Source organism: Streptodolium elevatio (assembly GCF_053592165.1).
Genome location: NZ_JBSFVE010000002.1, coordinates 49323 through 164665 on the forward strand (window position 1 = coordinate 49323; position 115343 = coordinate 164665).

General features: G+C 71.7%; 82 protein-coding genes and 1 pseudogene. 42 read left to right on the top strand and 41 right to left on the bottom strand.

All coding sequences use genetic code 11. From position 1 onward, the window contains the following. From ACWD12_RS04310 to ACWD12_RS04320, 3 genes are all read left to right on the top strand, one after another. Positions 1-3559, top strand: a 3559-nt coding sequence (locus ACWD12_RS04310) for a HAMP domain-containing protein (RefSeq protein WP_450098253.1), incomplete at its 5' end; no start/stop codon positions are given. A 102-nt stretch (positions 3560-3661) separates the two neighbouring features. Continuing rightward, complete coding sequence (locus ACWD12_RS04315) at positions 3662-6106, top strand: SpoIIE family protein phosphatase (RefSeq protein ID WP_450098254.1); 2445 nt, start codon at positions 3662-3664, stop codon at positions 6104-6106. A gap of 312 nt (positions 6107-6418) precedes the next feature. After that, on the top strand, positions 6419-6868 hold the full coding sequence (locus tag ACWD12_RS04320) for an STAS domain-containing protein (RefSeq protein WP_450098255.1): 450 nt from the start codon (positions 6419-6421) through the stop codon (positions 6866-6868). Between the two features lie 236 nt (positions 6869-7104). Here ACWD12_RS04320 and ACWD12_RS04325 read toward each other — a convergent pair whose 3' ends face one another. The 3 genes from ACWD12_RS04325 to ACWD12_RS04335 form a co-directional block, all read right to left on the bottom strand. After that, positions 7105-7539, bottom strand: coding sequence for a TetR family transcriptional regulator (locus ACWD12_RS04325; protein WP_450098256.1), 435 nt, complete (start codon positions 7537-7539; stop codon positions 7105-7107). Positions 7540-7610: 71 nt separating this feature from the next. Further along, on the bottom strand, positions 7611-8780 hold the full coding sequence (locus ACWD12_RS04330) for a hypothetical protein (protein ID WP_450098257.1): 1170 nt from the start codon (positions 8778-8780) through the stop codon (positions 7611-7613). Between the two features lie 196 nt (positions 8781-8976). Beyond that, positions 8977-10341: a hypothetical protein gene (locus ACWD12_RS04335; RefSeq protein ID WP_450098258.1), complete on the bottom strand. Its 1365-nt coding sequence runs from the start codon at positions 10339-10341 to the stop codon at positions 8977-8979. A 162-nt stretch (positions 10342-10503) separates the two neighbouring features. Between ACWD12_RS04335 and ACWD12_RS04340 the strand changes: the two genes are divergently transcribed. Further along, positions 10504-10746 (top strand): hypothetical protein, encoded by a 243-nt coding sequence (locus ACWD12_RS04340; RefSeq protein ID WP_450098259.1) that lies wholly within the window; start codon positions 10504-10506, stop codon positions 10744-10746. A gap of 9 nt (positions 10747-10755) precedes the next feature. Here the strand turns inward: ACWD12_RS04340 and ACWD12_RS04345 are convergent, their stop codons facing one another. Then, positions 10756-11199 (bottom strand): hypothetical protein, encoded by a 444-nt coding sequence (locus ACWD12_RS04345; protein ID WP_450098260.1) that lies wholly within the window; start codon positions 11197-11199, stop codon positions 10756-10758. 265 nt (positions 11200-11464) lie between these two features. Between ACWD12_RS04345 and ACWD12_RS04350 the strand changes: the two genes are divergently transcribed. Next, the gene (locus tag ACWD12_RS04350; protein ID WP_450098261.1) at positions 11465-12097 is read left to right on the top strand and encodes a hypothetical protein; all 633 of its coding nucleotides are present in this window, start codon (positions 11465-11467) and stop codon (positions 12095-12097) included. A gap of 66 nt (positions 12098-12163) precedes the next feature. On the opposite strand, the gene ACWD12_RS04355 is transcribed toward ACWD12_RS04350, so the two are convergent. Continuing rightward, positions 12164-12457: an STAS domain-containing protein gene (locus ACWD12_RS04355; protein ID WP_358364276.1), complete on the bottom strand. Its 294-nt coding sequence runs from the start codon at positions 12455-12457 to the stop codon at positions 12164-12166. Then, entirely contained in the window at positions 12454-16455 is a 4002-nt protein-coding gene (locus tag ACWD12_RS04360; protein ID WP_450098740.1) for a SpoIIE family protein phosphatase, read from the bottom strand. Before ACWD12_RS04360 ends, ACWD12_RS04355 begins: the two co-directional genes overlap by 4 nt. 639 nt (positions 16456-17094) lie before the next feature. Between ACWD12_RS04360 and ACWD12_RS04365 the strand changes: the two genes are divergently transcribed. The 5 genes from ACWD12_RS04365 (at position 17095) to ACWD12_RS04385 (ending at position 22511) form a co-directional block, all read left to right on the top strand. Continuing rightward, entirely contained in the window at positions 17095-17610 is a 516-nt protein-coding gene (locus tag ACWD12_RS04365; RefSeq protein ID WP_450098262.1) for an STAS domain-containing protein, read from the top strand. Positions 17611-17827: 217 nt separating this feature from the next. Continuing rightward, complete coding sequence (locus ACWD12_RS04370) at positions 17828-20035, top strand: SpoIIE family protein phosphatase (protein WP_450098263.1); 2208 nt, start codon at positions 17828-17830, stop codon at positions 20033-20035. A gap of 505 nt (positions 20036-20540) precedes the next feature. Beyond that, positions 20541-21464, top strand: coding sequence for a SigB/SigF/SigG family RNA polymerase sigma factor (locus ACWD12_RS04375; RefSeq protein ID WP_450098264.1), 924 nt, complete (start codon positions 20541-20543; stop codon positions 21462-21464). 373 nt (positions 21465-21837) lie between these two features. Continuing rightward, positions 21838-22191: an STAS domain-containing protein gene (locus ACWD12_RS04380; protein WP_358365312.1), complete on the top strand. Its 354-nt coding sequence runs from the start codon at positions 21838-21840 to the stop codon at positions 22189-22191. A 149-nt stretch (positions 22192-22340) separates the two neighbouring features. Then, entirely contained in the window at positions 22341-22511 is a 171-nt protein-coding gene (locus ACWD12_RS04385) for a hydrophobic protein (RefSeq protein WP_450098265.1), read from the top strand. Between the two features lie 171 nt (positions 22512-22682). On the opposite strand, the gene ACWD12_RS04390 is transcribed toward ACWD12_RS04385, so the two are convergent. Next, the gene (locus tag ACWD12_RS04390) at positions 22683-23072 is read right to left on the bottom strand and encodes a hypothetical protein (RefSeq protein ID WP_450098266.1); all 390 of its coding nucleotides are present in this window, start codon (positions 23070-23072) and stop codon (positions 22683-22685) included. A gap of 588 nt (positions 23073-23660) precedes the next feature. On the opposite strand from ACWD12_RS04390, the gene ACWD12_RS04395 reads away from it, so the two are divergent. Next, positions 23661-24965 carry a glycosyl hydrolase family 28-related protein gene (locus ACWD12_RS04395; RefSeq protein WP_450098267.1) on the top strand — a complete coding sequence of 435 codons (1305 nt, stop codon included), beginning with the start codon at positions 23661-23663 and terminating at the stop codon, positions 24963-24965. 93 nt (positions 24966-25058) lie between these two features. Here ACWD12_RS04395 and ACWD12_RS04400 read toward each other — a convergent pair whose 3' ends face one another. From ACWD12_RS04400 to ACWD12_RS04420, 5 genes are read right to left on the bottom strand one after another with little or no spacing between them, the layout of a single operon-like run. After that, positions 25059-26858: a hypothetical protein gene (locus tag ACWD12_RS04400; RefSeq protein WP_450098268.1), complete on the bottom strand. Its 1800-nt coding sequence runs from the start codon at positions 26856-26858 to the stop codon at positions 25059-25061. Position 26859: 1 nt separating this feature from the next. Continuing rightward, positions 26860-28803, bottom strand: coding sequence for a hypothetical protein (locus ACWD12_RS04405; RefSeq protein WP_450098269.1), 1944 nt, complete (start codon positions 28801-28803; stop codon positions 26860-26862). Beyond that, on the bottom strand, positions 28800-33251 hold the full coding sequence (locus ACWD12_RS04410; RefSeq protein ID WP_450098270.1) for a hypothetical protein: 4452 nt from the start codon (positions 33249-33251) through the stop codon (positions 28800-28802). Before ACWD12_RS04410 ends, ACWD12_RS04405 begins: the two co-directional genes overlap by 4 nt. Then, positions 33248-38494: a hypothetical protein gene (locus ACWD12_RS04415; protein WP_450098271.1), complete on the bottom strand. Its 5247-nt coding sequence runs from the start codon at positions 38492-38494 to the stop codon at positions 33248-33250. Before ACWD12_RS04415 ends, ACWD12_RS04410 begins: the two co-directional genes overlap by 4 nt. 1 nt (position 38495) lies before the next feature. Further along, the gene (locus ACWD12_RS04420) at positions 38496-41843 is read right to left on the bottom strand and encodes a DUF6603 domain-containing protein (RefSeq protein WP_450098272.1); all 3348 of its coding nucleotides are present in this window, start codon (positions 41841-41843) and stop codon (positions 38496-38498) included. A gap of 598 nt (positions 41844-42441) precedes the next feature. Between ACWD12_RS04420 and ACWD12_RS04425 the strand changes: the two genes are divergently transcribed. Then, positions 42442-44187: a phospholipase D-like domain-containing protein gene (locus ACWD12_RS04425; protein ID WP_450098273.1), complete on the top strand. Its 1746-nt coding sequence runs from the start codon at positions 42442-42444 to the stop codon at positions 44185-44187. 146 nt (positions 44188-44333) lie between these two features. Here the strand turns inward: ACWD12_RS04425 and ACWD12_RS04430 are convergent, their stop codons facing one another. From ACWD12_RS04430 to ACWD12_RS04440, 3 genes are all read right to left on the bottom strand, one after another. Then, complete coding sequence (locus ACWD12_RS04430; RefSeq protein ID WP_450098274.1) at positions 44334-49145, bottom strand: DNA-binding protein; 4812 nt, start codon at positions 49143-49145, stop codon at positions 44334-44336. A 188-nt stretch (positions 49146-49333) separates the two neighbouring features. Next, positions 49334-50092 (bottom strand): histidine phosphatase family protein, encoded by a 759-nt coding sequence (locus ACWD12_RS04435; protein WP_450098275.1) that lies wholly within the window; start codon positions 50090-50092, stop codon positions 49334-49336. After that, entirely contained in the window at positions 50089-51594 is a 1506-nt protein-coding gene (locus ACWD12_RS04440) for an FGGY-family carbohydrate kinase (protein WP_450098741.1), read from the bottom strand. The genes ACWD12_RS04435 and ACWD12_RS04440 overlap by 4 nt, the downstream gene beginning before the upstream one ends. 420 nt (positions 51595-52014) lie before the next feature. On the opposite strand from ACWD12_RS04440, the gene ACWD12_RS04445 reads away from it, so the two are divergent. From ACWD12_RS04445 to ACWD12_RS04455, 3 genes are all read left to right on the top strand, one after another. Beyond that, positions 52015-52800, top strand: a complete 786-nt coding sequence (locus ACWD12_RS04445) for a DeoR/GlpR family DNA-binding transcription regulator (RefSeq protein WP_358352605.1) — start codon at positions 52015-52017, stop codon at positions 52798-52800. A 90-nt stretch (positions 52801-52890) separates the two neighbouring features. Then, positions 52891-53907 carry a 2-hydroxyacid dehydrogenase gene (locus tag ACWD12_RS04450; RefSeq protein WP_450098276.1) on the top strand — a complete coding sequence of 339 codons (1017 nt, stop codon included), beginning with the start codon at positions 52891-52893 and terminating at the stop codon, positions 53905-53907. A 39-nt stretch (positions 53908-53946) separates the two neighbouring features. Further along, positions 53947-55404: an FGGY family carbohydrate kinase gene (locus ACWD12_RS04455; protein ID WP_450098277.1), complete on the top strand. Its 1458-nt coding sequence runs from the start codon at positions 53947-53949 to the stop codon at positions 55402-55404. Between the two features lie 27 nt (positions 55405-55431). Here the strand turns inward: ACWD12_RS04455 and ACWD12_RS04460 are convergent, their stop codons facing one another. The 6 genes from ACWD12_RS04460 to ACWD12_RS04485 all read right to left on the bottom strand — a co-directional run bounded on the left by ACWD12_RS04460 (position 55432) and on the right by ACWD12_RS04485 (position 67250). Beyond that, positions 55432-59508 carry a glycosyl hydrolase gene (locus tag ACWD12_RS04460; protein WP_450098278.1) on the bottom strand — a complete coding sequence of 1359 codons (4077 nt, stop codon included), beginning with the start codon at positions 59506-59508 and terminating at the stop codon, positions 55432-55434. A 28-nt stretch (positions 59509-59536) separates the two neighbouring features. After that, entirely contained in the window at positions 59537-60421 is an 885-nt protein-coding gene (locus ACWD12_RS04465; protein WP_358352613.1) for a carbohydrate ABC transporter permease, read from the bottom strand. Next, positions 60418-61419, bottom strand: a complete 1002-nt coding sequence (locus ACWD12_RS04470) for a carbohydrate ABC transporter permease (RefSeq protein WP_450098279.1) — start codon at positions 61417-61419, stop codon at positions 60418-60420. The genes ACWD12_RS04465 and ACWD12_RS04470 overlap by 4 nt, the downstream gene beginning before the upstream one ends. After that, a complete protein-coding gene (locus ACWD12_RS04475; protein WP_450098280.1) occupies positions 61416-62720 on the bottom strand; it encodes an extracellular solute-binding protein in 1305 nt (434 codons plus the stop codon). Before ACWD12_RS04475 ends, ACWD12_RS04470 begins: the two co-directional genes overlap by 4 nt. Further along, positions 62717-65620, bottom strand: coding sequence for a family 78 glycoside hydrolase catalytic domain (locus tag ACWD12_RS04480; RefSeq protein WP_450098281.1), 2904 nt, complete (start codon positions 65618-65620; stop codon positions 62717-62719). The genes ACWD12_RS04475 and ACWD12_RS04480 overlap by 4 nt, the downstream gene beginning before the upstream one ends. Before the next feature lie 613 nt (positions 65621-66233). Beyond that, entirely contained in the window at positions 66234-67250 is a 1017-nt protein-coding gene (locus tag ACWD12_RS04485) for a LacI family DNA-binding transcriptional regulator (protein WP_450098282.1), read from the bottom strand. 228 nt (positions 67251-67478) lie between these two features. On the opposite strand from ACWD12_RS04485, the gene ACWD12_RS04490 reads away from it, so the two are divergent. The 9 genes from ACWD12_RS04490 to ACWD12_RS04530 all read left to right on the top strand — a co-directional run bounded on the left by ACWD12_RS04490 (position 67479) and on the right by ACWD12_RS04530 (position 79269). Continuing rightward, entirely contained in the window at positions 67479-69041 is a 1563-nt protein-coding gene (locus ACWD12_RS04490; RefSeq protein WP_450098283.1) for a sugar ABC transporter ATP-binding protein, read from the top strand. Further along, on the top strand, positions 69038-70084 hold the full coding sequence (locus ACWD12_RS04495) for an ABC transporter permease (RefSeq protein ID WP_450098284.1): 1047 nt from the start codon (positions 69038-69040) through the stop codon (positions 70082-70084). The genes ACWD12_RS04490 and ACWD12_RS04495 overlap by 4 nt, the downstream gene beginning before the upstream one ends. Continuing rightward, positions 70077-71138, top strand: a complete 1062-nt coding sequence (locus ACWD12_RS04500; protein ID WP_450098285.1) for an ABC transporter permease — start codon at positions 70077-70079, stop codon at positions 71136-71138. The genes ACWD12_RS04495 and ACWD12_RS04500 overlap by 8 nt, the downstream gene beginning before the upstream one ends. Before the next feature lie 63 nt (positions 71139-71201). After that, positions 71202-72302, top strand: a complete 1101-nt coding sequence (gene rhaS, locus ACWD12_RS04505) for a rhamnose ABC transporter substrate-binding protein (RefSeq protein ID WP_450098286.1) — start codon at positions 71202-71204, stop codon at positions 72300-72302. Positions 72303-72312: 10 nt separating this feature from the next. Next, entirely contained in the window at positions 72313-72639 is a 327-nt protein-coding gene (locus tag ACWD12_RS04510) for an L-rhamnose mutarotase (protein WP_358352628.1), read from the top strand. A gap of 86 nt (positions 72640-72725) precedes the next feature. Beyond that, positions 72726-73889 carry an L-rhamnose isomerase gene (gene rhaI / locus ACWD12_RS04515; RefSeq protein WP_450098287.1) on the top strand — a complete coding sequence of 388 codons (1164 nt, stop codon included), beginning with the start codon at positions 72726-72728 and terminating at the stop codon, positions 73887-73889. A 199-nt stretch (positions 73890-74088) separates the two neighbouring features. Beyond that, entirely contained in the window at positions 74089-76140 is a 2052-nt protein-coding gene (locus ACWD12_RS04520) for a bifunctional aldolase/short-chain dehydrogenase (protein WP_450098288.1), read from the top strand. 130 nt (positions 76141-76270) lie between these two features. After that, positions 76271-77719 (top strand): arabinose isomerase, encoded by a 1449-nt coding sequence (locus tag ACWD12_RS04525; RefSeq protein WP_450098289.1) that lies wholly within the window; start codon positions 76271-76273, stop codon positions 77717-77719. A 47-nt stretch (positions 77720-77766) separates the two neighbouring features. After that, positions 77767-79269 carry a rhamnulokinase gene (locus ACWD12_RS04530; protein WP_450098290.1) on the top strand — a complete coding sequence of 501 codons (1503 nt, stop codon included), beginning with the start codon at positions 77767-77769 and terminating at the stop codon, positions 79267-79269. A 127-nt stretch (positions 79270-79396) separates the two neighbouring features. Here ACWD12_RS04530 and ACWD12_RS04535 read toward each other — a convergent pair whose 3' ends face one another. Genes ACWD12_RS04535 through ACWD12_RS04545 form a run of 3 tightly spaced genes read right to left on the bottom strand, consistent with a single transcriptional unit; the run spans position 79397 to position 82268 of the window. Then, a complete protein-coding gene (locus ACWD12_RS04535; protein WP_450098291.1) occupies positions 79397-80086 on the bottom strand; it encodes a LutC/YkgG family protein in 690 nt (229 codons plus the stop codon). After that, positions 80083-81531 (bottom strand): LutB/LldF family L-lactate oxidation iron-sulfur protein, encoded by a 1449-nt coding sequence (locus tag ACWD12_RS04540; protein WP_450098292.1) that lies wholly within the window; start codon positions 81529-81531, stop codon positions 80083-80085. Before ACWD12_RS04540 ends, ACWD12_RS04535 begins: the two co-directional genes overlap by 4 nt. Next, the gene (locus tag ACWD12_RS04545; protein WP_450098293.1) at positions 81528-82268 is read right to left on the bottom strand and encodes a (Fe-S)-binding protein; all 741 of its coding nucleotides are present in this window, start codon (positions 82266-82268) and stop codon (positions 81528-81530) included. The genes ACWD12_RS04540 and ACWD12_RS04545 overlap by 4 nt, the downstream gene beginning before the upstream one ends. A 152-nt stretch (positions 82269-82420) precedes the next feature. Here ACWD12_RS04545 and ACWD12_RS04550 point away from each other — a divergent pair, with 152 nt between their 5' ends. Beyond that, entirely contained in the window at positions 82421-83146 is a 726-nt protein-coding gene (locus ACWD12_RS04550) for a FadR/GntR family transcriptional regulator (protein ID WP_450098294.1), read from the top strand. Positions 83147-83515: 369 nt separating this feature from the next. Further along, positions 83516-85118, top strand: a pseudogene (locus ACWD12_RS04555) (alkaline phosphatase D family protein). A 66-nt stretch (positions 85119-85184) separates the two neighbouring features. On the opposite strand, the gene ACWD12_RS04560 reads toward ACWD12_RS04555, so the two are convergent. Next, entirely contained in the window at positions 85185-86867 is a 1683-nt protein-coding gene (locus ACWD12_RS04560; RefSeq protein ID WP_450098295.1) for a hypothetical protein, read from the bottom strand. Between the two features lie 404 nt (positions 86868-87271). Here ACWD12_RS04560 and ACWD12_RS04565 point away from each other — a divergent pair, with 404 nt between their 5' ends. The 4 genes from ACWD12_RS04565 to ACWD12_RS04580 all read left to right on the top strand — a co-directional run bounded on the left by ACWD12_RS04565 (position 87272) and on the right by ACWD12_RS04580 (position 89645). Continuing rightward, positions 87272-87847 (top strand): LOG family protein, encoded by a 576-nt coding sequence (locus ACWD12_RS04565; RefSeq protein ID WP_450098296.1) that lies wholly within the window; start codon positions 87272-87274, stop codon positions 87845-87847. A 143-nt stretch (positions 87848-87990) separates the two neighbouring features. Then, a complete protein-coding gene (locus ACWD12_RS04570; protein WP_450098297.1) occupies positions 87991-88836 on the top strand; it encodes a TIGR03619 family F420-dependent LLM class oxidoreductase in 846 nt (281 codons plus the stop codon). Further along, entirely contained in the window at positions 88833-88958 is a 126-nt protein-coding gene (locus tag ACWD12_RS04575; RefSeq protein WP_450098298.1) for a hypothetical protein, read from the top strand. Before ACWD12_RS04570 ends, ACWD12_RS04575 begins: the two co-directional genes overlap by 4 nt. A gap of 276 nt (positions 88959-89234) precedes the next feature. Next, a complete protein-coding gene (locus ACWD12_RS04580) occupies positions 89235-89645 on the top strand; it encodes a hypothetical protein (RefSeq protein WP_358352652.1) in 411 nt (136 codons plus the stop codon). 132 nt (positions 89646-89777) lie between these two features. Here the strand turns inward: ACWD12_RS04580 and ACWD12_RS04585 are convergent, their stop codons facing one another. Next, positions 89778-90986, bottom strand: coding sequence for an MFS transporter (locus ACWD12_RS04585; protein ID WP_450098299.1), 1209 nt, complete (start codon positions 90984-90986; stop codon positions 89778-89780). Between the two features lie 88 nt (positions 90987-91074). Beyond that, positions 91075-91668: a TetR/AcrR family transcriptional regulator gene (locus ACWD12_RS04590; RefSeq protein ID WP_450098300.1), complete on the bottom strand. Its 594-nt coding sequence runs from the start codon at positions 91666-91668 to the stop codon at positions 91075-91077. A 122-nt stretch (positions 91669-91790) separates the two neighbouring features. Between ACWD12_RS04590 and ACWD12_RS04595 the strand changes: the two genes are divergently transcribed. After that, positions 91791-94736, top strand: a complete 2946-nt coding sequence (locus ACWD12_RS04595) for a SpoIIE family protein phosphatase (protein ID WP_450098301.1) — start codon at positions 91791-91793, stop codon at positions 94734-94736. 91 nt (positions 94737-94827) lie between these two features. Here the strand turns inward: ACWD12_RS04595 and ACWD12_RS04600 are convergent, their stop codons facing one another. Next, positions 94828-95751, bottom strand: a complete 924-nt coding sequence (locus ACWD12_RS04600) for a S1 family peptidase (RefSeq protein ID WP_450098302.1) — start codon at positions 95749-95751, stop codon at positions 94828-94830. A 512-nt stretch (positions 95752-96263) separates the two neighbouring features. Between ACWD12_RS04600 and ACWD12_RS04605 the strand changes: the two genes are divergently transcribed. Continuing rightward, on the top strand, positions 96264-96806 hold the full coding sequence (locus tag ACWD12_RS04605; RefSeq protein ID WP_358352661.1) for a DUF1707 SHOCT-like domain-containing protein: 543 nt from the start codon (positions 96264-96266) through the stop codon (positions 96804-96806). Between the two features lie 156 nt (positions 96807-96962). On the opposite strand, the gene ACWD12_RS04610 is transcribed toward ACWD12_RS04605, so the two are convergent. From ACWD12_RS04610 to ACWD12_RS04650, 9 genes are all read right to left on the bottom strand, one after another. Continuing rightward, positions 96963-97238 carry a GlsB/YeaQ/YmgE family stress response membrane protein gene (locus ACWD12_RS04610; protein ID WP_358352663.1) on the bottom strand — a complete coding sequence of 92 codons (276 nt, stop codon included), beginning with the start codon at positions 97236-97238 and terminating at the stop codon, positions 96963-96965. Positions 97239-97500: 262 nt separating this feature from the next. Then, the gene (locus ACWD12_RS04615; RefSeq protein WP_358352665.1) at positions 97501-98076 is read right to left on the bottom strand and encodes a TerD family protein; all 576 of its coding nucleotides are present in this window, start codon (positions 98074-98076) and stop codon (positions 97501-97503) included. A 182-nt stretch (positions 98077-98258) separates the two neighbouring features. Further along, entirely contained in the window at positions 98259-99281 is a 1023-nt protein-coding gene (locus tag ACWD12_RS04620) for a hemolysin family protein (RefSeq protein ID WP_450098303.1), read from the bottom strand. Further along, a complete protein-coding gene (locus ACWD12_RS04625; RefSeq protein ID WP_450098304.1) occupies positions 99281-100663 on the bottom strand; it encodes a hemolysin family protein in 1383 nt (460 codons plus the stop codon). Before ACWD12_RS04625 ends, ACWD12_RS04620 begins: the two co-directional genes overlap by 1 nt. An 858-nt stretch (positions 100664-101521) precedes the next feature. Continuing rightward, a complete protein-coding gene (locus ACWD12_RS04630; RefSeq protein ID WP_450098305.1) occupies positions 101522-102031 on the bottom strand; it encodes an N-acetyltransferase family protein in 510 nt (169 codons plus the stop codon). Next, a complete protein-coding gene (locus tag ACWD12_RS04635; RefSeq protein ID WP_450098306.1) occupies positions 102028-102780 on the bottom strand; it encodes a methyltransferase domain-containing protein in 753 nt (250 codons plus the stop codon). The genes ACWD12_RS04630 and ACWD12_RS04635 overlap by 4 nt, the downstream gene beginning before the upstream one ends. After that, positions 102777-103127, bottom strand: a complete 351-nt coding sequence (locus ACWD12_RS04640) for an ArsR/SmtB family transcription factor (protein ID WP_450098307.1) — start codon at positions 103125-103127, stop codon at positions 102777-102779. The genes ACWD12_RS04635 and ACWD12_RS04640 overlap by 4 nt, the downstream gene beginning before the upstream one ends. Positions 103128-103600: 473 nt before the next feature. Further along, the gene (locus tag ACWD12_RS04645) at positions 103601-104011 is read right to left on the bottom strand and encodes an arsenate reductase ArsC (RefSeq protein ID WP_450098308.1); all 411 of its coding nucleotides are present in this window, start codon (positions 104009-104011) and stop codon (positions 103601-103603) included. A gap of 47 nt (positions 104012-104058) precedes the next feature. Continuing rightward, positions 104059-104316, bottom strand: a complete 258-nt coding sequence (locus ACWD12_RS04650; RefSeq protein ID WP_450098309.1) for a hypothetical protein — start codon at positions 104314-104316, stop codon at positions 104059-104061. A 223-nt stretch (positions 104317-104539) separates the two neighbouring features. Here ACWD12_RS04650 and ACWD12_RS04655 point away from each other — a divergent pair, with 223 nt between their 5' ends. After that, positions 104540-104854, top strand: coding sequence for an ArsR/SmtB family transcription factor (locus tag ACWD12_RS04655; RefSeq protein ID WP_450098310.1), 315 nt, complete (start codon positions 104540-104542; stop codon positions 104852-104854). After that, a complete protein-coding gene (gene arsB / locus ACWD12_RS04660; RefSeq protein WP_450098742.1) occupies positions 104845-105966 on the top strand; it encodes an ACR3 family arsenite efflux transporter in 1122 nt (373 codons plus the stop codon). Before ACWD12_RS04655 ends, arsB begins: the two co-directional genes overlap by 10 nt. Positions 105967-106082: 116 nt before the next feature. Here the strand turns inward: arsB and ACWD12_RS04665 are convergent, their stop codons facing one another. Further along, positions 106083-106478, bottom strand: coding sequence for an ArsR/SmtB family transcription factor (locus tag ACWD12_RS04665; RefSeq protein ID WP_450098311.1), 396 nt, complete (start codon positions 106476-106478; stop codon positions 106083-106085). Between the two features lie 55 nt (positions 106479-106533). Continuing rightward, positions 106534-106710 (bottom strand): hypothetical protein, encoded by a 177-nt coding sequence (locus tag ACWD12_RS04670; RefSeq protein ID WP_450098312.1) that lies wholly within the window; start codon positions 106708-106710, stop codon positions 106534-106536. A gap of 113 nt (positions 106711-106823) precedes the next feature. Here ACWD12_RS04670 and ACWD12_RS04675 point away from each other — a divergent pair, with 113 nt between their 5' ends. The 7 genes from ACWD12_RS04675 to ACWD12_RS04705 all read left to right on the top strand — a co-directional run bounded on the left by ACWD12_RS04675 (position 106824) and on the right by ACWD12_RS04705 (position 112684). Continuing rightward, positions 106824-107318, top strand: coding sequence for an ArsI/CadI family heavy metal resistance metalloenzyme (locus ACWD12_RS04675; RefSeq protein WP_450098313.1), 495 nt, complete (start codon positions 106824-106826; stop codon positions 107316-107318). Between the two features lie 614 nt (positions 107319-107932). After that, positions 107933-108298, top strand: coding sequence for a low affinity iron permease family protein (locus ACWD12_RS04680; protein WP_450098314.1), 366 nt, complete (start codon positions 107933-107935; stop codon positions 108296-108298). Between the two features lie 350 nt (positions 108299-108648). Beyond that, positions 108649-109455, top strand: coding sequence for a hypothetical protein (locus ACWD12_RS04685; RefSeq protein ID WP_450098315.1), 807 nt, complete (start codon positions 108649-108651; stop codon positions 109453-109455). Between the two features lie 307 nt (positions 109456-109762). After that, the gene (locus tag ACWD12_RS04690; RefSeq protein ID WP_450098316.1) at positions 109763-110587 is read left to right on the top strand and encodes a hypothetical protein; all 825 of its coding nucleotides are present in this window, start codon (positions 109763-109765) and stop codon (positions 110585-110587) included. Between the two features lie 139 nt (positions 110588-110726). Beyond that, positions 110727-111293, top strand: a complete 567-nt coding sequence (locus ACWD12_RS04695) for a GNAT family N-acetyltransferase (RefSeq protein ID WP_450098317.1) — start codon at positions 110727-110729, stop codon at positions 111291-111293. A gap of 104 nt (positions 111294-111397) precedes the next feature. Further along, positions 111398-112369 carry a polyphosphate kinase 2 gene (ppk2, locus tag ACWD12_RS04700; RefSeq protein WP_450098318.1) on the top strand — a complete coding sequence of 324 codons (972 nt, stop codon included), beginning with the start codon at positions 111398-111400 and terminating at the stop codon, positions 112367-112369. A gap of 42 nt (positions 112370-112411) precedes the next feature. Further along, positions 112412-112684, top strand: coding sequence for a hypothetical protein (locus ACWD12_RS04705; protein ID WP_450098319.1), 273 nt, complete (start codon positions 112412-112414; stop codon positions 112682-112684). 363 nt (positions 112685-113047) lie between these two features. Here ACWD12_RS04705 and ACWD12_RS04710 read toward each other — a convergent pair whose 3' ends face one another. Next, positions 113048-113530 (bottom strand): Asp23/Gls24 family envelope stress response protein, encoded by a 483-nt coding sequence (locus ACWD12_RS04710; protein ID WP_450098320.1) that lies wholly within the window; start codon positions 113528-113530, stop codon positions 113048-113050. 418 nt (positions 113531-113948) lie between these two features. Between ACWD12_RS04710 and ACWD12_RS04715 the strand changes: the two genes are divergently transcribed. Then, on the top strand, positions 113949-114347 hold the full coding sequence (locus ACWD12_RS04715) for an ATP-binding protein (protein WP_450098321.1): 399 nt from the start codon (positions 113949-113951) through the stop codon (positions 114345-114347). A gap of 262 nt (positions 114348-114609) precedes the next feature. Here ACWD12_RS04715 and ACWD12_RS04720 read toward each other — a convergent pair whose 3' ends face one another. Beyond that, positions 114610-115215 (bottom strand): dihydrofolate reductase family protein, encoded by a 606-nt coding sequence (locus ACWD12_RS04720; protein WP_450098322.1) that lies wholly within the window; start codon positions 115213-115215, stop codon positions 114610-114612. Between the last annotated feature and the right edge of the window lie 128 nt (positions 115216-115343).

Sequence of the window (115343 nt, forward strand, 5' to 3'; positions counted from 1 at the left end):
CGAGATCCTGGAGCTGAAGAGCACCGTCAACACCATGGTCGACCAGCTCTCCGCGTTCGCCGACGAGGTCACCCGCGTCGCCCGCGAGGTCGGCACGGACGGGCGGCTCGGCGGACAGGCCGACGTCAAGGGCGTCTCGGGCACCTGGCGCGACCTGACCGACTCGGTGAACTTCATGGCCGGGAACCTCACCGACCAGGTCCGCAACATCGCCCAGGTGGCCACGGCGGTCGCCAAGGGCGACCTGTCGCAGAAGATCACCGTCGACGCCCGCGGCGAGATCCTGGAGCTGAAGAGCACCGTCAACACCATGGTCGACCAGCTCTCCGCGTTCGCCGACGAGGTCACCCGCGTCGCCCGCGAGGTCGGCACCGAAGGCAACCTCGGCGGCCAGGCGACCGTTCGCGGCGTCTCGGGGACCTGGAAGGACCTGACCGACAACGTCAACGTCATGGCCTTCAACCTGACCGGACAGGTCAGGTCCATCGCGCAGGTGGCCACCGCGGTCGCGAAAGGCGACCTCTCGCAGAAGATCACCGTCGAGGCCAAGGGCGAGGTCGCTGCTCTCGCGGGCGTCATCAACACCATGGTCGACACGTTGTCGGCGTTCGCCGACGAGGTCACCCGCGTCGCCCGCGAGGTCGGCACCGAAGGCATGCTCGGCGGCCAGGCCCGGGTGCCGAACGTCGCCGGGACCTGGAAGGACCTGACCGACAACGTCAACTCGATGGCGAACAACCTCACCGGCCAGGTCCGCAACATCGCCCTGGTGACCACCGCGGTCGCCAACGGCGACCTGTCGAAGAAGATCGACGTGGACGCCCGCGGCGAGATCCTGGAACTCAAGACCACCATCAACACGATGGTCGACCAGCTCTCCTCCTTCGCCGCCGAGGTCACCCGGGTCGCGCGGGAGGTCGGGAGCGAGGGCCGGCTCGGCGGCCAGGCCGAGGTCGAGGGCGTCTCGGGCACCTGGAAGCGCCTGACCGAGAACGTCAACGAACTCGCCGGCAACCTGACCCGCCAGGTCCGGGCCATCGCCGAGGTCGCCAGCGCCGTCGCCGAGGGCGACCTGACCCGGTCCATCACCGTCGACGCCTCGGGCGAGGTCGCCGAGCTCAAGGACAACATCAACTCCATGGTCGGCTCGCTGCGGGAGACCACGCGGGCCAACCAGGAGCAGGACTGGCTCAAGTCCAACCTGGCCCGGGTCTCCGGGCTCATGCAGGGCCACCGCGACCTCGCCATGGTGGCCGAACTGGTCATGGACGAACTGATCCCGCTGGTCGACGCCCAGTACGGCGCGTTCTACCTGGCCGAGGAGGACCCGCGCGGCACGGCGCTGACGCTGATCGGCTCGTACGGCCTGCCGGCCCACGAACCGCCCCGCCGCGTCCCGCCCGGCCGCACCCTGGCCGGCCAGGCCGCCCGGAGCCGCCGGGCCATCGCCGTCGACAACGTCCCGCCCGGGTACGTCGTCTCCTCCGGCCTCGGCCAGGCGACGCCCGTGGCCCTGCTGGTCCTGCCCATCGTGGTCGAGGAGCAGGTCCTCGGCGTCATCGAACTCGCGTCCGTCAGCCCGTTCACGCCCGTCCACCGCGACTTCCTCGGCCAGTTGATGGAGACCATCGGCGTCAACGTCAACACCATCGTCGCCAACGCCCGCACCGACGAACTCCTGGGCGAGTCGCAGCGCCTGGCCGGCGAACTCCAGGCCCGCTCCGAAGAGTTGCAGAACCAGCAGGAGGAACTGCAGCGCTCCAACGCCGAACTCGGGGACAAGGCGGCGCTGCTGGCCGCGCAGAACCGCGACATCGAGGCGAAGAACCTCCAGATCGAGCAGGCCCGCCAGGAACTGGAGGACCGCGCCAGGCAGTTGACCCTCGCCTCGAAGTACAAGTCCGAGTTCCTGGCCAACATGAGCCACGAACTGCGCACCCCGCTCAACAGCCTGCTCATCCTCGCCCAGCTGCTGGCCCAGAACCCGACCCGCAACCTCAGCCCCAAGCAGGTGGAGTACGCCGGGATCATCCACTCCGCCGGGTCGGACCTGCTCCAGCTCATCAACGACATCCTCGACCTGTCCAAGGTCGAGGCCGGCAAGATGGACGTCAACCCCGAACAGGTGCCGCTGCGCCGCCTCCTGGACTACGTCGAGGCCACCTTCCGGCCGATGACCACGCAGAAGAACCTGACGTTCGCCATCAGCACCGCGCCGGGGCTGCCTAACGACCTGCTGACCGACGACTCCAGGCTCCGCCAGGTGCTGCGGAACCTGCTTTCCAACGCCGTCAAGTTCACCGAGCGCGGCGGCATCGAGCTGCGTATCGAGCCGGCGTCCCCGGCCGAACTCCCCGACGGGGTGCACGGGGGCGGGCAGGTCGTCGCCTTCCACGTCAAGGACACCGGAATCGGCATCTCCCCGCAGCAACTGGAGACCATCTTCGGGGCGTTCCAGCAGGCCGACGGCACCACCAGCCGCAAGTACGGTGGCACCGGGCTGGGCCTGTCGATCAGCCGCGAGATCGCGTACCTGCTCGGCGGCGCCGTCACCGCACGGAGCACGCCCGCGGTGGGCAGCACGTTCACCTTCTACCTGCCGGTCGCACGGGCGGACTTCGCCGTCGCCGCACCCGAACCGGCCGCCGCCGCGGGGCCCAAGGAGCCCTCCACCACCGTCGACGAGGCGTCCGCGCCGCAGCAGCGACGGCTGCTGGTGATAGAGGAGCGGGTCCCCGGACTGCTGTCGCTCGTGGCCCAGAACGCCGTCGCGGACCTCGGCACGGGCCACGGCCTGGGCCAGCCCCGCGGAGACACGAGGATCGTCACCTCCGTCGACGCGCGGGCCGCCGCCGAGGCACTCGCCACGACGCCGTGCCACTGCATCGTCCTCGCCCTGGAGATGCCGGGCGGCGAAGCCGTGCGGCTCCTCGACGCGTTGGACGGCGACCCCGCACTGGCCGCGGTCCCCGTGCTGGCCCACGTCAACCGCCGCCTGTCCGCCGAGCAGGAACGGGACCTCCAGGCCCGCGCCGCCCGGCGCCCCCTGGAACTGCTCTCCAGCCTCGACGAGTTGCGCGAACGCATCGCCCTGCACCTGACCGCCGACCAGCCCGGCGACGTCCTGCCGCTGGTCCGCGGCGAGGAACGGGCCCCCGCCGACCCGGATCCCGCGGACGACCGGCTCGCCGGCCGCACCGTCCTGGTCGTCGACGACGACGCCCGGAACCTCTACGCGCTCAGCGGCATCCTCGAACTGCACGGCCTGCGGGTCCTGCACGCCGAGAACGGCCGCAAGGGCATCGAGGTCCTGAACGAGAACCCCACGATCGACCTGGTCCTGATGGACGTGATGATGCCCGAAATGGACGGCTACGCGGCGACCGCGGAGATCCGGCGCATGCCCGCCTTCGCGGGGCTGCCCGTCATCGCGGTGACCGCCAAGGCGATGCCCGGCGACCGCGAGAAGAGCCTGTCGTCCGGTGCGAGCGCCTATGTCACCAAACCGGTGGACGCCGACGACCTGATCGCGTGCGTCCGGCACTGGTTGGGTACGTAGCACCGGCGAACGCGACCTCGAAGACCTTGTTCCGCACCGACGTCCCCGGACCCACCGCCGCGGAGGCGGCAGCCGTACCGGCGCCAAAGAGTAGGCGACACCATGACCGACCGTGAAAGGCGACCGCGCGACCACGACACCGCCGCGGACAGCGCGGAACCCTCCTCGCCCGGACGCCTGGCGGCCACCGTCGCCCGGCTCGGCGACGAGGTCCGGGCCGCGCACGCCGCCGCCGAGGGACGCGCGCTCATCGAGATGGCCAAGGGCATCCTCATCGAACGGCTCAAGTGCGGGCCGCGCGACGCCGCCCGGCAGCTGTCCGAACTCGCCGGCCGCACGGACGTGTCCCCGCTCGAACTCGCCGCCGACATCGTCAACCAGGCGGCACGGGACCGACTCAGCGCCGTGGCAAGCGAGTTCGTCCGGCGTACCAAGGTCGACGCGGAGGCCGGCGGTGAAGGCGGCCGAAGCGGCGGCGGAAGCCGAGCGGGAGACGCCGCGCGAGGCGGGGCCGGCGACCCGGACCTCAGCCGCCTCGCGGTACGCCTGCGCACCGCCGAGAGCGGCATCCTGGCCGCCGACGACACCCAGTCGGTCGCCCAGTCGCTGCTGGAGCACGCTCTCGCGCCACTGGGCGCCACCGCCGTCGCGGTGTGGGCCGCGGCATCCGACGGCTCCCTCACCCTCAGAGGCCACGCCGGGTTCTCGGCCGACGAGGCGCGCCGGTGGCGGTACGTTCCGCCCGGTCTGACCACACTCGCCCGCTCCGCACTCACCGGCCGCGCCGGCGTCTGGACCCGGTCGGCGGCCGAATCCGGGACGCCGTCGATCGGCCTGCGCGAACACCCGGGCTCACGCGCCGCCTTCCCGGCCGGCACCGGCGGCCGCATCCGCGGCGTCCTGGAGATCTGCTGGCCGCACCCGATCCCGCCGCAGCCGAGCATCATCCACAAGCAACTCGACGCACTGGCCGAACTGAGCGCGCACACCTTCGAGGACACCTTCGCCGTACGGGACGCCGCCGACGGAGCCGACACCCCCATCCTGGCCGAGCTCGTCCAGTTCGCCGACGGGCTCCGCGACCCGGCCCTCGTCCTGGTCCCCCACCTGGATCCCGGCGGCGCCCTGGTCGACTTCCGCATCGAGCACGTCAACCGGTCCTTCGTCGATCCGGCCGGACGCAGTCCTCGTACGGTGCAGGGCGCGCTCCTGCTGGAGGCCTACCCGCTCGCCGCCGCCGGCTCGCTCTTCGGCCACATCGAACGCGTGCACGCCACCGGCGAGCAGTTCCACGGCGACGGGATCGCGCTCACGACCCTGGTCGACGAAGTACCGCTCACCGCCCTCGCCGACATCAGCCTCAGCCGGCTGGGCCCCGCCGTGCTGTTCGTCTGGCGCCAGCTGGACGAGACCGCCCGGCTCGCCGGCCTCCTCCAGCACGCCCAGCGCCTCGGGAGGCTCGGTGGTTTCGAGGAGCGGCTCGACACCGGCGAGATCATCTGGAACACCGAGATGTTCCACCTGCACGGCCTCCCGCCCACCGCTTCCCCACCGCGGCTGGAGGAACTCGCGGGACGCGCGCACCCCGACGACGCCGCGGCCATCCGGCGCTTCCTGCGCACGGTGATGCACCACCGCCGGCCGGCCACGGTCGCGTTCCGCCTGCAACGCCCGGACGGCGTCACCCGGCACATCCGCGCCGCCGCCGAACCGGTGCTCGACGTCGACGGCCGGCTCCAGGGCGTACGCGGCGCGCACCAGGACATCTCCGCCCAGCACTGGACCGAGGTGGCCCTGGCCGCCACCCGCGACCAACTCGCCCACACCGAGCAGCAGGCGGTCCTGCGCAATCGGCTCACGCTGCAACTCCAGCACGCCATCATGCCGCCGGAGACGGCACCGGTGGACGTCCCGGCGCTCGAAGTCGCGGTCCGCTACCGGCCCGCCGAGTCGGAGGCCACCGTCGGCGGCGACTGGTACGACGCCGTGCTTCTGCCCACCAAGCAGGTCCTGGTCAGCGTCGGCGACGTCGCCGGGCACGGCATGGGGGCCGCCACCAGCATGGTGGTCCTGCGCAACGCCCTGCGCGGCCTCGCCGTCACCGGCGCGGGCCCCGCACAAATGCTGTCGTGGCTCAACATGGTGACGCACAGCCTCACCGGCCATGTCACCGCGACGGTCGTGTGCGGCCTGTACGACCCGCAGCGGCACGTGCTGCGCTGGGCGCGCGCCGGGCACCTGCCGCCGGTCCTCATCCGCGACGACAGCGCCGAGTCCCTGCCGTTCATCGGCGGGATCCTGCTCGGCGCCGTCGCCGACGCGACGTACGACGAGGAGGAGGTGCAACTGCAGCCTTCCGACACCGTGCTGATGTACACCGACGGCCTCATCGAACGCCGCGACCGCAACGTACGCGACTCCATCGCACAACTCCTCGTGCACGCCGAGGCCCCCGCCGACTCCCTCGACCTGCTGGACCGGCTGCTGACGCACAGCGCGGCCGACACGGACGACGACACGTGCATCGTCGGCTTCCGGATCACCTGACGCCGACGTCGCCCGCGCGACGCGCGCCAGGCGCTCGACGAGCGCCGCTTGGGGACGGGTGAGCGCGTACGTCCTGGAGCAGGCGGGGGTGTGCGCTGTGCGGGGGGTGGGTGGACACAGTGCGCGGGTGGGCCCTGCGGGCGGCGGGCGGGCGCGCCCGGAAGAGCAGCCGTCGACGGACCGGACAACCATGGCCTGCGTGGTGATCGTTGCCGTACGGCAACGTATTCTGTTCACCTCGTGCCATGCGGCCCGGACCGTGTCCCCCTATGTCGGTCCGACGCCTGACGCACACCCGAACAAGAGGAACCGATGCCGCGACGACCACGCCCCACCGCCCCCAAGTCCCCACGGGACAAACGCTCTTCCCCCGGCGTTCCGGGCACGTCGCGCGCCAGGCCGACGCCTCTGCACACGGCCACCACCGGCGACACCACCCGCACGGTGGTCCAGGTCGCCGGCGAGGTCGACCACGAGACCTCGCTCCAGGTCCACGGCGCGCTCGAAGCGGCCCTGGACGCCGCTCTCACGGGCGATGCCCGCGTACCCTGGCTGCACCTGGACCTCGCCCAGGTCACCTTCTGCGACAGCGCCGGACTGAACGTCTTCCTCATGGCCCGGCGCCGCGCGCTGGAGAACGACATGAGGTTCACGCTCGACCCGAGCACCCGCGTCAGCCAGCTCCTGAACCTGACCGGCACCACGGCCCTGTTCGACACCTACACCGACCCCCGCACCGACCCCCCGCCGACCGCAACCTGACCCGACGTTGTGCGCGCGGCAGGCGCGGGTCGGGGGTACGTCAGCCCCGGCCCACGCCTTCTGCGGGTCGCTGGTGGTGTTCACGCCGCGCAGTCCCATGCCGTGCGTACGCTCGACCTCGCGTACCGAGGCGTCGATGTCCCACCACGGCAGCAGCCCCATCGGGAACAGCCGGTCCCCGGACTGCTCCTGCATCTCGGCCATCGCGTCGTTGTAGAGGGTCGCGCACAGCAGCTTCAGCTGCGGGTCCGCCACCTCGGCGAAGCGCTGCCCGCCGAACCCGGCGGTGTTCGGGTAGACAATCTGCGCCCACACCCCCAGCGCGTCCCGAGCGCGGTCAGCGGGGCGACGACGACCTGCGCGACGGCGGACACGTCGTCGACGGTCGCGCCGCGCAGCAGTTCGCGGCGGTGCGCGACCAGCGGCGGCAGCACGTCCTGGACCAGGGCCTGGACGAGGCCTTCCTTCGTGCCGAAGTGGTACTGCGTCGCGGCCGCCGTGCGCTGCCCGGCCGCGAGGCGAATTTCCCGCAGGCTGACCGCCTCGATCCCGTCCCGCGCGAACGGCAGCAGCGCCGCGTCCAGCAGTTGCGGCGCGCGGGTTCCGGGGCACGGGGCATGATCACACGCTAGCGCCTCCCCCGGCGCCGACGTCCGGACTTCCCGAACCACCGGCGCACCGCACCCCGGGGTTGTAGATTCAGCGACTCACTACCGGGCAGGTCGTCGTCCTGGCCCTTGTTTCAGCTCAGGCGCTCCTGGGATTCCGTGGCTGCGCTCCGCACGGCCTCGATGAACTCCCGGGCGAGGAGGTCGTCGTCGGCGTCGGCATCCTGGCCTTCGTCCGTTTCGACGTCCGAGGCCAGGTCCGCCCAGTCGGCGTCGTCGTCGAATTCGGCGTGTTCGGAGTAGACGAGCCAGCAGGCGCGGATGCCCTCGAGGAGGTCTTCGAGGAGGTCCGGGGCCGGCCGGGAGGGGTCGAGCGGGGTCAGGCGCAGTTCGTTCCGAAGGGCAGCGGCGATGACGGGGTCGTCGGCCCCGTGCTCGGCAATGAGCTGCTCGGTGTGCGCGATCTGCGCGATCAGGCCCTGGTAGTCCGGGACTTGGCCGTCCGAGAGGCGAAGTGCGCCGCGGACGAGGCCGCAGACGGCTTGACGGGGGCGGACGCCGGCGTGGACAAGCTCGAGAAGCTGGGTGGGGGTCTCGTGCGGAAGCGATTCCACGTCGCTTGCGGTGACGACGATGCTGACGGGCGCGATGCCGCTGGCTTCCGACGCGACGTCCGCGGCCGCCACGAGCCAGTGTGCGGCGGCCACCGCGGCCGCGGTGGGTTCCAGGTCGGTGAACAGCCCGTGCGCGCCGAGGGGGTTCTCGTGCAAGAGGCGGTCGGCGGCGGCGACCTGCGGCGGTGAGGCGTCCTCGCGGCTGAGGACGACGGCCTGGCGGGCGCGGCCTTGGAGTTCGCCGAGTTCGGCGTGTTCGACGGCCTGGAGTTCGGCGGAGACTTCGGTCACCACCGCGTCCGTCAGCGTTTGGTCGTTGATGCGGTGGAGGATGCGGCCGACGCGGTGGGCGTACTCACCGAGGGGGCTGTACAGGACGTCGAGCCCGCCGGCCTCGTCCGGCAGGTTCGGTTCCGTGACGGCCTTGGCGACGTCGGCGAACTGCCGGCGTTCCTCGTCGCGTCGCCGGCCTTCGCTGTTCGCGTCGTGGTCGTCGGCTGCGCTGGAAGGGTGCGTGTACGTACGCCACGCAGCCTCGGCCAGACGCGTGAGTTCGCGGGCGAGAGCCAGGGCCGTGGCGGCGTCGACCGTGCCGGGGAGAGCGGCGACGGGCCCGCTCGTGTCCCCGGATCCGGTGGCGTACGCGATCTGCAGTTCGTGACGAGCGGGGTCGAAGGCGTAGCGCGACATGGAACTTCCCTGGTGCTCGTGGGTCACCGCCATGGACCGGCTTCGGGCATGACCGTTGTTCGGTCATTATCGCGAGCGCTCCCGGAAGCGGTCGTGGCCGGTGACTTCGTCCGTTTCGAGAAACTCCACGCTGCGGGGTGCCCCGTCCCCCGCGCCGCGCCAGGTGGCGGTGGAGTTCCTTGGGAGGACGCCGGCGTTAGTTTGTGGGACGTCTGCGGAGTCCGTAGTACGCGGTGGCGCCGATCAGAGTGACGGCGAGGGTGATGCCGACGGGCAACGCCAGTTGTTCGAGGGTTGACTCCCCGCCTTGGGGCGAGGCTGTGTCGGATGCGCCGTCCGGCGCGGTGGGGGCGGGCAGGCGTGGTTGCTGTGTGCCGCCGGCGGGGGCGCCTGGGGTGGTCGGGGTGCCGGGGTCGGCGTCCGGGGGCGTGCTCGTGGCGGGGCCGGGCGGGGCTGTGGGCGGGACCACGGGGCCGAAGACGAAGACGGGGTCGTCGCCGGGTAGCGGGGTGCCGGATATGCCGACTGTGAGGTCGATCGGCACGGCGATGCCCTTCATGGCGTCGTTCGGCTCGGCGATGTCGAGTTGCACGTAGTAGGTCCCAGGTGTGGTGTAGCCGTCGGTGTCGACCGGATCGGCCGAGTCCTGGGGTCTGGTGACGGTCCACGGCCCGCACATCCGCTCGAAGCGGCCCGTGCGGTTGGCGAGGAGGAGCGTCACGGTGGGATCGTCCTCGTCGCAGGCGGCTTCGGTGCGGGTGGCGTTGTAGATGTGCACCGTCCAGCCGGTTTCGGTGTTCTGGGGGAACCCGACCGGGATCTCCACGCCGGCCGTGACGGTGAGCTGCTGACCCGCTTTCAGGTCCACTCGCCAGAACGGCGATTCGCCGACCACGAGCGACTGGCGGTACGTCCCGGCCCCGATCGGGGTCGCGTCGTCGAACGAGAGTCCGCCTTGGACGGCGGTGCCGGTGACGGGCGCGGGGACCTGTTCGCCGTTGTGCCGCGTCGTCTCGTCGGCGATGCCGATCCGCAGTTCGACCGGCACCGGGTCTTCCCAGGGCTCGTTCACCCGGTTGTCGACCATGACGCAGCCCACGTCGTCCGGCAGCCGCAGGCCGGCCCCCGCGCCGGGTGCGGAGCGCGCCCCGCCGGTGATCACCGTCGACCACCCCACCGAGTGCCCGGACGCGCGCAGCCACCCGAGCGGCTCCCCACTGCCCGGATCGCCCGCCAGCACGGTGAAGTTGGCGTTGCGGGTGTACTCGCGTCCGGCGATCGCCGTGACGCTCACCTGGAGCTGCTGGTCGGCGCGTTTGCGCACCTTGTAGAAGAGGTCGCGGTCGCCGACGAGGCTGTCCACGTACCGCCCGGGCTCCACCAACGGCGCGTCGGCGCAGCCGTTGACGGAGCCTTTCACCGGCGTTCCGGTCGTGTGGTACGGCCGGACCTCGGCGGGAGCCGCCCGCGCGGATGTGCCCGCGAACGGCAGCGCCGCCAGTGCCAAGGCGGTGGCGACGGCGCACGCGGTGTCTCGCCGCTGACGTGGTCCGGCTGTCATCGTCGGCTCCTGATCGGGTCCTGGTCGGGTCCGGTGTCTTGATCGAACCCTTGACAGGCTGGAGCACTAACGCCCGTAACGCCAGGGCACGCGGCGCGCGCCGCCGATGACGAGGGGTGGGCGACGCGTCAGGTGGACGTCCGAGGGGCGGACGCACAACCGGTGAAGGCTGCGTCCCTGGATGAGGTTCCGCGGCTGCGTGACCACGCCAACCTGGCGACGATGGGCCGCTATGAGCGGCAGTCTGGCGTGCTCTCCGAAGGCAACCTGGACGGCTGGCAGGACCAGCCCCGGGCCGCCGGAATCCGGGCCGAGGCGTTCGAGCGTTTGTGTGGCCGGAGCCCGGCAGGCCCTGGGCGGGTCAGCCTGACCCAGCAGGCCGAGGGGACAGTCACCCGAACGTGATGTGGGCGGTCAGGATGACGAAGACCTCTGCATAGCGGATCCATGCATCACGCGGTTCAGTACTTCCTGTACTTCGCGATGACCGGCTTCGTCGCAGGACCAGAGAAGGGTGTGGCGGCCCGGGTTCTCGCGGTCCCCATTGTCGAAGTCCTTGACCGCGACGGTCTCGGACAGCCGCCAACGCGAGGACCGCCAGGAGACATCCGGCACTTCGAGGAGGTCGTCAGGCAGTTCGGCGACTGCCGAGGCGACATGAGTGTCGTTGGACCACGGCTGCCATGGCGCGATGGCGTCGGCGACGGCGTGGGATTCGATCAGGTGGGGGATCGAGGGAGCGGCCCTCCCCCTCTGCTCTCCTCCCAACCCATTCGGGTGACAAGTGACCGCGTGATACCCATCGACGGGCGGGCCGAGCAGTTTGGGCATCACCTTGGTCCGAAACGCCTTGTCCACGAGGGCGTCCCGGCTCCGGTCTCCAGTCACCGCCGTACGGCCTTGACCGGCCGGGCGGACTTCGGAGCCCGGCACCGGTGCCCGGTAAGAGATTCGCGTGGTTGTCTCCGTGCTCTGCGACACTCGGGCTGTGGGGGATCCGTCGCGATTGCGGCAGATGGTGAAAACTGCCGCGTGGTCGTTGGCCGTGTACTCGCACCGCGAGAGTCAGGTCAGGATGAGACAACCGGACGAAGCATGCGGCTACCTGGAGGGCGACCGACCGATGACTCACACCCCTGGATCCGCTGGCGCCGCCGAAGACGGCGACAAGGCGGTGATCGACGCGTTCGCACGCGCGAACATCGTCGCGTTCGCGGCCGAACTCGCGGAGCGCGGCTGCCCGGCTGAGGGACTGATCGATCCGGACGCGGCGGAGGAGGACGACGAGGAACGTGCCGAGTACCGGTTGTTCGCGGTTCACCCGCACCCGGATCTGGAGCGGTGGATCGCCATGCCCGGTGTCGAGCTCGCCGTCGTCCGCGCCGCCGGACCGGACGACCCCTGGGCCGTGGAATGCGACACGGACCGCTACGCCTGGCCCGATCTGATCGCCGAGTTGACCGACCAGGCCCTCGGACCGATCGCGTTCGGACGCAATCTCGCGCTCGTCAGGGACGAACTCGCCCGCCGCGGACTCGTGTTCCGCGACGAGGACGTGAGCACGGACGTGGACGCGTGCGGCGGAGGCTATGAGGCATTCACTTTGCGCACATCGAACTCGGCGGTGATCCGTCTCGGCGTCCCCAACCGCGAATCAGGTCCGGGTTCGCGGATCGAGATGTTCGTGAACGGCCACGGGTACGTCTTCGAGCGAGCGATCGAATCGATCCTGCAGGCGGCGGCACCGGTTCCATAACCCAACGCCCCGAGCTCGCTCGACTTTGCCATGCTCGGTCTCGAAACCGAGCCCCCCGCCGTCGTGTCACAGCTCCATGCGGTGGATCGTCGTGAGGTCGGCCAGGCCTGAAATGGTCAGGACGGGCTGGAGGAGGGCTGTGGCGATGATCTCGATGCGTTCGGCGTGCGGGAAGATCACGCTGAGGCCGGCGCTGTCGAGGTAGTCGATGCCGGTCAGGTCGAGTACGAGCGGTCCGGGTGTCTCGTCGAGCGCGGCGGCCAGGGCGTCGGTGTTGCTCATGTCGATCTCGCCGACCGCGGTGAGCAGCGCGGTACCGTCGGGGCGCCGCCCGGGGGTGAGGGTCAGGGGAGTCATCAGGCGATCCTCGTGTGCATGTCGACGGTGGTTCCGGCCGGGCCGGGAGTGACGGTGACCTGCTGCATCATGGCGCGCATCAGGCGCATGCCTCGCCCGCGGTGCGCGTTGCGCTCGGGCTGGGGCATCTTCCAGCGGCCGGAGTCGGCAACGGTCAGCTGCATCTTGTCGACGAATGCCTCTGCCCGCAGGTGGATCGTCTCGCCGGGTGCGTCGCGGTGACCGTGCTCGATCGCGTTGGCGCACGCCTCGCCGGCGGCGACCAGGATGCCCTGCATCGTGTGCGGCGGCAGGTCGCACTGGGCCAGCCAGCCGCGCAAGGCCTCGCGTACGGGGGCCAGTTGGGACGACTCGGCGGGGAACGACACCTCGAGCGGCGCCGGGTGGCGGTAGAGCAGCAGGGCCACGTCGTCGTCGTAGCCGTCGGTCGGGGCCAGCCGCGCCATGACGGCCGAGGCGAGATCGTCGACGGACACGTCCCGGCCGTCTTGGAGGGCTCGGCCCGCCTGGGCGATGCCCGCGCTCAGCGGATGCCTGCGTCGTTCGACCAGGCCGTCGGTGTACAGCAGGAGGGTCGCACGCGCCGGGATGACGCAGCTGCTCTCCGGGCGCTGCCGACCCGGACGTACCGCGAGCGGCAGCGAACGCCCCTCCTCCAAAAGGCGGGTGGTGCCGTCGGGATGGACGAGGATCCCGGGCGGGTGCCCCGCGCTGGAGTAAGTGAGCTTCCCGCTCTCAGCGTTGAGCACGGCGCAGAAGACGGTGGTGCAGGCCGCGCCGGGAACCCCCGCGGCGAACCGGTCCAGTGCCATCAGGGTCTGTGCGGGGCTTGCGTCCTGGAGGAGCAACGCCCGGCAGGCGCTGCGCAGTTGACCCATGACGCTGGCGGCCTTCAGACCGCGTCCGACGCAGTCGCCGACGACGATGCCGATGCCCCCGTCGGGCAGTGTGACGGTGTCGTACCAGTCACCGCCGACCTCCAGCGGCTGTGTGGCGGGCTCGTAGCGCACCGCGAAGCCGTCGGGCAGGTGTGACGGGCCCAGGATCGCGCGTTGCAGGGCGAGCGCGGTCTCGCGCTGCTGGTCGATCTGATGGGCGCGGCCGAGGCCTTGGGCGAGGTGGCCGGCCAGCAGGGAGAGCAGCAGTTCGTCCTCGCTGGTGAACGGCCGCTGTTCGCCGAGGTCTATCCACAGTGCGAGCGGTCCTTGGGGGTGCTCCAGCAGGATTCCGGCACCGTTGCCGACGGCGATCGGGGTCAGCAGCGGTTGTCCGCGCAGTTCGGAGAGCATCTTGCGGCGGTCGTCCGTGAGTTGCCGCCAGGACGACGTACCGTCGGTGGCCGTCACGGCAGCCGCTTCGTCGCCGTGCGCGAAAACGGCCGTCAGGACGCTTCGCGCGTTCCACAGTTGCCGCAGTTGTACGAGCGCGCCGGTGAGCGCGTCCGCGAGGTTGCCGGCCTGGGCCAGGCTGGTGGACAGGGCCGCTCGGGCGGTCTCGCGCTGGATGGCGTAGTGCTCGGCGGTGACGTCGCGGAACGTGCCGACGATCGCGCTGCCGCCGGTGACAGGGTCGTCGACGTGGTTGAACGTGGCGCCGACCCAGATGCGGTAGCCGTCGCGGTGTACGACCGGGATGGTGTAGCTGCCCCGCGCATGGCCCAGCAGCTGGGCGAACGCGGCGGAGACGTCCCGGTGCGCGTCGGGGTCGGTGTCGGCGTTCGGCCACCACGGGTGCACCGGCTGGTACGGCAGCCCCTCCGGCCCGAAGCCGAGGATGTCGGTGAACGCCGCGTTGATCTCGACGACCGCGCCGTGCTCGTCGCAGACGAAGAAGGCTTCCTGGAGGGAGTCGACCAGCGCGGTGCGCCACCGCGCGTGGTGGTTCCGCAGCCGGGCCAGTTCGATGTTCGCCCGTACGCGGGCCAGGAGTTCGGCGGCCACGAACGGCTTGACGAGGTAGTCGTCCGCGCCCGCTTCGAGGCCTTCGATGGAGGCCTCCTGGCCGGCGCGCGCCGACAGCAGCAGCACCGGGACCGAGGTGGTGCGCCGGTCGGCGCGCAGTGCGCCGACCAGGGCCAGGCCGTCCAGACCTGGCATCATGACGTCGCTGATCACCAGGTCGGGGGCCTGGGCACGGACGGCTTCGAGGGCCTGTTTCCCGTCGACGACCGTGTCGACCCGGTAGCCGGCGCCGCGCAGGAGTCGGGCGAGGTAGTCGCGCATGTCGGCGTTGTCGTCGGCGATCAGCACGTGCGCGGGGACCGCCGACGCGGAGGCCGCCGGCCGGGTCACGGGCCCGTCCCCCGGATCATCCCTCATGCCGGTGGGCGCGGCGGCGGCTTGCGCGGCGGGCAACCAGCGCAGCGCCTCTTGTACGTAGGGCGCGGCCGTACCCGGGTCCGCCGCCGTGCCCGCGGTGGTCCCCGCCTCGGGCCGCAGCGCGTCGGTCGGCAGGTGCGCGAAGCCGAAGGGCAGGCGGATGGTGAACCGCGTCCCTTCGCCGGGCGCGGACGCGGCGGTGATGGTGCCGCCGTGCAGCCCGACGAGCTCCTTCACCAGCGCCAGACCGATGCCGCTGCCCTCGTTGGACCGCGAGCGGGCGTTCTCGATGCGGTGGAAGCGCTCGAACAGCCTGGGCATCTCGTCGGCCGGGACGCCGACCCCGGTGTCGGCGACGGTCACGACCGCCATGCCGTCCTCGGCGTGCACGGATATCCCGATGGAACCCTCGAACGTGAACTTCAGCGCGTTGCCGAGCAGGTTCAGGACCACCTTCTCCCACATGCCCCGGTCGATGTACACGGGCTCGGCCAGCGGCGGGCAGTCGACCGCGAACGCGAGGCCGGCCTTGTCGACGGCCGAGCGGAAGACGCTGGCCAGTTCCCGGGTCACCGCGGCGAGGTCGGCTGCCTCGAAGCGCGCCTGCATCCGCCCCGCCTCGATGCGGGAGAAGTCGAGCAGGGTGTTGACCAGCTTGCCGAGCCGCAGCCCGTTGCGGTGCACGGCCTCCAGTTCCTCGCCGATGCGCGGGTCCGCACCGGCGAGCTGGGACCGCAGCTCCTCGACCGGCCCCATGATCAGCGTCAGCGGGGTGCGGAATTCGTGGCTGATGTTGGAGAAGAACGCCGTCTTCGCCCGGTCCAGTTCGGCGAGTTCCTCCGCCCGCCGCTGCTGGGCCTGGTAACTGCGGGCGCTCGCGATCCCGGTGGCGACGTGTCCGGCGACCAGTTCCACGAAACCGCGGTAGTCCTCGTCCAGCGGGCGGTAGCGGTTCAGGCCCGCGACCATGAACCCGTACGGCGTCCCGCCGTGCTGCAGCAGCGGCGCCACCAAGGCTTCGAGCGGCGGCTCCGCCCACTCGCCGGTGGGCAGGCCCGCGAAGAGCGGGCCGTCCAGCGCGGTCACGACGGGCCGGCCGCTCACCGGGGCGGCGGTGGGCCAGATGGTCTCCGAGCCCGGCGGGAGGACGTCCGCCGCGGCAGGGTGGCGGGCGTCGATGCCGGTGGCCGCGGCGAGCCGGGCGCTGCCGTCTTCGTCGAGGAGGTACGTCAGCGTGAACGGCAGGTCGGACCGGTTGCGGTCCAGCTGCCGGCTCGTGAAGTCGAGCATCTCCTGCTCGGTGCGCACCACGCTGGGGTCGGAGCCCAGGTCGCGCAGCGTGGCCATGCGCCGCTCGCCGACGACGCGCTCGGTGTCCTCGCTGACCACGCACAGCATGCCGACGACCTGACCGGCGTCGTCGCGCAGCGGGCTGTAGGAGAACGTGTGGTAGGTCTCCTCGGAGTAGCCGGAGCGCTCCAGGAACAGCAGGAGGCCCTGGTCCCACGTGGCCTGCGCGGTGGTGAGCACGGAGTCGATGCGCGGGCCGATGTCGTCCCAGATCTCGGCCCACACCTCGCGGGCGGGACGGCCGAGGGCCCACGGGTATTTGCGGCCCAGGGTGTCGCGGCGGTACGCGTCGTTGCAGAAGAACGTCAGGTCCGGGCCCCACGCCATCCACATGGAGAAGCGGGACGACAGCAGGATGCTCACAGCGGTCTGGAGGCTCTGCGGCCAGCGCGCCGGCACACCGAGCGGAGTCGCGGACCAGTCCACCAGGGCGAGGTCCCGGCCGACCCGCTCATCGGCGGCGAACACGTCCGGCCGGGCGGACACAGGTGCCGGCACGGGGGACGGCGGCTCGTCGGCCGCGCGCCCACCGGTCACCGGGACAGGCGCGGGCACAGGCTGGTCGGCCCCTGACACGGCCGGTTCGGACATGTCGGGCTCGGCATCGTCGGAACGCGTCACTGGCCAGTCATCCCGTCCACGTCATCCTTCCGCGAACCGCGCTTTCCCGGGGCAAGTCGGGAACGTGCCGTAGATTGCCCGCACAAGGGCACCGTAAAGCTCCCTTCGGGCCGCTGCGGGAACTTCGTCGAAGTGACCCCTCGAAGTGATCCGTAGGATAGGACAGCGATTCTGGGGCGACAGTTTGGGGACGGGACTCCGCCGCAAGGCCACCTCATCCGGGACCACCGGTACGAGGTGCGGACCTGTGCGTCGTCCCGTCGCCGGGGGTCGTGCCCGGAATCGTCCGCCGGGGGCCGGACCACGTTGCTTGCCGCGCCGCAATACGGGCAGCCTGCTCACTCAGGAGGCATGTCCGCTCGGGACGGCCCGAGCGCGGCGGCCGGAGGAGCGGCGTCCGGACCAGGCGCCGCACCACGCCACACCGCCCGGCGGCGTGTCACCGCCAGGCCGCGTCTCACCGCACAGGAGATCCAGGTGACCGACCGCATCCTCACCGCCAGTCGACACGTCCACGCCACCGGCACCACCGTGCTGACGTTGACGGGTGACCTCGACTACCACACCGCACCGCAGTTGGGCCGCGCCGTCGAGGAGACGCCGCTGGGTCCCGACAACAACGTGGTCATCGACCTCACGGACCTCGCGTACTGCGACTCGACGGGGCTCACCGCCCTCATCACCGCCTACAAGCAGGCCACCGGAGCCGGTGCGCGGCTGGTCCTCGCGGCCCCCAGCGCGGAACTCCTGCGCGTCTTCGCGATCGTCGGCCTCGACCAGTTGTTCACCTACCAGCCCACGGCCGACGACGCCGTGAAGGCCCTCGGTCCGCACGACGCGTTGTCGCAGGGCCCGCTCACGACGTGAGGCCCCGACCAGCACGGCGGGCGCACGCCCGGCCCGAGCACACCCGACCCGCGCACCCTCGCCCCGCGCACACCGTGGTCCCGAGCGTGCCCGGCGGCCGGGCGCGCGACCGTCGGCGAGGACGCGCGCGCCCGAACGGCGGTGTCCGTCGCGTCGGGCTATCCGTGCATGGCAGGGTTACCCAGGAGTCGGCAACAAATCGAGAGGGGCGGGGGCGATGGCGGAGGCTTCGTACTGGTCCGACCCTGTGCTCTCGGTGAGCCCGGTCGGCGTCGAGGAGGACCTGCGGGCGCTGTTCGGCCAGTCGACGACCCTGTTCGCCTCCACCGCCGGGCCGGCGCACGTGCTCACGGCGGCGAACGCCGCCTTCTTCTCCGCGATCGGCGGCGAGGAACGCGCCCGCACCGGGGAACCGATCGGCGTCCTGATGCCGGAGCTGGCCGAGCAGGGGTTCATCGCGCTCCTGGACCGCGTGTACCGCACCGGCCGGCCCTACACGGGCCGGGACGCGCGCGTCCTGCTGGGCACCGGGAAGGAGACCCGCGAGGCGTTCTTCGACTTCACGTACGAACCCCGTCGCGACGAGGCCGGCAACACTGTCGGCGTCCGCATGATCGGAACCGAGGTCACCCAGGTCAAGCACGCCCAGCGGCTGGCCGCCGAGCACCGGGCGCTGCTGGAGCAGATCGCCCGCCAGGCCCCGCTGGACGACGTCCTGGAGGGCATGGCGAAGGCCATCGAGGACCTCTCCCCCGGTGTCCTGGTCTCGGTCCTGCTCGCCGACGCGGACGGCCGGACCCTGCGTCACGGCACCGGGCCCAGCCTGCCGGACTTCTACAACCGGGCCATCGACGGCATCACCACCGGCGACGGCGTCGGCTCCTGCGGTACGGCCGCCCACCGCCGCGAACCGGTCGTGGTCGCGGACATCGCGCACCACCCGTACTGGGACGACTTCCGGGCCTTGGCCGCGCAGGCCGGACTCGCCGCGTGCTGGTCCACGCCAATACTGGCCCGCAGCGGAGCGCTGCTGGGCACCTTCGCGATGTACCACCGCACCCCCCGAACACCGCAGGACGCGGACCTCGCGCTGGCGAAGCTGTTCGCCAGCACCGCGGCGCTGGCCATCGAACGCCACCACGCCGAGCAGGCCCGCCTCCACGCCGAGGCGCGCGAGCGGGCCGCGCGCGACGACCTCGCGTTCCTGCTGGAGGCGAGCACGGCGCTGGGCGCCGACCTGGACTACGTGCACACGCTGCGACGCCTGGCGGACCTGTGCGTCCCGACCCTCGCGCCGCTCAGCGCCGTCGACATCGTCGAGGCGGGGCGGATACGGCGGGTCGCCACCGCGGCGTCCAGCGAGGACGAGAAGCGCCTGCTGCGGGGGCATTCGCCGGGCCACGACGCGGCCGACGAGGCGGTGGCGCGCGTACTCGCCTCCGGCGTGACCGAGGTCGCCCGCCGCCCCGCCGAACCGGACACCGGCGACGGCCTGCACACGACCGGCTATGTCTGCACGCCGCTGCTGGACCGGGGACGGCCCTTCGGCGTCCTGACCCTCCTCGGCACCGGCGACCACGTCTTCGACGGACACACGGTGGCACTCACCGAGGAACTGGCCCGGCGGGCGGCGTCGGCCGCCCTCAACGCGCGCCAGTTCACCCAGCGGGTGGCTCTCGCGCGCGACCTGCAGGCCGGGCTGCTGCTGACCGATCTGCCCGCCGTCCCCGGTGCCGACCTCGCCGCGCACTACCACCCCGCGGGCGAGGGGCTGGAGATCGGCGGCGACTTCTACGACGTCTTCCCGCTGGACGACGGTACGTGGGCCGTCATGCTCGGCGACGTCTGCGGCCGCGGCGCCCTCGCCGCCACCACCACCGCGCTGGTACGCCACACCGCACGGGCTGCGGCACCCCTGCTGTCCGACCCCGGCGACGTCGTACGCGCCGTCAACCGCGCGCTCCTCAACCGCCACGCGAGCCTCGACACCGGCTTCGTCACCCTCGTCTACGGCCATCTCACGCCGACCGACGACGGGCTGACGATCGACCTGGTACGCGCCGGCCACCCCCTCCCCCTCCACCTCGACCGGCACGGGCACGCCCATCCCGTGGACGCCCCCGGCACCCTGCTGGGCATCGGCGACGACCCCCGCGTGTCCACCCGCCGGCTCCACCTGCACCCCGGCGAGAGCCTGGTGCTGTACACCGACGGCATCACCGAGGCCCGCGACGCGGACGGCAGCCTGTTCGGCGAGAGCCGTCTGGCCGGCCTCCTTGCCGAGCAGCCGCCGGGTCTCGCGGCCGCCGCGCTGCTGGACGCCGTCACCGAGACCGTGCACGCCTTCGCCGGACACCGCGACATGGACGACGATCAGGCGGCCATCGTCCTGACCGCCGCCACCGCCACCGCGGCCGGCCCCTGACACCTGCCACGAGCCGAGGCGGGTTCGCCGTGCCGGAGCAGGGCGGCAACCGCACCGACGACGAGACCGCCATGCCGTCACCGGCGCACGGCGCCGCCCGAAACGCCTCCAGCGGGGGTGGCCGAGGGCAGCGTTCTCGAACGATCGCTGCCCGCTGCGGCGGTTGCTCCTTGCCACGGCCATCGGTCTGATCCCGCGGACGGGCCTCGTGCTGCCGTTCGTGCTCGCGTGGTGACCCTGCGGCGGCATGCGTTTGGGCGACTTGTCCGGTGGTACTTCCTTCTATCGAGGACGGTTCCGTCAAGGGCCCTCTCCTGGGCGGCGCGTAGCCGCCTGTCTGCGGCACAGAACCTGTGCCCGGGCGCGCGTGGTGCCTGAAGCCAGCGGGCGGCGCGGCCCACGCCCGGTGCCCGCGCGCACGGCCCCAACCCTGGCCGGCGGAGGGATCCCCGCTCCACGGCACCGAGGCTTCCGCGACGACGAACGCGAAGGAGCCCGATCACCGATGCCAACCACCACCGCCCCCGCCCTGCCCGCGACGGAACTCGTCGACGACGCGAACCTCCCCGACGCCACCGACGAACACGCCCCGCTCGCGCGGGAGGAGATGCGGAGCCTCGGCCGGGACGGTCTGCGCGCGCACACCGACCGGCTGCTGCGCCGGCTGGCCCGCCTTGAGCCGGGCACCGAGACCTTCGGCCGGACCCGCGCCGAGGTCATCGAGCTGAACACCGGCCTGGTCAAGCACCTGGTTCGCCGCTTCGTCCGCTCCGGCGAGGACTTCGACGACGTCTACCAGACCGGACTGGTGGGCCTGGTGAAGGCGGTCGACCGGTACGACGTCGAGCGCGGCACCGGGTTCATCTCGTTCGCCCAGCCGACCATCACCGGCGAGATCAAGCGGCACTTCCGCGACACCTCCTGGGCCGTCCACGTCCCCCGCGGGCACCAGGAACTCTTCCTCGTCGTCGTCAAGACCGCCGACCAGCTCCAGACCGAGCTGGGGCGCGACGCCACCGACGAGGAGATCGCCGACCGGCTCGGCACCACCGCGGACGAGGTCCGCGCGGGCCGTGCCGCCGCCGACGCGCACCGGGTCGGCTCTCTCGACGCCCCCATGTCCGCCTCCTCAGGGCGCGGTGACCGCCCGCTGCCGTTGCAGGACACCCTCGGCGCCGAGGACCCGGGCATCGAACTCGCCGAGTTCCGGGCCTCCGTCGCCCCGTTGATCGCCGAACTTCCGGAGCGCGACCAGAAGATCCTGCGCTGGCGGTTCTGGGACGACCTGACCCAACGCCAGATCGGCGAACGCCTCGGCCTGTCCCAGATGCACATCTCCCGCCTTCTCACCTCCGTCCTCTCCCGGCTGCGGGCCCATCTGGAGGCCGACGGCGTTGCAGCGAACACCGCGTTGCCCGCCGCGGCCTAGAGACACGCGGGGCGCGTACGGGAGTTCGCGCCGAGGCGCCCCCGCCCACGACGGCACCTCGCGGCGGGACTGAGCCGGCGGATTGCGCATCACCGGGGCGTCGCCGGGCCGGCGCACGCGTGCGGACCTCGCCGACGGCCTCGCGCTCCTCTTGGCGCGCACCGGCTTCGGAACCCCGCTCACCGCCCACCCGCCGTCGAGGACACTGCCACCGGGAACACCCCGCGTCCTCGCCACGGCGTCGTAACCGCCTGCCCGGCGACCGTCGCTGTGCCAGGTTCGACGCCACGTCTCGCCCACGTCGACACGCCGCCCCATGCGTACGGTTGGGATGGTGCGCGATCCGGGCTGCCGTCCGGAATACCGTGATGCCATGGACCCCGACGATGCCACGCTGATCATCACCGCCCGAACCGATGCCGGAACCACTGTCGTCGCGGTCGTCGGCGAACTCGACCTGCTCAGCGCCGACCAGCTCCGCGCCGCCGTCGCCGACGCCCTCGCCGGGCGTCCCACCCCCACCTCTGTGGTCCTGGACATGACCGAGGTCGGATTCTGCGACTCCACCGGCATCTCCGTCCTGGTCGCCGCCCGCAACCAGGCCGCCGAACTCGGCGCAACCTTCCACGTCAACGCATCCGACCCCGTCGCCCGCATCCTCGACATCGTCGGCCTGACCAGCCTGTTCCAAACCCCCGACGGGGACGAACCGCACCAGGCCGGCTGACTCCCACCGGGGTCCGCCGGCTGCCGCGGACCCCGGTGTACGCCCGCCAAGTCGCGCCTGGCCACCCCCCGCCTTCGGTGACCCGGCGGCACAGGACAACCGCTGTCCGGAGTTGGAGTGAAGGGGGGCGCTCCGGGCAGCGTGAGGTCATGATTCCGTTGATCGTGGTTCTGTTGCTGGCACTGGTGCTCTTCGGAGCGGGGTTCGCCCTCAAGGCGCTGTGGTGGATCGCTGTAATCGTCCTGGCTATATGGCTGCTGGGGTTCCTCTTCCGCAGCACCGGGGCAAGCGGCAGCCGCGGACGCTGGTACCGCTGGTGAACCCAGGCGTGGTCCCCGCCGGGCGCCGACCGATGACGTGGTCGAGTACGCCAGGCGGCCCGCCGCGGCCGCCTGGAGTGCCAGGTGGCCGGTGGGACCGCTGACGACACCGGGCGTGCCCGCGGTGTCCTCGTCATCGATCAGCCGGTGCTGAACGGCCGCCCGGGCCGTTCAGCACCGGCTGTCGGGGTCGGACGCGAACTCGGTGACTTTCCAATGCCCTTCGACCAGGGCCAGTCGTGCGGTAGCGACGTGTCGCCACTCCCGATTCTGCTGAACCAGGTTCCCGCCGGCGTCCGTCGTTCGCAGTGCGGAGACGTCCTGGCAGTCCTCAACCGCGGCGGTTTCAGGTTCGCCCGTCGGCACCAGTGCCGTGACACGGGGCGAGTGCCGGATCTCGCCGGTGACGGTGAGTCCCTTGCGCCGCTGCTCCTGGGTGTCGGCGACCAGAGCTGCGCGCGCATCGCCGGCGCTCACCGCGGCGATGGCCGCGAGGTCGACCTGGCCCGTCCGCCGGAGTTGCGCCTGAACCTGACGCATCTCCAGGTACGCCGCGACCACCTGGGCGCGCTGTTGCTCCTCTGCCGTGGACGGTGACCGCGACGCCGTCTGTCCGGACACTTCATGCGGGTCGGAACTGTCCGAACACCCGGCAAGGGCCGCGGCAAGGGCCGCACACACAAGAACTGTTGGTGCGCGCATACGTCTCCCCGATCGACGTGGTCGCCGTCTGCCACAACAAAGCTGCCCAGTCCGACACCGCGTGATGCCTATTGGATGCGCCGCCCAGCCCCCGAAGGCCGACGAGCAGAAGAACGACGACCTGTAGAGACGCCCCCGCCCGGTCGTTCGCAGGTACGTTGCGCACCTTGCAAACCCTTTGCCAGCCAGGGCGTTGGACGCTTCAGGGCGAAGCGTGACCCGCAGCCTGCCGCAACGCGCGCCCAGTGCGACTGTTTTGGGCTGGGACGGCGGCCGCGGTATCCAATGCGCGCGGATTGACGGTGTGCTGCTTGTCGCTGTGACACCTCGAATCTAACTTGAGCGCCTTCCAGCGCCGGGAACCAACTCCCGCGCCACCGAGGAAGGTTGCACACCATGTCCGGTGAACACGCGCTGCCCTGCAGAAGAAGCTTCGGACGCCGGGCGGTGTCCTTGGGCGCCGCGGCCGGAGTCGGCGCGGTGGCGGTTGCGGCCACGCAGTGGTCGGCCGACGCGGACGCCGCCGGGTCCACCTACACCGTCAATGTGCGTGACCACGGCGCGAAAGGCGATGGCAAGACCGACGATTCGGACGCCATTCGTGCCGCCGTCACGGCGGCGATCGCCGGGCGCGTCGGCGGGGCGGCGCAGAAGGACGTCTACTTCCCGCCGGGGAACTACAAGGTCACCAAGAAGGACACCCTGATGTGGTCGCCGACCGGCGGCATCGCGGACCAGATCTTCGGGCTCCGGTTCCGCGGTGCGGGACCGCGTGTGACGAACATCGACTTCGCCACGGACTTCGCCGCGAACCCGGACCCGCGCCAGAACAACCTCATCACCGCTGCTGTGCGCCTGCGGTACACCTACTTCCTGGACATGAGCTTCCGGTCGACGAACGCGAACAACCGCTTCGCGTACTACTGGTCGCGGGACGGCGACGACCAGGCGCTGCAATACCCCGAGTACGGTGTCGGCCAGAACCAGTACTTCGTGTACCAGAACGTCGAATGGCGCGGCGTGTGGGACCGGGTCATCGGTATCGACGGTGACAAGCAGGCCAACAACAACAGCGAGCACCACTTCCTGATGTGCTCGACCGATACGCAGTCGCGCTACACGGACGCCTTCCTGCACTGCGGCATCACCACGCCGAGCGTCAACTCGCAGCAGAACCAGTTCCTCAACTACTTCATGATGGCGTGCAACTTCGCGCTGGCCGGCGGCGACTTCTTCCGCTTCGACCGGGGCGGCTCGATCAACGTCCTCGGCGGCTCGTGGTCGATGGTCGGTACCGACGCCGCGCGCTACTTCTACATGCCGCTCGGCAACGGAGAGATCACCGCCACCCGTCTCAACGTGAACGGCGTTCGCTTCGAGCCCAAGATGAGCCCCGACCAGAAGATCATCGACTGCGGCTGGGGCAACGGCAACGTCACCTTCACCTCGTGCTCCGACATGGCCGCCGTCCAGGTGCCCGGCGCGGCCAACCACAACTACCACCGCTACACCGGCTCCCAGAACCGGATTCCGATCGTCCGCTACCAGGACTGCATCCTGGCGGGATACCACCTGGTCGACAATCCGGGCGCGGCGCTCGCCAAGGGCAAGATGATCTACGAGGGCTGCCGCTTCTATCACACCAGCCAGGCGCTCAGTGCCGCGTCGGGCGCCGCCTTCCTCCGTTACACCGGTCCGACCGGCCGGTACGCCTTCCGCGACTCGTGGGACACCGCGGACCTGAGCGGCTGACCCGATCCCCGCTGTCGGCCACGAGTACCGGCAACGCCGCATGGTCTGCCCGGACGGCATTTCGGCAGGCGCTCCGACCGGTCGGAGGCCGCTCTACCGGCGTTGCGCGGTGTTGAAGAGCACGTCTCTGTCGATGTCCGGTGCCAGGGGCTCGACGTCGGCCCGGACGGCCTTGACCTCCCAGTAGAAGCCGTGGGAGGCGTCCGGGCCGGAGAGGGCTCGGACGGTGAATCTGCCGTCCTCGACCGCCGAGGCGGCCAGCGGGAAGACCTCCTCGTCGTCGACGAACTTCGGGGTGAGTTGCACCGTTCTCCCCCTGCGTTGGACCAGGGCCTCGAAGTAGCGCGGTAGTTCGACCACCGCGCGGCCCTTCGCGAGGGTGGCTTCGCCTCGGTAGAAGACGGCGTTCTCCGGGCCTTCGAGGGCCGAGTGCACGAGGGTTCGTTTGGCGTCGAGCGGGTGATCGATGGCGAAGTGCTTCGTGCGGGCGTAGAAGGCGCCGTTGCCGTACATCTGGATCGGCCAGACGTTGGCGTCGGCGTTGCCGACGTAGAGGCCGCCGCCGGCGAAGACGTCGTGGGAGATGATCCCGCCGCCGCTCCACCCCGGGATCTGGCCCGCCTCGCGCTGCACCCCGAGGTTGCGGTGGACGTACAGCGTCCCGGCGTTGGGGTCGTTCGGGTGCCACGAGGACTCGACCCGGACGCCGCCCCGGTTCATCAGGTACAGCCGTTCGGGGCCGTCCACGTGGAGTCGCCCGCGGCCGGCCAGGATGTCGCCGAGCACGATGTTGCGGTCGACGTTCAGGCTGCCGGCTTCCGGGTCGGCCGCGTGCGGTCCCGTCGAGACGTACACCCCCTTGCGGTTCATCAGGTAGAGCCGGTCCGGGCCGTCCACGTGCAGCAGGCCCTGGCCGCGAACGGCCTTGCCCGGGCCGACCGTCACGTCTTCGGCCGCGTTCAGGGTGCGCAGCGACAGGTCGGCGTACGCCTGGCTGCCGCGCCCGTAGTCCAGGTTCGGGAAGTTTCCGCTGCGGTCCACCAGTTCGAAGCCGCGTCCGGCCCGGAAGCTGAGCTGGCCGTGCTGGACGCCCCAGCCGAGGAAGCCGAGGCCGGCCACGACCTGGTCGCGCTGGTACTGCGTGCCGCTGATGCCGCCCAGCAGGAGCATGCCGTCGGCGATGCGCAGACGTTCGGCTCCGCCCTGCTGGAAGTCGATGGTGTCGTCCGCGTCGTTGGCGGTGCCGATGAGCAGTGTGGTGCCCTCGCCGCCGTGCACGTAGTAGCGGATGAACGCCTCGTCGAAGGCGCCGCCGCCGGGATCGCGGGGGAACTGGATGCCGGCGGTCCCGCTCTTGCCCACCGTCGGGGTGATCGGCCCGGCCTGGACGCGGATGCCGGAGAGTTGGCGGGTGGACAGGTCGACCTGGACCACTCCCCCTTGGCGCTTCACGGTGCCGAGGACGACGTAACGCGGGTCGGAGGGCGGGGTGGCCAGCAGCTCCAGCCGTGCTTCCTCGACGATCCTGGTCTCGCCCTGCACCCCTCCCTCGTCGCGCGATTCGGCGGCGTGCTCGGCGCAGTGGACGGTCGCCAGGTATGTGCCGTCCCCCGTCGGCAGCGTCACCCGGGTGTCCTCGGTCAGCACGATGGGCGTGCCGTCCTCGTCCGTGGCGACCCCGGCGGCGACCATCACGTCGCCGCCGGACGCGGTCAGGCCGAGTCCGCTGACGACCCCGGCGGGGATCAGCTGGCGCAGGAGCAGGTGCTGCCGGGAGAGCAGGTAGTCCTGGGTCAGGCTGAGGTCGTCCGCGCGGAGGAACATCCGGCTGAAGTAGCGCGACCGCCGCATCGGCAGGGCGACTTGGCGGGCCTTCTTCCAGTAGATCGTCATCTCAGCTTCCCCCCTGTGAGGTGTCGGCCGAAGTGCCGTCGGAGATACCGACGGTGGGCTCGACGGACGTGGCGACGGTCGTGTCGACGGCCTCTGCGGCCCCGGCGGTGTCGACGGCGTCGAACCGCAACCCGCTCGTGGCGATGCCGCCGCCGGTGCGCTTGGTTCGGCCGAGCCACAGATGTACCGAGCCGTCGGTCCAGCGGGCCAGCTGCCATTGCCGGACCACCCGGACCCCCGAACGGCCGACCTCCTCTTCCGGCACGGCCAGTTCCACCAGGCGTCCCGGTGCGTGCGGGTCCTCCCGCCAGTCGAGCAGCCGGCTGTGGCCGGTCACCGGGACCGGCATCCCCGAAGCGTCCACGACCTGCAACGGCGTTCGGTGCAGGCGGACTTGGTCGGGCCGACCGTCGGTCGGGCGGGGCACCAGCGGCACCCAGTGCGCGGGCACCGCGCTCGCCAGCGTGTACCCCGCCTCCGGCACCCCCGTACCGGCCGGACGCGCGGCGCGCCCCGGCGCCACGGCGCCGGAGTGCTCGCGATCCACCGGCCGTCCGGTCGCGCTGGTCACGACGCGCTCCACCGCCCAGCCCAGGTTGGCCATCTCGTCCCGGAGAAACCGGACTTCCTCGACCGGCGGGGAGGCCAACGCGTCCACGGCGGTGGGCGGCAGCACCAGCAGGGCGTCGACAGGCGCGCCGGTACGCGGCGAGGGACGGAACAGCGACCATCCCCGCCCGGCCGGTGCCGGCGGCACCAGAGTGCGTACGCCGAAGGTGTCGGTCACCACGAGCGAACGGATTCGGGTCACCGAGCCGATCGGCAGGTCGAGCGGCACCAGGAAGTGGTCGTTGGCGTAGACCGTGCCGTACTCCAGCAGCACCATCCGCGCGAGGTCGGTGCGGCCTGCCGCCACCGACCCCAAGTTGACGCCGGCGTCCTCGAGTTCCCAGAACCGGGTGGACGGCATCCCGGGATAGCCGACCGGGGTCGGCAGTACGGTGCGGACGACGTGCTCGACGTCCGGCTCGGCGTGCAGCGTACGGCCGGGCTCGTGGTCCAGGTGGTACCAGTCGAGCCGGTCGCCCCCGTATTCGGTCGCGCTGAGCACGACCTCGTCCTCGGTGTGGGCGGCCGCGACGGCGAAGCTGTACTCGAGCCGGTCCCGCTGCCAGGCGGCCCCCTCCAGGCCGGGCACGCTGACCGGCGGCAGGGCCTCGGGCGGCGGCCACGGCAGCCGCGGTGGCCGCTCCGTCGCCGGTGCCTCCAGTACGCCGGGGAGCTGCAGCAAGTAGCCGGGGTCGGGTTCGGGCGGCCGCGGCGGGACCCCGAGCCAGGTCAGCCACGCGGCGGCCGTGCCCTCCACCGCCTCGACGAGTTCGCCCGGTACGTCGAGTTCGGCGACGAGCCGGTCGCCCGCGCAGGCGTCCAGCAGCGGACGGCCGTGCGGCACCCGGCCGGACACGATCCGCAGGTAGCCGTCGGTCGACTCGTCCGCCGGACCGCCCGCGGCGGTCGGGAGCGGATAGCGCGCCAGCACCGCCGTACGCAGGGCCCCGGCCCCGTGCTCGGTGAGCAGCCGCAGGAAAACCCGGCCGGTCTCGGCCGCCCAGCGCAAGTCGGCCACCAGCTCCGCGGGCTCCCGTTCGACCACGGCCTCCAGGGGCGCGCCGGATTCCAGGGCGATCGACAGGTGGCCGTCGGGACCGCCTCGGTAGCGGGTGAACCGCGCGGCCTCGGCGTCCACGCGGGCCAGGATCGGGGAGCCCGCGTCCTCGCCCTGGAACTCGCCGAACTGCCACTGTCTGGCCAGCAGCCACAGCGGGTCGGCGATGCGGGCCTCCGACGCCGGGCTGAGGTCGGCGGTCCTGGTACGCGGCTCCAGCCGGGTCCACGTGGTGATCGAGGGCTGCGTCACGGGCTCCGTGGAAGGCGGCGTCGTCATGAAGTGCTCCCACCGGTCTCCGGCGTGTCTTCCGCGTCGGGCGTGAAGTCGGTGCTCAGCGCCCTCGCGTGCAGGTCGACCGGGAAGTACAGCCCGGGCAGGAACTGCCCCACCTCGCCGAGCGAGTCGACGTCGGCGGCCCGGACCCGGGCCAGGTCGTACGCCTCCTCGACGGTCTGTACGAGCCGGTCCGGGCGCCAGGCGGGGGTGCCGTCCCCGCTGACCGCGAGCAGCACCGCCTGGGGTGCCGCGGCCGCCGGCGCGTCGTGCTCGAACGCCAGCCCGGTGTGCCGCCGTTCGGCGGGGACCACCTCGGTCCACTCGTCCACCACCACACCGCAGACCGGCTTGGTGACGTCGAGTTCCCCGCAGCCGACGACCACCAGGGAGAGCGTCTGCCGGTCCGTCGGCGGAGGGCTCTCACCGACCCAGTTTTCGCCCGGTGTGTACGGGAGTTGGGCCACCCGAACGGTCGGCGGCAGCTTCACCACCCCGCCGGAGTCGAGTGCGTCCGCGTACGTGAGCACCTCCTGAAGTCGGGCCAGCGCGGGGCGGACCCGGGCGTACCGGGTGAGCCAGCGCAGCGCGGGGTGCGGGCCGCCGCCCCGGAAGGCGGGCCCGGCCGTCAGCGCGGTGCTCAGCTCGGCCGCCCGTGGGGCCCAGGCACGCGGCAGGATCGGCAGATCGGCGCCGAACAGCGCGTGCAGGCGGTCCAGTTGGAATTGCCGACGGCGCTCGGCAGGTTGTGCCGGATCGTCGAAGTCGCCCTGGGAACAGCGGCATGCACCGTCCCCGGTGCACACCCCCTGCCGGAACTCCCGTGCCAGTCGACAGTGTTCGGCCAGTCTCCGGGCCAGCTCCAGCCGGGCGACAGCCGCCGTCTCCGCGACCTGCTCGGCGCTGCCGGGGCCGGGCGGCGGCGGTACGGCGCCGAGCACTCCGAATCCGGCCGCGGTGCGCAACGCCGACCGCAACGCGGCCTCCTCGCCGCCGTCCAGCGCGGCCGCCGTCGCCTTGGCCAACAGCCAGGACTCATCGGCATGGTGGACGGTGTACGGGTCGAAGTCCGGTGGTACGGCGCTGCCCAGCGCGTCCAGGTCGGCGGCGGCCACCGGCCGGGCCTGCGCGAGCAGGTCGCGTACCGCCCCCGCGGCCTGGAGGAATTCCCCGACCGAGACCCGCTCAGGCCCCCAGGCCGGATCGGCCCGGAAGTCCAACTCCGTTTGCTCGTCGATGCCTTCGACCAGCGCGATGCGCCGCTCCAGTTCGGCGTCGGCGACGTCGAGCGGCCGGGGCGGGGTGGCCAGGTGGTCGATCGCCGAGGCTTGGAGGAAGTCGAGGCTTCGGTGGCGGAACGGGCCGGGCGCACCGTTCACCGGATGCCGGCGGAACCGCCAGCTGACCCGGTTCGACGGCGGCAGCAGGGTGGCGGCCAGCGCGTCGGCGGCCGGACTGCCGATCAGCCGGGGTTGCTGCCCCCGGGCCGCGGGCCAGTCCTGGCGCAGCCGGTCGAAGCGGCTGTCGTGGTTGACCAGCAGCAGGACCCGGTGGGTGACCGCGATGCCGGTGTCCTCGGTGCGGACGAACTGCAGTTCGGGGGCGACGTCCGCGCCGGCCGCCGCGTTCACGGCCGCCGCCGCCCGGGTGACGTTGCCGACGGTCAACTGGTGGACGCCTTCGGCCAACAGCGCGTCACCGACCGCGTCCACCGCGTCGGCCAGCGATGCGAGGACTTCTTCGACCGCGGTGCGGTCGGCCGCGGGCAGCCCGCCCAGCGCGGCGGCCAGGTCCCCCGAGCGGTGCAGCCGGTGCAGCTCCAAGCCGTCTGCCACCGCTTCGCTCTCCACCACCGGAACCGGCGTGGCGTCGGGGTCGACGCGATGGGCTCGGACCGGGGCGAGCAGCCGGAACAGCGGCAGGTACCGGTCGAGGATCCGGTCCGGGTGCTCGTGCAGTCCGCGCTCGAAGCGGCGGCCGAGCAGCAGGCCCAGCCGTTGGCCGTCGCGGACACCGTCCAGCAGTTCCTGGGCCAGCCGGACCCGGCGCGAGGAGAGATCGACGGCCAGCGGGTTGTCGTCCCCACCGCCGCGCGAACGCCAACCGCCGCGCAGCACCGAGGCGGTTGCGGCCTGCCCGAGCGAGGGCGCATGCAGATGGCCCTGCTGGTCGGGCGCGGGGTACAACTGTCCCGCGGGCACGCCCTCGGGGGGCGCGACCGAGGTCTGCGGCGGGTCCGGCCGCAGGTCGTGCACCCACCCGTAGCCGCCCAGGTGGACGCCGTCGGGCAACTCGGCCGGGCGCGCCTGGCGCTGCTGCTCCAGCTGACGGGTCGCCAGCGACGTGATCCAGGCGTCCAGCCGGTGGGCGGACAGACCGAGCGTCCCGGCGACGTGCCGTTCCAAATCGGAGCGGGGGCGGCGCTGTTCCGGCTCGGCCGCGACGTAGTCGTGGTGCAATTCGGCGAGTACCGCGCGGAACTCGGCCAACCGCGCGGTGACCTGACTGTGCCGGGCGTCGGCTCCGGCGTCGGCGACGTACGCCCCGGCGGTCTTCCCGGCTACCGGCACGGCCAGGTCGAGCCGGCGACGCAGCGTGGGGGTGGTCCGGCCCGGGAAGATGTCGACGAGTTCCGCCTCCGGCCGCCACCCGGCCCCGGGCAGCGGCCCATCGGGCGAGGAAGCCAACAGCCCGACGGCGATGTCGTGTTCGGCGATCAGCGAGGCCCGCAGCAGGCGGTGCAGCAGCGGTCGCGGGCCCTCCGGCGGCGGGTGGTCGGCGGGCAGCCCGACCGCCGCGAGTGCCGCCAGGTAGGAGAGGTCGTCCCCGACCAGCGCGGTGCCGAGCCTGAACGAGGTGTCGGCGTACGTGACCAGGGCCAGCCGGGGGTCCTCCGGGTCGGCCAGGCCGAGTGAGGCCAGCAACTCCCGCGCGGGGCGCAGCAGTCGCGCGCGCCAGTCGCCCTCCGGGTAGGAGCGGGTGAACCGCCACAGCCAGCTCACGTACTCGTTGCCGAGCACGCTGCGGGCCCGCACCTCGCGGACGCGGGCGTCGGTGGCCAGGATCTCCAGCATCAGCCGGTCCGGCTCCCCGCTGCCGGGGCGTATCCGGGGGACCGGCGAACGCAGCCACACCTCGGTCAGCCCGGTGAGCACCTGTACCGCCCGGGCCTCGTCGGGGCCCGTGCTCTGTCGGCCGCGCAGCGCGGTGACCGGCAGCAGGCCGTACGGCTGCGCGCCGATCCGCAGCGTCGGCAGCGGCCCCTCGGGGTGCACGTACCGCACGAAGTGCTCGGCGAGGGCGTCCGGGTGCGGGAGCCGGTCGAGGGGCAGCATGTGCCGGAACAGCCTGCCGAAGCCGGACGGCCACAGCGCGCGGCGGACCGGGCGGCCCAGCGCGCGGTCGGCGGACTCGCCGTGCGCGGCCCGGCCGAGCGCGGTGGGCGCCCCGGCCCGGACGGGGCGGCGGCGCACCGCGGCCAGCGCGTCGCCCGGCCGATGGCCCAGCGGCAGGCCGAACGCGGAGGCGGTCAGCGCGGCCGCCGTCTCGGCGTCCTCGGCGGGCGTGCCCTGCCCGTCGGTCACTCGGGCCGCCAGGATCGTGGCCCGGGAGTTCGGGTCGTGGCCGGAAGAGACGGTCTCGGTGTTGTTGGTCGGGGTGTCGGGCGGCAGGAAGCCCAGGCCGTCGGTGGCCGCGTGCGCCTCCAGCAGTTCGGCCAGCCGGGTCGCGGTGGCCTGTGGCTGGGCGGTCTCGTCCACGCCGACGACCACCAGCAGTTCCACTTCCTCCGGGACGGTGGGCCGGTCCGGATCGGCCGGGGGGACGGTCAGGGTGAGTGCCATCCCCGCCGTCAGCGCGGCATCGAAGTCGGTCAGCCAGCGCATGCCGAGTTGGACCGGGGCACCGTCCTCCGGCGGCGGCGGTTCCGTCGACCGCGGGTCCGGGCCCAAGGCGGGGGCGGCCGCCACCGGAGCGGAACTGCCGTACAACATCTGCCCGCTGCGGGTGCGGGCGACCGCGTGCCAACGGGTCGGCAGCGCGCGGGCGACCGGCGCCCTGCTCCACCGGCCCGGCCGCTCCAGCGGCTCAGGGTACGGGCCGCCGGGGAACTCGGGCTCCATCACCCGGGCGATCCACCCGGCTCTGGCGGCGCCGTACTCCCGGACCAGGTCCTCCCAAGCCGCCTCGCACCCCTCCCGGTCCTGCTCCGGACCCGGTTCCGGTTCGGACGGCCCGGTCCGCTCCCAGTAGCGGCGCCCGGACTCCCGTTCCTCGACGGTCAGTTCCGGTTCGTGGGAGTCCACGTGGATCTGGTCGGGGTAGATCCGCACCCGCAGCTCGGTACCGAAGAACCGGGTCTCCAGCCGCACCGGGAGCAGCGCCACCGGGTACCAGGTGGACAGTCCCCAGGCGGTCTTGGGCACCGCCTCGGACAACGGTGTGCCGGTCATCGGGTGGCCTCCACGGCGGGCAGCACGTCACTCGCGTGACGGGCGATCAGGACGGGGCGCTGGAGCGCGACACGGGCCATGTCGGCGGCGTTGCGGCCGTACTCGGCGCCGTCGAGCCTCCGCCCCGCCGGGCTTCCGTCGGGGTTGCGGCCCAGTCCCGGTGCGTACGGGGACAGGAAGCGCGCCCCGTCGGGGAGGTGCCCCCAGTGCAGTTGGTCCCAGTGCGTGCCCTCGAACGGTTCGGACGTCCAGTCCTCGGGCGGGAGATCGAGGCCGAACCGGGGCGCGGTGGGCTGCTCGCGGAGCACGAAGAAGCGGCCCGCGTCTCCGGCGGTCCGGCTGGTCGCGCCGCGGGCCACCGCGGCGGTGAGCGGGAAGCCGAACAGGAGGAGGTCCGGGGAGAGCCAGCCGCTGAATATCGGAGGCAGGTCCTGGCCGACCGGGTCGCGGCCGGTCTCGCTGGTCCAGGCGGCCTGACGCATCGTCACCACGGTGGAGGGGTAGCGCCGCAGCACCTCACCGCGCACCACCAGGATCAGCGCGTCCTCTCCGGGCGCGCCGACCGAGGTCAAGTGGCTGCCGAGGGAGCCGCTGCGCCACACGTCGTCGGAGAACGGCGGCAGGTCGGTGAGCGGGCGGTCCGCCGAACGTGCGTTGCGCACGTCCCAGAACTGCCGGAACCACGTCTGCCTCGGGTCGGCGGGGAACTCCCGCCACAGCAGCTCCCGGCTCGTTTCGTGGTTGAGCCCGACCATGAACGCCTCGATGAACCTGGCGTTGGCGGCCAGCGCCGTCATGGTCTCGGGTGCGACGGCGGGCAGGCCGGGCGCGACGTGCTCCTGGGCGAGCCCGCGGAGCAGTTCGTACGCCGGCACGTCGAAGGTCAGCCCGGCGAGCAGGCGCCGCAGGCTGTCCCCGCTGTCCCTGCCTGCCGATCCTGCCGCGCTTGCCCTGATTGCCTCACCTGGCGTGCTTGCCGTGCTCGCCGTGCTCGCGCTGCCTGTCGTGCTCGCGCTGCCTGTCGCGCTCGGCCTGCTGTCGGCGCCGAGCGCCAGTGCACCGGCAAGCGGACGGCCGCCGACCTCGATCGATTCCAACACCCGTGCCGGGATGGTCTGTTCCGGGTCCAGCCGGGCCCGGATCCGCTCGGCCGCCGAACCGAGTTGCACCTCGTTCTGGCTGTCGTCCTGGGACGATCCGAGCACCGACAACAGGTGCGCCTGGTGCGGAGCCGCGGCCGCGGCGAAGTTGGCAGCGGTCTTCGCCCGCAACTCGGCCAGCGCGGCGCGCAGTTCGGCCACCGCGAGGCCGGCGCCCGACACCTCGGCGCCCGGCGGTATTCGATGCGGCTCGTACGGGTCGCTCCATCGTGCGACCCCGGTGCCGGCGTCCAGGTCGAAGCCGATCCGGAAGGTCCCGGTATGGCCGGCGGCGGCACTCCCGGTGATCCGGTAGACGACCAGATCGGGGGCGCTCGTACCGGTCAGGTCGGTGACCGCCATGCCGGTCGCGGCGCTCGGCCCGGCCGACCCGTCCGCCACCGTGAACGGGCCGTGCCAGCCACCGACGACCTGGCCGCGCCGGTTGACGCCGCGGCCTACGCCGTACCGGCAGACCCGGGCGGCGCCGTCCTGTCCGTCCGCGAGCACCACCAGGTGCGGAGTCTGTTCAGCACCCATGGCGACCACGTCGACGCCGACGCCGTCGATCGCGGAGAAGGTCCACGGCGTCGGGACGGAATCCGTCCAGCCCCGGGCGGCCTGCCCGTCGGCGTCCAGTCCCCAACCGATCCGGTAGTACACCCGGTTGCGGTCCCGGTCCGGACCCGAGACGCCGTACGCGAGGACAAGCTCCAGCCGGCCGTCCCCGTCCAGGTCGGCCAGGGTCAGATCGGCGCCGCGCGCGTACGGATGCAGCGGGTCCGGCAGCCGGAACGGACCGAGCCAGCCGCCGGTCGGCACACCCTCCTCGTCCAGAGCCCGGCCGATCCGGTACTCGGCCACGCACGGTGCGCCGGCCGTGGGCTGACGGATGGTCAGGACGACCAGGTCCGGACGCAGCCCGCCGGTGACGTGCCCGACGGCCACGCCCAGCGCGCGGGCCCGGAAGTCCAGGGCCAGTGCCTCGCGCGGCGGCGAGAGCGAGTCCGGCCGGCCCTCCAGATCCGGGTCGTGCGCCGAGCCGATCCACAGCCGACTGCGGTCCGGGTTGCTCTGGCCCAGCAGGTGTGCGGTCAGGAACGAGGAGAACAGGCCGGTACCCGGCAGCAGTTCGGGGCGCGCGACCGCGGCGGACTCCATCGGGCCGCTGCCGCGCGGGTCCAGCGGCACGCCATGGTCCTGCCAGTCGGTGCCGACCCGGCACGTGAGGCGTCCGTCGGCGGTGACCATGAAGGTCTCCTCGCCGGTGTGGCTGTCCCCGATGACCGGGCCGATCCGGCGCGGGGCCAGCCCGGCCGGGTGCTGCCAGCGGGTCTGGCTCCAGCTCCAGCGCACCCTGGACCGCCCGTCCGGCAGGTCCTCGTCCCACTCGCCGAGGGAGGCCACCTCCAGTTGCCCGGTCGGTGTGGAGACCAGCACGTTCACGCCCGGGGAGCCGTCCTGGAACACCTCCACGCTGTCCATGCCGACCGAGACCACGCGGTGGTCCGGCAGCGGGCGGCCGTGGTCGACCCACGCGTCGCCTGCCTGCCGCCCCAGGTTGCCGCCCGGGGTCAGGTAGAAGAACCGGTTCAGACGGTGCACCGCGCTGGGCGAACCCGTCAGCACCTGCGTGAAGTTGGCGGGGAACCATACCGGGGCGCCGTAGGGGTCGGGGCGACTGCACACGAACAGGCGGTTCTGGCTGGTCGCGACCCGGACGGATGTGGCATCGATGGGCCGCGGCGTGGCGAACAGCTTCTCGTACGGGGCGAGTTCGCCCGGCTTGCCGAGGGCACGCCAGATGTGAGTGGCGGTTTCGAAGACGTGCAGCCCGCCGTCACCGCCGAGCACGAAGACGCTGCCCCCCGCGGCGACCGGGCGGCTCGCCAGCCCACCGGGCGGCGCTCCGCAGCCCACCCACCGCCAGCGGTCGCCGTCCCAACCTCGCTCCCACAGAAGATTGTTGCCGGTTCGGACGTACACGCGGTCGGGCGGCACCGCGGTGGCCGAGGTGATCACCGGGCTCGTCGCGTTCGGCCGGCCGTGGTCCCGCCACGTCCAGGTCCCGGCCAGCCGCCTCCGCTCGAACAGCCGTCCGTCCTGGGACCTGAGGAAGAACCGGTCGTTGTCGAGCAGGTCTCCGCCGGAACTGCCGACCGCGGTCATCGGTTCGTCGGCTGCGACGCCGGCGAGGGCATTGGGCGGCGCGGAGGGATGCGGTCCTACCTCCGGCTGTGCGGTGTCGGACTCCGGTGCGGCGCCGTCGCCGTCGAGCTCCGCCGCGGGCCCGGCGTTGCCAAGTTCCGTCTCGGGTCGCGCCGTTGTCACTGCGACCGAGGACCACGCCGCGGGCGGGTTGCCGAGACGGTCGGGCCCGTAGTTGTCCAGCGGTTCCCTGGAGACGTCACCGAACCCCATCCCGCCGTCGGGGAGGGTGGCGGCCGGGATCGCGCTGCGGCCCTCGGCCAGCCAGGCGGTCGGGTCGGCGGTGGGCGGTGCGTCCAGGCGGCGGGCAAGCGGCCCGCGGGGGCGGGTGAGGCGGCGCAGCGAGGACGAAGTGGTCGCCGCCACCCCGGCGTTGCCGTTCAGGTCCGCATCCGCAGTCGATCCGTCCTCGTGCACGGGCCGGGTCAATGCGAACAGTTCCCCGTCGGAGAACGCACGGCCCGGACGCGCCGGGTCGATCCGCTTGCCGTACAGCTCGGCCGCCGCGTCCCGGGCCAGCTGCCCCTGCATCAATTGCGCGTTGATGTCCACCAGTTCGGCGGCCCGCTGCCAGGCCGCGGCGGCCATGTCCTCCTGATGCCGCTGCACCACGGCGGCACCCAGCGCGGCCGCGGCCCGGTAGCGGGGGTCGAGGTTGAGTTCGCGCAGCCACTGCGGCGGCGCGCCGGCCTCGGGCAGCCGTACCTCCTGGGCGTGCCCGATTCCGTACACCGGCGGTGTCAGCCACGCGTCGTGATTGCTCAGCAGGGTTTCCATGACGGCCTGCCAGGAGGCCTGCGGGTCGGCGGCCCACTCGGTCCGCCGCATCGCCGGGGAGCCCACCGCCCCTTCGAAGCCGAGCACCGAGACGCCGTCCACGCCGGGTTCGCCGACCGGCAGCCCGCTTCCGGCGGTGTTCAGGTCGACGCGGCGCAGCCCGACGGACTCCGGCAGGGGACGGCCCCGGAGCCGGCGGACCAGCGACTCGAAGTCGCCGCCCACGCCGGTGGCGAACCGCCAGTGGTGGAGCACCGGCAGCGTCACCGACTCGGACCCGGACTCGGACTCGGATCCAGACTGCGATTCGGACTCCGATCCCGACCCCGAACCCGTTCCCGAGGCCGATTCGGACTTCGATCCCGATTCGGACTCCGCACCCGATCCCGATCCCGAGTCCCGGAACGCGTCCGGGGACGAAGGTGTCCCCCAGGCCGGTCGCAGCACCCGCCCCTCCAACGGGGGTTGACCGAGCCCGGCCCGACAGCCCGCGTCGAACGCGGGCACCACTGCCGCCAGGTAGCCGACTCCGGGCTCCAGCCGACGCGGGCAGACCAGCCGCGACAGCGTCCGCTCCGGGTGCCCGGCGATCACGTCCGCCGGGTCCTCGGCGTCGTGCTCCAGCAGGAGTTGGGCGTGCGCCCAGGCCCAGGACTCGTCCAGGTCGGGCAGTTCGGCAACCGGCGCGGTCAGCCGGGGCAGTGCCCCGGCCGGGGTGCGGAACTCGACCCCGGGCGCGTTCTCCGGGACGACGACCAGCACCAGCCACGGGCGCAACCTGCCTTGGGCGTCCGGTCGGGCGGGGGTGAACTGCCAGGGCAGTTCGGGCGCGTCGAAGTCGACCGCGGCGAACAGCGAGACGTCCACGCCCTGCGCGTTCGGCTCGGGGAAGCACCGGATCACCTGCCGGGGGTCCAGCGCGGTGACGTCGCCGGGCCCGTGCACCGCCGCGTCGGTGCCCACGCTGATCGTCTCGGGGTCCGCGCCGCTCGCCGCCACCTCGACGGTGAGCCGTACCTCCCCGCGCTGCCGGCTCAGTGCACCGCTCAGCGGGTCCTCGTCGGCGAGTGCGCGGACCACCCCGTCGCGCACCCAGGGCAGAAACCTCAGCCCGGCCATCTCAGCGTCCCCCGCTCCCGGTCGTGGTCAGCCCGAGCCCCGCGCCGCCGAAGCGCGCCGGGCCGCTGTCCCTGGTCTTGGCGTTGGCCGCCGGGCCGTTCCCGGCGAACCCGGTCACCGGGGTGGCCGCGGCCGTGCCCGGCAGCGGCCTGCCCGGTGCGTCCGGGTGGTCGACGACCCAGGCGTCGTACGCCCCGTCACCGTCCAGCGCCGCGCTCACCGTGAGCCCGACGGCGGGCAGGTCGGTGCCGCCCGGCAGGCCGAGCCGTCGTCCCGTCTCCTGCCACCGGTAGCCGGGCTGGTCGAGCAGTTCGTCCAGGCCCAGGTCGTGGAACTGCCCCGGGGCGAACCGGTCCAGGACGGGATCGCCGACCGTTCCGGCGTGCCCGTCGCCGTAGCCGAACGACAGGATCCGGAAGTGGTTCGGCCCCGAGACCCGTGCCGCGCCCAGCCGTTCGATCTCCACCCCGAAGGGCAGCACGTTCTGCCGGATGCCCAGCACGGTGTCGGGCCGCAGCACCAGTCGTCCGGGCAGCTCGGGCGAACGCAGCACCGCCAGGTCGCCGTTGCCGCCGGCCGTGGCCTCCCACGCGGAGGGCAGGGCGAGCGCGTCGCGGAGCCGGTCGATGGCTCGGACGAACGGCAGTTCGGGCGGCGCCGCGGCACCCCGCTTGCGCGTGTCGAAGCTCTTGTCGACCTCCAGGAAGAGCAGCTTGAGCTTGACGCGCCCCCAGAAGCCCCACGGCTGCGGGCCGCTGACCCCGACCAGCAGATCGACCCCGAGCAGGGTTTTGCCGAATACCTTCACCGTGACCCGCGCGCCCAGTTCGGCGGTGAACCACAGCGGGTCGAAGCGCATCAGCGCGTCCAGGTGGGCATGACCCTCGATGTCGATCTTCCAGAACGTGATGCGCAGGTCGATCGAACCGCCGAACTGCACGCTGTTGCTGGTGATCGCGAGGTACGCGCTGATCCGGGAATTCCCGTTGTCGGACAGCGCGATGGTCAGCCGCCGCAGCGCCGGGAAGCCGACGGGAGGCCGGAAGGCGGGGTGGAACCCGCCGAGCGACAACGCGAACGAGGCCTCTCCCTGCCAGCGCGCCCGCAGCGCCATGTCCCCGGTGATCGTCCGGCCCAGGAGCTTGGAGTCGATCAGGCTGCCGTCCAGCGAGAATTCGCCCCGGTCGAAGTCCAGCACTCCGACGACGTCCAGGCGCAACCGCCCGATCTGCTCGAGGTCGACGTTCAGTTGCCCCAGCACCACCACCCTGACAGGGGTGGGCAGTTGGATCAGCACGGCCAGCTTGGCGGTGATCAGTTTCCCGAGCATCTCGCCCCGGGCCATCACGCCGAGCACGGTGCTGCCGGGTGCGGGCGGGAGGAGTCGCCCCAGGGTGCCGATCACCGCCGGGGCGTCGCCGACCGGGTCGGCCGGGAAGAGCAGCGCGTCCAGGGCCCCGGTCCTGGTGGCGCCGCGAAGTTCCTCGACATCGGTGCGCCGGTTGTGGCCGACCACCACCCCGACACCGTTGAGGAAGATGCCCCAGCCGAGCGCGATGCCCGGCGACCACTCGTACGAGGCGACGACCAGCAGGGAGAAGAAGCCCTCGTCGGCGGGGTCCGCCGCCGGACCTCCGCCGACCGCCTTGGTGTCGAGGATCGCCACACCCTGCAGCCGCCAGGACGACAGCGCGGCCACGCCGCCCAGGCCGAGTTGGAAGACCCCGGCGTACCGGCCCTTGTCGCGGTCCAGGTAGAGGTGCCCGCCGCCGTTCACCGGCCCGGCGGAGACGGCCAGCCCGGCGCCGAGCGGCGGGACCAGGTCGAATCCGGCGTCCAGTCCGAACAGCAGGCCGTCGTCGGGAGTGTGGTGGAGCGCCAGGGCGATGCCGACCTGCTGGACGGTGGCGCTCACGGGTCCGAGGGCGGCGGTCAGGTCGACGGTGGCCGCCAGCCGCAGACCGTCGCCGTCCGCCGCGCCGCGTACGGTCAGGTCGCCGACCCGGACCGGGCCCAGCTCCAGGTGCAGCGGGAAGGTCCGCTCCATCCGCCCGGAGCCGCGCAGCGTCAGCCCGGTCCGGCTCGACCAGACCAGTTCGAGGTCGGTCTCGACCTCGACGATCCGGCCGCCGGTGACGGAGGAGAGCAGCCCGTCCAGCGTCGCCGGGTCCAACACGACGCGCAGCGCACGGACTTCGACACCGACGGCGACCTCCCGCACCTCGGCGCCCTCGGTCTGCACGGCGAGCCACGCCCGGGAGCCCCCGAGGGTCACTCCCGCGGTCGCCGGATCACCGAGCACGGTGAGCGGCTGGGCGGGCCGGTGCTCCACGGCCACCGTGAACTCGCCCGAGACAGCCGTCCCGTCGGCGTGCGGTGCCAGGGAGCCGGGTCGCAGCAGCACTCCGATCGCACCGGAGGCGTCCGCCTCGGCGGTCAGTTCGACCCGGATGGTCGCGCTCGGCTCGAACACGGCTCGGGCCGCGCCCGCCGCGTACGGGCCCAGCAGCAGGCCGTTCGGGGCGGTGCCGGGCTCGGGCGGGACGGGGAGCAGTATGAGACCGGCCTCGGCGTAGGCGGCCGCGTCGCCGTCGTGGGCCTCGACGGCGGCCAGCGGCATCCGCAGCACCAAGGGCGGCGGGGTCGGCATCGGGCTCGGCGGCGGGCCGAAGTACTTCTCGTACAAGGCAAGTTCGGGGACGGCACGGACCGCGGGAAGGCCAAAGGCCGCCGCCACGTCCTGAACCGCGCGCAGCAGCTTGTACGCGTTCAGCTCCCCGCCCCAGCCGTAGACGCGGTGCGCCAGTTCCTGCGGGTCGCCGACCAGCAGGACGAGGCGGTCCCAGTGCACCTCGGTGGCCTGGACCCCCGGGATCCGGTACGGGCTCGGCTGTACCGGCTCCCGGCTGATCACCCCGGTGAGCAGCAGCAGCGCGAACAGGGCCGGCTTCTCCCGGCGGAGCTGATCGGTGAGGAGGTAGCCGGGCAGTTCGGCGGCGAGCGATGCCCACAGCCCCGGCTCGTTCAACGGCGCGGGCAGCCCCGTACCGTCCGTGGCGCTCAGCCCTTTCACGGCCGCGACCACGTCGCCGACCTGTTGGACCAGCGCCGCCCAGTCGCCGCCGTCGGCGAGGAACTCCCCGAGTGCTTCGGCGGCTTCGGCGAGCTGCTCGCCGACCGCGCGGATCGGTCCCAACGAGTCGGCGGCGAGGGGCCCTTCGGGCGGAACCCAACCGAGGTCGAAAAGCAGAAGACGCAAGGCCGCCTCGTCGGTGGCGGCGGCGGTCAGCGGCGAGAGGGTGTCCAGCACCGCCCCGAGCAGGTCCTCCGCGAACGTCCGTACCCCCATGTGCGTTCTCCCCTGGGGCGATGGTCAAGGTCCGTCGAGCCGTCAAGCGGTGAAGCCGTGCATCCGTCGGGCCGTCGAACGTCCCGCTTCGCGGGCCGCGCGGCGTGGTTCAGGGCATTGGGAAGGTGGCATGTCCGGGCTCGTGCTCTTCCGGCGGCCGGGGGCGGCCCCGGTCGGGAGCGGGCAAACCCGCTCAACGCACCTGGAAGCAACGTCCGGAGGTCTCGAAGTCGTCGGTGTTCACCGATCGGAGCGGCGGGTGGGCGCCGGTCCCGGGCACCAACCCTGCGGGGCGTTGAACTGCCGGGCGCGTGGCCGCCGTTCCTCACCTGTTGCGGGCACCTTCGTACCCGCCGACCTGCGGTGCGGCGCAAGTTCATCGACCGACGATCGTCCGGCCCCTGAGGAGGCTGCGCCTCCGGCGCCGGCCCCCTGAGCCGATCCACACGTTCCGAACATCGCTCTCCCCCCGGAGATGTCGAACGAGGGTGGTACGCGGAAAGGGCCCCCACCGCCTCCGCGTCGGTCATACTCTCGTGACAACCGCCGTGTTCACAAGCGGAACCGCAGAGAACTCGTACTGTCAGCAGGGGGACTGATGGCACGTCTTGACGACTTCTTCCTGTCATCGACCGACACCGGTGACGACCGCGAGTTCCGCGCCGAGAAGCGCGGGGGGACCACGGTCCGACCGATTGTCGACGGTGTGGCCACCTTCCAGGCGATGGAACGCGCCATTGCCGAGGCCACCACGACCGTCCACCTGTCGCTGTGGATCTTCAATCCCAAGACCCCGCTTCAAGCCCTTGGCGACGTCAACGCCAAGCTGGCCAAGCGGGGGGTGCGACGCAAGGTCGGCACCTGGGGCGAACTACTGGCCACCATGGCCGGATTGGGCGTCCAGACCCGCATCCTGCTCAACGACTTCGACGGAGTGCTGGGCAACGCGAATCACGAGAACAACTGGAACGCCTGCCGTCAGCTCAATGCCCTGAACGCCCGCTGGGGCAAAGGCAATCTGGAGACGGTCGTGACCATGCACGACGCGCGCGTCGAGGCGCTGGCGCCCTTGCTGGCTACCAGGGCCAGGGCCCTGCTGCCCAAACTCAACAAGGGCGGCTGGTCCGCAGCCCGCACCCGGGTGGCCACGATGCCCCGGCTCTGGCCGTACCTGGAGGTCGCCCCGACCCGTGACCGCTGGGTTCTCCGGGCCGACGCGCCGTGGCAGATGTACCCGGCCTCGCACCACCAGAAGCTGTGTGTGGTGGACCGGGTCACGGGCTTCTGCGGCGGGTTGGACGTGAACACCGGCCGCGTGGACACCCCCGCCCACAACAAGCGGCTGTGGCACGACATCCACGTCAAGGTGGACGGCCCGGTCGCGGCCGACCTCGACCGCAACTTCCTCGGACGGTGGAACACCGAGGCCCCGCTGTTCAACACGTTCGTCGCCATTCCGGGGCCGGCGGGGCTGGGCGCACCGGGCAAGACCGTGGCCCCCTCGGTTCCCGTCCCCTCGACCCCCGTCCCATCCGGCACCGGCCCGGCCACCGCCCAGTTGTGGCGCACCCTCTCCACGAACAGCGTCGCCTTCCCGGTGCCCGCCAACATCCGGGAGGACATCCAGGAGGGCTACGAGGCCGCGATCGCGCACGCCAACCACTTTGTATACGTGGAGAACCAATACGTCCGGTCCACCGATCTGGCCGAGTGGCTGATCGACCGCCGCGGCGACCGGCCCGAGCTCAAGCTGATCATCATGCTTCCCGTCGCCCCGGAGGAAGTGGCCGGGACACTCGACCCGGTGACCGAGCACGGTCTGTTCCTCCAGCACCAGACACTTTCCGCACTGATCGACGCGTTCGGCGCCGACATCGGCATCCACTCGATGGTGGCCCGCACCGCCGCGGCCACCAAGCACATCACCGACAGCGCCGGCAGCCGACAGATCTACATGCACAGCAAGGCGATGATCGTGGACGACGAATGGGCCACCGTCGGCTCCGCCAACACGAACCCGCGCAGCTTCCGCGTCGACACCGAGGCCAACATCGCCTGGTACGACCCGGCCGGAGTACGCGCGTTCCGGCTGGCCCTGTGGTCCGAAATCCTCGGCACTCCGGCCGCGACCATCGCCACCTGGTCCCCGGGCGAATTCGTCACCCGCTGGCACGACATCGCCCAGGCCAACGTCATCAAGACCGGCCCCGCGGCCCGTACCCGTCAGGGCTTCGTCGTGCCGCACAACATCGCCAGATTCCCCGGCCTCGACCACGTCGAAGTCCCCGACGCCTTCACCGAGGCATTCAACCCCACCCACCCCGAGCCGGAATACGTGGCCTGACACCCCGCGACCCCGCCACACAGCCGAGCCGCACCGGCGCGGCAGCACAATCACTCATGCCACCACGCCGACACGGGCGGGCACCGAACCGCGGGCGCGGAACGCGGGTGCTACAGGGGCGGATTCCGGGGTGGGGGTTGGTTGGGTTACAGGGGGATGGGCTGTGAGGCGTCGGCGGATTGGAGGCGGTGCCAGGCACGGCGGTAGAGGTCGGCGGCGGGTTCGGCGGGGACGACCGCACCGACTGCGGGCAGCGTCAGCCCGGTCAGGCCGTACAGCGGGAACTTCCAAGCTTCCAGCGGTAGATGAGGTGCCTTGGCGGTCACCCACTCCCCCGGCAGGAACAACGAGCGCCCGGCGCGGGCCCGGCGGGCCTCGACCACCCGGCTGCTGGTCGCGAGCGCGGTGCGGGCGGCTTTGGCCCGGGCGGGCTTCCAGCCGGTCCACAGGGCGGTGTTGCGGTCGGTCGGGTCGGGCATGGCGAGGAGCACGAGGTAGAGCGTGGCGGCGTCCTCGGTGATGTCCAGTTCACCGGCGACTTCGGTCACCAGGTCCGGGACCGATCGCGACGGGTCTTGCGGCCACCACGTTCCGTCGCGGTCACGGCTGCCGACGACCGGTTCCCCCGGGTCGCCGAGCAGGGCGGCGAAGGCCGGGTCGAAGACGCGGGCCAGGGCGGTCAGGTGCCGCAACGACCGGTCGAGTCTCGGAACGGTGGCGAGGGCCAGCTCGACGTACGGGTCGCTTCCGGCCCCGTCCAGCAGGTCCGTGCGTACGATCGGCGACGCGACGATGTTCGGGTGCGCATCCCAGTCCAGCCGGCACGGCACCACCAAGGCCCCGTAGCGCTCCCATTCGGCCCCGGTGTCGGCAGGCTCCCCGGCGGCTTTGCGGAAGGCGCCGAAGTGCGCGTTGACGTTCAGGTCGACCAAAGTTCCGGGGGCGGCCAGACGTTCGCGCAACCGGCGCAGCGTGGCCGGCAGTGTGGCGCGCAGCGGGTCGCCGGCCGGGAGCCGGTGGGCCAGCCACTGCACTGTCGCCACGGTCGCGACCAGGATCCCGCCGTGGAACGCCCACTCCGTGGCGTCGGAGGAGCGAAGGCGGCCCTCGTCGAGGGTCCAGGTGTGGTCCCGGGTCAGGGCGGGACTGGCATCGGGATCGACCGCGGCACGCAGCGCGCCGGAGGGCCCGCGGGTCGTGTCCACGTCGTGGATGGAGGCGTACCGGCCGGTGGACCTCGACCACCACAGGTCGGGCAGCGCGCCGACCGCGTCGACCAGGAGGGCGTCGGGCACCGGCCGCAGGCGGCCGACCCGGGAGTTCCAGACGGCGGCCGCGGCTGCCGCGTCCACGCCGTCGGTCCACAGCCGTGCCGGGTCTGCGGGCAGCAGCGCGGCGACCAGCTCGCCGCGCACGTCCGGGTCGGCCAGGCGCCGGATCTCGCCGCGGGCGGCTCCGGCCTCGGATGCCTTCAGGCCGAGCACGGCCCGGAGTTCGGCGGACGGGAAGGCGGGGCTCGACAGTTCCGGCAGGCCGGCCACGATCAGGCGGGCCATGGCCTGGCCCACTCCGGTGGCTTCGGCGAACACGTCGGCGGCCGACGGGTCCCACGGCACCTGGCCTTGTCGGCCCCACGTCTCCAGGAACTGCCCGAGCCCGGCGAACCACGCCGTGTCGATCGGTGCCGTATCGGTGACGGTGTATCCGCCAGGCAGTTCGAAACGGCCGGCGGGGTCGCGGACCAACGCCGTGAAGTCCATGCCGTACGTCTTGCGGTCCGGGGTGTAGAGCGGGACGTAGGCGTCGTTGACGAACGCGAACGCGCCTCCGCCGAGCCCCAGCACTCCTCGCGCCCCGTCGTCGTAGTACCTGTCGCCGTGCCATCCCGCGTGCCTCAGGGTCTCCTGGTCGGCGTGCATCCGGACACGGCGCCAGCTCGCCGGATTCTCGGCGTCCATCCGAAAGGCGTCGAGGAGCGTGAGCAGCGCCCGTAGGGCTTCCTGTTCCGCGGGCGGGGTGACCGGCGATGCGGCCTTGACCGCGACCGCCGAGGCACGCAGGACGAGATCGTCGACGGCAATGTCGGTACGGGGCACGTCCTTCGTGCCGAAGTGCAGCCGCCCGGCGTCGTCCGCGGCATCGTCGGCCGCCGATCGCCGGGCGGCGAACCGGGCATGAAGTTCTCGGAGTTGCCGGAAGGCCCGACTCCGGCCCTGATGGCGGGCCGCCGACGCCGGGTCGGGTGCGGTGCCGATGGCACGCGGTGTCAGTCCGATCCCGTCGAGTGCGCAGCGGAGCAGTTCGTCTCCCGGGTCGGTCTTCGGGTCACCCGGCACTTCCCGCGGCCCGTCCCCGGGTTCGGGGGCCGTGGCGCGCTCGGCGACGCCGTCGAGGACGGCCCGGCGTTCGCCCGCGAATCGGACCACTCCCGCGATCCCGGCGACCAGGACCGGGTCGGTGACCGAAGGGAGCAGGGCACGGACGGCCTTGGGCAGGTCGCTGTCGTCTCCCGTACCGGCGGCTGCGAGCAGCGCGGCCGCGGTTTCGTCGTCGACGGTCCGCAGGGCGAGGGAGCCTTCGCGGTCGCGGATCCGCATCATGTGCCAGAACGACGTGGGGGGCAGCACGGGATTGCCGGCCGAGAACGCCTCGAAGCCGCCGGCCGTCACCACGCCCTCCGGGTCCACGATGTCGACCCGGTCGTTCTTGTCGCGGACCAGCGCACGCGGCCGTTCGTCGCCGGGGAGTGTCAGCGCCGCGAAGGGATGGGCGGGGAACGGGCGGGAAGCCACGTCGCCCGGCACTGTCACGGCGCGGCCCGCGAGGTCCTTGCCGCGCAGGGTTCCGTCGGGCTGTGTGGTGACGTGCCAGCCGAGCAGCCCGTCGACGGGGACGGCGACCGGCGCCGGTTCGGCGATCGGGGCGGGCCGTACCCAGCTGTGGCGGCCGTCGAGGGCGTCGAGGCCGGTCTCGGCAGCTCCGGCGGCCATGAGGCCGGGCAGGTCGCGCTCATCCTGCGCTCCGGTCCCGGGGTCGTGCCGGAACCAGGCGGACGCCTTCTCGTCCCAGGCCCAGAATCGGGTTCCGTCGCCGCTGGTCGGGGATTCATCGGGGATGTCCGCGTCGCCCGCGCGGAGGACTCCGCGGCCGGTGAAGCGACCGCCGCCGGGCAGCGGCAGGGAGACCTCGCCGCTGCGCCGGTACTCCTCGGGGTCGAGGCCGAACAGTGCCACGGGCTCGGCCGGGCCGTCGGGCGCCTCGTCCGGCCGGTACCAGTAGCCGCGGTACCCCGCCCCGTACTCCCTCCAGTAGACGAGCAACGCGCCGTCCACATAGTGGAATTCGGGACGGGAGGCCCCCGTGGAAGGGGCGCGCGACGTGTGCCGCAGCACCACGCCTCCGGGGCCGAGCACCCTCACCTCGGTGTCCCTCGCCACCACAAGGTAGGGCCAGGCCTCGGCCACGTACGGCCGCCCCGTCGCGCCGCCTGCCGTGATCTCCTCGAACTCCGGCCAGCACAACTCGTCGGTGAGTCCGGCCCGCAGTGTTCGGGCCAACTCCGGGGCCAGATCGGCCTTCGTCGCCTCGACGACCGCATCCGAGGCGAGGGCCGCGATGTCGGGTGGCAGCCACGCGAGACTGCTCTGCGCCGACGGGAGGTTCGGCAGGCCCGCCGGAGCGGACGCACGGGACAGGTCGCATATCCAGTCGGCCAGCAGCACCCGGCCACCCGGGGTCGCGGCCAAGGCGCGCGCGGTCCTCGGGTGCTCGCTCTGGTCGTACCAGCCGCTCGCGCCGTTGCGGAACGCCCGGGCGAGGCCGGGCGCCGCGGCGAGGGCGCGCAGGTCTCGCCGGTCGTCGGTACGGGCCCACCGGTCGAGTTCGAGCCGGTGCCCGCCGGGGCGGGGATCGGTCATCGGGATGCCGAGCGACAACATGAGGTCGACCAGGTCGACGTCCGACGCCAGGGACCACGTCATCTCGAACGCCCCTCCGCTCGCGGCGAGTTCGCCGGTGATCCGCTCGGCGATCCGGGGCAGCAGCGCGTGCAGTCCGGGCATGCGGGGGTCCTCACCGCCGGGAATCCAGCCCTCCAGGATGCGGGTGAGCCACCCGGTGGTGCCGTCCGACGGGCGTTCCTCGTCGGTGACGCCGACGCCGTCGCCGAGCCCGGCGGTGGCGCCGCAGTCTTCCAGGAGGGCGATCCACACGCGGCAGAGCGCTCGGGCCTGGTCGAACGTCATGTCGTGCTGGTGCCACTTCGGTGCGACATCCAGCAGCCGGCCCCGGACGGCCGGCTCACGGCGGGCCACGGCGACCACGGCGGCCCGGTGTGCGTGCCACCACCCGGCGGGGGCCCGGACGACGACGGGCAGGCGAAGTATCTCCGCCAGATATGCCTGTTCGCGCCGGTCCTTGTCACCCGCCTCGCGCGCCAACTTGCGTACTGCCGAGGCCATTTGGACGGACGGCGGCAACCCCGCCCCGGTGCGGCGGACGCACAGGCGGGTGAACCGCGTGAAAGCCTCGTCGGCCGGCATACGGGTCAACAGGTCCTTGGAGTACTCCGCGACGGCCTTGGCGGGCAGCGCGTCGGCGACCACGAATTCGAGGAAGATCTCGTCGACGTGGTCGTCGTCCACCGCAAGGCCGTGCTCGGCCTCGGCCTGCCGGGCGGCAGCGAGCATCTGCGACGCGAACGCCTGGTGCCGGGTGGACAGGAACGCGCGTGCCGCGTGCTCGTGGAAGCCGGGCAGCACGTGCGGGGCTGAGCGGGTCAGCTCCGCGGCGATGCCCTGGTAGATGCCGAGCGCCTTCTTCGGCTGGGACCAGGCACGGTTGCGGGCTGTTTTGAGGTCCTGCGGCAGTCCCGGTAGCAGGCGCAGCAACCGCGCAGCATCACCAGGGTGTTCCCGGCGGATCCAGTCCACGAAATCCCCGGACGCACGAGTGCTCACGCGATCAGACCTCTCCACATAGCCGACTGGACGCTCGCCGCCGCCGAACGGGTTGGGCGAGGTCCGAGCGACGCTACCCGCGCCGGAGGACAATCGCGGGATGTGGCAAGGCCGTTCGGCGCCATGCGGACATTGGGAGCCGAAATGGGATACCGCGGCGGGGGTAGTCGCCGATCAGCCGAGGAGGCTCATCGGGTCGGCGGTCCCTGTCGCTTGGACGACGCGCAGTCCGCCGAAGTCCAGAACTCGGGCCTGGCGCCCTGGTTCACCGGGGCGGCGGCCGGGGCGTCGGGTGCCGCCGCGGGCGGAGGTGCGGGCAACGGCGGGACGTTGTAGGACATCAGCGCGACCTGATCCCCCGTCACCCGCAGTTCGGTGAGGGCGCAGTTGACGAGCCCGGGCAGGACCCGCCGGTACTCGCGTTCCGGAATACCGAGCAGCCGGCACAAGGTCAGCCGGAGCAGCGTGTTGTGCGCGACGACGAGGACACGCTGCGAGGGGTGCGCCGCAGCAATCCGTACCAGCGCGGCGGCGCCGCGACCGGCGGCGGCGTCGGGATTCTCGCCTCCTGGCAGCGGATGCCCGGCGGGGTCGAGGCGGAAGGCCGCCACCTCCGACGGGTGGGTGGCCTCCAGTTCGCTCAGCAGGCGCCCTTCCGCGATGCCGAAGTCGAGTTCCACGAGGTCCGGCTCGACGAGCGGGCTCAACCCCGTCGCCAGCGCCGCGGGTGCGGCGGTGCGCCGGGCGCGGGACAGGGGCGACGTGACGATCGCGTCGAGTCCGGCGTACTCGGCCCAGGCGCCGAGCGCGCTCGCCTGGGCGGTGCCGCGGTCGGTGAGGGAGATGTCGCTGACGCCCGCGTACCGGTTTTCGGCGTGCCAGACGGTCTCGCCGTGGCGGGCGAGGAACAGCGTGGTGGATCCGGCGGGGGTCGACCCGGTGCTCATCCGTGCTCCCGTGCGTAGTCGGCAGTGGTGCGGGGCAGCCAGCCGCGGCGTTCGAGTTCGCCGACGAGGGCGGCGAAGGGTTCGGCGAACCGGCGGGTGACGTCCGGCCGGGGGTCGAGTACGGCTCCCGTCCGCACCATGCCCCGGGAGGTCGAGGCGAGGGGCACCGCCACGCCGTCCGCCGCGCGGGCGCGTGCGATGCCGTGGGCCGCGAGGACAGCCATCCCCAGCGCGGGGTCGGTCTGCTCGGGGACGATGGCCGGACGGCCCAGGATGTCGGCGCGGAGCTGGTTCCAGTACGGGCTCCGGGTGGCGCCGCCGGTGAAGGTGACCGCCGCGTCGACGGGGGCGCCCAGCAGGCGGATGTACGCCAGGCACAGGCGCTCGACGAGAGCCACGCCCTGGAGGAGCGCCGCATGCCGGTCGGCGTCGTCCTCGGGTGCCGATCCGAGGATGAACGCCTCGGCGTCGGGGGCGAGGAAGGGGAAGCGCTCCCCGGAGGCGACCAGCGGGTACGCGATGGCGCGCGCCGGCTCGCGGGTGGCCGCCAGCCGGTCCAGCCGGGCGAGGTCGGCTCCGGGAAACGCCTTGGTCAGCGCGCCGGCGCCGACGCTGGAGGCACCGCCCGGCAGCCAGTGCCCGTCCGGGGAGCGGTGGTTGTACAGCACGCCCGCGGGGTCGCGGAGCGGTGTGGCGGTCACACCCTTGAGAACCAGGGTGGTGCCGAGCACCGAGTTCCACTGGCCGACGCCCCAGGCGCCGGAGCCGAGTTGGGCGGCACATCCGTCGGTCATTCCGGCGACGATCGGCGTGCCTTCGGTGAGTCCGGTGTGTGCGGCGGCGTCGCGGCAGACGGTCCCGAGCACGGTGCCCGGCGGGACGACGTCAGGGAACCGCAGGCCGTCCAGCCCCAGCCGGTCGTGCACGTGGGTGGGCCAGGCCGCCCGGTGCAGGTCGTACCCCGTCTTCAGTGCGTGGCTGGAGTCGGTCGCCACCGGGTGGCCCGCGAGCCGTCCGACGACATAGTCCGCCTGGTGGCAGACGCGGCTGCCGTCGATGCCGGACCGCGGTCCGCCGGACCACTGGTCGGCGTGCCGGGCCAGCCACACCAGCTTCGCCAGGGCCCAGCTGGGTTGGATGCGGAGGCCGAGTTCGTCCCACAGCGCGGCGCCGGCCTCCTGGGCCTCGCCGGCCTCGGCTTCGGCGCGCCCGTCGTCGTACATCAGCGCCGGGCCGACCGGTGCGCCGTCCGGAGAGGTCAGCAGCACGGTGCCGGAGGTACTGCACACGGACAGGCCGCGGACCCGCACCGACAGCGTGCCGTCGGCGGCGAGTGTCCGCCGTACCGCGGTGCCGACCGCCGACCACCAGTCCGCGGGGAGCTGCTGGTGGCGGTTTCCCTCGCGATGGCCGGTCAGTCCGGCGGAGCCCCGGCCGAGCACCCGTCCGTCGGCGGTGACGGCCAGGGCGCGTACGCCCTGCGTCCCGAGGTCGACGCCCATCCACACGTCCTGATGCCGGCTGTCTGTCACGCGCGCCGCCTTGTCGTTCGCCGTCTGGTGATTGCACGAGGATTTCACATCGTGTTGCTGCCGGATCCGCGTCGGCGGCGACACCCCCGCGGGCCGCCGTTCACCTCGTCGCACCTGTCATCTCACCTGGTGAGAGAGCGTTCTTCGGGGAGTGCGACGGGTTGACTCGGTCGCCGCGCGTGATGAACACTACTGAACGCTACATCAGCGTTGGATGTTATATCCACACCACTTTATGTTAGTTAAGCGTCACTCACGGAGGAGTCCGCACCCCCGCGCCGACCCGTGCGCGGCGTCCGCCACCGGCACGCCCGAACGGCCAGCACACTGATCTCCGGAAAGGGCAGCCAAGCTGTCCGCAGACGACGGCCCAGGACAGGACCCACGCACATGTCACAGGACAAGAGCCAGCGAGGCCCGCTGCAGCGGCGCAGGGAGATCTCCGACCACGTGCTGACCGAGGGATCCGCGTCCGCCGCGGATCTGGCCGAGATGTTCGGGGTCAGCCTGATGACGATCTACCGCGACATCGACGAGCTCGAACGTGAAGGCGTGCTGCGCAAGTTCCGCGGCGGTGTGACCGCCCAGCCCTCGGGCGTGTTCGAGAGCAACGTCGCCTACCGCCAGAAGTCCATGCGGGCGGAGAAGGAGGCACTTGCCGCCAAGGCGGTCTCGATGGTCGAACCGGGCATGTCCGTGATGATCGACGACTCGACCACCACACTCGAACTGGCCCGGCTGCTGCCGCGCATCGAACCCCTGACCGTGGTCACCAACTTCCTGCAGACCATCAACCTGCTCGCCGAGGAGCGCGGCATCCGCCTGATGGCGCTCGGCGGCGACTACGACCCGCTGCACGACTCCTTCCTCGGGGTGCCGTGCGTCGAGGCGGTCGAGGCCCTGCGCGTCGACCTGTGCTTCGTGTCCACCTCGTCCGTACTCGGCGGCTTCGCCTTCCACCAGGAGCAGCACATCGTCGCCGTCAAACGGGCGATGCTCCGGGCTGCCAGCCGCAACGTGCTGATGGTCGACCACTCCAAACTCGGCCGCACCGCACTGCACCGGCTCGCCCCGCTCACCGCGTTCGACCTCGTCCTGATCGACGACCGGACACCGCCGGACGTCCTGCGCTCGCTCGACGACAGCGGCGTCCGCTACGAGGTCGCCCCGACCTGACCGCGCCGAACGCACCGCCCCGGCCGGCCCGCCCCCAGTCCGCGCCCCGGGTCCGCGCCGTCGCCCCACCGCCAAGGAGAGAACTCGCCGATGCACATCCTCGCCGCCGGCGACCATTTCGTCGCCCCCGACCTGATCGCCCGCGAACTGACCGCAGAGATCGGCACCGGACACCGGATCGACCAGCTGTGCCTGCCCTGGCCGCTGACGCCGTTCGGACGGATAGCCGAGGTCGACGAGGCGTCCGGGGACGAAGAGACGATCCTCGGCGCCCTGCGCGGCGCGGAGGCGCTGGTGACCCAGATGGGACCGGTCACCAAGCGCATCCTCGACGAGGCGCCCGGCCTGCGCCTGGTGGTGATCGGCCGAGGCGGACCGGTCAACGTCAACCTCGAGGCGGCCGCCGAACGCGGCGTACGCGTGTGCAACACGCCCGGCCGGAACGCGGCGGCCACCGCCGAGTACACCGTCGGGCTGCTGCTGGCCGCCATGCGCCGCATCCCCGAGACCTCGGCCGCGCTCGCCGCCGGCCGCTGGGCCGGCGAGTTCTACACGTACGACAACTGCGGCCCGGGACTGGACGGGTCGCGCGTCGGCCTGATCGGCGCCGGGGCCGTCGGCAGCCGCGTCGCCCGTGCCCTGGCCGCGCTCGGCGCGCACGTCCGCATCCACGACCCCTACGCGGACCAGGCGTTGCTGCGCGAGCTGGGCACTCCCGTCGGCGACCTCGACGAGTTGCTCGCCGGCTCGGACGTCGTCTCGCTGCACGCCCGGCTGACCCCGGAGACCCGCGGCCTGCTCGGCGCCCGCGAGCTCGCGCTGCTGCCCGAGGGCGCGGTCCTGGTGAACTGCGCGCGCGGCGCGCTCCTGGACGAGGACGCCTTGTGCGACGCGCTGGAGTCCGGCCGGCTCGGGGCGGCCGGACTGGACGTGTTCGCCGTCGAGCCGCCCCCGGCCGATTCGCGCCTGCGCTCGGCACCGCGCCTGGTCATGACGCCGCATCTGGCCGGGGCCAACACCGCGGTCGCGCACAACGCGGCGCGTCTCGCGGCCGCCGAAGTGGGCCGGTACCTGCGCGGCGAACCGCTCGCGCACGGCGTCGTCTGACCGCGCCGGACCCGAGCGGACCGGCATGGCGAAACAACGATGGGAGACACGGTGTTCGTCGGACTCGACATGGGGACCTCGGTCGCGAAGGCGGCCGCCTTCGCGGACGACGGCACCGCGCTGCGCGTCGAGTCGACGCCCGTCTCGCTCGGCGGCCGGGGCGGACACCTGGAACAGGACGTCGAAGAGGTCTGGCGCGCGGCCGCCGGCGTCCTCGCCGCGGTGATCGGGGACGACCGCCCGGAGTTGGTGGCGGTCACCGGTCAAGGCGACGGCCTGTGGCTCGTCGACGCCGACGGGCACGCCGTACGCCCTGCCGTGTCGTGGCTGGACGGCCGCGCCGGCGGCCTGGTGGCGGACTGGATGGCCGACGGCGTCGCCGAACGGCTGTACCGGCGGACGGGGAACGTGCTGTTCCCGGGTTCCGCGGGTCCTCTCCTCGCCTGGCTGGACCGCCACGAGCCCGCCGCGCTGGACGCCGCGACGACCGCCGCGTCCTGCAAGGACGTGCTCCACCTGCGCCTGACGGGCGAGCGCGGCACCGACCTGTCCGACGCGTCCGTCCCCTTCCTCGACCCCCTCACCCGCACCTACGCCCCGGATGTGCTCGACGCACTCGGCCTCGGACACCGTGCCGGCCTGCTGCCCCCGATCGCCCGGACCCTCCCCTACGGCCGGGCGCACGGCGGCACTCCGGGCCTGCCCGCCGGGACCCCGGTCACCTCGGGGCCCTACGACCTCCCCGCGTGCGCGATCGGCGCCGGCGTGACCGAACCGGGCGACGGCCTCCTCACCGTCGGCACCACCCTGGCCTGCCAAGTGCTGGTCGAGACGGTCGCCCTCGACGCCGAACCGGTGGGGTTCCACCTCGCCACCTCCCGCCCGGACCGTCACCTGCGGGCGCTGCCCGCCATGACCGGCACGGCCGCACTCGACTGGGTCCTCACCCTGACGGGCGGCACACACGCCCAGGTCTCCGGCATGCTCGACGAGAGCCCGCGCGGGGCGCGGGGCGTCGCGGCGTTGCCCTACCTGTCCCCCTCCGGGGAGCGGTCGCCGTTCGTGGACCCCGCGGCGCGCGCCGAGTTCACCGGCCTCGACCTGCGCGCGGGCCGCGCCGACCTGGTCCGGGCCGTGTGCGAAGCCATAGCGTTCGCGGCCCGGCACTGCCTGGAGGCCGCCGGACTGACCGGCGAACTGGCCGTCTGCGGCGGAGGCTCACGAAATCGGGCCTGGCTGCGGGTGTTCGCCGACGTACTCGGGCGACCGCTGCGCGTGGCCCGGGGCCCGGAGCCCGGTGCCCGCGGCGCGGTCATCGCGGGTGTCGCGGCCCGCGCGGGGGACTTCGGCGGCGGCCTCGACGCGGCCGCCTGGACGCTCCCCGACGCGATCGTCGACCCCGACCCGGCGGGCGTCGCGCACTACGAGCAGGCTTATGCCGACTACCTGTTCCGCGTGGACAGCGCCCGCGCACGGTGGCACGGGACGCGTGCCTGACCCGTGCCACCGTGCGCGGGCGCGCCGTCACGCGACGCCGAGGACGCGTACCGGACCCATCAGTCCGGTGACCCGCTGGCCGGGGAACACGAAGTGTGTGGGGCTGGTCGCGTCCAGGTGCGGTGCGAGTGTCCCGTACACGGTGACTTCGGCCCTGACCGGAGCGTCCCCGACGAGTCCGGTCACGTCGAAGACGTAGGGAGAGCACACCCGCACGCCGGCCGAGACACCGGCGACGGACACTTCGGCGGTGCCGCGTACGCGTCCCAGGTCGAGCAGTACGCGGCCCGTCGCGGCCACCGGCGGCAGCATGCGGCCGTACCGCACGCCGCCGCTGTATTCGGCGAGCCCGCGTTCCTCCCAGTCGCCGAGCAGGATCGGGCCCCTACCCACCTCGCAGCGCACCGCATCGGCCAAGGCCGCGCCGCCCCGGCGGCCCGGGCCGGTCCGCACCCGCAGCGCGGCGGTCCGCGCGCCTGCCGGTCCGTCGTCGGACAGGTCGACCTCCACCGTGCGGACGCCGTCGTCGGTTCCGCTCGTGACCGCGGTCCGCTCGCGCCCGTCGACGAACACCGCCGTGTCGCCGTGCACGCGGGCCGTCAAGCGCAGCGCGCCGGGAGGAAGCCGCCACTCGAACCACTCCACCGCGGCGCCCCGGCCGGGGACCGCGAAGTCCACCGGCAGCACCGTCCCGTCGTCGGCGTCGGGGTCCAACCAGGCGGCACCGGGCAGCGGATGCGGTCGGCGGCGCAGGTACAGCGCCGCGGGGTCGCCGACCGCCTCACGGCGCACCACGGCCGGCTCCCGCACGCCGCCTCGCTCCGACCACCACGCCGCGTCGCTGTGCACCGCCGTCTCGCCCAGAACCGCGTCGACCAGCACGGCAGGGTCGCCGTCGGCGGCGACCTCCACCGTGATGTCGTTGTCGCCGACCCGCAGCGCCTCCGTGACGTCGTGCCGCCGCACGCGCGGGATCGCGTGGTCGGCGTACGGGTCGAACCCGCCCTGCCTGCCGACCGGTTCCCCGTTGACGCGGAGCACGCAGGATCCGCGGGCCGCGACCTGCACGACGGCCCGCGCGGGAACCGCCGCCAGCGACACGGTCGTGCCCAGCACCGCGCCGCCGCCGGGTCCGGAAGCGAGGATCCACTCCGGCCGCCGATAGCGTTCGACGTCGCGCACCAGCGCGACATTGGCGCGCAGTTCGCCGTCGTGCTCGGCGGTCAGGTCGAGTTCGAGGAGGCGGCGACCGGGCGTCAACTCGACCGGGCCGAACGCGAGATGCCCTCGGTCGTCCAGTGCCACGGGCAGCCCGTCCAGCCGCACCGACTTGACCGCCGCCGCGCCGATCGCCAAGTGGCCGTCGAACGGTGCGTCGAGCAGGAGTTCGGTGCGCACGCGCACGACACTTCCGGCGGTGGCGGGTCCCAGCCGCAAGAACTCCTCCGGCACATGTCCCTTGGGTCCGAGCACGTCGCGGTGGACCGGGTCCTTGTGGATCCCGCGGGTGTCCGACCACGCGACTTCGGACCGCACCGAGCCCTCGGCGTCGACAAGCACCGCGCGTGGACCGAACATCGCGTGCACCTCGCCCGCGGCGTCCGTGGTCGCGGGCGCGCCGCCGTCCTCCCGGTCGTCCTCCGGGTGGTCCGCCCGCTCGCCCTCGGCGTCGACCCGTTGTTCGACACGGTGCCGGAAGGCGCGCGTCTCGACGAAAGCCGTCCCTACCGGCGGCGGCCCGGTCGCGGGGCGGGAGAAGTCGCCCCACGTGTCGTCGAGGGTCGGGACAAGTTCCATGTCCCAAGCGGCGTCGGCAGGGATCTCCACAAGCGGCGCGGACGCCGGCGTGGACACCGGCACGGCTGCGGGCAGGGGCGACGCACCCGGGTCCGTCGGCGACGCGTCCCCGGGAAAGACCACGATCGCGGCGGGGCCCGCGTCGAAGGGCACCTCGACGTCCACCGCATGCGGATCGTCGGAGGCGGGGTGCACCGGGAGCACGCGGGGAGTTCCGCCGAAGGGGTCGAGCAGGACCGCGGGCCCCTCGACGCCGCGGACCCGCGCCCGGGCGTGGGACGCGTACCGGGCCGGGTCGAAGTCGTACCGGGCGTCCAACCAGCCCAGGGCGGCTCCCCGTTCGTCGGGCGCGGCGACGGCCGCGTGCGTCGCCCGGGGGCTGCCCGCGGTCAGGAACAGCACGGTGGCCCCGTCGACGCGGCGCGCGAGCACCGGGACCGAGGCACGGACCACCCGCTCCCGCACCGCGAGAACGTCGTCGAGATCGGCCGACGCGGGGACGAAGACCGCGCGGCCGTCGGCGAACAGCGCGAGCAACGCGTCCAGGGCCTCGGTCGCGTCCGGCCCGACGACCCGTCGGGGCAGCGCGCCGACCGCGACCACGGTGCCGCCGGCCGCGGCGAACTCGACCAGCCGGCGTGCCGTGTCCTGTTCCAGGACGGTGCAGGCCGGCAGCACGATCACCGCGTACGCCTCGTCGGCCACCCGCATCCGCGCGTGCGTACCGTCGTCGTGGACGCGCGAGGCGGCCACGGAGGCGTCGTCGATGACATCGGCGTCGACGCCGAGCCGGTCGAGGACGCCGGGCGCGGTGCGGAACCACGTCATGTCGCCGACGAGTTCGAGGTACGTCTCCTGCGCCCGCCGCGCGTCCGCGCCGACACCGTCCAGCGCCGCACCGGCCTGAACCGTGGTCGTCGGCAGCAGGACCGCGACGTCGCACAGGTGCCGGTCCAGGCTCAGCACCGCGCACAGCCGCGTCACCGCGTCGGCGAACACCCGGTGGTGGCGCCAGTAGGGCTGACGCCAGTCGGTGCCCGGCGGAGCCCACTCCCACCAGCCGCCCTTGGTCGTGTAGTAGACCGCGTGCGGGTTGTACAAGGTCGCACCGGCGCGCAGCCATGGCAGCAGCCAGTCGAACGTCTCCTCCAACGTGCCGCCCCACCCGGTGGAGTGGAAGGCCTCGATCCAGGTGCGCGGCCTGCCGTAGAGGTGGGCCAGCGAGGAGTGGATGCGGGCGTCGCCGTGGTGGTCGGATCCGGGTGCGGAGAACCAGCGGTGGGTGCGCGCGTAGTCCGCGTACAGTTCCACGCCGCCGACCGGGTGCCCGGCCCGCGCGGGATCCTGTTGGTCGCAGCCGACGAGCAGGCCGTGCTTCTCGTGCCACTCGGCGAGTGGGCGGAAGAAGGCGCTCTCGGCCAGTTCGGCCCGTGTGCGGTGGTAGTCGCGCCGGACCTGTTCGGCGTCCGGTCGGCTGCTGTCGTGGTAGAGCGCGTCCAGGCGGGCGGTGAGGTCGTAGCCGCGCAGCGAGCGGAACGCCTCGGCGAAGCCGTCCGACCACGTGGGCAGTGCGGGCAACTCGTCCTGGAACGAGCCGACGACGACCGACCCGAGACGGTCGCCGAGGCGCCGTTCGAACGCGCCGTGCACCTGGTCCAGGAGCGTCGCGCACGCCTCGGTGCCGAGGTAGTCGAAGCCGAGGGGCGTGTGGTGGTGCAGCGTCAGCCGCCACCGCCCGGGACCGGGTGCCCGGACCACCTGGCCGTCCGGGACGAGGGCGACCGGCGGTCCGGTGGGGCGGTCGTCGCCGTCCACCGGTTCGGCCCGTGCCGCGATCGGCCGCCCCGGCTCGGGGCACCGCAGTTCGCCCGGCACGTCGGCGCCGTCGACGACCGCCCGCAGGCGTTCGAGCCGTCGCCCGCCGTACCGGGGGTTCTCGTCCACCAGGCGGGCCTGCAGATCCGCGCCCGAGAAGCCGAGTTGGTCGTAGAACCACAGGCCGATCCCGAGCTCGCGGGCGTCGTCGCACACTCCTTGCAGCAGAAGCCACCAGGCTTCGGACAGGAACGGCGGGTCGTCGGCGTCGGCGCCGAACAGCGGGCCCGACGGCGCGAGGTTGAGCAGGACCAGGTTGAACACGCCGCCTTCGGCGAAGCGTTCCAACTGGTCCCGGAGCCGGGCGGGGTCGAGCGCCTCCCCGCTCCACCACCAGATGGCGGTGGGCGAGAAGGCGCGCGGCGGGTCGGCCAGGATCGCGGCGATCCGGCCGGGCAGCGGACCCGGGTCGCCGACGGGTGCGTGCGTCATGGGGTTGCCTGTCTGGATCGGTCGCCGGTCAGCCCTTGAGGCCGCCGGCGAATCCCTTGATCACGTAGCGCTGCAGGACGAGGAAGACCACGAGGATCGGCAGTGCGGCCAGGACGAGGCCGGCGAAGACCAGCCCGTAGTCCGAGACGTACTGCCCCACGAAGGAGAACACCCCCACCGGCACGGTCTCCTTGCCCGAGCCGCTCAGGTAGAGCAGGGGTGTGAAGAAGTCGTTCCAGATGAAGACCGCGTTCAGGATGACCACCGTCCCGGTGATCGGGCGCAGCAGCGGGAACACGATCCGGGTGAACGCCTGCCGGTGGTTGCAGCCGTCGATCAGCGCCGCCTGCGCGTAGTCCTGCGGCAGCGCGCGGATGAATCCGGTGTAGAGGAACACGGTGAAAGGCAGCTGTATGCCGGTGTAGAACAGCACCATGCCCTGGTAGGTGCCGAGCCAGCCGAGGCTGTCGACCAGCTTGTACAGCGGGATCATGCCGAGTTGGAACGGCAGCACGATTCCCAGCAGGAACAGGATGTACAGACCGTAGCCGAGTCCCTTGGCGCAGCGGGCGAGGTAGTACGCCCCCGTGGAGCCGATGACTATGAGCAGCAGCAGGCTGACCACGGTGATGAGGGTGCTGTTGAGCAGCGCGGAGCCGAGCGACGCGGACGTCCAGGCGTCGCCGAAGTTGCCCAGGGTGGGCGGCTCGGGCACGGACAGCGGGGAGTTGGCGATCTGCTCGGGGTCCTTCATCGCCAGCGTGACCAGCGCGTAGACCGGGAACAGGAAGGCCACCGCGACCGCGACCATGACGAGTTCGAGCCCGTAGCGGCCGAACTCGGCGCGCAGCCTTCGGCGGTGCGGCTTCACCGGGCTCGCGGGGGCGGTGTCGACGACGGCACCGGTGCTCATGCGGTTACCTCCCGGGCGCGTAGGTAACGGAGTTGGACCAGGGAGACGGCCGCGACGAAGATCGCGAGCACCAGGGCCACGGCGGTGCTGTAGCCGAACTTCCCGTAGACGAAGGCCTGTTTGTAGAGCACCGTCGACAAGGTCTCGCTGGAGGTGCCGGGGCCGCCGTTGGTCGCGGCGTAGACCTGGTCGAAGAGCTTCAGGCCGCCGATGGTGGACAGCATGAGGTTGATCGTCAGCGCCGGGGCCAGGAGTGGCCAGGTGACGTAGCGGAAGCGCTGCCAGGTGCCCGCGCCGTCGATCCTGGCCGCCTCGTGCAGTTCGGCCGGTACGCCCTGCAGGCCGGCGAGGAAGATCACCATCGAGTAGCCGGCGTACTGCCAGATGACCATGGCGGCGACGGACCACAGGGCGAGGGACGGGTCTCCGAGCCAGTCCTGGCGCAGGCCGCCGAGGCCGACCGCGCCCAGGACGCCGTTGAGGCCCGCGCCGTCGTCCGGGTTGTAGATGTACTTCCACAGGAACGCGACCATGACGGGGCTGACCACCGCGGGGGCGAAGAAGATCACCCGGAGCAGCGACTTGGTCCTGATGTTCGCGTTGACGCCCAGCGCGAGCAGGAGTCCGATGCCGTTCTGCACGACGACGACGGCGACGGTGAGCAGCAGGGTGTTGCGGATGGATTCGCGGGCCATGTCGTCGTGCAGCAGCGTCCTGAAGTTCTCCAGGCCGGTGAACGAGAAGCCGCCGACGCCCGACCAGTCGGTGAAGGCGTAGAACATGCCCGCGATGCTCGGGTACAGGACGACGACCGCGTACACGACCAGCGCCGGGACGACGAACAGCCATGGCGGCGCGGTGGGATTGCGGCGGGGCCGGCGGCGCCGCGCGGTGGCGGGCGGCCCGGACTTGCCGGTGGTCGGCCCTGTGACGGGAGGCCCGGACCCGGCGTCGGTGACCACCCCGACCCCGGATCCGCGGTTCGGTGCGGAGTTCACGACTTCTTCCCGTACGCCTCGTCCATCTGGCCGAGCGCGCCCTCGACGTCGGTCTTGCCGGCGAGCAGGTTCTGGACGGCGGCGAAGTGGGCGGGCTGCACCTCGGCGTTGGGCCAGCGCTGGTCCATGAACGGCACCGCGTGGTCGGCGTCGATGATGGGCAGGAAGTCGGCCAGCGCCGGGTCGATCGTGCTCGACGCGTCGCGTTTGAACGGGATGGCGGAGACGGAGGCCGCCCAGCGGTTGATGTTCTCCTGCCGGCCGAGGAAGTCCACGAACGCCAGGGCCTTGTCGCGGTTCTTGCCGCGCGCCGAGACGCCCAGCCCGACGACGGTGCCCGCGGGGATCCAGGGCTGGCCGGCGTCGTCCCAGCCGGGGAAGGGGAACATGCCCAGGTCGTCGGGTGTCGAGGTGGCCTGGCGGAAGCTGGAGAGCACCGCGGAGACCTGCACGGCCATCGCGGCCTTGCCGGTGGCGACCATGGAGGTCTGCTGCTCGTACGTCGTCCCGTTCGGGTTGTCGTTGAAGAAGCCGCGCTTCTGCAGGTCCTGGTACTTGGTCAAGGCGTCCGCCCAGCCCGAGCCGCGGAACTTGGCGCGGCCACTGGCCATTTCGTCGTCGAAGCCCGGGTTCTTCGCGTACACGGCGGACGGGACGAGCGCGTAGGTGATCAGCTGGGTCACCCAGGGCGTCTGCGCGCCGAGGGCGATCGGGACTATGCCCTTGGCCTTCAACTGTGCGCACACGTCGAGGAGTTCCGCCCAGGTCTTGGGCGGCTGCAGGCCGGCCTGCGCGAACACCTTCTTGTTGTAGATGGCGCCGATCACGCTGCTGCCCGCCGAGTACAGGAAAGTCTTGCCCTCGCTGCGGTAGGCGGCATCGAGGCCGGACGGGACGTCCTTCGTCCACGCCTGGGCGCTCAGGTCGGCGAGCAGGCCGGCCTTCGCGAGTTGTGCCATGGACATCGCGCTGCCGTTGCCCGGGTACAGGACATGCAGGTCGGGGGCGTTGCCGCCGGCCAGTTGGGTGCGTACCACGGTCTGGACCTGGTCGGTCGGCGCGAAGGAGGTGCTGAAGTCGACGTCGGACTGGGTCTGCTTGTACGCCGCGAGGAGTTCCTCCATCGGCTTCTGCTGGTCCGCGACGCCGACCACGCGCACTTTGCCCGAGCCGCCCGAGGACGAGCAGGCGGTGAGGGACAGGGGAAGCGCGGCGACGGCCGCGACGCCGCCGCCGATCCGGAGGAAACCTCGGCGGCTGACCGTGCTCTGCCCGAACAGGCTGCGGGAACCCGTGATCATGGTGTTTCCTCCTCGTGGGGGCCGGCGGGCTGCGTCGCCGCCGGACTCGGAATGCGTGGCGGGCGGTGCCGGCCGAGTGGCGTCGGTCCGGGATGCCTGCCCATCGGGGTGTGGGCGGCGGTGAAGCGGTAGCGCCCGGAGGCCACGCGCGCGACGACATGGTCGTCGGCCGTCTCCAGGACGGTGACGTGCTCGGCTTTGGGTAGGTCGAGGTCCGATTCGCGGACCGTCCGGGGGTCGGTGGTGGGGACGCGCACGTCGGCGATGGCTCCCGGAGGTACCCGGACGCACAGCTCGATGCGGTCTTCGTGCCGGGTCCAGGCGGTCTCGACGGTGCCGCGGGCGGATTCGTACCGGGCGGCCGCGTGGCCGAGGTCGCCGGGAACCGGGCGTACGCTCAGGTGCCGGTATGCGGTGGACTCGGGGGCCTGGTCGAGTCCCGCGACGCCGCGGTACAGCCACTCGCCGATCGAGCCGAGGGCGTAGTGGTTGAAGGAGTTCATCGAGGCGGCGCGGAACCCGGTCTCGGGCGTCCACCCGTCCCAGCGCTCCCAGATCGTGGTGGCCCCGTGCCGCAGCGGGAACAGCCACGACGGCGCCTCGGTACGGCGCAGCAGCGCGTGCGCGAGGTCGGCGCGACCGTGCGCGTCCAAGACGGGTGCGGCGAGTGCGACGCCGAGAAACCCCGTTTGCAGGCGGGGGCCGTCGGTCTCGACGAGTTCGGCGAGTCGGCGGGCGGCGGCCTCGGTGTGCCCGGTGGGCAGCAGCCCGAACGCGAGCGCGACGAGGTAGCCGGTCTGGGTGTCCCCCGCGACGCGGACGACCGGGGTGCCGTCGGCGTCCTCGACGGTGACGAAGTGTTCGCGGAAGGCGGTGCGGATGTCCGCGGCGAGCCGGTGGTACGTCTTCGCGAGGTCCTGGTGGCCGAGGACGTCGGCCGCACGCGCGGTGAGATGCGCGCTGTGTGCGAAGTACGCGGTGGCGATCACCTCGCGGGGCGTCGGTGTCCCGGGCGCGAGCCAGTCGGAGAAGTGCGGCCCCACCCGGTGGCGCCAGACCAGGTCGGGGTTGTGCCGGTGGATCAGGTCGACCCAGGTGTGCATGCCGTCGAACGCGCGGGCGAGGAACCGGCTGTCGCCGTAGACCCGGTACAGGTGCCACGGGATGATCACGCCCGCGTCGCCCCAGCCGGGCGCGCCCTGGTCGGCCACGCCGACCAGGCGCGGGGCGACGTTGGAGAATCCGCCGTCCGGGTCGCGGGCGTCCTCGACGTCGCGCAGCCACTTGGTGAAGAACGCGGCGACGTCGGCGTTGAGCGCGGCGGTCGGCAGGAAGACCTGCGCGTCGGCGAGCCAGCCGAGCCGCTCGTCCCGCTGCGGGCAGTCGGTGGGCACGCTGACGAAGTTGGAGCGCTGGCCCCAGGCGACGCAGTCGTACAGGCGCCGGATGTCCGGGTCGGAGCAGTCGAACCCGCCGGCCCACGAGGTGTCGCTGTGCAGGGCGACCGCGACGACGTCCGCGCCGGACAGCTCGCGGATCCCGCGGATCTCCGCGTAGCGGAAGCCGTGGTAGGTGAAGCGCGGTTCGAACACGATGCGGGGGCGGCCGTCCGAGATCAGCACGTCCGTGGCGGCGGCGGTGCGGAGGTTGTCGGTGTACAGCCGGCGCGACGTGTCCAGGACCTCGGCGTGGCGGATCACCACGCGCGCGCCGCTGGGCAGTCCCGCGGCGTTCAGCCGTATTCGGCCGGCCATGTTCTGGCCGAAGTCGACGATGTGCGTGTCGGGGGCTATGCGCGCGATCGAGCGCGGGCGGACCTCCGCCATCGCGCGGACCGGCTCGTCGGCGGAGGCGACCAGGAGGCGGTGGTCGCGGTCGACGACCATCGCCGGGGACCAGTGCACGTCGTCGAACCCGGGGTGCTCCCAGCCCGCGGCAGCGTGCCGCAGGTCGTGGCACTCGCCCATGAGCAGGTCGGCGTGCCGGACCGCCCCGGTGGCGGTGCGCCACGTGTCGTCGGTGGCGATCGTGGTGGTCGTTCCGTCGGCGGCGGTGATCCGCAGTTCGGCCAGGAGTTGCGGGAACGAGCCGTAGTGGGCTCCCGCGCGGCGCGGTTCGAAGCCGACGAAGCCGCTCCACCAGCCGTCGGCGACGGTGGCGGCGAGCACGTTCTCGCCGTCCTGGAGCAGGTCGGTCACGTCGTACGTCTGGTACTGGATGCGGCGGGTGTAGTCGGTCCAGCCGGGCGCGAGTTCCGCGTTCCCGACGCGGGTGCCGTTGACCCGCACGTCGTACAGGCCGCGGGCACTCACGTACAGGCGTGCGCGCCGGGTGCCGGCGGTCAGGGTGAACGTGCGGCGCAGGACGGGGCACGGCGCAAGGCCGTAGTTGTCGAGTGCCCTCTCGCCCTCGATCGGCGCGTCCATGACCGGGAGGGGATCGGGGTCGTGGGTGATCCACGCGGCCTGCCAAGCGGAGTCGGTCATTCCGGTTTCGAACCACGAAGTGGCCTCCGCCGGTACGGGCGACCCGGCCGACCATACGTCGACCCGCCAGTGGTAGCGAGTGCGGGGGCGCAGGGCGGGGCCGGCGTACGTCACCCCGATCGCGTCGGCGTCCTGGACGCGGCCGGTGTCCCACAGCGCCTCGACGCCGTCCGCGAGACCGGCAGCCTCCTCGGCGACGCGGACGCGGTAGGCGACGGGGTCGTCGCCGCGCCGCGCGGAGGACAGCCGCCAGCCGAGCAGAGGGGCGGTCTCGTCGATGCCCAGCGGCGCGGTCCGGTGCTCGCAGCGCAGGCCGTAGGGCCGCAGGCCCTCGGCGCCCGCCGCGTTCGCGCGCCCTTCGAGAGCGTCCGCGAGGCGGGGGGCGGGCACATCCGCTGCCGGGGAACCGGGCACGGGCTCGTCCTTCCTCTACGCCTGATGCGGCGTACCACCTGGTGGCACACATCGCCGTCGGCTGGCGTGAAGACGATGTGAAATCTAACGTCAATTCTGTGGCGTGGACACTACGAGCCGCTTATGAATCGTGTCAAGGATGTTCGCGGTGCGTGCGAAAGTCGCCTCGCAGCGTCAGCAAAGAGCCCATGCATCGGGATTTTTGGGACGACCGGGGCCGGATGCGGCCGCTCTTGTCAGCCCATACGCGTGCGTGATATTTACTGTGTGAATACAACACCCTGTTGCGTTAAATCACGACGGCAACCCTCGCTCCGGAGCACGCCGAACGGCCGGACCGCCGTCCCCCTCGCGCTCCCGACGATCTGCCGACGCCAAGGGGATTCCACATCCGGGAGAAGGCATTCGCGTTCCGGCGGGCCAGGACAGGACCAGGCCACCGCCAGACCAGTGCTGCACCAGCGCTGGACGAGTACTGGACGAGTGCCAGGGCAGGAACCAAGGCCGGACCAAGCCCGGCAGACGAGACAGGCCGGGACAGCCCGGGCGGGGACCGGGAACCACGGTCCTGAGGCCGGTCCGGGGGTACGCCCCCCGTGCGCACCGGGCCCCGTCAGCCGGCCGTCGACTCGCGGACCACCAGCTCCGGCTGGAAGGTCACCTGCTGGTGGGCGTGCCCCTCGGGGTTCTCGCACTCGTCCAGCAGCAGCTCGGCGGCCGTCTGACCGAGTTGGTAGGTCGGCTGGCGCACCGAGGTGATCGGTATGGCGGCGGCCGCCGCGAACTCGATGTCGTCGTAGCCCACCAGCGCGACGTCCTGGGGGATGCGGACGCCGGCCCGCAGCATCTCGCGCATGAAGCCCATGGCCAGCAGGTCGTTCGCGCACAGGACCGCAGACGGCAGGCCCTTCTTGCCGTCGGCCAGCAGTCGGCGCGCGGCCTCGGCGCCGGAACGGGCGTTCATCCCCGACACCTGTACGTCGCGCACGGCGCCGCTCAGGCGCAGCCCGGCCCCGCGCAGCGCCCGGCGCATCCCGCGCCGGCGCTCCTCGCACTGACGAATCGTCAGCGGGCCGCTGACGAACGCGAAGTCGTCGTGGCCCGCGGCCAGCAAGTGCTCGGTGGCCAGTTGTCCGCCGGCCTCGTCGTCGACCGCGACCGAGCACAGGTCGGGGCGGTCGCCGCTGCGGTCGAGCAGCACGACGGCCATGCCGCGGGCGCGCAGCGCGTCCACCGGCAGCGCGGAGTCGTGCGCGGGAGTGACCAGCACCCCGCGTACCCGCTGCTCCTGCAGGACCTGGAGGTACGTCTCCTGCTTGACCACCGAGTCGTCGGAGTTGCAGAGGATCACCACCGTGCCCCGGCGGCTGGAGACGTCCTCGACACCGCGGGCGACGTCGGTGAAGAACGGGTTCGCGACGTCGAGCACGATCAGCCCGAGGGCGTTGGTGCGTCCGGAACGCAGCGACCGGGCGGAGTCGTTGCGCACGAAGCCCAGTTCGTCGATCGCCCTGAGGACGCGGCTACGGGTGGCCTCGGAGACGCGGTCGGGCCGGTTGAGCACGTTGGAGACCGTGCCCACCGACACTCCCGCGTGCCGGGCCACGTCCTTGATACCCGTCGTCGCCATGCCGCCCAACTGTGGTGATCAACTCTGAAACGTGTCAATAGCCGTGCGACGTGAGGCGCGTCCCCAATCCCCGATCACGGCTGTTTACCGATCGTCACCATACGCGAACGTGCCGAGTTTCCGCACCCGCACCTCTTGACGTGACGCGTGACACCGACCTAACTTCCTCGCAACCTCTGTGAAACGTTTCATGACGGAGCGAGGACGAGGCGACGAGGAGCTGAGCCCATGACCGCTGTACCCACCACCCCCGGAGGCGATCCGCCGGCGCCCGTGCTGGCGCTGCGCGGCGTCGAGAAGTCCTTCGGCGCGGTGCGGGCGCTGCACGGCGTGTCGCTCGACCTCTACGCCGGCGAGGCGCACGCCCTCGCCGGCGAGAACGGGGCCGGCAAGTCCACCCTGATCAAGACCCTCGCCGGCGTGCACCGCCCCGACGCCGGCCAGGTCCTGCTCGACGGGCGCCCCGTGGTGTTCGGCAACCCGGCCACCGCCCGGGACGCGGGCGTCGCGGTGATCTACCAGGAGCCCACCCTCTTCCCCGACCTGTCGGTCGCCGAGAACATCTACATGGGCCGCCAGCCGCGCGGCGCCCTCGGCCGCATCGACCGGCGCGGCATGAACCGCACGACCGGGGAACTGTTCGCGCGGCTCGGTGTCGCACTCGACCCCGAGCAGCCCGCCCGCGGCCTGTCGATCGCCGACCAGCAGATCGTCGAGATCGCCAAGGCCCTGTCCTTCGACGCCCGCGTCCTGATCATGGACGAGCCGACCGCCGCCCTCACCGGCAGCGAGGTCGCCCGGCTGTTCTCCGTGGTGCGCACCCTGCTCGACCAGGGCGCGGCGGTCCTCTTCATCTCGCACCGGCTGGAGGAGATCTTCGCGCTGTGCCGGCGCGTCACCACCCTGCGCGACGGCCGCTGGATCGCCTCCGAAACGCTCGACGGACTCACCGAGGACGACCTCGTCCGCCGCATGGTCGGCCGCGACCTCGACTCGCTCTACCCCAAGCAGGACACGGTCGTCGGCGAGACCGCGCTGCGCGTCGAACGCCTCACCCGCGAGGGCGTCTTCCGCGACATCTCCTTCGAGGTACGCGGCGGCGAGATCGTCGCCCTCGCCGGACTCGTCGGCGCGGGCCGCAGCGAGGTCGCGCGCGCGGTCTTCGGCGTCGACCGGTACGACGCGGGCAGCGTCGAGGTCGTCGGCCGCACGTACAAGGCCGCCTCGCCCACCGCCGCGATGGCCGCCGGACTGGCCCTGGTCCCCGAGGACCGACGCCAGCAGGGCCTGGTCATGGACCTGTCCATCGAGCGCAACATCGGCCTGACCCGGCTGAAGGCGCTCGCCAAGGCGGGGCTGGTCGACCGCGGCGCCGAGCACGCCACCGCCCGCGACTGGGCGCTGCGCCTCCAGTTGAAGTTCGCCCGGCTCTCCGACGCGGTCGGCGTGCTGTCCGGCGGCAACCAGCAGAAGGTGGTACTCGCCAAGTGGCTGGCCACCGACCCGCGGGTGCTCATCGTCGACGAACCGACCCGCGGCATCGACGTCGGCACCAAGGCCGAGGTGCACCGCCTGCTCTCCGGCCTCGCGGCCGAAGGGCTGGCCATCCTCATGATCTCCTCCGATCTCCCGGAGGTCCTCGGCATGGCCGACCGGGTGCTGGTGATGCACGAGGGCCGCATCACCGCCGAGATCCCCCGGTCGGACGCCTCCGAGGAAACCGTCATGGCGGCGGCGACCGGACGTACCGGTGCCGGCAACGCTCCGCACGGAAAGGACGCCGCCGCATGACGGCCACAGCCATCTCGCCCCCGCCGACGGCCGAACCGGAGGCCGCCAAGTCGTCGCGCGGCCTGGTCGACAAGGTCTTCCGGGCCCGCGAACTCACCCTGCTGGTCGCCCTGGTCGCGCTCGTCGTCGGCACTCAGCTGAGCAACTCGCGCTTCCTGTCCGAGCAAGGCGTCAAGGACCTGTTCCTCAACGCCTCCATCCTGGTGCTGCTCGCGGTCGGCCAGTCGGTCGTCGTCGTGACCCGCAACATCGACCTGTCGGTCGGCTCGGTCGTCGGCCTGTCCGCCTTCGCGTGCGGCAAGTTCGCGTCCGGATCGACCCACTCGGTCGCGACCGTCGCCCTGGTCGGCGTCCTCGTCGGCATCGCCTGCGGTGTGGTCAACGGTCTGCTGGTCAGCCTCGGCCGGGTGCCGTCGCTGGTGGTCACGCTCGGCACCCTCTACATCATCCAGGGCATCGACTACTACTGGGCGCAGGGCGAGCAGATCAACGCCGAGACCCTGCCCAGGGGCGTGCTGGACCTGGGCACCGGAAGCGTGCTCGGCATCCCGTACCTGCCGCTGATCGCCGCCGTGGTGCTGCTGCTCACCGGGTGGTACCTGCGCGGCTACCGGACCGGCCGGGAGCTGTACGCGATCGGCTCCAACCCCGAGGCCGCCCGGCTCGCCGGCGTGCCCTCCGCGCGCCGGGTGTTCACCGCGTACGTCTTCTCCGGCGCGATCGCCGGACTCGCCGGCGCCCTGTGGCTGTCCCGCTTCGGCACCGTGGTCGCCGACGCCGCGAACGGCTGGGAACTCCAGGTCGTCAGCGCGGTCGTGGTCGGCGGCGTCGCCATCACCGGCGGCATCGGCACCGTGTGGGGCGCCGCGCTCGGCGCACTGCTGCTCACCACGATCGGCAGCGCACTCGTCGTCCTCAAGGTCGACTCCTTCTGGCAGAAGGCCATCAACGGCGCCCTGCTGCTGGCCGCCATCAGCATCGACCGGATCGTCCAGGTGCGGGTGACCCGTGCACTGCGGAAGAGGAACGCCCGTCATGGCTGACACCCGGACCCAACCCCGCGAGACGAAGCCCGCAGCGGCCCCCGCCGGATCCCCGGGCCTGGCCCGCTTCCTGCGCTGGGACCTCGCGGTCACCATCATCCTGATCGCCGCGTTCGGCTACGGCAGCGCCGACAACGCCTCCTTCGCCACCACCGGTAACTTGTCCTTCGCACTCAACGACATCGCCGAGGTCGCGATCATCGCGCTGCCGATGACCCTGCTGGTGGTGTGCGGCGAGGTGGACCTGTCGGTCGCGTCCATGCTCGGCTTGTCCAGCGCGCTGGCCGGGTCGCTGTGGGACGCGGGCTACACCTTCGAGATGATCGTCCCGCTCGTGCTGCTCGTCGGACTGGCCGGAGGCCTGGTCAACGGCCTGCTGGTGACCAAGGTCGGACTGCCGTCCCTGGCGGTCACCATCGGCACCATGACGCTCTACCGGGGCCTCGCCTCGGTGGTGCTCGGCACCAAGGCGGTCGCCGAGTTCCCGCAGGAGTACGCCGACCTGACCCAGCGGACCGTGCTCGGCTTCATCCCGTTCCCCATCGCGCTGTTCGGCATCCTCGCGATCGTCACCGCGGTCGTACTGCACGCGACCGGGCTCGGCCGCGCGATGTTCGCGATCGGCTCGCAACAGGAGGCCGCGTTCTTCGCCGGCATCCGCGTCAAGCGCATCAAGCTCGCACTGTTCGCGCTGACCGGCGTCGTGGCGTCGTTCGCCGGCATCGTCTTCACCCTGCGCTACGGCAGCGCCCGCGCCGACAACGGCATGGGCTTCGAGATGACCGTCATCGCGGCCGTCCTGCTCGGCGGCGTCGACTTCGACGGCGGTCGCGGCACCCTCGGCGGCGTCGTGTCCGGCCTGCTGCTGATCGCCCTGCTGCGCAACCTGCTGACCCTCAACGACGTGGCCAACGAGGTCCAGTCGATCGTCACCGGCGTGCTGCTGGTGGTGTCCGTCCTGACCCCGCGGGCCGTCCAGGCGATCGGACAGCGGCGCCGGCGGTCGGAGCCCGAGTCCGGCGCGCCGCCCGGCGCCGCGTCGGCCGCCGCCTGATCCGCCGGTTCGGCATCCCCTGCAAACCGTCCAGTCCAGCCCCCCACCCCTCGAAGGACGACCATGAACGCGAGACTTCGCACCCACGGCCGGCGCACCACGGCCGCCGTCGCCGCCGCGACCGCCCTCGGACTGGCCCTGGCCGGATGTTCCGGCACCAGCAAGGACGACAACGACGACAAGGGCTCCGGCGGCAGCGCTGCGGCCGGCGCGAACGCCACCGCCGACCCGAACGCGGCCCTCAAGACCGGCCTCAAGCTGGCCTTCCTGCCCAAGCAGATCAACAACCCGTACGAGACCATCACCGGCGAGGCCGGTCTCGCCGCCGCCAAGGAGATAGGCAGCGAGGGCAAGCGCGTCGGCCCCTCGGACGCCAACGCCTCCTCGCAGGTGTCCTACATCAACACCCTGATCCAGCAGAACCAGGACGCGATCATGATCGCGGCCAACGACGCCAACGCGGTCTGCGGCCCGCTCAAGCAGGCCATGGCCAAGGGCGTCAAGGTCGTCGCGTACGACTCGGACACCGCCAAGGACTGCCGCCAGCTCTTCATCAACCAGGCCAAGTCCGAGGACGTCGGCCGGTCGCTGGTGCAGAACGTCGCCAAGCAGGTCGGCTACAAGGGCAAGATCGCCATCCTGTCCGCGACGCAGAACGCGACGAACCAGAACACCTGGATCGACTACATGAAGCAGGAGCTGGCCAAGCCCGAGTACAAGGACATGCAGCTGGTCAAGGTCGCGTACGGCGACGACGAGGACCAGAAGTCCTTCCAGGAGACGCAGGGCCTGCTCCAGGCGAACCCCGACCTGAAGGCGATCATCGCGCCGACGACGGTCGGAATCTCGGCCGCGGCCCGCTACATCGACGGCTCGCAGTACAAGGGCAAGGTCGTCGTCAACGGTCTCGGCACGCCGAACCAGATGCGCCAGTTCGTCAAGAACGGCACCGTCGAGCAGTTCTCCCTGTGGGACCCGAAGAAGCTCGGCAAGCTCGCGGTCTACTCGGCCGCCGCGCTGGCGTCCGGGCAGATCACCGGAGCCGAGGGCGAGAAGTTCACGGCCGGCGACCTCGGCGAGTACACCATCGGCAAGGACGGCGAGATCATCCTCGGCCCGCCGACGGTGTTCAACAAGGACAACGTCGACCAGTACGACTTCTGAGCCGGCCACCGTGGAACGCGTCTGCTTCGTCCTCCGGGTCCGCCCCGGACGCATCGCCGAGTACCGCGAACGGCACGCCGCCGTCTGGCCCGAGATGCGCGACGCACTGACCGCCGCCGGGTGGCGCAACTACTCGCTCTTCCTGCGACCCGACGGACTGCTCGTCGGATACCTGGAGACCGACGACTTCGCCGCCGCCCGATCCGCGATGGACGCCACCGAGGTCAACGCCCGCTGGCAGCGCGAGATGGGCGACCTCTTCGAGACCGAGGCCCTGGACGGCCGACGTCCCGACGAGGCCATGGCCCCGCTCGACGAGGTCTTCCACCTCGCCTGAGCGGGGTCCGCCCGCCTCGCAGTGCCCCACCCCCTCAGCACCCGCCAAGTCTCAGCACCGCCTCAGCACCAGGAGTGTCGAACCTCATGACCGAGCAGGACGTCAAGGCCGCTCTGCGGGCCCAGCGCATCGAGACGCCGTCTTGGGCGTACGGCAACTCCGGAACGCGCTTCAAGGTGTTCGCGCAACAGGGCGTCCCGCGGGATCCGTTCGAGAAGCTGGCGGACGCGGCGCAGGTGCACCGCTTCACCGGCGTCGCGCCGTCGGTGTCGCTGCACATCCCGTGGGACAAGGTCGAGGACTACGCGCGGCTTGCCGAGCACGCCCGTGCGGCGGGGGTGTCGGTCGGGGCGATCAACTCCAACGTGTTCCAGGACGACGACTACATGCTGGGGTCGGTCACCCACCCGGACCCGCGGGTCCGGCGCAAGGCGACCGACCACCTGCTCGAATGCGTCGACGTCATGGACGCGACCGGGTCGCGGGACCTGAAGCTGTGGTTCTCGGACGGCACGAACTACCCCGGCCAGGACGACATCCGGGCCCGTCAGGACCGGCTGGCCGAGGCGCTGGCGGAGGTGTACGCAAGGCTTACCGGGGACCAGCGGATCATCCTGGAGTACAAGCTGTTCGAGCCGGCGTTCTACACGACCGACGTCCCGGACTGGGGCACGGCGTACGCGCACTGCCTCAAGCTCGGCGAGCGGGCCAAGGTCGTCGTGGACACCGGGCACCACGCTCCGGGCACGAACATCGAGTTCATAGTGGCGTTCCTGCTCCGCGAGGGGAAGCTGGGAGCCTTCGACTTCAACTCCCGCTTCTACGCCGACGACGACCTGATGGTCGGTGCGGCGGACCCCTTCCAGCTCTTCCGCATCATGCACGAGGTGGTACGCGGCGGCGGCCTCGACGACGCGGCCGAGGTCGCGTTCATGCTCGACCAGTGCCACAACATCGAGCCGAAGATCCCCGGCCAGATCCGCTCGGTGATGAACGTCCAGGAGGCCACCGCCAAGGCACTGCTGGTCGACAAGGACGCTCTCGCCGCCGCGCAGTCGGCCGGGGACGTTCTGGGTGCGAACGCGGTGCTGATGGACGCCTACAACACCGATGTCCGGCCGCTGCTGGCCGAGTTGCGCACCGAGACGGGCCTGGCACCGGATCCGATGGCCGCGTACGCCGCCTCCGGGTACGCGGAGCGCATTCGCGCCGAGCGCGTCGGCGGCAACCAGGCCGGCTGGGGCGCCTGAGCGGCCGGCGTGGGAACGCCGCGGCACGGGTACCGGTCCCCGTCGCACCCGATCCCGTCGCACCCGATCCCGTGAAGGTCCGGCTCCCCACCCAGGTTGCACCTTCGAACTCCCGCCGGGACTTCGACGACACTCCCCGGCGATTTCGACGAATCCCCGAATCCGCCCGCTCCGTCCTCCACACCAAGGGGTACACATCATGAAGCCACCGACCAACCCGGCGGTGGAAGCACTGCTCAACCGCTCCCACGCCCTGGGCGCCGATCCGCGCAACACGAACTACGCGGGCGGCAACACCTCGGCGAAAGGCACCGACCGCGATCCGGTCACCGGTGCCGACGTCGAGTTGATGTGGGTCAAGGGCTCGGGCGGCGACCTGGGCACGCTGACCGAGGGCGGGCTCGCGGCGCTGCGCCTGGACCGGCTGCGCGCGATGGTCGACGTGTACCCGGGCGTCGAGCGCGAGGACGAGATGGTCGCCGCGTTCGACTTCTGCGCGCACGGCAAGGGCGGCGCGGCCCCGTCGATCGACACGGCCATGCACGGCCTGGTCGACGCCGCCCACGTGGACCACCTGCACCCCGACTCGGGCATCGCGCTGGCGACCGCGGTGGACGGGGAGAAGCTGACCGCGGAGTGCTTCGGCGACGCGGTGGTGTGGATGCCGTGGCGGCGCCCCGGCTTCCAGCTCGGCCTGGACATCGCGGCGATCAAGGCGGCGAACCCGGGCGCCATCGGCTGCGTTCTCGGCGGCCACGGGATCACCGCATGGGGCGAGACGTCCGAGGAATGCGAGGCCAACTCGCTGCGGATCATCCGCACCGCGGAGGAGTTCATCGCCGCCCGGTTCGACGCGGCGGCGCACCCGTTCGGGGACGAACTGCCCCGGTACGCACCGCTCCCCGCCGGCACCCGCCGCACTCGGGCCGCCGAACTCGCGCCCTTGGTACGCGGGTTGGCCTCCACCGACCGCCCGCAGATCGGCCACTTCACGGACGCCGACGTGGTGCTGGAATTCCTCGGCCGAGCCGAGCACCCCCGGCTCGCCGCGCTCGGGACGTCCTGCCCCGACCACTTCCTCCGCACCAAGGTCCGCCCGCTGGTGCTCGACACCGTCCCCGAGGCCCCCTTGGCGGAGGTCGAGGCCCGGCTCCGCGAGCTGCACGCGGCCTACCGCGAGGAGTACGCGGCGTACTATGCCCGGCACGCCACCCCGGACTCCCCGGCGATGCGCGGCGCGGACCCGGCGATCGTGCTGGTACCCGGCATCGGGATGTTCTCGTTCGGCAAGGACAAGCAGACCGCCCGCGTGGCCGGCGAGTTCTACGTCAACGCGATCAACGTGATGCGCGGCGCGGAGACGATCTCGACGTACGCCCCGATCGAGGAATCCGAGAAGTTCCGCATCGAGTACTGGGCTCTGGAGGAGGCCAAGCTCGCCCGACTGCCCAAGCCGAAGCCGCTCGCGACCCGCGTCGCTCTGGTCACCGGTGCCGGATCGGGCATCGGCAAGGCCATCGCGGAGCGACTGGTCGCCGAAGGCGCGTGTGTCGTGGTCGCCGATCTGAACGTGGAGAACGCCGATGCAGTCGCCGCCTCCCTCGGCGGTCCGGACAAGGCGGTGGCGATCCCCGTCGACGTCACCGACGAAGAGCGGATCCGCGACGCGTTCGCCGCGGCCGCACTCGCGTTCGGCGGCGTGGACCTGGTGGTCAACAACGCCGGCATCTCCATCTCCAAGCCGCTGCTGGAGACGACCGCCCGCGACTGGGACCTCCAGCACGACATCATGGCGCGCGGCTCGTTCCTGGTCTCGCGCGAGGCCGCGCGCGTGATGCTCGCGCAGCAGATGGGCGGCGACATCGTCTACATAGCGTCCAAGAACGCGGTGTTCGCCGGACCGAACAACATCGCCTACAGCGCCACCAAGGCCGACCAGGCCCACCAAGTCCGGCTGTTGGCCGCGGAGCTGGGCGAACACGGCATCCGCGTCAACGGCGTCAACCCCGACGGCGTCGTACGCGGCTCCGGCATCTTCGCCGGCGGCTGGGGTGCGCAGCGCGCGGCGGTCTACGGCGTCGAAGAGGACAAGCTCGGCGAGTTCTACGCCCAACGCACCATTCTCAAGCGCGAAGTCCTGCCCGAGCACGTCGCCAACGCCGTCTTCGCCCTGACCGGCGGAGACCTGTCGCACACCACGGGGCTGCACATCCCCGTGGACGCCGGGGTCGCCGCCGCATTCCTGCGCTGACCCCCATGAGCGCGGCGGGGCGGGCGTGTGCCCTGGCCCCTGGGGGCCCGCCCGCCCCGCCGCCTCCACCGTGTGCCGTCCGACCGAGAACCGCGGCGCACACACGACAGTTCGCGAGAGGACGCACCCGATGACCAGCACCACGGAACCCACCGCCCCTGTCCCCGTCCGCGTCCCGGCCACGGCGCGCCGCCCGAAGGTCGGTCTGGTGTCCGGGGGCCTGGGCGCATACTGGCCGCAATTCCCGGAATTGCTGCCGCAGTTGCGGCGTTCGGCCGCTCGCGTCGCGGAGCGCATGGGGGCGTTCGACGCGGAGGTGATCGACGTCGGCTTCATCTCCGACGCGCAGGAGGGCGCGGTCGCGGCCGAGCGGCTGCGGCGTGAAGGCTGCGACCTGATCGTCGGCTTCCTGACCACCTACATGACCGCGACGATGCTGGTGCCTATTGCGCAGCGGTCCGGGGCGCCCGTGCTGCTGATCAACCTCCAGCCGACCGAGGCGATGGACCACGCGACATTCGACACCGGAGCATGGCTGGCGTACTGCGGTGCCTGCCCGCTGCCCGAGATGGCGAACACGTTCCGCCGGGTCGGCGTCGACTTCCGGTCCGTGTCGGGGCACCTCGAGGACGAGAACGCGTGGCGGCGCATCGGCCGGTGGATCCGTGCGGCCGGAGTTCGCGCCGTGCTGCGCAACGGACGGCACGGCCTCATGGGCCACCTCTACCCGGGCATGTACGACGTCTCGACGGACCTGACCATGGTCGCGGGGCAGAGCGGCGGACACGTCGAGGTCGTGGAGTTCGACGATCTGCGCGTCCGCGTGGCCGAGGTGACGGACGATCAGGTGGCCGCGAAGCTGGCCGAGACACGCGACGTGTTCGAGGTGGACGAGTCGGTCGTCGACGACGATCTCGCCTGGGCCGCGAAGGTCTCGGTGGGTCTGGACCGGCTGGTCGCCGACTTCGACCTCGACAGCCTCGCGTACTACCACCGCGGTCTCGACGGCGAACTCCACGAACGCCTGGGCGCCGGCATGATCCTGGGTGCGTCGCTGCTGACCGCCCGCGGCATCCCCACGTGCGGTGAGTACGAACTGCGTACCTCGCTCGCGATGCTCGTCGCCGACCGCCTCGGCGCGGGCGGCTCCTTCACCGAACTCCAGGCCCTGAACTTCCGGGACGGCGTCGTCGAGATGGGCCACGACGGTCCGGGCCACCTGGCGATCAGCGAGCGCCGCCCGCTGCTGCGCGGGCTGGGTGTGTACCACGGCAAGCGCGGCTGGGGCGTGTCCGTCGAGTTCGACGTCAAGCACGGTCCGGTGACGCTGGTGGGACTGGCGCAGACGGTCGACGGACGGTACGAACTCGTCGCGTCCGAAGGCACCGTCGTCGGCGGACCGCTCCTGGCCATCGGCAACACCACGTCCCGCGTCGACTTCGGCCGCGACCCCGGCGAGTGGACGGACGCGTGGAGCGCCACCGGGATCCACCACCACTGGGCACTCGCCACCGGACACCTGGTCGAAGACCTGCGAGCGGTCTCCGACCTCACCGGGCTGGCCCTGGTCACCGTCTAGGACGCCACACCCCTCGCCCTGGTCCCCCGGCACCGCAGGAGAACTTCGTGAGCACGCCGTCCCCGCTCCCCGTCTTCGCCGCGATCGACATCGGCGCGTCCAGTGGGCGGGTGATCGCCGGTCGTGTCGCCGCCGGGCGCGGCACCGGCGGTGGGCCGCCGATCCTGGACCTCACCGAGGTCCACCGGTTCCCGAACCGCCCGGTGCGGGTCCGCGGCACGCTGCACTGGGACATCCTGGGCCTGTACGGCGAGGCCCTGGACGGTCTGCGCAAGCTGGGCGCGGGCGGGGTCCGGCCGGCCTCCGTCGGCATCGACACCTGGGCGGTCGACTACGGCCTCCTCGACGCGCGTGGCGACCTGCTCGCCAACCCGGTGCACTACCGCGACGGCCGTACGGACGGAGTGATGGACCGGGTGCTCTCCGCGGTGCCCGCCCGCGACATCTACCGCACCACGGGCCTTCAGTTCCTGCCCTTCAACACGCTCTACCAGCTCGCCGCCGAGGCCCCGGAACGGCTCGGGGCGGCCCGCGAACTCCTGCTGATACCGGACTTGTTGGCGTACTGGCTGACGGGCCGCGTGGGGGCGGAGCGCACCAACGCGTCCACCACCCAGCTGTACGACGTGCGGAGCGGCACCTGGTCCACCGATCTCGCCGCCCGCGCCGGAATCCCCGTCCAACTCCTGCCGCCCCTCCACGACCCGGGCACGCGGACCGGCACGCTCACCGCGGACTCCGCCGACGCGACCGGCCTCGACCCGTCGACCCCCGTCGTCGCCGTGGGATCCCACGACACCGCGTCCGCAGTGGTCGGAGTCCCGGCGCGGGGACGGGACTTCGCGTACATCTCCTGCGGTACGTGGTCGCTGGTCGGCGTCGAGTTGGACAAACCGGTGCTGACCGAGGAGAGCCGGGCCGCCAACTTCACCAACGAGGCCGGCGTGGACGGCACGATCCGGTACCTACGCAACGTGATGGGTCTGTGGATCCTTCAGGAATGCCTGCGCGTGTGGCAGGCACGGGGGTTGGCCGTGGACCTTCCCGCGCTGCTCGAACAGGCCGCCCGCGAGGAGCCGTTCCGGTCGCTCGTCGATCCCGACGACCCGGAGTTCCTGCCGCCCGGCGACATGCCGGCGCGCATAGCCGCGCACTGCGAGCGCACCGGGCAGCCGGTTCCGCAGGGGCCCGCGGCGGTGGTTCGCTGCGTCGTCGAAAGCCTCGCCCTGGCCTACCGCCGCACCGTCCGCGACGCGGTCCGGTTGTCCGGTACCGCCGTGGAGACCGTCCATCTTGTGGGCGGTGGGGCACGCAACGAGCTGTTGTGCCAACTCACCGCCGACGCCTGCGGCGTCCCGGTGGTGGCCGGCCCGGTGGAGGCGACCGCGATCGGCAACGTCCTCGTCCAGGCCCGCGCCGCGGGGGTGGTGAGCGACCTCACCGAGATGCGGGAACTGACAGCCGCCACCCAGTCGCTCCACCGCTACGCCCCGGGCGACGCCCGTTCCGGCCGGTCCGCCTGGGACGCGGCGGAACGCCGCCTCGGCTGACCGGTTGCCGCAACGGCAACGCCCGGCGATTCCTGCCTGGAACGCCGGGCGTTGCCGTTTCCGCCCGCCGGTGCGGTCGACCGGGGCCTTTCGTTCCGTCCGGCCTCGTTGCCGCGGACGAAACGGTTCAGGGTCCCGAGTCTCCCCGGCCCTCGGGAACCTCGGGCAGCACCAGAAGCACTTCCAGGGTGCGCGGGCCGTGGACGCCTTCCACTCGGTCGAGTTCGATGTCGCTCGTGGCCGACGGGCCGCTGATCCAGGTGAGCGGGCGCCGCGCGTCGAGCCGGGGCAGGGCCTGCGGGACCGACGCCACGACCTGATCGGCGCGCACGATGCAGAGGTGGTAATCCGGTACGAGGGTGAGCGCGCGGCGGCCCTGTCCCTCCCCCGCGTCCAGGACGATCGTGCCCGTCTCGGCGATCGCCACCGCACAGGCAGTGACCGTGCCGTCCGCAGAGTCGAGCTGATCAATCGTCAGGGGTGGGGTGTCGTCCAGGAGTTCGGTGTCCACGAGGCCGGTCGTCCACACGGCGGGGAGGCCGGGCGGGACGACGACCCGCTCGCACCCGCGCCGGCGTACCGCGTCCGCGACGGCTCGGGGCAGTTCGTCCTGGGTTACTTCGTGGACCACGGCCTTGTAGTCGCGCAGGCTCTCGGCCAGGAGCGGGAGGACTTCGTGCGGCAAGACGTGCGCTTGGCGGTACGCGGCGTCCGCGCCGCCACGCCCCCCTGAGGACGCCTCGTCGGCCGCTTCGCCGCCGGGCACGGCCTCGAGCGCGGCGCGGATGCGCGCCAGTACAGTCGTACGCGAACTCATGCCCGACTCCCAGGTGTTCCGTTGCGTCGCTCGGCCGCCCACCAGTCGCGGAACGACTGCGCGGGCGGCGCGGGCAGGTCCCGTGTGTCGGTCCATGCCGCCCCCGGGCCGGGCAGGCGGCGCAGGGGGACGAGGCGCCGCGTACGCCCGGCCACGCGCTGCACGCGCGCCAGCCGCTCCGGGTCCGCGAAGATCCACCCCGCCGCCTTCATCGCGGCCTTCTCCGCACGGTGCCCGCCTCCCTCGGCGACCTGTTCCCGCAGGTGCACGAGCACTTCGGGGATGTCGATGGCGACCGGGCACACGTCGTAGCAGGCTCCGCAGAGCGTCGAGGCATACGGCAGCGACGCGTCCAACGCATTTGCGGTGCCGCGCAGTTGCGGGGTCAGGATGGCGCCGATCGGTCCCGGGTAGACCGATCCGTAGGCGTGCCCGCCCGCCCGTTCGTACACCGGGCACACGTTCAGGCATGCCGAGCACCGGATGCAGCGCAGCGTCTGACGTCCCACCTCGTCGGCCAGCACGCCGGTGCGGCCGTTGTCGAGCAGGACCAGGTGGAAGTTCCGCGGGCCGTCGCCCGGGGTGACTCCCGTCCACGTCGACGTGTACGGGTTCATCCGCTCGCCGGTCGACGACCGCGGCAGCAACTGGAGGAACACTTCGAGGTCTTGCCAGGTCGGGACGACCTTCTCGATGCCCACGACCGAGATGAGCGTGTCCGGGAGGGTGAGGCACATGCGGCCGTTGCCCTCGGACTCGACGACGACCAGGGTGCCGGTCTCGGCGACCATGAAGTTCGCACCGGAGACCGCGACCTTGGCGGTGAGGAAGCGCTCTCGCAGGTGCCGCCGCGCGGCTTCGGCGAGGGCGCGGGGCTCGTCCGCCAGGTCGGCGGGCGCGGGCTCACCCCACGCGGCCATCTCGCGCAGGAAGATCTCGCGGATCTCGCTGCGGTTGCGGTGGATGGCCGGCACCAGGATGTGCGACGGCCGGTCGTCGCCGAGCTGCACGATGAGTTCGGCGAGGTCGGTCTCGTAGGCCCGGATACCCGCCTCCTCCAGCGCCTCGTTGAGGCCGATCTCCTGGGTGGCCATGGACTTGACCTTGACGACGTCGCGTTCGCCGGTCGCCCGTACGAGGTCGGTGACGATGCGGTTCGCCTCGGCTGCGTCCGCGGCCCAGTGCACGTGGCCGCCCGCGGCGGTGACCGCCTCCTCGACCTGGAGGAGGTAGCGGTCGAGGTTCCGCAGGGTGTGGTCCTTGATCGCCTTGCCCGCTTCGCGCAACTGCGGCCAGTCGTCCAGCTCGTCGACCACCGCGGCCCGCTTGGCCCGGATCGTGTGCGTGGCCTTGCGGAGGTTGTGGCGCAGCTGCGCGTTGCCGACCGCATCGCGCGCCGCGCTCGGGAAGGCGGGCAGCCCCAGAAAGGTGCTCGCGTCGCTCATGCGGGGAACTCCGCAGTGGAAGCCAGGATTTCGGCGAGGTGGAGGGTGCGTACGCCGACTCGCTGCCGGTCCATCGTGCCGCCCAGGTGCATGAGGCAGGAGTTGTCCGCGGCGCAGAGCACCTCCGCTCCGGTGCCGACGGCATGGCGTACCTTGTCGGCGCCCATCGCCGCGGACACGTCCGGGTTCTTCATCGCGAAGGTGCCGCCGAAGCCGCAGCACTCCTCCGCACCGGGGAGTTCGAGCAGTTCCAGCCCGCGGACGTTGCGCAGCAGGGTGGTGGGGCGGTCGCCGAGCCGCATCAGGCGCATCGAATGGCAGGTCGGGTGGTACGTCACTTTGTGCGGGAAGTACGCGCCGACATCGGTGACGCCGAGCACGTCGACGAGGAATTCGCTGAGGTCGTACACCTTCGGCACCACGGCGGCGACCGACTCGGCGAGGCCGGCATCGGTCGCCCGGGCGGCGGCCTTGGGATGGTTGTCGCGGATCATCGCGCCGCACGAGCCGGACGGCGTCACCACGGCGTCGTAAGCGGCGAAGGTGTCCGCGAAGCGGCGGACCAGGGGCTCTATCTGCCTGCCGTACCCGGTGTTCCAGTGCATCTGGCCGCAGCAGGACTGCTCGGCGGGGAAGTCGACCTGGCAGCCGAGTCGTTCCAGGAGGCGGACGACGGCCTGCCCGGTCCGTGGATAGAGCGTGTCGTTGACACACGTGATGAACAGTGCGACGCGCACCGGCCGACCTCCTCACGGGACGGGTGAATGGTCAGACCATACATTGGTCGGTCCTGGTCGAGCCATGCCATCCTGTGATCCGACCGATCCCACCGATCCGAGCGATCCCGCCGATCCGACCGATCCCGCCACCGGCCGCAGGAGACCCCCACGTGAGCACGCCACCCACCGACGGTCCCGACTGGCGCCCGGTCCGTCGCGTACGCGCGCACGAGGAGGTCCTCGCCCGGATCGAGGAACAGATCTCCGCCGGACGCCTCAAGGCCGGCGACCGCCTCCCCGGCGAACGCCAGTTGGCCGAATCGCTCGGCGTCAGCCGGGCCTCGGTCCGCGAGGCCCTGCGCGTCCTGGAGGCGATGGGCGTCCTGGTCTCCACGACCGGACGCGGCCCCGACGCCGGCGCGGTCCTCGTCGGCCGGCCGGCCGACGCGCTCGCCGACGTCCTGCGCCTGCACGTCGGGCTCGCGCATTTCTCGCTGCACGACATCGTCGAGACCCGCCGGATCGTCGAGACCTGGGCGGCCCGGTCCGCGGCCGAGCAGGCCGGGCCCGAGCACCTGGCCCGGCTGCGCGACGCGGTGTCCCGCATGGCCGGCCCCGGACTGACCCCCGACCGCTTCAACCAGGCCGACGCGGACTTCCACCTCGCCCTCGCGGAGGCGTCCGGCAACACGGTGGTGGCCACGCTCATGCACGGCCTGCGGGACGCCGTCGGCCGCCACGCGGTCGGGGCCGTCGAACGGCTTGGGTGGCCGGAATCTGCCGCAATCCTGCGCGCGGACCACCTCCGCATCCTGGCGGCCGTCGAGGGAGGCCGACCGGACGACGCCGCCGCGGCGGTCCGCGACCACCTCGCCCGGTCCTACCCCGGCCACTGAGGCACGGCGGGACGGCTCGGCCGCGTCCGGCCCCCCGGCCTGCCCATCGCCGGTAGGTCCGCCACCATCATCGCCGTGAATATCACCACCAGTGGACGTCAATTCAGCACGAATCGTGCGATCCGTTGACGCAGATGGGCCGCAGGCCGCGCTGACGCTTCCGGAATCGCGCAAGCGCATACCCTCTGAATGACTACTAAATACCCCGCTACGACCGCCTGTTCCTGCCGGCGGGGTCTCCCCGCGACCCTTGCGAGGCGTGTTTGGTGCGTGATACTTACATGTGAATACAACAGCACAAGACGTTAAATGACGCAGTGGCCTGTCCTTCACCGGGCTGTGCCGCACGACGGACGGGGACCTGTCGGCATGCGCACCACCACCGGAATCAGCGGCATCGGACGCCGCGCCCTGCTCGGCGCCTCCGGAACGGCCGCCCTCGCGATGACTCTCGGGCTGCGGTCGGCGGACCGCGCCCGAGCCGACGAGCGCTTCGCCGACTACCCGTTCGCCCTGGGCGTCGCCTCCGGTGACCCCTGGCCCGACGGATTCGTCCTGTGGACGCGGCTGGCTCCCAGGCCACTCGACCCCGACGGCGCCGGAGGCATGCCACCGCGGCCGGTGCACGTCGACTGGGAGGTCGCCGAGGACGACCGGTTCCGGCACGTGGTGCGCCGCGGCCGGACCCTGGCGACCGCCGACCTCGGGCATTCCGTGCACGTCGAGGTCTTCGGGCTGCGCCCCGGGCGCCAGTACCACTACCGCTTCCGCGCCGGCGGCACGATCAGCCCGGTGGGACGCACGCGCACCGCTCCCCCGCCCTTCGCCCGGCCCGGCGACCTCTCCTTCGCCTTCGTGTCCTGCCAGGCGTGGTTCGAGGGCTTCTACACCGCGTACCGCCACCTCGCCGAGGAGGACGTCGCGCTCGTCCTCCACCTGGGCGACTACATCTACGAGAACCCCATCGACGCGATGGGCGGCGTCCGCAAGGTGCCGGTCGCGCCCGAACTGCAGGCCGAGCCCACGGACCTGGTCCAGTACCGCAACCGCTACGCACTGCACCGCTTCGACGCGGACCTGATCGCCGCCCACCAGGCACACCCCTGGGCCGTCGTCTGGGACGACCACGAGGTCGAGGACAACTGGGTGGCCGACCACTCGAAGGCGGACAACGAACCCGACCAGGATCCCGCGGTGTTCCGTACCCGCGCCGCCGCCGCGTTCCAGGCCTACTACGAGCACCTGCCGCTGCGCGTGCCCAACAAGCCGCAAGGGTTCGACGCCCGCCTGTACCGCGACCTCAGGTACGGCAGGACAGCCCGGTTCAACATCCTGGACACCAGGAGGTTCCGCGACGACCAGGCATGCGGCGACGGCACGCGCAGTGGCTGCGACGAGCGCCTTTCACCCGAACGCACCGTCCTGGGCGACGAGCAGCAGCGCTGGCTCGACAACACCCTCGGGCGCTCGGACGCCACCTGGAACATCATCGCGCAGCAGATACCGGTCACCCAGGTGGACACCGACCCGGGGCCGGGCCAGTCCTTCGTCATGGACTTCTGGGACGGATACGTGGCGTCGCGCGACCGTCTGTTCGACACGTTGGTGACACGCGACGTGGCCAACCCCGTCGTGCTGACCGGAGACATGCACCGCCATCTCGCGGCCGACCTCAAAAGGGATTTCGACGACCCCGCCTCGCCGACGATCGGCGTCGAGTTCGTCGGCACCTCCATCTCCACCAAGATGGACGGCGAGGACCTTGACGCGTCCGGGGCCGCTCTGCTGGCTGCCAATTCGCACATCAAGTTCACTCAACTACCAACGCGGGTACGTTCGCTGCTCGCTCACCCCGGAGAGCTGCCGTGCGGACTTCCGCGTCCTCCCGTACGTGACGGCGCCCGGTGCGCCGATCTCCACCCGCACCTCGTTCGTCACCGAGGCCGGCCGACCCGGACTCCAGCCCGCCTGAGAACCGGCGAACGGCCTACGCGCATACGAGCGGAGCGGCCACCGAGTGTGAGGCGGACCCGTTGCTTCACAGCCCCCGAGCGGCGACGTGGTCTTCCGTCGCGAGGAGGCCGACGGCCATTTTGAGCGTGGCGGTGCCCCAGTTGAGCGGCGTGTGGGGTGAGGGGACGATCAGTTCGTCGCCCCGGTCGTCGCGGTAGGTGACGAGGCATTCGGGAACTCGGAAGTGCGGAACTTCCCGTACGTGGTAATCGCCGTCCTCGCGGAGCACGGCGTGCCATTGGCCCTCTCCGGTGACTGTGGCCAGCATTCGGTTCAGGTAGTGCACTCCGAGTTCGCGGTAATGCCGGGCCTGTTCGTGATCCACTTCCTGCGTATTCCGGCATCGGCGGGCGGCCCACGCAGCCAGTTGTCCGAGTGGGTGCGTCCACGCGGCTTCGCGCCCCCGCGGGGTCAGACGGCCGCGCATCTCCTGCTTGCGGTCCAGATCCAGGTCGTCGCCGCGGGCCTCCGCCTCTGCTTTGACCTTGTCCTTGATGGCCCGTACGGTCGCCTGCACCTCGTACGTATGGAAGTTCACGCGCTGATAGGAGTCCTCCGCATAGCGCATGACGCCGCCGGTGACCGGGTCCTCCAAGGTGCGCAACGCATCGAGGACCACGGTCTCGACTTCCGGAGCGGTCATGAGCCGGGCCGGCGCTCCGACGGGGATGCGGGATTCGGCGAGTAGTTCCGGAAGGCCGTACATCAGCAGGTAGACCAGGGACGCGTCCGCGCGGCGGTGTCGGACGGAACCGGGCGCGTAGTCAGGTGACTCGAACGGGATCCTCCGCCCGATTTCCCGAAGGCCGGCGTCCACCATTGCGTCGACGCTCGCGGTGAAGTCCGCGCTGTCCGCCGTGTCCGCCCTGTCCGCCAGAAAGCCCAGTACCCCGTTGTCCGCAAGCACCCGGATCTTGTGGAGCAAGGCTGTTTCGACGGCCATCACCGAGGTGCGCCGCGCGGCGACCTCTTCCCACGACCCGGAGCTTTCGTACCGCGGGAACCCGACGGCTCGGAGAAACGGCACCACGAAACCGAGGAACTTCCTGTGTGCCGCCAACAGTTCGTTGGCTCCGAGGAATCCACGTTCCACCGCGTCCAGGACGAGGAACGCGAGCATCTGGAACGAATCCTGCTTGTTCCGCCAGGTGTTCGGCTTTTCGGCGTCGAGATCGCCGAACCACAGGGATATATGGGGCCAGTCCTCCTGCCCGGTGTCGCCCCGCTCCACGACAGCGGCGAACCGGGCGAGCTGCGCGGGCGTGGACATCAAGTGCAGCGCGCTGTGGATCAGCTCGCGCCCGGTGTCCCCTTCCGCCGCGTACCGGACCGGATCCCTCAGGAACAGCTCCATCATGGCGCTCGCGGACTGCACGTGGTCACGCAGGTAGAACATCGCCGACATCTCGCCGTGCCGAACAGTCGGATCGCCGGTGATGTCCGTCGCCGCGACGATGGAAACCCGCCGCGCCGCACCGTCCACCCGTACGCTCCCCGCCTCGATCACCGGCAGATCGAGCGTCCCGCGCTCGGTCAGCAGCGCCTCCACCGCACGCACATGCGTCGGCGAGTCCCCCGCCTCCACCAGGCGCGCCAGGGCGTGATCGGCGAACCACCTCCCGGCGCCTTCGGGCCCCTTGCGCACGCGATTCCTCGACATCAGCTCGCGCATCAGGGACTGGTCGTTCTGCTGGTGAAACGGGCGCACACTTGCTCCGTGGTACGTGGGACCGTCGGATTTCGCCGCCGACAGCGTGCATGAGCAGCCGCAGGCATTCGGCCCCGCACGCTAACGGATTCGCCCCACCGCCGGAAAGTACAAACACGACCATCACAATAGGGACAAACCACCAACAGCACTCCCGGGCATTTCCCACCAGCCAAATAAACACAGCAGTACCTCGACGGCTCCGGGCTCCCTCCTTGAAGCAGCGCCGTGCGACTGACCCGGCGAACGGGCACGGCGATGAAACGGTCGAGATCGGTGTGCGCGTGTCAGCAGCGAAGGGGGCGTCGCCTCGGCCTTGGTCGTACGCTGCACAGCGCCGGACCGCGCTGCCATCGCGGGGCGGTGCGAATGTGCCGCCGAGGCCGGGATCTGAGGAGGTTCGAGTGCGTGTTGCCGTGTTCGCGGGTTCGTCGTCAGGAGTGGGGCGGCGATACCGGGAGGCTGCCGAGGATCTGGGGCGTTCGCTTGCGCGTGCCGGTGTGGGTGTCGTGTACGGCGGTGCCCATGTGGGTCTGATGGGCGCGATGGCGGACGCGGCGCTGGCCGAGGGCGGCGAGGTGGTCGGGGTGATCCCGCGTTCCCTGATGGAGTGGGAGGTGGCCCACGGGGGTCTGACCGATCTTCGGGTGACGGAGACGATGCACGAGCGCAAGGCGCTGATGGCGGAGCTGTCGGACGGCTTCGTGGCGCTGCCCGGCGGTGTCGGCACGCTGGAGGAGTTGTTCGAGGTCTGGACGTGGCAGCATCTGGCGATCCACGCCAAGCCCGTCGCCCTGCTGGACGTCGCGGGCTTCTGGACACCGCTGCGGGCCATGCTGGGCACGATGGTCAAGTCCGGTTTCATCAAGCCGCATTACGCCGAGACGCTGCTCGTGACGGCGGACGCGGCGGAGTTGCTGACCGCGTTCGAGGCATGGACCCCGCCGGACCTGAAGTGGGAGGGCGAAGTCGCCCCTTGAGGTGGCCGCGGCGCTTGCGGACTCCCCGATGCGTTTTCACGCGAGCAGACGTGACCCTTGCGGAGGCAAGCCCTTCGGGTGACACTCCTGCTGCCCATTCCGGTACATGGTCGGGGTGCGGTCCGTTGCCGTGAGGAGAGCGCGTGCGGTTCTGGGTGCCGTTGATCTGCCTGCCTCCGGACGAGTACGGCCCGATAGCCGAGGCGGCCGATCGGCTCGGCTTCGAGGGGGTTCTGCTTGCCGACCACGTGGCCGTTCCGGAGACGTTCGCCTCGGTTCATCCGTCCGGCGAAAACCCGTTCACCGCCGCCTCGGATTTCCCCGACCCGGTGACGATGATCGCCACGCTGGCCGCGCGTACCCGGCGCCTCAGGTTCATGACGTACGCCTACATCCTGCCGTTGCGTGACCCGTTCACCGTGGCAAAGCAGTTCGGCACCTTGGCGACCGTGACCGACGGGCGGGTCGCGCTGGGTTGTGCGGTCGGCTGGCTGCGTGAGGAGTTCGAGATCCTCGGCCGGGATTTCGGTACGCGCGGCGCGCGCACCGACGAGATCCTCACCGTCCTGCGGGACTTCTGGGACGACGGCCGGGCCGAGCACGACGGGCGGTTCCACGCCTTCCCGCGGAGCGGGATGTTCCCGGCTCCCCGGCACCGAGTGCCGATCCTGGTCGGCGGCTCGGGCCGACGGGCGCTCGAACGCGCCGCGCGGCACGACGGCTGGCTGGGCATGAACCACGACCTGGACGACATCGAGCGGACAGTCGCCACCGTGACCCGGCTGCGCGACGGCTCCACCGACCCGGACGCGCCGTTCACCGTCTTCGCGATCCCGAACGCGGCGCCGGTCGCCGCGACCTTCGAACGTCTGCGCGCCACGGGCGTGACCGACACCATGGCCGCCGCGTGGACCGTCGGCCTTCCGGACGCCGAGACGCTGGACGAGAAGATCGCCGGCCTGGAACGCTTCGCCGCCGAACACCTGTGACCCCTCACGCGGCACCGCGGCCTCGACACGTACCCATCGGCCGCATCAAGGCCGCATCCGGCAGCGAGACGGTGGTGCTGGGCAGCGGGAAGCAGCTCTTCGCCGCGGTCAAGAGCCCCTAGCACCTGATGCTCACCGCCATGCAGCCGACGCCGTCCGGCGTGTTGATCAACACGTACCGCCGCCGAACCGAAGGTTGAGGGCTCGGACCACCCGGTACGCACGTGCCCACGTACCGGTCGGCCGGACGCCGTCATCGGCATCGGCATCGGCATCGGTGGATTGATGGCGCCTTCTTCCTTTCCGGCCGCTTGATCCTCCTGTGAGGCTTGCGTGCGTGATCGCGACGGCGCGGTCACGCAAGCCACGGGAACACCCGTCTACACAAAGGACTGCACGTGCCGATCCGACGCACTGTCATCTCCGCCGCGGCGACCCTCACGGCGGCCGCGGGCCTGCTTGCCGTACCCGCGACCGCACAGGCGCAGAGCCGGGCGGAGGTCGCGCCGCTCGGACAGACCTGCGGCGTCACGGCGTCGACCGGGAGCCTGTCGTGTTGGAACTCCGCCCCCACCTCGGTGCGGAGTTCGCCGTACGCCACGGACAGTTGGCAGGTCGACGTTCTGCGCACCACATGGAGCTGGTTCGGCTGCTACACGATCGGCGAGTTCCACGGCGGCGGCACGAAGACCTGGTACGGCACCGTCGGGGACGACACCGGCCAGTGGGGCTTCGTCCCCGCGAGCGCGGTGAGCACGTCGTGGGCCTTCGACCTCAACCCCGGCCAGTACGGAATGAAGCACTGCTGACCGGCGACCCGGTCCGCGCCCGGCCGAACCGCCTTCGAGATCAAGGCACTTACGGGTGCCCGTGACGACGAGCTATGACGCGCGGCCGCCGGCCAGGGACCTTCGGCCTTTCGCGAGCGATGGCCCCGTGGGTCAAGTCCGCACACCGCAGGTCACAGCCTTGTCCTGCGCGGGCTCACCCAAGACCGGCCGTTGCCGCTTTCGGGCCGCGCGGCCGAGCTCGGGGAGGAGGGTCGCGGTGCCGAGTACGGCCAGGCCGGCGCCGAGCCAGAGCGGCGCACGCAGGCCGAAGGCGTCGATGGCCAGGCCGCCGAACGAGGAGCCGACGATCACGCCGAGGGTGATGAAGGACGCGTGGACGGTGTTGACCATCGGCCCCGGGTTGCCCGCGCGCTGGACGCGGACCGCCATCGCCGGGTTCATGGTCACGCCGACCAGCCCGACGCCCGTCATGGCGAGCACCGCGGGGACGCGGAGGTGGGCGAGGAGGGCAAATGCCGCCAGGAACAGCGCGTTGAGGACGAGGCCGGCCAGCAGTACGCGCGCAGTGTGCCGGTCGGCCAGGCGTCCCACGACATGGTTGCCGACGACCGTCGCCGCCCCGTACGCGACCAGCAGCAGCGGGACGGCTTCCGACGCGAATCCGGTGACCTCGGTGAGAATCGGGCTGAGGTAGCTGAACGCGGCGAAGGTCGCGCCGATGATGAAGGTGCTGGTCGACAGGGCCAGCCACAGCCGGCCGTTCCGGAAGACCGCGAGCTCCTGCCGCAGGTTGCCGCCGCCGTCACCGGCGCGGTCGAGGTCGGGGACGCCCGCCATCGTGGCGAGTGCGGCCATGACGGTCAGGGCGCCGACGGTCCAGAAGGCGGCACGCCAGCCGAATTGCCCGCCGATCACCGTGGACAGCGGCAGTCCGAGGAGTGTGCCGAGCATCAGGCCGTTCAGCACGACGGCCAAGGCGCGGCCGCGCACTTCCGGGCGGCTCAAGTGGACCGCCATCGATATGGCGACGCCGAAGAACGCCTGCGAGGCGACGCCGGAGACGACGCGAGCGACCAGCATGACCCGGTAGGACGGCGCGACGGCGGCCAGCACGTTGCCCGCGAGGAAGACGGCGAACAGCATCATGAGAGCGGTCTTCGGGCGTATCCGCACCAGCGCGACGGTCATCAGCGGCCCGCCGGCCGCCATGGCGACCGCGAACGCGGTGATCAGGTAGCCGACTTGGGCGAGCGAGACACCGAGCCCGCGGGCCATCTCGGGCATCAGGCCGCCGACGGCGAACTCGCTGGTCACCATCGCGAAGATGCCGATGGCCAGGACGTAGACGGCACGGGGCATGCGGACTCCTTTTTGCATCGATCGATGCAGAATTTGGGCAGGGGAAGGCCGAGGGCCGAGGAAGTGCCCCGGCCCCGGAAGTGCGGTGTCAGACCAGGGCGTCCATGGCCGCGGCGGCGATGGCCTCGAGGGCGGCGTCGTCCGCGCCGCCTTGCGCGGCCACCCGGATCCCGGCGATCACCGCGTTGACGAAACGGGCCAGCGCCGCCGCGTCGCGGGCGGACCCGATGCCGCCGTCGCGCTGCCCGACGCCGATGACCGCGGCCAGCGCGGCGAGGCGGCGTTCCGCGTCGCGCTCCAGCATCAGGGCGATCTCCGGGTCGCGGCCCGCGAGTTCCATGGTGGTGTTGACGGTCAGGCAGCCAAGGCCGTAGCCGTCGCGCCGGTTCTCCGCTTCGGTGCGCAGGATCCGGGCGAACAGCGCGCGGATCCGGTCGGCCGGCGGCCGTCCGGGGTCCTCGAGGATCTGCAGCTGGTCGGCCGTGGTGGCGTCCATGTAGCGGGTCAGCGCCCGCTTGAACAACTCGCGCTTGTTGGTGAAGGCGTTGTACACGCTGCTGCGGTCCAGACCGAGGGCATCGCACAGATCTCTGGTCGAGGTCGACTCGTAGCCGTGCGCCCAGAAGGTACGCATCGCCGTCTCCAGGACCTGGTTCTCGTCGAATGATCGCGGCCTCGCCATACCGGCACGCTACCTGTTTTGCATCAGTCGGTGCAATACGAGCCGCCCCGAGCGCATCCCCGGGCGCGCGGCGGAGCCGGGGACGGGTCGACCCGCGGGAACGGTGCTAGAAAGAAGAAATGATGGGGCGTTTTGTCCGCTTGATCCGGTCGCGCGTCCACGGCCCGCGCAGTCTGGCAGGGCAGATGTTCGTGCTCCAGGTCGTGGTCGTGGTGCTGCTTGTCGCCGCGGCGGTGGCAGTGCTGCTGGTGCAGGCGCGCCGCGACAGCGAACGCGACGCGCGGCACCGCTCGCAGACCGCCGCGGAAACCTTCGCCCACTCCCCCGGGCTGGTGGACGTGCTGACCGGCCCCGACCCCGCCGCCGTCCTCGAACCGGCCGCGCAGGTCGCGCAGGAGACCGGCGGAGTGGACGCGATCACCGTGCTCGACCCGGCCGGGGTGTTCCTGACCGGCCCGGACACGGCGCAGATCGGGAGCCGCTACCAGGGCAACCTGGGGCCGTTCCTGGCCGCCGGGCAGTCCCTGACCACGAAGTACTCCACGAACCAGGGCGACGCGTTCGTCACCGTGGTGCCGGTGTACGGGCGCGCGGGCGAGCCGCTGGCCCTCGTGGTGGCCGCGATCACCGTGGACCGCGTCAACGACACCGTAGGGCGGCTGATCCCCTGGCTGGTGCTCGGCGCGGCGGGCGCACTGGCGCTGTCGGCGGGCGCGGCGGCCCTGGTGAGCCGACGGCTTCGGCGGCAGACCCGGGGGCTCGGGCCGAGCGAGATCACCCGTATGTACGAACACCACGACGCGGTCCTGCACGCGGCCCGCGAGGGCGTGCTGATCCTGGACGCCGAGCGGCGCGTGGTCCTGGCCAACGACGAAGCCCGGCGCCTGCTGGACCTGCCCGACGTGGTCGAGCGGCGCGGTTCGGCGTCCCTGGCTTTGCCGCCGGGTCTGGCGGACCTGCTGGTGTCCGGGCGGGACGCCTCCGACGAGGTGCACATCGTCGGAGACCGGCTGCTTGCGGTCAACCAGCGGCCCACCGCGCCATACGGGTCGGCCGGCAGCGTGGTGACACTGCGCGACACCACCGAGCTGCGGCAGCTGGCCGGGCAGGCCCAGGCCGTGCGCGAGCGGCTGAGCTTGCTGTACGAAGCGGGGGTACGGGTCGGCACCACGCTGGACGTGGCGCGCACCGCGCAGGAGCTGGCGGACCTGTGCGTACCGCGGTTCGCGGACATCGTCACCGTCGACCTCCTGGACGCCATGCTCGACGGCGGCGAACCCACCCCCTCGCCCGTCCCTTCGCCCACTCCCTCGCCCGTCACCGCCCCGGAGACGCACGACGCTTCCGAGGCGGCTCCAGGGTCTTCCGGGCGGATGCGGCGGGTGACGTCGCATTGGGCGGAGTGGGGCGGCGGTGTTCCGACGCTGTATCCGATCGGCGAGGAGATCGAGTTCGCGGAGGCGACGCCGATGGCCGAGGCGCTGCGCGACGGGCGCGGGGTGCTGCGGGCGGACCTGGCGGCCGACCTGGCGTGGCAGGCGCAGGCCCCCGACCGTGCCGCGCGGCTGATCGAGGCCGGGGTGCACTCGCTGGTCACGGTGCCGCTCAAGGCCCGCGGCCTGGTGCTGGGCCTGGCGACGTTCTGGCGCGGGGCGGGGTCGGCGGCGTTCGATACCGACGATGTGTCCTTCGCGGAGGAAGTCGCCGCGCGAGCCGCCGTCGCCGTCGACAACGCCCGCCGGTACACCCGCGAGCACGCCACCGCGGTCACCCTGCAACGCAGCCTGCTCCCCCACGCGCTCCCCGAACAGGACGCGGTCGACGCCGCGTACCGCTACCTGCCCGCCCGCGCCGCCACCGCTCCGGGCGCCCCAGCCGACACCGCGGCGTACGCGGCCGAGGCGGAGACGGTCGTGGGGGCAGGCGTGGGGGGCGACTGGTACGACGTGATCGTGCTGCCAGGCGCGCGGGTGGCGCTGGTGGTCGGCGATGTGGTCGGGCACGGCCTGCACGCCGCGGCGACGATGGGCCGACTGCGGACCGCGGTACGCAACTTCTCCGCGTTGGACCTGTCCCCGGACGAGGTGGTCGGGCACCTGGACGAACTCGTCGCCGGGATCGACCAGGACCGTCCCGAGGACAACGCGATCGGCCCCGGAGGCGCGGACGGTCCCGAAGGCCTCGCCGGTCCGGATGCGTCGGTGGGGCGGATGACCGGGGCGACGTGCTTGTACGCGATCTACGACCCCGTCGCCGGGCGGGTGGTCGCGGCCCGGGCCGGCCACCCGGGGCCGGCGGTCGTGGACGCCGCGGGTGCCGTGGACTTCCCGCAGGTGCCGGCGTCGCTTCCGCTCGGGCTGAACGAGGGACTGCCCATCGAGACCGCCGAGTTCGACCTGGCCGAGGGGTCGCGGCTGGTGCTGTTCACCGACGGCCTGGTGGAGCGCCGCGACCGACACGAGGACGGGGACGGGGACGCCGGGCTGGACCTGCTGCGCGACGCGCTGGTCACCGCGGGCCCGGCCGCGACGCCGGAGCAGACATGTGACGCGGTGATCGCCGCGCTCGGTGTCGAACGGCCGAGCGACGACGTCGCGCTGCTGGTGGCCCGTACCCACGTGCTGGACGACGCACGGGTCGCGGTGTGGGACGTGCCGTCCGACCCGGAGGCGGTCGGCGCCGTACGCGCCGCGTGCGCCCGGCAGTTGGACACCTGGGGCCTGGGCGCGATCGACTTCACCGCCGAGCTGATCCTCAGCGAGCTGGTCACCAACGCGATCCGCTACGGCACTCCCCCGATCCGGGTCCGCCTCATCCATGAACGCGCCCTCACGTGCGAGGTGTCCGACGCCGGCAGCACCGCACCGCACCTGCGACGCGCGGCCACCACCGACGAGGGAGGCCGAGGACTGTTCCTCGTCGCCAGGTTCGCCGCCCGCTGGGGCACCCGCTACACCGCCCGTGGCAAGGTCATCTGGGCCGAACTCCCCCTCCCCGGCGCCGGCGACGCCCCGACGGCGGACCTCGGCGACGCGCTGCTCGACCAGTTCACCGACGCCGATTGGTGAACTGGTGACTGGTGATTGGTGACTGGTGATTGGTCACTGGTGACGCCCTCACCGGGGGCGCCGGCCGTCGGCGCCCCCGGGTGGCCCACCGTCAGCCCGTCGTCGTCACCAGACGGTCCCGGACGCCTTGCGCCGCCTCTGGTCCGTGCGTGAGGAGCACGTCGAACAGCCATTCCAGCTGCGAGCCGACGTCCGTCACCGCGTCGCGGTTGATCTCGTTCGGGGGTTTCCTGGAGCAGATGTCCGGCTGCAGGAACGTGCCGTTCATGATCCCGTTCACGATGCCGGTGACAACCGTGACCTCGCCGAACCGCGTCCGCACCTTTTCGGTGTACGGCGAACCGGAGTCGCCGAAGCAGACACCGCCCTGCCGACCGTCGGCCACCACGACGCAGTTCATGGTGGCGGGGTCCATGAGTTGGACGCCGTCCCGGGGCCGGATCAGGTTGCAGGTCTCGTCGGCCACGCGCTTCATCGGGAGCTGCCACAAGCGCACGGGATTGGAGTCGTTGCACGCGGGGTCGTCGAAGTCCCGGTCGCAGGTCCGCCCCCATCCCGCGACATTGCCGACCGCACCCGAGCGGCCGGGGATGCCGATCGGAAGCAGCGGCGCACCCCACACCGGACGCTCCAGGCGGACGAGGGCGGCGTCGTTCCCGAAGCCGCCGTTCACCGAGTCATGGGCCGGGTTCTTGTACACGGCGGGCTTGTTGTCCGCGTCGCGGGCGACCCGCACGACGACCCCGCCCGCGTTCCAGGTGACCGAGCCCAGCCGGGCCTGGTCCTGAACGTAGGGCGCACAGTGCGCGGCCGTCAGCACCCAGTCGGGAGCGATGAGGGCGCCGCCGCATTCGTGGTCGGCGACGCCGTCCTTGACGCTCTGGAGTGACACGGTCGAGGGCTTCGTGGCGGGATCACCGTTGATGATCGCCGAGGCCGAGCCGGACGGTAAGACGGCGAGAAGCGTGACGGCGACGGCGCTTGTCAGGGCCAGTCGCCGGAATTCTGTGAACACGAGCCACCTTTCTGGGGGGTGAGGTGCCGCGTGTCGGTGGCAGCACCGTGACCCGGGCGGCCTTTGTCGGCCGAACCAGGCGGATGGGGAGCGAAATGTATTGCCGTTTTCAAGAGCTGCGCTTTTTGGAAATTCGCGCAACGCGCCCTGTTCGGATATTCGCGGCGCGCGCCGATCACGTTTGCAGTCGATGCCCGCTCATGTCAATGCCCTGGCCGGCGACGGCGCGAGGCGGATCTGCGCAGCCAGAACCCGCCCGAATATCTGACGTATTTTTCTCTGTCCGGCCCGGGTGGCATGTGTGAGGTTATTCGGATGCCCAGCCCGCCGGCGCGCCAACGGTATCGCTTCGGCACTTTCTCCGTCACCCGCCGATAACCGCAGCGAACGCACCACTAACCCGACGCCTTTTTCCAAAAGACGGAAATTGCTCAAAGGCTCGCCGACCGGTACGCCGCCGACGACCTCGGTCCCGGCACCGGATCACCACGCGAGGCCGATAGCGTGGCCGCATGTCGAACCAACCACCCGGCACGCGGGCATCGCACGAGGACCGCGATCGCGTCGTGGATGCGCTGCGCCGCGCCGCCGGCGACGGTCGGCTGGACGCCGACGAACTGGACACCCGGCTGGAGAGCGCGCTGTCCGCCCGTACGCTCGGGGAGTTGGCCGAACTCACCGCCGACCTGCCGGTGCCGCCCGGCGCCAAGGGCAAGGACGTGCTCGTGGTCGAGCAACACGGCGGCAAGTACCGCAGGGAGGGGCGGTGGTCGGTGCCCCCGCGCATCGAAGTCCGCACGCAACTGTGCCGCGTCACCTTCGACTTCAGCGACGCGGTGATCAGTTCCGACGTCCTGCGCGTCGAGGTGGACATGGTCCACGGCAAGCTGTTTTTCGCCGGCGCGCGGGACATCGTGTTCGACACCGACGGGCTCGCCCTCACCTACTCCAAGGTCAAACTTCGCCCCAAGAACTCCGCCGCCGCCGACCCCCGTCTCCGCATCGAACTCGTCGGGAGGCTCCTGCACGCCAAGGTCGTCGAGCGGCGGGCGTAGCGCGAACGACGAAGACCCGCGACGGCTCGGGAAGGCGGCGGCAGGACGGCAAGGCACGCCCGCGTCCGTGGCGGTGGGGTACGCGATCCGGGCGCGGGGTCGCCCGGATCGCGTCGAACATGTCCGCGTGCCGGGCGACCGGCGGCACCGGTCGAGTCAGCGGCGGGCGCGGCGGGAGTGGCCGAAGAAGATGCGGTACGCGACCAGCAGGGCGAGGGATCCGGCGATCGAGACGCCCCAGGTGCGCAGGTCGAAGAAGTCCTTCTCGAAGGGGCGGTCGAAGAGTTCGGCGGCCGCCCAGCCACCCAGGAGCGCCCCGGCGATGCCGATCAGGATCGTGATGACGAAGCCGCCCGGGTCGCGTCCGGGGAGGAGCAACTTGGCGATGGCGCCGGCCAGGAGACCGAGAATGATCCACGCGATGATGCCCATGTCGCACCCATGCCCTTCGAGTTGGCGAGCCTGATGTTCGGCTCGCTCAAGGCGCTACCCGGGGTGCGTCGTCACACGCCACATAGGGAGGGAAGTCACGTTGGCCGCGCACTCGCGCGGCGACCGCGAACTCGCGTCACACCGCCCGCCTTTCGGCCGGCTTCACTCTCCTGTCCGACGGGGACGAAGTGCAGCCCCTGCAACTACAGGCCTGTAGATGCAGGGGCTGTCGGAGAATCCTGCCCGACCGCGTCGGAGTCGGTCAGACGTTCACGCCGAAGTCCCGTGCGATGCCCCCGAGTCCGGACGCGTAGCCCTGGCCGACCGCGCGGAACTTCCACTCGCCGCCGTGCCGGTACAGCTCGCCGAACACCATCGCCGTCTCGGTCGACGCGTCCTCGGTCAGGTCGTACCGGGCCAGTTCGGCGTCGTCGCCGCGGTTGACGACGCGGATGTAGGCGTTGCGTACCTGGCCGAAAGACTGTCCGCGGACGTCGGCGTCGTGGATGGACACCGGGAAGACGATCCGGGTCACGTCGGCCGGCACGCCGTTCAGCTCGACGTTGACGACCTCGTCGTCCCCGTCGCCTTCACCGGTGAGGTTGTCGCCGGTGTGCTGGACCGAACCGTCCGGGCTGGTGAGGTTGTTGTAGAAGACGAAGTGCGCGTCGGACAGCACTCGTCCGCTCTCACCGAGCAGCAGCGCGCTCGCGTCGAGGTCGAAGTCCGCGCCCGAGGTCGCGCGTACATCCCAGCCCAGACCGACCGCCACGGACGAGAGTCCGGGCGCGGCCTTGGACAACGACACATTGCCGCCCTTGGCGAGGGTGACTCCCACAGCGTACGTTCCTTCCGCCAGTCGTCAGTGCCATCGGGCGCACTCGCCGAAGGGAGCCCGCCCGCGCCGGTGAATCTACCGGACTGTAGATACCGCAGCGCGGGCCGAGCACCAGATTTGGCCGAGGCATTGCCCAGCCGAGGCATTGCCCGTGCGGGGCAGCGCCGGCACAGCGGCGCCCGTCAGGTGACCCGGTGCTGTCGGCCCACCAGTTCCTTCAGGACGTCGGCCATCGTCACCACGCCGATGAGCTTTCCGTCGGTGCCGGTGACGCCCGCGAGGTGCGCCGCGGTGTGCCGCATCGCGGTCAGGACGTCGTCGAGGCGCGTCTCGGCCGCGACGGTCGTCGCCCGGCGCAACGCCCCGCGGGGGAACGGCGCGTCCCGGTCGTCGGCGTCGAGGGCGTCCTTGACGTGCAGGTAGCCCAGGACCACGCCGTCGTCGGTGACCACAGGGAACCGCGAGTAGCCGCTGCGCACCGCAAGTTGCTCCAGCGTGCGCGGGGTGACGTCCGCCGGCGCCTGCACCATCTTGTGCAGCGGCAGAATGATCTCGGAGACGGGCCGTTCGCCCAACGTGAGGGCGTCGCGCAGCAGTTCGCTCTCGTCCTCGTCGAGGAGGCCGGTGTCGCGCGACTCGGCGACCATGCGACCGAGTTCGTCGCCGGTGAAGGCCGCGTTCACCTCGTCCTTGGGCTCGACGCGCAGCAACCGCAGGATGCCGTTGGCGAGCTTGTTGATCGTGAAGATCACCGGACGGAGACCGCGGGTCATCGCCACGAGCCCCGGCCCCAGCATCATGGCCGTCCGTGCGGGGGCCGCCAGCGCGATGTTCTTCGGGATCATCTCGCCGACGAGCATGTGCAGGTACGTCGCCAGCGTCAGCGCCAGCGCGAACGACACGGGGTGCACCGCGCCGTCCGGCAGACGTACGGCGTGGAACACCGGTTCCATCAGATGCGCGATGGCCGGCTCGGCCACCACGCCGAGCACGAGCGACGAGACGGTGATGCCGAGTTGGGCCGTGGCCAGGACGGCGGAGACGTGCTCCAGACCCCAGATGACGCGGCGCGCACGGCGGTTGCCGTCGGCGGCGAACGGTTCGATCTGACTGCGGCGCACCGAGATCAGCGCGAACTCCGCGCCGACGAAGAAGGCGTTGGTGACGAGTGTGAGCGCTCCGATGAGGAGTTGAACGACGGTCATCAGCGGCCGTCCTCATCGGCGCGCCGCGCGTCGTCGCCGTCCGCGTCGGCGGCACCGTCCGCGTCACCTTCAGCGTCGGGACGCGGTCCCGTCAGGGTGAGACGGGCGGCCCGGTGCTGCGCGACCTCGGTCACCGTCAGCGTCCACTCCCCCAGTTCCACGACGTCGCCGACCTCGGGGATGCGGGACAACCGCTCGGCGACCAGGCCCGCGAGCGTCTCGTAGGGCCCGTCCGGAGCGTGCAGGCCCAGTTCCTCGACCTGGTCGACCCGGTAGCCGCCGTCGAGGTCCCACGTGGGGTGCCCGGTCGCGTCCGGGGCGGTCGCCACGAGTTCGGGGGCTTCGTCCGGATCATGCTCGTCACGGACCTCGCCGACCACTTCCTCGACGATGTCCTCCAACGTCACGACGCCGGCCATGCCGCCGTACTCGTCGATCACCACCGCCATCGTCTGCTCGCCGCGGAGCCGGTCCAGCAGGTCGTCGCCCGGAAGTGTCTCGGGGACGAGCACCGGCTCGACCGCGACCTCCGCGACGGTACGGCTGTCCCGCTCGCCCTCGGGCACGGCGAGCGCCGCCTTGAGGTCGACGAAGCCGGTGACCTCGTCCAGGCTGTCGCGGTAGACCGGGAAGCGCGAGTGGCCGGTCGCGCGCGCGATGGCGATCACCCCGCCCACCGGGGCGTCCGCGCGTACGCCGTGCACCCGCACCCGCGGCGTCATGATCTGCTCGGCGGTCAGGTCACCCAGGCTGACCGCGCGGACGAACAGGTCCGCGGTGTCCGCCTCCAGCGTGCCCGCGCGCACGGAGTGCCGGGCGAGGGCGACCAGCTCCTGGGGGCTGCGCGCGGACGCCAGCTCCTCGACCGGTTCGAGGCCGAAGCGGCGCACCGCGCGGTTCGCGGTCCGGTTCAGGTGGGTGATCAGCGGCCGGAACGCCGTGGTGAACGCCCGCTGCGGGCCGGCGACCGCCTTGGCCACCCGCAGCGGGTGCGAGATGGCCCAGTTCTTCGGGACGAGTTCACCGAAGACCATCAGCGCCACGGTCGACAGCACGATCCCCAGGACCAGCGCGACGGTGTCCACCGCGCCGTCCGGAAGGCCCACCGCGTCCAACGGCCCGGCCAGCAGCGCCGCGACGGACGGCTGCGCGAGCATCCCGATGACCAACGAGGTCACCGTGATGCCGAGCTGCGCGCCGGAGAGCTGGACGGTCAGCCGCTTGACGGCCAGCAAGGCGCCCGCGGCACCCCGCTCGCCGGCCGCCGCCGCTTCCTCCAGCGAACCGCGGTCCACCGTGGTCAACGAGAATTCGGCGGCCACGAAGACCGCACACGCCACGATCAGCAGGATCGCGACGGCGAGCAGGATCAATTCGGTCATCGGTCCACCACTTCCCCTGGAAGCGGCGGTCCATGACTACTCGCAGGATCGTCCATCGGAGGTCCGGACACCTCTCATTTCCGTCTGTCCCGGAGCGCGGGAGCCGCATGCGAGGGACACGGTCCAGCCCTCGCGTACGTTGTTTCTACAGCATTGTAAAAACAACGCAAAGCGCCTGACCCTGCCGAAGACGTCACATTCGCGAGCGGGGTCAGCAGCAGGTCGACCGCGACGCGCACGGTATGGGCATGTAGCCGATCCGATGAATGGTCCCCGGCAGCGCTACCGCTCGACGTCACGAAGACGTTCCGCAGGTGGACCGACGAGGACATCCCGCGGTTCGCCGCCACCGCAGCCGCGCGTGCGACGACCGTCGGCGGGACCGCGCAACCTGGACCCCTACGGGGATCCCGCGCGGTGACGCCCCGGCGGTGATTCGGGGGGGGTCGGCGTCGGCGTCCGGTGCCGGGCAGCCAGGGATGGGGCCGCGCGGGGCGGCGGTGAGCCACACTGATCGGGTCGTTGTCGGCGGTCTCGCCGGCGCGGACCAATGCGGTCCCGTGCCACCACTCCGAGCACGCCAGCGGCAGGGCGGGGGCGGCGTACGCGGCGCGCGCCGATGTACTCCCCGGCTCGCCCAGGAGTTCGTCCAAGCTGCCGTGGTCCATCCGGCTCCCTCTGGCGGGTAGCCCTCGACAGGCCGGCTACCGCCGCGACCCCGCCGCCCAAGCTGCGGCGGGTGAAGGCCGCCTGATGGTGGAACGACCGGAGCCGCGGGCCGCAGGCAGGTCAGGCGTATCTCAGCTCCTGCTCTCCGCCGAATGCACGCCCAGGGCGACCTTCAGGTGCCGCTCCCGATCACAGAACCCGGCTCCGGCGTTCGATCAGGACGACGTCGCGCCAGGTGTCGTTATGTCGGCCGACACGTTCGCGCACACCGACGGTCCGGAACCCTGCGGCTCGGTGGAGGGCGAGGCTGGCGGTGTTCTCGGGGAAGATCCCGGACTGCAGGGTCCAGATGCCGGCGGCCTCGGTGGAGGTGACCAGGGCGTCGAGGAGGGCGCGGCCGATGCCGCGGGTGTGGGCGTCGGGGCTTACGTAGACGGAATGTTCGACCACTCCGGTGTACACGCACCGCTCGGAGACGGCGGATGCGGCGGCCCAGCCCAGGACGGTGCCGTCCGCGTCGAGGGCGACGTGGCGGTGATCGGCAAGTTTGGATGTGTTGAACGCGGCCCAGTCGGGCGCGCAGGTCTCGAAGGTCGCGTGTCCGGTGTCGATGCCGGCCTGGTAGATCGCGAGCACCTGCACGGCGTGCTCGGGCCGCATGGCCGTCAGGGCGAACGCCGGCGTGGCGGGTGCGGTCATGCTTCCTCCGGGCGGAGGGCGCGGACGACGGCCGCGGTCAGACCGGGGCCGACCTGGTGGGTGGGGGTGACGGTGATGCCGGCCAATCCGGCTGCGGCGAGCAGGGCGTCGTACGCGTCGGCGGTGATCGCGGTGATGCCGCAGCCGGTGGGGTCGACGTCGAGGGTTGGGGTGGCGTCGGAGTCCGCGACGAGGTCGCTGATGCCGAGCCGACCGCCGGGCCGCAGGACCCGGGCGATCTCGGTGCACACCCGGGGCTTGTCGGTGGACAAGGTGATGACGCAGTTGGAGACGACCACGTCCACCGAGGCGTCCGGCAGCGGGATCTCCTCGATGCGCCCCTTGACGAACACGGCGTTGTCCGCGCCCGCTTCGGCGGCGTGGCGGCGGGCCGACTCCAGCATCTCGTCGGTCATGTCCAGTCCGATCGCGCGCCCGGTCGGGCCGACGCGCTTCGCGGAGAGCAGGACGTCGATGCCGCCGCCGGACCCGAGGTCCAGCACGGTCTCGCCTTCGCGGAGGTCGGCGACGGTCAGCGGATTGCCGCAGCCGAGGCTCGCCGCCGCGGCGCCGACGGGGATCTCCTCGATGGCTCCGGATTCGTCGTACAGGCCGGCGCCGAAGGTCGGTGTCGCACAGGGGTCGATCAGCGTCTGGCCGGACGCGGCGCGGTCGGCGGCGTCGGCGTAGCGGTCGCGGAGACGCTTGACGATGTCGGCCCTGACGGCGGTTGGGTCGTTCTCACTCATGTCGGTTCCTCGCAGGGGACGGACGCCGGATCGGGCGCGGGATGGCCCATGACGGCGTCGGCGGCGCTGGGGAAGCAGGACAGGCAGTTCTCGTTCACGCGGTAGTAGGTGGACGTACCGCGCTTCTCGGCGAGCACGAACCGCACCTCGGCGAGCAGCTTGAGGTGGTGCGACACCGTTGACTGGCCGACCTCGGAGCGCTCGACGATCTCGCCGACGCTCATCGGACGGCGCTCGACCGCAAGCAGGTTGACCAGGCGGACCCGGGTCGGGTCGGCAAGCGCCTTGAACCACGAGGCGTACGTCGTGGCGGTGTCGGCGTCGAGAAGGCTCGGAGATTCATTCATCGTAAATCGACGATAGTCGATTGACAGCAGTCGGGGAAGGCCACTGAGGTCGGCAGTGCGGACGACGGCCGCTGATTCAGGTGGTCTGCGGTGTTCGGCGTGGGGGGGTGTTCGCTCGCCCACCGCGTCTCGATGGCCAGGTGGGCGCTAGGACTTCGCAGACCAGGACGTGCCGGGGGTCCCGGTCGGGGTCGTGTTCGGCGGCGGGGGCGGGGAGCCGCGGGCTGTGCAGGGCCATGTCGGGCAGCGGGTCGTGCTCGGGGTGGTCGAAGACGTGGGTGCGGCCGGCGTCGTAGATGATCTGGGTCGGCAGGAGGCTGACGGAGCCGGGCAGGACCGGTGGAGCTCGGCGTGCGGGGGGCCGCAGTGGCCGCGCGCCCCGGGCGGCCCCGGAATCGGCCGTTCATGGCTCGACGGTAGCCGCGGATCCTGCGCCGGCGCCGTGGGCATTCCGTACCTGCGAAGGGGCGCGACTACTGCGCGTCGGGCAGGAGTTCGGCGAGCAGGGCGCGGGTGCGGCGTTCGATCTCGTCGCGGATCGGGCGTACGGCGTCGATGCCCTGGCCGGCGGGGTCGTCGAGGGCCCAGTCGAGGTAGCGCTTGCCGGGGAAGATCGGGCACGCGTCGCCGCAGCCCATGGTGATGACGACGTCGGACGCCTGGACCGCCTCGGTGGTCAGGACCTTCGGCTGTTGGTCGGCGATGTCGATGCCGACCTCCTTCATCGCCTCCACCGCGACCCGGTTGACCTGGTTCCCGGGGATGGATCCGGCCGAGCGGACCTCGACGCGGTCCGCGCCGAGGTGGCGCAGGAAGCCCGCGGCCATTTGGGAGCGGCCCGCGTTGTGGACGCAGACGAACAGCACCGAGGGCTTCTCCGGCATTGGGGGCGGTCCTTTCGGGGGTGAGGCGCTGGCTGTGCGTACACGGTTCAGGCGGTGGGCAGTTCGTCGAGCAGGGTGCGGACGCGGGCGTCGATCTCGTCGCGGATGGCGCGGACGGTCTCCGCAAGTCCGCCGTCGGGGTCGGCGACGGGCCAGTCCGCGTAGCGGCGGCCCCCCGGACCCGCCTCGGCGGCGCGCGCCGCCGAGGCACCCAACCGCTGGTCGGTGAGGCACTCCGCCAGCACCGGCAGGTGCGGGCGCACCGTCGGGGTCGCGGTCGGCGTCCAGGGCGAGTCGTCCAGCACCGCGCGCACCGTCCCCGGGAGAGCACTCCCGCCCAGGCCGCCGCAAGCCGCCGGTACCCGCCCGCCAGAAGCGCGGCCGGGACCACCAAGTCCGCCGCGGCGGCGCGCGGCACCGGCGACGCGGTCGCCATCCGGGGCCTCCAAAGGGGTGCGGTCGAGGGGGCGGCCCAGAGTCCGGGAAGGGGTTCGCCTTCCCAGCCCGACCCGCGTAACGTATCAGCCCATGATGACGTCAGTCGACACTGATATATTGAAGGTGCTGGCGGACCCGCTGCGCATGCGCATCGCGCAGTTGCTGGCCCGTGAGGCGCTGTGTGTGTGCCACCTGGTGGAGGAGACCGGCGCCAGACAGACCAACCTGTCCAACCACCTCAAGGTGCTGCGCGAGGCCGGGCTGGTCGACACCGAGCCGTGCGGGCGGTTCCTCTACTACCGGCTCAAAGCCGACGTCGTCGCCGGACTCGCCGCCTCGCTGGGACAGATGGCCGAAACCGCCGCCCAGACCACCACCACGGACCGGAAGAGGCCCTGCACGTGACCACCACCGAACCCCCACGCGGAACCGCGCCCGCCGCAGCGGCCGACGACGGCGGGGCCGCGGCCATCGCCGGCAAGCTGTCGACGCTCGACCGGTTCCTGCCCCTGTGGATCGGTGTGGCGATGGGCGTCGGGCTCGGACTCGGCAAGCTGGTCCCCGGCCTCGACGACGCCTTGAGCAGGGTCGAGGTCGGCGGGATCTCCTTGCCGATCGCGCTCGGCCTACTGCTGATGATGTACCCGGTGCTCGCCAAGGTCCGCTACGACCACCTCGGCACCGTCACCGGCGACCGCAAACTCATGGCGTCGTCCCTGGTGATCAACTGGATCATCGGCCCCGCGGTGATGTTCGCGCTGGCCTGGATCTTCCTGGCGGACCTGCCCGAGTACCGCACCGGCCTGATCATCGTCGGCCTGGCCCGCTGCATCGCGATGGTCATCATCTGGAACGACCTGGCGTGCGGCGACCGCGAGGCCGCCGCTGTCCTGGTCGCGCTCAACTCGGTGTTCCAGGTCGTCATGTTCGGTGTGCTGGGCTGGTTCTACCTCGACTTGCTGCCCGGCTGGCTGGGCCTGGGCGACGGCGAGCATCTGGACGTCTCCTTCTGGAAGATCGCCGTTAACGTCGTTGTCTTCCTCGGCGTCCCGCTGCTGGCCGGCTACCTCACCCGTCGACAGGGCGAGAAGGCCAAGGGCCGCGACTGGTACGAGACGAAGTTCCTGCCGCAGATCGGGCCGGTCGCACTGTACGGGCTGCTCTTCACGGTCGTCATCCTTTTCGCGCTCCAGGGCGACACCATCACCTCCGAGCCCGGCGACGTCGCGCGGATCGCGGTGCCGCTGCTGGTCTACTTCGCGGTGATGTGGTTCGGCTCCTACGCCATCGGCCGCGGGCTCGGCCTGCCCTACGACCGCACCGCGACCCTCGCGTTCACCGCGGCCGGCAACAACTTCGAGCTCGCCATCGCAATCGCCATCGGCACCTTCGGTGTCACCAGCGGCCAGGCGCTGGCCGGCGTCGTCGGCCCGCTGATCGAAGTCCCGGTGCTGGTGGGGCTGGTGTATATCTCCCTCGCGCTGCGTAACCGCCACACCGCACGCGCCACCGCCTAGCGGCGGCACGCGGCGTCGATACGAACAGCCGAAGAGCGGGCTCGCGAACTATCCTTCCGGGCCCGCTCTTTCCGTACCACCCACGATCCTCGGGACCGGCGGCGCCTGCACGGCGGCTACGCCTGGCCCGCCGCGCGTGGATCCTCGAGCACGCCGGCCAGCGCGGCGACCACGCTCGGCGCCACCCGGTAGTACACCCACGACCCGCGCCGCTCGGAGGTGACCAGCCCCGCGTCGCGCAGCTTCTTCAGATGGTGGCTCACGGTCGGCTGCGAGACGCCCACATCCTGGATGTCGCACACGCACGCCTCCCCGCCCGCGTGCGAGGCGATCTGCGAGAACAAGCGCAGCCGCACCGGATCGCCCAGCGCCTTGAACATCGCCGCCACCCGGTCCGCGTCCTCCGCTCCCAATGGCTCCCGTGACAGCGGCGCGCAGCACGGCACCACCGCGCTGTCCGCGGAGACGGCCGCGTCGGGCTGGAGTACCGGCAACTCCTTCAGATTCGACATGCATCAATATTGACAGGTACCAATACGGGTGGCAAGGTAGCGATATCGACAGACGTCAATACAGGGCGTCGGGCGTACCGACTTCCAGGGGTGGATCCATGAGCAGCGCCGTCAGCCGCATCCTCGCCTCGGCCGCCGCCCGCCGCCGCGGACGCGTCAACTTCGACGAGTCCACCAGCCAGGTCTGCGACAACCGCTGCCGCGCCGCCGCCCAACGCGACCGCACCCGCACCGCCACGATCCGCGGCGCGTTCCAGGCCCATCGCGCGCAGGCACACGGCCGGCACCGTCAGCCGCGCCGAGCGACTCCCACCGACTCCGCACCTGACCCAGGAGGTTCCCACCATGTCCCGCGTCCAGCTCGCCCTGCGCGTCGCCGACCTCGACGCCTCGATCGCCTTTTACCGCAAGCTTTTCGGCACCGAGCCGGCCAAGCTCCGCGACGGTTACGCCAACTTCGCCGTCGCCGAACCGCCGCTCAAGCTCGTCCTCATCCAGGGCAAGGAGGGCGAGCCCACGGTGATGGACCACCTCGGCGTCGAGGTCGAATCCACCGACCAGGTCACCGCCGCCACCACCCGCCTCGCGGAGGCCGGCCTGGCCACCCTGGAGGAGAACGACACCTCGTGTTGCTACGCCGTCCAGGACAAGGTCTGGGTCCACGGTCCCGGCCAAGAGCCGTGGGAGGTGTACGTCGTCAAGGGCGACGCCGACCAGATGGCCAAGGACGAAGGCTCCGCCTGCTGCCTGCCCGCCACCGACTCCGGCGTCCCCGTGCCCGCCACTGCCGGGAACCTGATCGACCTGGCGCCCGCGAACTCCGGCGGCTGCTGCAGCTGACCGCCTTCTCTGCACGCTCTCCCCCGGGTGGTGCGCGGCCGATTCCGGCCGCGCACCACCCGCTTTCACGTCCCCACCTGTTCGGCGCGGCCATAATCAGGGCTGCCGTCCCCCGCTGTCCGCCGCATCACCCCTCCGCCGGCACCGGGTTGTCGCCCTGCGGCGTGGGGGTGGCGGCGGGCATCGGTGACCTGACTCCGTCGCATCGCGGAAGCTCGGTGTCGGCGAGGTGAAAGGGCCGGCACGAGAGGGGCGTGCGCGGGCATCGGGCGTAGGCCGCGCCGCCCGCCGGCTCCGCCACGCGTACCCGGGCCCGGACCGTCGGCGGCGTCTGGGCCCACTTCCGCTGGACCCCTCAGTTTGGTCGTGCAGGCGGCCTGCACCCGGACCCACACACCTTGCGCGTTCGCGTGTCGGTCGGCCTGCACCGCAGGCAAGCATTTCGCGCGAGTGTGCCGTCCAGCGCCCATTGGCGAAAACGTGTGCACCGTTCCTGACCTGGTGAACCCCGATCGATTGAACGGGGCTTGCTCGGGTATCGGGCGACAGCGGCAGGCGGAACCGGCGGCCACCCCGGCTGATCGATCCGCCGCCGTTTCTCTCAGGAGGCGGTCATGGCGAGATGGGCTGATGAATCAGCCGCCGGCGAGCGGAGTCGTTTCGCGCGATTCGCCGAATCGGCCTCTAACCTGGCCAGTTCCTCGGCCTTCTTCGCCTTCTGCCTGATGCTGGTGGCCTCCTTCGTGGCTGTCATGGCCATCGGATTGTCCCTGAGCTGGAAGCTCTTCGTCGTGGACCTGATGACCGTGGTCAGTCTGCTGCTCTTGGCCTTGCTGAAGAACAGCGAGCGGCGCGCAGAACGCGCGATCCAACTCAAGCTGAACGTGATAGCCGCCGCCCTCCTGGAGCAGCGCGAGGGGAAGACACACCAGGCACACGACGACCTCAAGAGGGCCATCGGCATCGAGGAGCAAGTCTGACCCCCTACACGTCCAAGCGCGAACGGACGTGGGCGTGAACCGGTGCAGGGCGAGCTCCGTGCGCGTCGTGCCCACGAACTGAGCGCTCGCCCCCCGACGGCCGCCCGGCCTCAAGCTCGACGGCCCCGTCGGCGCGGACGAGGGACGAGGGCGCGGATCCGGAAGCCGCGGCGCGGCGCCATACGTCGGGCGCCCGCACGGCGACAAGGGCAACAACCTTCACGAGCACGCCGGCAGGGGATGGCAGCCGGTGGACGACCGGATGAGGGCTGACGGAATACTCGTCCCGTCCCCCCATGACGCCGGGGCCATTCACGTGGTTCGGTGTTCGCGCGCTTCGAGGTGTCCACATGGCTACGCCGCTCAGATTCCGACGCACCGTTGTCCCGGTCGCGGTCGTGACGTCCCTGCTCATGCTCGCCTCGGCGTGCAGCGGTGACGACGACAAGAACGCCGACAGCAGCCCGTCCGCCACGAAGGCGCAGACGGCGGCACCCGGCGACGCCGACGCAGCCGCGTCGCCGGACGCCACGCCTTCGGCAGGCGGAAGCGGCAAGCCGTCGCCGACCGCTGGCACCACGTCGGGAACGCGTCCGACCGAAGCTCAGTTGAAGAAGATCATCCTTGGTCAGGAGGATGTGCCCGCGAACGTCAAGGTGGCCCCTTTCTCCGGCAACGACGAAGAGGCACAGGCGGACGATGCCACCTGCCAGCCGGTCCTGGAGGCGTTGTCCGGCGGTGTCACGCGGGGCAAGAGCACCGCCCACACCGGCAACCGGTACCTGGTCGACGACGACGCGAACGACATCTCGGTGATTCTGCTCGCGTCGTACGCGAACGGCGGCGCGAAGAAGCTGGTGGACGACGCGACGGCCGCGCTCGCCTCCTGCTCCTCGATCCCCGCTGCCAAGGGCGGCAGCAAGGTGCAATTCACGACCGAGAAGGTCGCCTTGACCAGCAAGGCGGACACGACGCTCGGCATCGAGCTCGGCACCCGGGTGGGCACCAGGTCCATTCCGACCGACTACGCCATCATCCAGGTGGGCGACATGCTGGCGATCTTCGTCAATCTGAACACGGAGACCGGCGAAGCGGAGATGCCCGAGAAACGCCTGCTGGACGCGCAGGCCGAGAAGATGCGCGCCGGCCAGTCCTGATTCGATCGGCCTCGCCAATTGCGGACCGTCAAGGTCCTCCCGCTGCTGTGAGTACGCAATGTGGCCATCGAGCGCAGTGCGGCAGCCCTTGGCGGCAAGGGATCGTCCGAATAACGCCGCGTCGGTCGAACTGTCAGTTCGCGTCCCGGCCCCGGGCCTGGCCCCGCCCGGCAACCGACGTCACCAGGACCGCTGTTACTTCGGATGCGGCCGCAAGGGGCGGGTATCGCTGTGGGCCGCCACCGAGTCGCACCGAAGTCGCCCGGACCGGCGGGTCGGGTGCCTGAACGCCCGTACGGTTCTCCGTATGCCTCCGGTTTACGATCCGCCCACGCCGTCCGTCCCGCCTCCTCCGGGCAGGCCCTTCCCGGGAGGATTACGCGGCGGCTCGTCGAACCGCCGTCCCTGGCTGGCCGTCGGCGGCGCGGCGCTCGCGGCGACGGTCCTCGTGACGGTGCTGGTGACGACGGGCGACGAGGACGCCGCTCGCGACCAGCGACCGATCGGCGCTTCCGACGGGGCTCGCGTACCGGGGACTTCGGCGGGGAAGGCGACGTCCGGAGCGACGTCGCCTTCCGGGAGGAGCGGGTCGCCGACGACGGGCGCAAGCAGCAACTGGGACACTGCGGCATCGGACACCGACCCCTTCACCCCCGCCAGGTGGTTCGGTGCCACCGGCGAGACCACGATCCAGGGGCGGCCGTACACGCACATCGCGCAGGACTCCCGCGACTGCCAGGCCGCCGAAGTCGGCATGCGCGATCTGTTCGGGACGGACTGCATCGGGATCGTGCGGTCGCTGTGGACCGATGTCACCAAGTCGTACGTCGGATCGGTGTCCGTCGTCTCGCTGACCGACGAGGCCGCGGCCCGATCACTGGCGGATCGCCTGTTAGCTCCCGGCCGCAACGACGTGTACGTGTCGTTCATCCAGCCGCCGTCGGACTCCGGTGTGCGGTTCTCCGAGCAGACCCGCACGTGGGCCGGCACGATCACCTCCGGGCACTACCTGGTGGTCATCGAAGTCGCCCGTGCGGACGGCCAGGCACCCGACGAGGGCTCGGAACAGGTGTACGGCGATCTGGAGAGGGTGCCCGTCCGCCACATCGACTCCCACACCTGGAACGGCTGAGCGGAGCAGTGACCCGCCCGGTCGGTGTTGTGTGGCCGATTGCCCGGGCGTGCCCGCCGGTTGGCGGGGCAGGCGCCAGCAGCGCCGCTGCAATTGCCCGAGCGGGTCGGCCGGTGCGCCACCCCGACGAAGGAGTGGTGTGAGCGACATCAGCACACGGTGGTACCGGCCGGGGACCGTTCCCGCCACTGAACTGAGCGAGCTGGCAACGATGTTCGCGGAAGTCGCCGACGACTTCGTCCCTCCGCTCACCTCACGCGCGGGCACCACGCAGTCCGAGTTGCGCGAGCAGAGCCCCGGCACGCCCGTCTCCGACAGGTACCTGAAGGAAATGCTCCGGCAGGACCTCTTCATGACCTGGCACAAGGGCCGGCCCGCCGGGTTCCTGTCCTTTCGCACCGACCACCACGACAGCCGGTACGCCGACTTGTGCCCCTGTCTGTACGTGAGCACCATCGCCATACGACGCCGCCACCGGCGCCACGGCATCGCACGCTCCCTCTACCGCGAACTCTTCGACCTTCCGGCACACCTGCCCCCGTGGGTCGTGCTGCGTACCTGGTCGACGAACCACAGCCACCTCGAACTCCTCCGGCACCTGGGGTTCGACGGCATCATTCGCCTCCGGGACGACCGCGCCCCCGGAGTGGACACCGTCTATCTCGCGGCCAAACGCAGCGCGTACGCCAATCCCTCGCCGCGATGACGGGGTCGGCGACGGATTCGACGGCGCCGGTCTGGGTAACCGCCCAGTGATCCGGCGTCGGCCGGGATCGGCGTACGCCGCCGGTGCGACGAAGGGCTGGTGGTGTGACGAACAACGACGACGCTCCCGAACTGCTGGAGGGCCTGACGGTCGACGACCGCAGGCCGGAGCAGCCCGTGCTCCTGGACGAGGCCGGGCGTCCCCTGCGCACGTGGCGCGAGAACTACCCGTACGAGTCAAAGGTGCGCCGCGCGGAGTACGAACGCCACAAGCGGATGCTCCAGATCGAACTGCTCAAGCTCCAGCGCTGGGTCAAGGACACCGGTCAGCGCCTTGTCGTGGTGTGCGAGGGCCGCGACGCGGCGGGGAAAGGCGGCACGATCCAGCGGTTCACCGAACGGCTCAACCCGCGCGGCGCCCGCGTGGTGGCTCTGGACAAGCCCACCGAGCGTGAAGCGGGCCAATGGTACTTCCAGCGCTATGTCAACCACCTCCCGTCCACCGGCGAGATCGTCTTCTTCGACCGCTCCTGGTACAACCGCGCCGGCGTGGAGCGCGTGATGGGCTTCTGCACGCCGCAGGAGCACGAACTGTTCCTGCGCCAGTGCCCGGTGTTCGAGCGGATGCTGGTCGAGGACGGCCTCGTGCTGGTGAAGTTCTGGTTCTCCGTCTCCCGGGCCGAGCAACGCACGCGCTTCGCCATCCGCCAGGTGGATCCGGTCCGGCGGTGGAAGCTCTCCCCGACCGACCTGGCGTCCCTGGACCGCTGGGACGAATACACCCATGCGAAGGTCGAGATGTTCCGCGCCACCGATACCGAGCAGGCGCCCTGGACCGTGGTCAAGAGCAACGACAAACGCCGCGCCCGCCTGGAGGCTATGCGCAGCCTCCTCGCCCGGTGCGACTACACCAGCAAGGACGTCGCCGTCGTCGGCAAGCCCGACCCCCTCATCGTGGGCGCCGCCGAAACACTGCTGGAAGCGGGCGAAGAGACCACGGACCTCTCCCCCACCCCGCTCGCACCCGCCGCCTCCAGCCCCGGCCCCGGCCAGCACCCGGACACGTCGAACTCATGACGCCTCCGACCCGACCACCGCAGCGGAGACCGGCTCCGCCCCGTGTATCCATGGCGCGGCGTCGAATTGCCGAGGGACGCGCATCTCTCGCCACCCTGGGCGTTAGCCGATCATGAGGAGCGCACGCTCGCGGTCGTCGCCGCCATCACGGCAGTCGCCTTCGCCCCGGCCGCCGCCTATGCCGCACCCGCCGACACCCTGCCCCGCTTCGGGGGCATCACCGTCCACAAGACCGGCGACCTGACCCGGCACTGGCAACTCTCCGACGACGCGGGCCCCTCTGCCACTGCCACCACAGTCAGCACCGGCGACTAAAAGGGCACAAACGAACGTCTCGCCGAGGGTAGTGCCCCGCCGCCAGCTCCCGCCGCGCGCTCCCCGCCACGAGAACCCTGATCTCCACCCTCCCCCGCGACCGGGACCCTGTATGGACCCGCGGTTGCGGCGCGGGCCGAAGGTGACGAGTCGGGCGGCCTTTGCGGGGCAGAACTCGTGGCAGCGGCCGCAGGGATCGCGCATCGGGGTGGCGGCGGCGAACACCTGCGAGGTGCCCCGGCAGCCGCCCGCCGCGCCACGGTTCATCGGAACGGACCCAGCGCCGTCCACGACGGCCGCGCCGACCCCGCACGGGAAATGGTGTGTACGAGTCGGCCCGGTGGGGCGGGCGGGCCCGGGGTGCTATTCGACGCGGCGGTCGTGCTGGTCGTCGCCGGCGATGTGGATGTCGTCGACGGCGATGTTGACCTCGACGACCTCCAAGCCGGTCATGTCCTCAAGGCCCTCGATGACGTTGAGGCGTACGCGCTCGGCGAGTTCGGCGATGCCGACGCCGTAGTCGACCACCAGGGCCAGGTCGACGGCGCACTGCTTCTCGCCGACCTCGACGCTGACGCCCTGCGCGATGTTGGCCTTCGCGCCGGGGATGCGCTCACGCACGGCGCCCAGCGCGCGGGCGGTCCCGCGTCCCAGCGCGTACACGCCGGGCGTGCCCCGGGCCGCGAGACCGGCGATCTTGGCGACGACGCCGTCCGCGATGGCGGTACGGCCCCGGTACGCCGCAGCCGCGAGTGGCTCCCCGGGTACGACGGCCGCCGTCTGCGACGGCACCGCCACCGCAGCTGTCTCCCGCGCGGGTTGCGTGCCGGTGTTCGTGTCCGCCATCGCCGTGCCTGCCTTTCCTCGCCGCTCCGGCTGCGACCCTTTTCGGCCGCCACCGGGGAGGGCCGTTGGTGCTGTCGATCCCTTTCCTGCCCTGCCGTCGACGGCACATGCACGCGAATTCGGTGTGTTCGCCTACCGGCTGCCGGGTAGAGGGCGGGACACGGACAGGTCAGAACAGGACAGACCACAGCAAGGAGCGCCACGGCAGGCCATGCGACCGGCAGCCTTCGCCCGGCACCCGTACGACACCGGAGGACACAGCGCGGGCGCAGTACGGCGACGGCACCAGGCGGTGGTGCGGGGAACAACGCGAGGGTGGTGCGCGGACATGGACACGATGCGCAGCAGAACCCGTCCAGGAACTAGCACAGACACAGGGGCAGGGGCCGTAGCAGGACACGCGAGACGGCCGGTGGCGGTGAGTGCGACGTACCCGTGCGACGACGACCGGATCGCCCGCGCACGGGCGGCGACGCGGGAGTTTTTGGCCCGTACCGCGACGGTTTTCCCCGGTACGGTCTCCCGCCACGCCGAGGAGGCGGCGCAGCTGGTCGTCAGCGAGTTGGTGACCAATGCGCGCAAGTACGCCCCCGGCCCCAGCCACCTGACCCTGACGCGCACCGCAGAAGCAGTGCACGTCACGGTCGAGGACACCAGCCCATACCTGCCACGCCCGCACGGCACCGACCCGTTGCGGCCAGGGCAGCACGGCCTCGAAATCGTCGTGGCGCTGTGCCGCGCACTCGACGTGCGCCGCGCCGCGGCAGGCAAACGCGTCACCGCCGTACTCGACCTCACCCAGCCCCGCGCCGCATGAACACGCCATCACCCACAGGCCCGACCACCGCAACCCGGTAGCCGAACCCACGTGCGCGCGTGGCGACTCCGACAACCACCTTGCAAACCAACGGTGTTGCTCCTGCCCGCGGGGTACGGCCGGAACGATCCGTGCGTCAGGCGCCGCCGAACGCACCCGGACGCGTCAGGACCTGGGGACGGCCGGACGGTACGGACGCTGTTGCGTCGGCCGTCCGCCGGTCAGGAGCCTGCCCCACTCCCGCCCGGGGCGGGCGGGCGCGTCACGCAGGTGCGGCGAGCGGCGGGTGGTCGAGCACGCGGGGCTTGTACTCGACCAGCTGGATGCGCCCGTCGAAGGTGCGGTGGTCGATCATCTCGAGGGCGACGTCCGGATAGCCGTCGTAGATGCGTTCCTCGCCCGTGGCCCCGGTGATCACCGGGAACATCACGACCCGGAAGCGGTCGACGAGTCCGGCGCGCAGCAGTGACCGGGACAGGCTGAGGCTGCCGATCGTGCTGAGGAGCCCCGAGCCATTCGACTTCAGGGCGCGGACCGCCTCGACGGCGTCGTCGCGGACGAGCGTGGAGTTGGCCCACGTCAGCGGCTCCTCGAGTGAGGAGGAGAACACCACCTTGGACGCCTGCGTGAGCTCGTCCACGGATGCCTCTTCTTCGGGCCTGAAGTCGTCTTGGCCATCCGGGACCTCGCCCGCGGCGAAGCCCGACATCAGGCGGTAGGTGGTTGCTCCCATCAGGTAGGTGACCTGCGGCTGCTCACCGAGCCATGCGAGGTACTCCGGGCCCTCAAGGCCCCAGAACCCGGGCCACCCCTCTCCCGATGCGTAGCCGTCGAGGGAGGTGATGAAGTCGACGAGAAGCTCCGGCATGGCGACGTCCTTTCCTAGGGTGTCATCAGCTTGGACCGGTCCGGAGCCCCGAACTCATCGGCAGCACCGGGGTGCAGCGAGAAAAACCCGGCAAACTTCAGTACGAACGCAACCGGGCTCCGGCAACG

Excerpts from the sequence above, each read along its gene's own strand:
- ACWD12_RS04315 (WP_450098254.1), top strand. The coding sequence starts at position 3,662 with ATGACCGACCGTGAAAGGCGACCGCGCGACCACGACACCGCCGCGGAC.
- ACWD12_RS04320 (WP_450098255.1), top strand. The coding sequence starts at position 6,419 with ATGCCGCGACGACCACGCCCCACCGCCCCCAAGTCCCCACGGGACAAA.
- ACWD12_RS04330 (WP_450098257.1), bottom strand. The coding sequence starts at position 8,780 with ATGTCGCGCTACGCCTTCGACCCCGCTCGTCACGAACTGCAGATCGCG.
- ACWD12_RS04335 (WP_450098258.1), bottom strand. The coding sequence starts at position 10,341 with ATGACAGCCGGACCACGTCAGCGGCGAGACACCGCGTGCGCCGTCGCC.
- ACWD12_RS04350 (WP_450098261.1), top strand. The coding sequence starts at position 11,465 with ATGACTCACACCCCTGGATCCGCTGGCGCCGCCGAAGACGGCGACAAG.
- ACWD12_RS04360 (WP_450098740.1), bottom strand. The coding sequence starts at position 16,455 with ATGTGGATGGCGTGGGGCCCGGACCTGACGTTCTTCTGCAACGACGCG.
- ACWD12_RS04365 (WP_450098262.1), top strand. The coding sequence starts at position 17,095 with ATGTCCGCTCGGGACGGCCCGAGCGCGGCGGCCGGAGGAGCGGCGTCC.
- ACWD12_RS04370 (WP_450098263.1), top strand. The coding sequence starts at position 17,828 with ATGGCGGAGGCTTCGTACTGGTCCGACCCTGTGCTCTCGGTGAGCCCG.
- ACWD12_RS04375 (WP_450098264.1), top strand. The coding sequence starts at position 20,541 with ATGCCAACCACCACCGCCCCCGCCCTGCCCGCGACGGAACTCGTCGAC.
- ACWD12_RS04380 (WP_358365312.1), top strand. The coding sequence starts at position 21,838 with ATGGACCCCGACGATGCCACGCTGATCATCACCGCCCGAACCGATGCC.
- ACWD12_RS04385 (WP_450098265.1), top strand. The coding sequence starts at position 22,341 with ATGATTCCGTTGATCGTGGTTCTGTTGCTGGCACTGGTGCTCTTCGGA.
- ACWD12_RS04400 (WP_450098268.1), bottom strand. The coding sequence starts at position 26,858 with ATGACGATCTACTGGAAGAAGGCCCGCCAAGTCGCCCTGCCGATGCGG.
- ACWD12_RS04405 (WP_450098269.1), bottom strand. The coding sequence starts at position 28,803 with ATGACGACGCCGCCTTCCACGGAGCCCGTGACGCAGCCCTCGATCACC.
- ACWD12_RS04410 (WP_450098270.1), bottom strand. The coding sequence starts at position 33,251 with ATGACCGGCACACCGTTGTCCGAGGCGGTGCCCAAGACCGCCTGGGGA.
- ACWD12_RS04415 (WP_450098271.1), bottom strand. The coding sequence starts at position 38,494 with ATGGCCGGGCTGAGGTTTCTGCCCTGGGTGCGCGACGGGGTGGTCCGC.
- ACWD12_RS04420 (WP_450098272.1), bottom strand. The coding sequence starts at position 41,843 with ATGGGGGTACGGACGTTCGCGGAGGACCTGCTCGGGGCGGTGCTGGAC.
- ACWD12_RS04425 (WP_450098273.1), top strand. The coding sequence starts at position 42,442 with ATGGCACGTCTTGACGACTTCTTCCTGTCATCGACCGACACCGGTGAC.
- ACWD12_RS04435 (WP_450098275.1), bottom strand. The coding sequence starts at position 50,092 with ATGAGCACCGGGTCGACCCCCGCCGGATCCACCACGCTGTTCCTCGCC.
- ACWD12_RS04440 (WP_450098741.1), bottom strand. The coding sequence starts at position 51,594 with ATGGGCGTCGACCTCGGGACGCAGGGCGTACGCGCCCTGGCCGTCACC.
- ACWD12_RS04445 (WP_358352605.1), top strand. The coding sequence starts at position 52,015 with ATGTCACAGGACAAGAGCCAGCGAGGCCCGCTGCAGCGGCGCAGGGAG.
- ACWD12_RS04450 (WP_450098276.1), top strand. The coding sequence starts at position 52,891 with ATGCACATCCTCGCCGCCGGCGACCATTTCGTCGCCCCCGACCTGATC.
- ACWD12_RS04455 (WP_450098277.1), top strand. The coding sequence starts at position 53,947 with ATGGGAGACACGGTGTTCGTCGGACTCGACATGGGGACCTCGGTCGCG.
- ACWD12_RS04460 (WP_450098278.1), bottom strand. The coding sequence starts at position 59,508 with ATGACGCACGCACCCGTCGGCGACCCGGGTCCGCTGCCCGGCCGGATC.
- ACWD12_RS04465 (WP_358352613.1), bottom strand. The coding sequence starts at position 60,421 with ATGAGCACCGGTGCCGTCGTCGACACCGCCCCCGCGAGCCCGGTGAAG.
- ACWD12_RS04475 (WP_450098280.1), bottom strand. The coding sequence starts at position 62,720 with ATGATCACGGGTTCCCGCAGCCTGTTCGGGCAGAGCACGGTCAGCCGC.
- ACWD12_RS04485 (WP_450098282.1), bottom strand. The coding sequence starts at position 67,250 with ATGGCGACGACGGGTATCAAGGACGTGGCCCGGCACGCGGGAGTGTCG.
- ACWD12_RS04490 (WP_450098283.1), top strand. The coding sequence starts at position 67,479 with ATGACCGCTGTACCCACCACCCCCGGAGGCGATCCGCCGGCGCCCGTG.
- ACWD12_RS04495 (WP_450098284.1), top strand. The coding sequence starts at position 69,038 with ATGACGGCCACAGCCATCTCGCCCCCGCCGACGGCCGAACCGGAGGCC.
- ACWD12_RS04500 (WP_450098285.1), top strand. The coding sequence starts at position 70,077 with ATGGCTGACACCCGGACCCAACCCCGCGAGACGAAGCCCGCAGCGGCC.
- rhaS (WP_450098286.1), top strand. The coding sequence starts at position 71,202 with ATGAACGCGAGACTTCGCACCCACGGCCGGCGCACCACGGCCGCCGTC.
- rhaI (WP_450098287.1), top strand. The coding sequence starts at position 72,726 with ATGACCGAGCAGGACGTCAAGGCCGCTCTGCGGGCCCAGCGCATCGAG.
- ACWD12_RS04520 (WP_450098288.1), top strand. The coding sequence starts at position 74,089 with ATGAAGCCACCGACCAACCCGGCGGTGGAAGCACTGCTCAACCGCTCC.
- ACWD12_RS04525 (WP_450098289.1), top strand. The coding sequence starts at position 76,271 with ATGACCAGCACCACGGAACCCACCGCCCCTGTCCCCGTCCGCGTCCCG.
- ACWD12_RS04535 (WP_450098291.1), bottom strand. The coding sequence starts at position 80,086 with ATGAGTTCGCGTACGACTGTACTGGCGCGCATCCGCGCCGCGCTCGAG.
- ACWD12_RS04540 (WP_450098292.1), bottom strand. The coding sequence starts at position 81,531 with ATGAGCGACGCGAGCACCTTTCTGGGGCTGCCCGCCTTCCCGAGCGCG.
- ACWD12_RS04585 (WP_450098299.1), bottom strand. The coding sequence starts at position 90,986 with ATGCCCCGTGCCGTCTACGTCCTGGCCATCGGCATCTTCGCGATGGTG.
- ACWD12_RS04590 (WP_450098300.1), bottom strand. The coding sequence starts at position 91,668 with ATGGCGAGGCCGCGATCATTCGACGAGAACCAGGTCCTGGAGACGGCG.
- ACWD12_RS04595 (WP_450098301.1), top strand. The coding sequence starts at position 91,791 with ATGGGGCGTTTTGTCCGCTTGATCCGGTCGCGCGTCCACGGCCCGCGC.
- ACWD12_RS04605 (WP_358352661.1), top strand. The coding sequence starts at position 96,264 with ATGTCGAACCAACCACCCGGCACGCGGGCATCGCACGAGGACCGCGAT.
- ACWD12_RS04610 (WP_358352663.1), bottom strand. The coding sequence starts at position 97,238 with ATGGGCATCATCGCGTGGATCATTCTCGGTCTCCTGGCCGGCGCCATC.
- ACWD12_RS04620 (WP_450098303.1), bottom strand. The coding sequence starts at position 99,281 with ATGACCGTCGTTCAACTCCTCATCGGAGCGCTCACACTCGTCACCAAC.
- ACWD12_RS04625 (WP_450098304.1), bottom strand. The coding sequence starts at position 100,663 with ATGACCGAATTGATCCTGCTCGCCGTCGCGATCCTGCTGATCGTGGCG.
- ACWD12_RS04630 (WP_450098305.1), bottom strand. The coding sequence starts at position 102,031 with ATGACCGCACCCGCCACGCCGGCGTTCGCCCTGACGGCCATGCGGCCC.
- ACWD12_RS04635 (WP_450098306.1), bottom strand. The coding sequence starts at position 102,780 with ATGAGTGAGAACGACCCAACCGCCGTCAGGGCCGACATCGTCAAGCGT.
- ACWD12_RS04640 (WP_450098307.1), bottom strand. The coding sequence starts at position 103,127 with ATGAATGAATCTCCGAGCCTTCTCGACGCCGACACCGCCACGACGTAC.
- ACWD12_RS04645 (WP_450098308.1), bottom strand. The coding sequence starts at position 104,011 with ATGCCGGAGAAGCCCTCGGTGCTGTTCGTCTGCGTCCACAACGCGGGC.
- ACWD12_RS04655 (WP_450098310.1), top strand. The coding sequence starts at position 104,540 with ATGATGACGTCAGTCGACACTGATATATTGAAGGTGCTGGCGGACCCG.
- ACWD12_RS04665 (WP_450098311.1), bottom strand. The coding sequence starts at position 106,478 with ATGTCGAATCTGAAGGAGTTGCCGGTACTCCAGCCCGACGCGGCCGTC.
- ACWD12_RS04675 (WP_450098313.1), top strand. The coding sequence starts at position 106,824 with ATGTCCCGCGTCCAGCTCGCCCTGCGCGTCGCCGACCTCGACGCCTCG.
- ACWD12_RS04680 (WP_450098314.1), top strand. The coding sequence starts at position 107,933 with ATGGCGAGATGGGCTGATGAATCAGCCGCCGGCGAGCGGAGTCGTTTC.
- ACWD12_RS04685 (WP_450098315.1), top strand. The coding sequence starts at position 108,649 with ATGGCTACGCCGCTCAGATTCCGACGCACCGTTGTCCCGGTCGCGGTC.
- ACWD12_RS04690 (WP_450098316.1), top strand. The coding sequence starts at position 109,763 with ATGCCTCCGGTTTACGATCCGCCCACGCCGTCCGTCCCGCCTCCTCCG.
- ACWD12_RS04710 (WP_450098320.1), bottom strand. The coding sequence starts at position 113,530 with ATGGCGGACACGAACACCGGCACGCAACCCGCGCGGGAGACAGCTGCG.
- ACWD12_RS04720 (WP_450098322.1), bottom strand. The coding sequence starts at position 115,215 with ATGCCGGAGCTTCTCGTCGACTTCATCACCTCCCTCGACGGCTACGCA.